Source organism: Paraburkholderia sp. GAS32, from assembly GCF_050434225.1.
GTDB lineage: Bacteria > Pseudomonadota > Gammaproteobacteria > Burkholderiales > Burkholderiaceae > Paraburkholderia > Paraburkholderia madseniana.
In genome coordinates, this window is the sequence record NZ_JBNPVS010000019.1 from 1 (window position 1) to 114,138 (window position 114,138).

A 114,138-nucleotide genomic window follows, 5' to 3' on the forward strand; every position below is an offset into this window, starting at 1 on the left:
CGCCAGTCCATTCCACTGCTCGCGAAACGTATCGATCAGCACGGCAGGCAGGCGCTCCGCGATCCGTTCGAGCACGATCGGTATCTCCTTGTTCAGCTTGTTCCGGCCCTTGCTCATGATCTCTCCATATTCCATCAGCAGTCCACGCAGGTTGTTGATCTGCATCGTGCGAAATTTGATCAGCTGCTGTCGCATACGGTGTAGCGCCAGCATCGCCTGTTGTATCTCGGTCTTCACCGCGACGGGCTTACCGGGTTGCTGCACGGCCATCCAGATTGCCCGGGCGTCCGCCGCATCGTTCTTGTTGCGGATGTTGAACGCCTTCACAAACTTCGCCGGCATCAGCTTTACCTCGTGACCCATGTTCGTCAGTTGCCGGGCCCAGTGGTGCGATCCGCCGCACGCCTCCATGCCGATCAGGCACGGAGCCCGGTTCGCGAAGTACTCGAGAAACTTTGCTCGCTTGATCGGCTTGTTCACGATTTCTCCGGTTTCCGGATCGACGTAGTGGACCTGAAAAACCGACTTTGCAATGTCAATCCCAACTGGCGTAAGCTTCACGACGGATCCTCCGGTTTGCCTGGAAACTTCGTATTTTCCACGTGGGCACATCGATGCCGTTGGCCTGTGAGGATCCACCATCGCTGACATTCACCGGGGGGGACGCGTTCATTTCATTTCCTGTGTGTCGGCATCATCACCGCCGGCTCGTCGTGGATCTTCGCGCAACTGTCGCCGGACATCCGTACACCCTCGAAAAAGACCGATCCTTCGGAGCGGACCTGAGTTTTGCGCCAGGTTGCGGTGGCGTTGCCCCTACCCGCCGCGCCCCGTCGCCGACCCGCAACGGGGCGCGGATCGCACCACCGAAGTGCGAATCATCGCCTGCGCGCACGCGCTTGCGCACAATCGCCGTACTGACAGCGGTAAGCGGGCGCGCACAGAGTGTTTCCGCACGCGCATAGTTCTTGCTCGCGTATCCTGTAAACTCACATTTTGCGCGTGCCCACTCGTGTCGAGCATGAGAAGCGCGCCGCCACTTCCACACGACTGACATGATGAGCATGATCGAACTCGATCCTCCCGGCTTCCAGCCGCCGCGCCCGATGGCCGGCGACGAAGGCTCCCGGCGCACCGTTCTGTACGGCGGCTACACGGTTTTCAGCGTGTTCCAGCCGGTTTTTTCGGTGTCGCACCGGCGTGCGATCGGCTATCACGCTTCGCTGCGCGCACACGACGAACATGCGCTGCAGGTGCCGTCGCACGAGGTTTTCACACAGGCGGCGCGGCGCGGCGACCTGCTGGAACTCGGGCGGCTCGCCGAATCACTGCATCTGGGCAACTTCAACGCATTCGACAGCCACGACGAATGGCTTTTCCTCAGCCTGCACCCGGCGGCGCTGATGGACACCAGTTACGGCGACGCACTGCTCGCCGGCCTCAAGGCGCTGGGCCTGCCGCCGCAACGGGTGGTGCTGGAAGTATCCGAACAGGCCGGCGGTGAAACCACGCGCTTCGCCGACATCATCGACGCGTTGCGCAAGTCCGGCTTCCTGATCGCGCTGGACGGCTTTGGCGCCAAGCATTCGAACATCGACCGCGTGTGGAATCTGCGTCCGGACATCGTCACGCTCGACCGCTGCATTCTCGCGCAAGCGAGCGAACACTCGCATATTGAACGCGTGCTGCCGGGCCTCGTTTCGCTGCTGCACGAATCCGGCCAACTGGTGCTGATGGGCGGCCTGAGCACCGAGCGCGATGCGCTGATCGCACTCGAATGCAACGTCGACTTCGTGCAGGGCGCGTACTTCGCGGGCCCGAGCGTCGAGCCGGTGAAACCGCAAGCGGCGGCCGGCCTGATGGACTCGCTCTCCGCGGCGCTACGCGAACGGGTTGCCGCGCGCGAATGCGCACAGTCCGCACGGCTCGCACCCTATGTCACGGCGCTGGAAACGGCGGCTGCCCAACTCGTGGCCGGGGAATCGGTGACCCAGGCGACCGCGACGCTGCTCACGCTCGGCGAGACGGCACGCTGTTTCGTGCTCGACGGCTCGGGCCGGCAGATCGGCGACAACGTGCTACCGCCGGGGCGCGCTTCGCAACGCGCCAAGCGCTTCCGGCCGTTGCTGCATTCGCAAGGCGCGAGCTGGGAACGCCGGCCGTACTTCATTCAGGCCATGCGCGTGCCCGGGCAGGTGCACCTCACACCGCCCTACCTGTCGATCAACGAAGCGCACCTGTGCGTGACGGCCTCGATCGCCGCGCATACGCCGCACGGCACTCAGGTGCTATGCGTCGACATTAATTGGGAAGTCGCCGCGCATCGTAATTGAGGCAAGGGCGTTCCGCTGGATCCGCGCGAGCAGCTTCATGACGGCCGCGCGGCCCAGCAAGCGGTTGGCTGCCTGCAAACGCGCCGCGCTGGTGACGGCGCGCAACGCGACGATCTTCGTCGACCCGTCTGCCAGACTTTGCGTGGACACGTCGATTACCCCGACAACCTCGCCTTCGAACAGCAACGCAATACACATTGCGCCTTCGACCGACACCACCTCGGCATGGCTCGCCTGATGCGCGAGCGCTGTCACCGTCTCCATCCAGGCCACTGGCGCCAGTTCCTGCGTGCACACCGGCGCGTCGCTGACGACTTCCGGCGCATCGCTAAAGAGCCGTAACAAGCCCGCCCGATCCTGCGCCTCCAGCGCCGTGCGCAAGCGTTCCACGATCCGCGCATGCGCGGCGGGATCCGGCCGCTCCAGCGGCGCGCCCGCACGCTGCAAACGCCCCTTGGCCCGATGGACGATCTGCCGGCAACTGGCCGGCGTTCGGTCGAGAATCTTCGCAATCTCCGCGTAGTCGCAATCGAAAGCTTCGTGCAGCACGAAGGCCGCCCGCTCCTCCGGCTTCAGACGCTCGAGCAGAAGCATCACGCCATACGACATCTCCGCCGCGCGCAAGGCCAGTTCCTCCGCCGATGGTGCCACCTCGTCGAGCCGGGGCTCCGGCAGCCAGCCGGCGGCCTGTGATGCGCGTTCGCGCTGCACGTGACGCAGCCGGTCGATAGCCGCGCGCGTGGTGATCGTGGTGAGCCAGGCGGCCGGTGTCTGCACCTCTTGCGTATCGGCGAGATGCCACTTGAGCCAGACGTCCTGCACCACGTCTTCCGCTTCGGCGCGGCTGCCGAGCATGCGGTACGCCAGCGCGAGCAGGCGGGCACGCACGGCCTCGAAGCTGGATGCCTTGTCGATTCCTTGTTCCGTCATGCGTTGACCTCCAGATCTGCATCCTTTTTACCTTGACGCTCGGGCTCCCGCCGATGTGACAGCCCAACGAAAAAATATTTCTGTCACGTCGCTGCCCTTCTTCTCGTCATAAGGACAACAACCCGCGCAAAGGGTGCGCGGTTGTTCGAATCGGCCACCGCTCCCGGCTACCGGCAACGCGCCACCTGAAACGAGGCAAACATGCATTCCAGCTATCCGTCCGTCACCGGCCTCGGCCTCGTGCCCACCGTGATCGAACAGTCCGGCCGCGGCGAGCGCGCCTACGACATCTATTCGCGCCTGCTGCGCGAGCGCATCGTTTTTCTGGTCGGTCCGGTGAACGAACAGTCGGCCAGTCTGATCGTCGCTCAATTGCTGTTTCTGGAATCAGAGAATCCCGACAAGGATATTTCTTTTTACATCAATTCGCCGGGCGGCTCGGTGTATGACGGCCTCGCCATCTACGACACGATGCAGTTCATCAAGCCGGAGGTGTCGACCTTGTGCACCGGCTTTGCCGCCAGCATGGGCACGTTTTTGCTGACCGCCGGCCAGCGCGGCAAACGGTACGCGCTGCCGAACGCGCGCATCATGATTCACCAGCCGTCGGGCGGCAGCCAGGGCACCGCTGCCGACGTCGAAATCCAGGCGAAAGAGGTGCTCTACCAACGCGAACGTCTCAACGCGATGATGGCCGAGCGCACCGGGCGCAGTATCGAAGAGATCGTCCGCGATACCGACCGCGACAACTTCATGTCTGCCCAAGGCGCGAAGGCGTACGGTCTCGTCGACGAGGTGCTCGAAACACGAGCGGCGCTAAGCAATCCAGGAGATCCGGCTCGTCACCGTGACATGTAGCGCGGCAAGGCCGCACCGCCAGAAACGTCCTCGCCCCCGGGCGGCTTTTTGCCGGCCCTATCGGTGCGCCGGAAGCACAAAAGCTGATCACCTCCGCTGGAATCGCTATCATGGTCGCGATTCGTCGAATTCGACGATCGCTTCAATGGAGATATTCATGGCGTCATCCAACGAAACCGTCAGCATGGCGCTATTCTGCGACTTCGAAAACGTTGCGCTCGGCGTGCGCGACGCGAAGTACGACAAGTTCGACATCAAGCTGGTGCTCGAACGTCTGCTGCTCAAGGGCAGCATTGTCGTGAAGAAAGCGTATTGCGACTGGGACCGCTACAAGAGTTTCAAAGGCGCGATGCACGAGGCCAATTTCGAGTTGATCGAGATTCCGCACGTGCGCCAATCGGGCAAGAATTCCGCCGACATCCGGCTCGTGGTCGACGCGCTCGACCTCTGCTACACGAAATCGCACGTCAATACCTTCGTCATCATCAGTGGCGACTCGGACTTTTCACCGCTGGTGTCGAAGCTGCGCGAGAACAACAAGCAGGTGATCGGAGTCGGCGTGCAGCAATCCACCTCCGATCTGCTGATCGCGAACTGCGACGAGTTCTTCTTTTACGACGACCTCGTGCGCGAGAGTCAGCGCACGGTTGCCAAGCGCGAGTCGTCTCGCCCGCAACAGACCGCGCAGCAGACCGCCAAACGTACGCCCGACGAAGAAAAATCACGCAGCAAGGAAGACCTCGAAAAACGCCGCACCAAAGCGGTCGAGATCGCCGTGCAGACGTTCGACGCGCTCGCGTCCGAACGTGGCGACAGCGGGAAGATCTGGGCATCGGTACTGAAGAACGCGATCAAGCGCCGCAAGCCGGATTTCAACGAGACGTACTACGGCTTTCGCGCATTCGGCAATCTGCTGGAAGAAGCGCATGCGCGCGGGCTGCTCGAATTCGGCCGCGATGAGAAGTCGGGCGCGTACGTTTATCGGGGCGCGGCTGGAAATGCGGGTGCCGAAAACGTGAACGAGCCGGCCGAAGCGGGTGAGTCGGCAGAACAGATTGTTGAAGCACAGGTTGCCGAAACCGTGGTCGCCGAGTCGGGCGGCAAGCACGAGTCGCGGCGCCGAGGCCGCGGCAATCGCAAACCCGGTCGCGGCCAGCAGGAAGCAGTGCAGGAAGAGCGTGCGGCGGTTGAGCACAGCCGCCATGCACAGGCTCAAACTGACACGGCGCACACGCACGCGCCATTGGCCAGTGAAGCCGTTTTCGAACAGCCGGAAGCCACCTGGATAGAACCGGAGGCCTTTGCGGCTGAACCGGTCGCGGTAGCCGAAGAAGAGGCACAGGAAACGAGCGGCACCCAACCTGAGCGCCGCAAGGAACGCGCACCGCGCAAGACAGCCGCGAAGAAAACGAAGAAGGCAACACCGCGAAGGATCGACGAGGTACCGGAAATCGCGGCGCCTGCTGAAGCACCGGTGGCGTCGGTCGCCGAAGAAAAAGCGCCCGTGGCCGCCAAGAAGGCAGCGCGCAAAACCGCCCCACGCAGTCGCCGTCCGCGTAAGACAGCGGCAACGAGTGAGGTGGAATAAGCGTCTCACTTTGCGTGACGTGCACGGATTTCTTCCGGTACGCCCATAGCAATGTGAGTGCCGCCGCGCAAACTCCGCTCCAAACAAAAAGCCCCTGCTCGCAATGAACAGGGGCTTTTCCATTTCCCGTTCGTAACACCTACAGCAAACCAAACACCGCCACCCCATTCGTCGCGCCCACAAACACTTTGCCGCGCGCGATCATCGGCGTGATGAACTTGTTGCCCGCGCCCCATTGATCGCGCGCGCCCGCCTGATTGCTGTTGTACAACTCATGCGCAAGGTTGCCTGCGTCGTACGCATGCAAGGCACCCGTCGTGCCGTTTTCCGCCACCCAGACGATGCCGTTGCCCGAGCCATTGGCCGACACGGCCGGTGTCGCGCCGGGATAGGCAAACGTGGTTGGACTCTTTGACGATGCGGTGGTCGCGAGAAACGCACCGGAGATCGGCAGCGCCTTCAGGTTATCGTTCCAGCCGCCGTAATAGACCACACCGTTGTAATAAGCTGGCGACCCCCAGATGCCGCCCGCGAGTGTGCCGGTCAGCACCTGCCAGTTATTGTTCGCCGTGGGACTGAACTTACCCATCGAGTCGCGATCGACCACATAGATCAGATTGTCCTTGCCCGCCGCCACCGCCAGGTGTTTGACGACGCCGCCCGCGGTCGTCTGATCCGGCAACAGCATCACGCCGCCCGAACCGAAATCGTTGTCGGCATTTGCCTCGGCCACGACGTTATCCATGGCGAAGTAATCGGTGACCTGCAGGTTTCCTAAGGACAGCTTCATCAGCGAGTTGCCGAAGTCGCCGTCGACGGGAAAGCCCTGCGCATTCAGCGTGGTGCCGAACGTGCCGTTGCCGTCGACGACGTAAATCGAGGTGCCGTCCGACGCCATGCCTGAGCCGGCCATCCAGATCGATCCCTGGCTGCCGTTCGGTGCGACGTCGAACACGCTGGTCCGCTGCAACGTGTCGGCGCTATAGGCCATCAACCAGCCGGTGTAAGCACCCGACATGCAGTGCGCGGTCCAGCCCATATAGACGTTGCCGCCGACCAGCGTGAGCGCCGCGCGCACCGCGTGCAGCGACGGATTGAAGGTGATGGTGCCGTTGACGCTCCCCGCGCCGCTGCCGGGGAAGCTCGCCGCAATCTCCGTCGGCCCGCCAAGCACCTCTGCCCCAGTGGTCAGATCAAGCGCATGCAGCCGATGATGGTACGCACCGCTGCCGTCTTTGGTCATCGCCACGGCATACAGCACGCCATTCGCGCCGCGATTGCGGTCGATCACCGGCGTCGACGTAATGCCGATTTCCGGCGTGATGTCCTGGCAACCGCGGTCGTCGCTGGATGTCTCGCCGCTGCCGACCAACGAGACCTTCCACAATTGCGCGAAGGTGGTGGCGTCATACGCGTACACGCTATCGTGTTCGGTGGCGACGTAGACCACGTCGTGAGCGGTGCCGCCAATCGACAGACTCGTGACGAACAGCGGCTGCGCATCGACCTTGCCGTCCGCGGCGAAAAACGCGACTTTGCCGAAGCTCGCTGAATTCACGTTCGCGAGCGTCAGCGTCGTCTCGGCGAGCATCTGGCCCGTGCGGGCGAGATCGTTGTGATGCATCAGCACGTCGGTGGCGAAGGCCGCCGTTCCCATCGACGTGCCACCCGAACCGGTTGAGCCGGTGCCACCACTGCCGGTCGTCGAGCCGCCACCGGTGGTGCCGCTGCCGGCTGCCGAGCCCGTACCCGAAGAGCCACCCGAGCCGCCGCCGCAAGAAAGGAAGCAGCCGGCAACGAATGCAATCGCCAGCCACTCACACACGCGGGACCACACACTCGGATTGAACGTGCCGGTTTGCGGTCGCTGCATGGTCGCCTCGTTGGCACGATGTCCGGCTCACTCCGTACGTCGGGCTGCGTCGAACGGCGGAGTCAGAAACGGCGGATGCCGGCAGGGATGGAGTGGAGTTTGCGGGCTGTGCGGAACCGCCAGACAGGTGGCGTCTCTAGCCCTCCATCCAAACCTACGCCCTTTGCCGGGCGGCTTGCCGCCATCGTTTCGTGTCTTTCCGCCAGACATGACAAAAGCTTTACAGCAACAAGCTTGCCTGCTCACTGGTGCAAACGATTTGTTTCTGCGCAGCGAGGTTTCCGATCGACCTCAGTAATACGGGTAAGGCGCGTACATCACCGGAGGCGGCGCGACATACCTCGGCGGCGGCGCATAGTAGTACGGCTGAGGTGCGTAATAGACCGGCTGCGGCGCATAGTAGGCCGGTTGCGGCGGCTGCGAGATGGTGTTGCCTTTCGAGGTCATGCACTGCGCGTAGGCGGCGTCGTAGCGCGCTTGCAGGCCCGCCGCGGAATACTGCGCGCCATTCGCGCCGTTCGCGCCGCCGATCAGCAACCCGCTGCCCGCGCCGATCGCCGCGCCGGCGCCCGCATTGCCCGCCGCCGCACCGATCAGTGCGCCGACCGCCGCGCCGCCAAGCGTGCCCAGCGCGGCGCTGTTCACGCTGTTCGTGGTCGCCGCCTGGGCAGCCGCGTTCGGGTCCGTCGAGCGGTTCGCGTAGTCGCGGCATGCGTAGTCGTCCTGCTGGAACTGCCCGAGCGGCTCGCCGCTGCGCGGCAGCGCGACCACGCTTGGGCCGCTCGGCGGCAAGACCGCGCAACCGCCGAGCGCGAGCGCAACGACGGCGGCCGGTAGAGCGAGGCTTATCGACTTGGTGCTGGAGATCATGTTCGTGCGCTTCAAAGACATTGGAATTCAAACGTTATGCCAATCTGTATCGTCCTTGGTTACGAGATCGTTACAGATTTTTTTTCGCTTACATTCTCGCCCGCGTCCGCGCGGCACGGTCTCGCCCACCGGCGGAGGGCGCGGTCATCGGCATCGGCATCGGCATCGGCATCGGCAGATGTCCACGGATTCCGATACGACTGGGGCCGCATCGACACAGCCTTGATCGAACGCGCGCAAGGTCTGATGCGCAACGCTGACGAAGCTTGCCGGCAGCAAGGAATATGCAGTAACCGTTAAGTAACAATGGATATGAATGACGAAATATTTGACGCGCAAATGCGACGGCGTAGAAACGTGCAAACTTCATCTGTCGACCGCCGTGCACGAGCCGGCCTTCTGTTGAGGGCGCACGGCGTCGCCAAAATTTGCGACTAAAAAGCAGAAAGCCCTCACGAAGGAGGGCTTTCTGTTTTACTACCGTCTCCAGACTTCATTGCAGCGATCCGCTCAGATCTCCAGTTTCGTTGGATATCCGAACTATCTTGTCACGCTGCAACCGGCAAACTCACGCGAAGTTCTTCGACGCGAATGCCCAGTTGACGATGTTCCAGTACGCTTCAACGAACTTCGGACGCGCATTGCGGTAGTCGATGTAGTACGCGTGTTCCCACACGTCGATCGTCAGCAGTGCCTTCGCGTCCGTGGTCAGCGGCGTAGCCGCGTTGCTCGTCGACACCAGGTCGAGCGAACCGTCAGCCTTCTTCACCAGCCATGCCCAGCCCGAGCCGAACGTGCCGACTGCGGTCTTGGCGAATTCTTCCTTGAACTTCTCGAACGAACCCCACTTGGTGTTGATCGCGTCGGCCAATGCACCGGTCGGTGCACCGCCACCTTGCGGCGACAGGCTGTTCCAGAAGAACGTGTGGTTCCACACCTGAGCAGCGTTGTTAAAGATGCCGCCCGATGCCTTCTTGACGATCTCTTCGAGCGACAGGTTCTCGAACTCCGTGCCCTTGATCAGATTGTTCAGGTTGGTCACATAGGTCTGGTGGTGCTTGCCGTAGTGATACTCAAGCGTCTCTTCCGACATGTTCGGAACGAGTGCGTTTTTTGCAAACGGCAGCGGCGGGAGCGTATGTTCCATGGTGCTTTCCTTGTGTCTGTATCTGTTGTGGGGGAGTCTGCGGATAACGCTTTAGAGCACTCGATTGTAGGCGAGTTGGAATAACCCCGCAAACCAACGGACTTTATGCCCGGCATCGACGAACATGCCGCACACATAGCGTAATTAGTGCATTCGCACGGGGCGTGCCCGACCTTGGCGACGGTCAAAAATGCGCTTTTGCGTGCCGTCGGCGAAGTGTCAGAAACCGTCGGTCAAGCGCGGTTGCACGTCGGCGAGGGCAATGTCCGCCGCGCCTTCGGCGAGATGCACCGTGAGGCGCCGCCCCGGCTTCAGCGACGACGGCGAGCGCACCGCGCGGCCGCTCTGTGCGTCGAGCACGGCAGCATAGCCGCGCTCCAGCGTGCGCTGCGGGCTCAGTACTTCGAGCCGGGCAGCGAGCGTGTCGATACGCGCGGACTGACGTTCATGCTGGCGTAACAATGCTGCGTCCAGACGCTGTGAGAGCATGCCGAGCTTTGCCTGATGCGCGGCGAGATCCGGCCGCCAGCGCTGCCAGCGCATCTGCAGCAGAGAAAACCGCGCTCGGGCGTCACGCACGGGACGCGCGCCCGCCGATGCCAGCCGCACGCTCAATTGCTGCAAATGCGTGCGCTGCCGCGCGAGCCGCTCGGCGGGCGACACGAGCCGGCGTGCGAGCCAGTCGAGTTGTTGGGCGCGCCGCTCCATCATGCGGCCGAAGCCACGAGCGAGCGTCGCATGCCGATGATCGAGCTCGCGCAGCAACAGCACGCGCTGCGGGCTGACGAGTTCGGCGGCACCGGTGGGCGTCGGTGCGCGCACGTCGGCGGCGAAGTCGGCGATCGTGAAATCGGTTTCGTGACCCACGCCGCTCACCACCGGTATCGCGCTTTCGGCGATCGCGCGCGCCAGCACTTCCTCGTTGAACGCCCACAAGTCTTCAATCGAGCCGCCGCCGCGGCACACGATCAGCACGTCGACTTCGCGCCGCGCGCTGGCAGCATCGACCATGGCCGCTACTTTGGCGCTGGCGCCCACGCCCTGCACCGGTGCCGGGTAGACGATCACCGGAATATGTGGGGCGCGGCGCGACAAGGTGGTCAGGACGTCACGCAATGCAGCGGCCTGCAACGACGTCACGATACCGATCGCCCGCGGATGGGCCGGCAAAGCGCGTTTGCGTTCGGCGGCAAAGAGACCCTCGGCTTCGAGCTGCGCCTTCAGCCTGAGAAAGGCTTCGTAAAGACGCCCCTGCCCCGTGCGGCGCACCGCTTCCACATTCAGTTGCAGCTCGCCGCGCGGCTCGTACATCGTCACCAGCGCGCGCACTTCGATGCGATCGCCTTCGCGCGGCGTGAACTCGGCGTATTGCGCGCGACCGCGGAACATCACGCAGCGCATCTGTGCCTGCGCGTCCTTGATCGAGAAATACCAATGGCCGCTCGCGGCACGCGTGAAGTTCGACACTTCCCCGGACACCCAGACGAGCGGAAACGAGCGTTCGAGCATCGTGCCAATGGCACGGTTGAGCGCGGAAACGGGGACGACAACTTCACCGCCGGGCGTAGCCGACGAGGAAAAAGGGCTTTCGGGATTCATGCGAGGAATATCGGTGACTGGCCGGACAGACGATAGACCGAGTGGCCATCGGCGTCCAGCACAGCAGACGAATTGTTAAAAGTGTCCACATGTCGGGAGCCGTTAGACGAATGCCGCCAGATCGCCCGCCAGGTCGCGTGAATTGGAAGCATGTCTTTGATTTATATGGATTTTGCATCTCGTTAAAGAGAACGATTGCCGATACGGAGCGCTCGGCGCGGCCCTCTCAGACCGTTGATGGGCAGGTTCTCCACAAAGTTATCCACAGGCTGTGAGCATCGTTCGGAGCCGTGACTTGCCGTGCGGCGCAAGGCGCGCGACTTGCCGGGCGGGACTTGCGCGCGCTAGAGTGGCGGGTTCGACGGTATGTTGAACGTCCACCACGCTCGCCATGACGGCCCATTGACTGCACACTGCGCGAGCGCAGCGGATGCAGCCGCTGCCTGACCTTTTCGCTTCACTTTTCGACTGTCCGGAGAACCGCGTTGATGCTTGCACCGCGTATTGCGCCTGGCGCTTCCATGCCGCCGTCCCGGCCCCTTTCGCCCGTCCCTGTGGCTTGCCGATGAGCGGACTGAGCGACCGTCTCGAAGCACGCATCGCGCGCGAGTGGCAGCAGCGTGGACCGCTTGCCTGGGCGCTGACGCCCTTCGCGTGCGTGTTTGGCGCGTTTGCCGCCGCGCGCCGCGCCGCTTTCTCGTTCGGCTGGCTAAAATCCGTGCGCATTGGCGTGCCGGTGGTGGTGGTCGGCAACGTGACAGTTGGCGGCACCGGCAAGACGCCGACCGTCATCGCCCTGGTCGAAGCCTTGCGCGCCGCCGGCTTTAAGCCCGGCGTGGTGTCGCGTGGCTATGGCGTGCGCGTCAAAGGACCGACGCCGGTTCTCGCGACGTCGGCGGCAAGCGTTGGCGGCGACGAACCGCTGCTGATTGCGCGCCGCACCGGCGCGCCAGTGTGGGTCTGCCCGGATCGCGTCGCGGCCGCGCAGGCGCTGTGCACCGCGCATCGCGAAGTCGACGTGATCGTCAGCGACGACGGCTTGCAGCACTACCGTCTCGAGCGCGACGCCGAACTGGTGGTCTTCGATCACCGGCTCGGCGGCAATGGTTTTCTGCTGCCGGCCGGTCCGTTGCGCGAGCCGCTGTCGCGCCGCCGCGATGCGACGCTGATCAACGACCCGTACGCCCGCACGCTGCCCGCATGGCCGAATACGTTCGCGCTGCAACTCGCGCCCGCCGACGCCTGGCATCTCGACAACCCCGGTCTGCGCCGCCCACTCGCGCAATTCAGCGGCGAGCGCGTGCTGGCCGCGGCCGGCATCGGAGCGCCGGAGCGTTTTTTCGCGACGCTGCGCGCGGCTGGCCTCTCGCCCGCCACCCGCGCCTTGCCGGATCACTACGCGTTCGAACGCAATCCTTTTGCGGACGTCGACGCGGACGCCATCCTGATAACTGAAAAGGATGCGGTAAAATTAGGGTCCTGGCACGACGCGCGCATCTGGGTTGTCCCTGTCGAAGCCGCGCTCGATCATCGCCTCATTGCATTAGTTGTGGAGAAAGTCCGTGGACGCTCGCCTGCTTGAAATTCTCGTCTGCCCGATCTGCAAGGGCCCGCTCAGCTACGACCGTTCTGCGCAGGAACTGATCTGCAACGCGGACAAACTTGCCTATCCGATCCGCGACGGCATTCCCGTGATGCTGGTCGACGAAGCACGGCAGACCGTGGAAGGCACGCCGGTCGATCTGAATCCGGGTTCTGTGGCCTGAGTCAGCTTTTGCCCGACGCGGGGCGGGTGCGGCGCGAGACCATCCAGCGCGCCGTGCGTGTCTGATCAGCAATTGCCGCATTTGCCGTCTTGTTTGCCGTCTTTCCCATCAGCGCCCGCACTGCACTTGCGAGCGCATTCTTCCGGTTTCATCGCCGCTCGTCCTTCCGATGACCAACGCTAACGCCACCACTCCCCCGTTCATCGCCGTCGTGCCGGCCCGGCTCGCCTCGACGCGTCTGCCCAACAAGCCGCTCGCCGACATCGGCGGCAAGCCGATGGTGGTGCGGGTCGCCGAACGCGCGCGCGAATCCGGCGCGCAGCAGGTGCTGATCGCCTCCGACGCGCAAGCGGTGCTGGATGTGGCCCGCGAGCACGGTTTCGAAGCCGTGCTGACGCGCGCCGATCATCCGTCGGGTACCGACCGTCTCGCGGAAGTAGCGGCGCAGTTCGGTTGGAGCGACGAGACGATCGTGGTAAACGTTCAGGGCGACGAGCCGCTAATCGACCCGGCGCTCGTGTGCGGCGTGGCGTCGCACCTGGCTTCGAGCCATGGTTGCGCGATCGCCACCGCTGCACATCCGATCACCGACCCAGCGGAAATTTTCAATCCGAACGTCGTCAAGGTCGTGCTCGACGCGCGCGACGTCGCGCTGTATTTCTCGCGCGCGCCGATTCCGTGGGCACGCGACGCATATCAGCCGCATTGGCCCGACGTGGCGTCGATGCCCACACCGCCGGCGCCCGCAGTCGTCCACCGGCATATCGGCCTATACGCGTATCGCGCCGGATTCCTGCGCTCGTATCCGGGGCTCGCGATCTCGCCGATCGAGCAGGTCGAAGCGCTCGAACAACTGCGCGCGATGTGGCATGGTGAGCGAATCGCGGTGCTCGTCACGCAGAATGCGCCGCTGCCCGGCGTCGACACGCCCGCCGATCTCGCGCGCGTACAGGCTTTATTCGGGGCTTGAGCGGAAAAACCCATGGCATAATCGGACGGTTGTGCGCGCCTCCCGTTAAACGCGAGAGTCAGGGTTTGCCCCGGTCGCACCGTTGTGGTCTTGCAGCGCCGTCGTGTTCGACGTGCTGCGCGAGACGCGAAACGGCAGCCGATGCGGGTCCCTCGACGAATCGCGGGATGGCTGCCGCGTCACCAAAGAATTCACATAGATCTGGAGATATCACATGCGTTTGATCCTTTTGGGTGCGCCCGGCGCGGGCAAGGGCACTCAGGCAAACTTCATCAAGGAAAAATTCGGCATTCCGCAAATTTCCACCGGTGACATGCTGCGCGCCGCCGTCAAGGCAGGCACGCCGCTCGGCCTTGAAGCCAAGCGTTTCATGGATGCCGGCGAACTGGTCACGGACGAGTTGATCATCAATCTGGTGAAGGAACGCCTGCAGCAGCCGGATTGCGCGAACGGTTATCTGTTCGACGGTTTTCCGCGCACCATTCCGCAAGCTGAAGCCATGAAGCAGGCAGGCGTCGCGATCGACTACGTGCTGGAAATCGACGTGCCGTTCGAAGAGATCATCGTGCGTATGAGCGGCCGCCGCTCGCACGCCGCGTCGGGCCGTACGTACCACGTCAAGTTCAACCCGCCGAAGGTTGAAGGGGTGGACGACGTGACGGGCGAACCGCTGATCCAGCGCGACGACGACAAGGAAGAAACGGTCAAGAAGCGCCTCGACGTGTACGTTGCGCAAACCAAGCCGCTGATCGAGTACTACAACAACTGGGCGCAAAACGGCGACCCGGCGACCTCGCTGACGGCACCGCAATATCGCCGCATTTCGGGCCTCGGCTCGGTCGACGAAATTCGCAACCGCGCGTTCGATGCGTTGAAGTAATCGCACAACTGCGGTTGTCGGTCGAAAAACCCGCCCATTCCGGCGGGTTTTTTTATTGCACGCGGTGTGGCGCGGTGTTCACGCCTCTTAGGTCTCCGTCGTCCGCCATGCCTCGCATTGATTAGCCATCCGTAGCAGTTCAGCGGCACTATCGGTCTTCGACAGAGCCCCTACCCGGCCGGCACCCCCGCCGCTCTGCTTTCCGCATTGCAGCATAGCCGTTACAATCGATCATCGAAAAGATATTCGATCGAGACATTACTGAACTGAAGCAAAGGAGAAGACATGGAGATTCGTGACAACGTATTCCTGATCACCGGTGGTGCATCGGGCCTCGGCGCGGCCACGGCGCGCCTTTTCGTCGAGAACGGCGGCAAGGTGGTGCTGGCCGATCTGAATCAGGATGCCGGTGAGGCGCTCGCGAAGGAACTTGGCGGCGTGTTCGTCAAGTGCGACGTGAGCCGCGAAGACGACGCCACGCAAGCGGTCGAAGCCGCCACGAAGCTCGGCACGCTGCGCGGCCTCGTCAATTGCGCGGGCGTTGCGCCCGCCATCAAGACGGTCGGCAAAGACGGCCCGCATCCTCTCGAGTCGTTCGCTCGCACCATCTCCATCAATCTGATCGGCACCTTTAACATGATCCGGCTCGCCGCCGCGGCCATGTCGAAGAACGAACCGAATGCGAATGGCGAACGTGGCGTGATCATCAACACGGCATCGGTGGCCGCGTTTGACGGCCAGATCGGCCAGGCCGCGTATGCTGCGTCCAAAAGCGGCGTGGTTGGCATGACGCTGCCGATCGCACGCGACCTGTCGCGCAACGCGATCCGCGTGATGACGATTGCCCCGGGCATCTTCGAAACGCCGATGCTGCTCGGCATGCCGCAGGAAGTGCAGGATGCGCTCGGCGCGATGGTGCCGTTCCCGCCGCGTCTCGGCAAACCGGCCGAGTATGCGATGCTGGCCAAGCAGATCTTCGACAATCCGATGCTCAACGGCGAAGTGATTCGTCTGGACGGCGCGATCCGGATGCAGCCGAAGTAATGATGTACCCAGCGCGCCGCTTTATGCGGCCGCGCCTATGAAAAACGCCTGCACCGCATGAGTCACATGCGTCACGTGCAGGCGTTTTATTTTGTTTTGACCGGTCGGCCGGAAAGCGGCTCTTAGTCGCGGTCGTCGTACTGGGTGCGTTGACGCAGTTCGTGCAACTGCGACTCCACCACCGTCGCGTCCTCCGCATCCGGCCGGTCGCCGAGATATCGTTCGAGGTCTTCGAGCGCTGGGCGCAGATAATCGAGCCGCGCGTAGGCGAAACCGCGATCGCGCACCTCCTCGATACTGTCCGGCAGCAGGATCACCAGACGCTGCTGCACCGCCAGCAGACGCTGCCAGCGCTCCGTCTGAAGATAAGTGGACTTCAGATTGCGCAGCATGCGAGCGATAATCTCGCGGCGCGTGGCCGGTTGCAGCAAGATGCGCAGCGCTCTGCTCACCGACTCACCCGCCGACGCCACATACGGCTCCAGCATGTCCACCATCTGCGATTCGGACAGCGAATGTCCGCTGGTCGGATCGAGCATCACGTCGCCGTCCGGCGTCGTGACGCGCAACAGGAAGTGACCCGGAAACGACACGCCGCGCGCCGGAATGCCGATCTGCTCGGCCATCTCCAGATACAGCACCGCCAGCGAAATCGGAATGCCGCGGCGCCGCTTGAGCACCACATTCAGATGGCTGTTGTCGGGATCGTAATAATCGTTGAGGTTGCTGGCGAAACCCAGCTCGCGGAAGAAAAAACGGTTGAGAATGCCGACCTTCTGCCTGATGTCGGCGTCGTCCGGCATGCGGCGCTGCAAACGCAAAACCAGCTCGTCGATCTCAGCCAGCGTGCCTTGCAAATCGAGATCGGGATAAGCGTCCTGCGCGAGCGAGAGCGCCGCCTCGGTCAGCGGCAGGCTGTCATCTTCGGCAACCAGCGTACTGAAATAGTCGAGAACTCGCGTCATCGTGATCACTTCACTCGCCTTTTGAAATACGCGTACTTGAAGCCCATCAGCCAAAGCATACCGAAATATAGCGCGGCGAACAGAACCAGGCACGCCCCCAGCAACACGATGCGGTCGACCGGCCGGTTATGCATGCCGATCCAGTCGAAGCTGATCGCGAGCCAATGCATCGTGCCCGCCAGCACCAGACAGGCGCCGAACAACTGCACGAAGAACTTCAACCAGCCGTTCGACGGCATGTAGATGCCGCGCTTGCGCAAGCCGAGGAACAGGAACAGCGCATTGACGCACGCGCCGAGCCCGACGCTCAGCGTGAGACCCGCATGCGCGAAGATCGGCACGAACAGATAGTTGCTCATCTGCGTGACGATCAGCACGCCGATGCCGATCTTCACCGGCGTTTTGATGTCCTGTTTCGCGTAAAAACCGGGCGCAAGGATCTTGATGAGAATCAGGCCGATCAGGCCGATGCCGTAGGCCGACAGCGCACGGCCAACCATGACCACCGAGTTGCCGTCGAACTTACCGTAGTGAAACAGCGTCGCGGTGAGCGGCTGAGCGAAGAAGAACAGCGCGACGGCGCTTGGCGCGGCCAGCAGGAAGGTAACGCGCAGCCCCCAGTCGAGCAGCGACGAATACTCATGCGGATCGGCGTCCACGTGCGCCTTCGAGAGGCTCGGCAGCAGGATCGTGCCGAGCGCGACACCGAGCAGCGCGGTCGGAAACTCCATCAGCCGGTCGGCGTAATTGATCCAGGAGACGGCGCCCGGGCCGATGCGCGACGCAATATTGGTGTTGATGATCAGGCTGATCTGCGCGACCGACACGGCGAACATCGCCGGCACCATCTTGGATAGCACCCGCTTCACACCGCGGTGCGCGAGCGCCTTCAGCGGATTCAGGCCAATGCGCGGCAGCATGTCGATCTTCTTCAGACCCGGCAGTTGCACGATGAATTGCAGCACGCCGCCGGCGATCACCGCCCACGCGAGCGCGTAAACCGGCGTTTGCAGGCGCGGCGCGACAAACACCGCCGCGACGATGAAGGCGACGTTCAGCAGGACCGGCGCGAACGCGGGCAGCGAAAAGTTCTTGTACGTATTCAGCACGCCCGACGCCAGCGACGTCAGCGAGATGAAAATGATGTACGGGAACATGATGCGCGTCATCGTGACCGCGAGCGCATACGCCTGGCCTTCATGCGCGAGCCCTGACGCGACGATGAACACCACGCCCGACGCCCCCACCACGCCGATCAGCGAGAGAATCGCGAGCGCCCAGGCAAGTACCGTCGAGGTTGCGTCGACGAGCGCCTTGGTGGCGTCGTGTCCTTGCTGGTTCTTGAATTCGGCCAGAATCGGCACGAAGGCTTGCGAGAACGCACCCTCGGCGGAAATGCGGCGCAGCAGGTTCGGAATACGGAAGGCGACGTAAAACGCGTCAGTATATTGACTGGCGCCGAACGCGCGGGCGATCAGCGTTTCGCGGGCCAGTCCGGTCACGCGCGACAGCAGCGTGAAGCCGCTGACCGTCAGCAGGGCTCGGAATAGATTCATGGGGCGCTTATTATACGGGTGCCGCAGGTGCGGACGACGAGCCGGAACGCGAATCGGACCGATTTGCGCCGCAGACGTTCGGTCGAATGAGCGGATCGGGTTGTTTTTTTGTTGCTTGCCGCGGGCTCCTCGAGCCACACCCTCGCCGCCCGCTTGCCCATTGCGACGGCGTCGAGACGTTCGTGAACCGCCGAAACTCGCCAAAACTAACAGAATCCCCGGCGATACGCGCCGACCCAGGATCTCGGAATTGGCGATTCCTCGTTGCCACGTGCCTGATTTTGTTGCTATAATCGCCGGTTTCGAAGCTCGCTCAATTTTCGGACGGGTTTTCGATGAGGTTCGGGCACGCAGTAGGCAGCGTCGCTCCAGCAGCGCGCAAGCCGTATTGAGGCGCCGACCAGCCTCGAAATACACCGGAACACGGGCCCGCCTTCGCGTAGTCCGATCGATTTTTCGAATTATTTCGACACTTTTGCGCTCTTGGGCAATCGCTTCCAAGAGTTCGATCTAAAAGCAGCACCTCACCATTTGAAGGTCAGGTACTGGAAACAGGAACAGGATAAGGAACCGTCATGGCTAACTCCGCACAAGCACGCAAGCGCGCCCGCCAGGCCGCCAAGGCAAACTCGCACAACTCGGCACTGCGCTCGAAGTTCCGCACGGCTATCAAGGCTGTCCGCAAGGCAATCGAAGCAGGCGACAAGGCTAAGGCCGTCGAGATCTTCCAGGCATCGTCGAAGACCATCGACATCATCGCCGACAAGAAAATCGTTCACAAGAACAAGGCAGCTCGCAACAAGAGCCGTCTGGCTGCAGCCCTCAAGGGTCTGCAAGCACCCGCAGCGCAGTAAATTCGGTCAGCCCGCTTCGGTGGGCTACCTCCTGTTTCCGCTGCTACAGAAAGGCTCGCTTCGGCGGGCTTTTTTGCTTGGCGCCGACGGAACCGGATACTGACTCACGCTTGCTCGCGAATCAGTTGGCTGCACATCGAAGCCACCGCATTGGAGCCGCCCGCCTTGAAGCCATTGCTCCAGGCGCAAAAAAACCCGCTACTGGCGGGTTTTTCTTCTGGCGATCCGGCCCGGCAAGTTCGCGCTAGATCACATGCCTCTTCTCTTGCGGCGTAGCGTGCTCAAGTTCCAACTCGCACGCCTCGGTCACGAGAAGGTCATTGTCTTTCGCGAAGTTCAGGACGAAATCGAAGGCCATCGGCTCGATGTCGCGCAAGCGCGAATCGAGAATCACGCATTTGAGGTCGCCGATCATGGTGGGCCGGACGTACAGCGAGTATTGCAGGTAAGCATTCGGCCCCTTGCCGCGCGGGCTGGGACCAAAGCACGCCATGACACCTGCGAGCCGCTCCGACCAGTCACTCGGCCGAAACTTTTTTCCGGTCGACGTGATGCCCTGAATGAAATATTCGGTTGGAGCTGCTTCGGCCATGTAGGAATACCTGTGTGACTGCCCAGCGGGATGACGGCAAAGCTGACTGCAAAGCGGCTTTGAGATGCCTGAACACGTTGGCCACGCCTGAATGGCGAGCTGCGCCGCCAGAAACCACGAAGGGCCAGATAAGCCGCCTCGGCGCTCATCTTGACGGCGCACCGCGAGGAAACTTTCCGGAGTGCGCGAGCCGTGTCCCGCAAGCTTAATACCGGCCTGCTGGGCTTAGGGATAACCGGTAGATTATAGCGCAGCGGACCTTTTTCCGCACCGCACACAAGCCTCGTTTGACGGTTGCGAAAGGCTTTCAGACAGCTTGCCTGGCCTTTTGGCCGACTCGTCAAACGGGGCGAAATCCTTTATGCTGCATTGAGTTACCACAAACGACGGCGGCGCCGTCCGGCAATCCTGCCGGGTGAGACCGCCGTATTTGTTTCATGACCGCCAAGAAAATTCGCCACTACCTGCAGTTCAAGGATTTCTCGCTGGAAGACTACGAGTACGTGCTGGAACGCGCGCGCATTCTGAAACGCAAATTCAAGAACTACGAGACCTACCACCCCCTGCACGACCGCACGCTGGCGATGATCTTCGAGAAAAACTCGACGCGCACGCGCCTGTCGTTCGAAGCCGGCATCTTCCAGTTGGGCGGTCACGCCGTCTTCATGAGCACGCGCGACACTCAGCTCGGGCGCGGCGAACCGATCGAAGACGCCGCGCAAGTGATCTCGCGCATGGTCGACATCATCATGATCCGCACGTTCGGCCAGGACATTCTCACGCGCTTTGCCGAGAATTCGCGCGTGCCGGTGATCAATGGGCTGACCAACGAATATCACCCGTGCCAGGTGCTGGCGGACATCTTCACGTATTTCGAACATCGCGGTCCGATTCGCGACAAGACGGTCGCGTGGGTCGGCGATGCGAACAACATGCTGTACACGTGGATCGAAGCCGCCCAGATTCTCGGTTTCAAGCTGCGCCTGTCCACGCCGCCGGGCTACAAGCTCGACCACGCCATGGTCGCGGCTGAAAGCGCCCCGTTCTATCAGGAATTCGACGACCCGAACGAGGCCTGCACGGGCGCCGATCTGGTCACCACAGACGTATGGACCAGCATGGGCTTCGAGGCAGAAAACGAAGCCCGCAAGAAAGCCTTTGCGGACTGGTGCGTAGACGCCGACATGATGGCGCGTGCCAATTCTGACGCACTGTTCATGCACTGCCTGCCCGCCCACCGCGGCGAGGAAGTCAGCGCGGAAGTGATCGACGGCCCGCAAAGCGTCGTGTGGGACGAAGCGGAAAATCGTCTGCACGTGCAAAAGGCGTTGATGGAATATCTGCTGCTCGGCAAGCTGAATCACTAAACGAGCCTTTTTCACCCTCTGCAGCATCTGCGTGAAGCGTGACGGGGCCTTGAATACGAGGCAAGGCATCCACGTTTAGCGCCACGCATCGAGCCGGCGTCCACGGTTGCAGGCGGAACCGGCTCACCCACCGCACCGCTCCAAAAACGCGGGCACGCGGCGGTTTAGTGTCAAAATAGTGGTTTTCCGCGCTCCGGAACCGCCGGCGCGCCTTGTTTTCCAGCTTTCTCCAGCTACGAGTTCACCATGAGCGATATCAAGAAAGTCGTGCTCGCCTATTCGGGCGGCCTCGACACCTCCGTCATCCTGAAGTGGTTGCAGGACAATTACGACGCCGAAGTCGTCACGTTTACGGCCGACATCGGCCAAGGCGAAGAGCTGGAACCGGCGCGCAAGAAGGCCCTGCAACTCGGCATCAAGCAGGACAACATCTTCATCGAAGACCTGCGCGAAGAATTCGTGCGCGACTACGTGTTCCCGATGTTCCGCGCCAACACGATCTATGAAGGCGAATACCTGCTGGGCACGTCGATCGCACGTCCGCTGATCGCCAAGCGTCAGATCGAAATCGCCCGCGCCACCGGCGCGCAAGCGGTCTCGCACGGCGCAACCGGCAAGGGCAACGACCAGGTTCGCTTCGAACTCGGTTACTACGCGCTGGAACCGGGCATCAAGGTGATCGCACCGTGGCGCGAATGGGACCTGCTGTCGCGCGAAAAGCTGCTTGCCTACGCTGAAAAGGCCGGCATTCCGATCGAAATGAAGCACAAGCAAGGTGGCGCGCCGTATTCGATGGACGCGAACCTGCTGCACATCTCGTTCGAAGGCCGTCACCTGGAAGATCCGAAGGCCGAGGCCGAAGCCGATATGTGGCGTTGGACGGTGTCGCCGGAACAGGCGCCCGACCAGGCTGAATACCTCGACATCGAGTACGAGCACGGCGACCCGGTCGCGATCAACGGCAAGCGTCTGTCGCCGGCTGAAATGCTGACCGAGCTGAACCGCCTGGGCGGCAAGCACGGCATCGGCCGTCTGGATCTGGTCGAAAACCGTTACGTCGGCATGAAGTCGCGCGGCTGCTATGAAACGCCGGGCGGCACGATCATGCTGAAGGCGCACCGTGGTATCGAGTCGATCACGCTCGACCGCGAAGTGGCCCACCTGAAAGACGATCTGATGGCCCGTTACGCATCGCTGATTTACAACGGCTACTGGTGGAGCCCGGAGCGTCGCGCAATCCAAGTGCTGATCGACCATACGCAAGAGAAGGTCAACGGCTGGGTGCGTGTGAAGCTGTACAAGGGCAGCGTCTCGGTTGTCGCGCGCGATTCGAAGGAAACGCTGTTCGACAAGACGATCGCTACGTTCGACGACGACGGCGGTGCGTACAACCAGGCCGACGCTGGCGGGTTCATCAAGCTGAACGCGCTGCGTATGCGGATTGCGGAAAACGCGCGTCGTCAGCGCGACTAAGCGTTAGCATTGGTGAGGGCTAACTTCGCGTTTGCGAAGTTAAGCGCCGAGAAGCGCAGCCGAAGCCGAAGCTCAGATGCAAAAAAGGCGCCGGGAGGAAACTCCCGGCGCCTTTTTCATTGCTGCATGCCACTCACGCAATCACAAGCAAACCGGCTCCGCTTCCAGTTCAACTCCAAATCGCGCCAGCACATCGCGCTGAACCGCCTTTGCGAGCGCCAACACCTCGGCGCCGCTCGCCCCGCCGCGATTGACCAGCACCAGCGCCTGCCGTTCATGCACGGCCGCCGCACCCATCGCGCGGCCTTTCCAGCCACATCGATCGATCAACCAGCCCGCCGCGAGCTTCACCCGGCCGTCCGGCTGCGGGTAAGACACAAGCTCGGGCTCCTTGACCTTCAGCGCTTCGAACTGCGTGGCTTCGACGACCGGATTCTTGAAGAAACTCCCGGCGTTACCCAACTGAAGCGGATCGGGCAGCTTGGCGCGCCGCACCGCGACTACCGCGTCGAAAATCGCCTGCGCGCTCGGCGCGGCGGCATCGGCACGGCCACCGGCAGCCAGTTCACGCGCGATATCCGCATAGCCGGCGCGCGGCTGCCAAACCTTCGGCAAACGGAAAGTGACCGACGTGATGACAAACCGGTCGCGCCCTTCCCGCTTAAAAAAACTGTCGCGGTAACCGAATCGGCACGCCTTTGCATCGAGTTCGACGACGGCGCCCGTTTCCAGTTCAACCGCCCGCAGCGACGCAAAGCGCTCGCACATCTCCAGCCCATATGCGCCGATGTTCTGAATCGGCGCTGCGCCCACCGTGCCCGGAATCAGCGCAAGGTTCTCCAGCCCAGGCAGCCCTTGCGTCAAAGTCCACGCGACAAAGTCATGCCATGGCTCGCCGGCTGCCGCCTCGACGTACCATGCATCATCATCCTCGCGCACGACGCGGCAGCCTTGCAGCGCCACCAGCAGCACCAGTCCGGCGAAGTCGCCCGTCAGCACGACATTGCTGCCGCCGCCCAGCACCAGCCGCGGCAAGCCGGCAGCACGCGGATCGCGCACCGCGGCCATCAGTTGCGCTTCGTGCTCGATCCGGCACGCAAACTGCGCGCGAACATCGAAACCGAAGGTGTTATGCGCCTTCAGAGGATAGCCAGCAATGAACGCGGCGGAGTCGGATCGGGACATCGGAATGAGAAGAATGGAACGGCCAGCTAAACGACATCGGGCCCCGGCCGCACGACAATGCGCGGCGGCCTTAGGCAAAAGGGAGTGGCGTCGGTAAAATGACGTCCGGTCCGTGATTATAGCGAGTGCCCCGTGAGCAGCCGACCGGCCGCGCCACGCACCGCAGCACTATTGGGAGAAAACAATGCCATCGTTTGACGTCGTCTGCGAAGCAGACATGATCGAAGTCAAGAACGCGATCGAGCAGTCCAACAAGGAAATTTCAACCCGCTTCGACTTCAAAGGGTCGGACGCGCGCGTCGAGCACAAGGAAAGCGAAATCACCGCCTACGCCGACGACGACTTCAAGCTCGGCCAGGTGAAAGACGTCCTGCTGTCGAAAATGGCCAAGCGCAATGTGGACGTGCGCTTCCTCGACTACGGCAAGATCGAGAAGATCGGCGGCGACAAGGTCAAGCAGATCATCAAGATCAAGAAAGGGGTATCCGGCGATCTGTCGAAGAAAATCGTGCGTCTCGTGAAGGACAGCAAGATCAAGGTCCAGGCGAGCATTCAGGGCGACGCGGTGCGTATCACCGGCGGCAAGCGCGATGATCTGCAAAGCGTGATCGCGATGCTGCGCAAGGACGTGACTGACACTCCGCTCGACTTCAATAACTTCCGCGACTGAACGCGCGTCGCGCTCAAGGCCGAGCACGTATCGCCCCTCGGCAATGGGCGTGCGTTGAGGCTCGGCAATGGGCCGCGTGGAAACTTAGCGCCCGACTCAGCACCCGTACGGGTTGTATGCGCTCAGCACATAGCCCTTGCGCCTTCAGTGCGTATTTCGTGAAGGCACTCCGGCATGCCGGCTAACACCCGGCCGCCGTACCCCGCCCAAGTTCGAGGTTCGTTACCACCCGCCGCGCTAGGCCGTTGCGTCGGGTTTCTTCTTGGCGCCGATGCGGCTTTCCTGGCCGCGCATCAATTTGGCGATGTTGCCGCGGTGGCGCCAGACCAGCAGCGAACTCATCACGACAATCGCCAGCGCGATGATATGCGGCCCGAACAGAAAGCCGTCGAAGATCGGTGCGAACACCGCCGCGGCCAGTGCCGCCAGCGAAGAATAGCGCGTGAAGAACGCCACGATCAGCCACGTCAGCAAGGTGGCCACGCCAAGGATCGGGTTGATCGCGAGCAGCACGCCCGCCGCGGTCGCCACGCCCTTGCCGCCCTTGAAGCGGAAGAAGATCGGATACAGGTGGCCGAGAAACACTGCAATGGACGCAATCGCGACCGACGTATCGTCGAGGCCGTAACGCGCGCCGAAGTGCACCACGAACCACACCGGCAGCCATCCTTTAAAGGCGTCGCCGATCAAGGTGAGAATCGCGGCCTTCTTACTACCGCTGCGCAGCACGTTGGTGGCGCCCGGGTTGCCCGAGCCGTATGAACGCGGGTCGTCCAGCCCCATGGCGGCGCTCACGATCACGGCAAACGACACCGAGCCGATCAGGTAGGCAACGACAGCAACGATCAGGTTTTGCATCTGGGACTCTTATAAGGATCGGCGGTCTGAAACTCGACACCCCAACCGCAACAGGGAACAAGGCGGCGCACATTCTACCGAACCCACCTGCCCGGAAAACATTGAGACAAACGTCAATCGACGCTCGCGCACTGAACCGGCTTCGCTGCCAGCAAGCCGGTCAAAACCGTGGGCTCGATGCTGACCAGAAAACCGCGCCGCCCGCCGTTCAGCCAGATCTTGTCCATCTCGAGGATGCTCGACTCGACGTACACCGGCATCTGCTTCTTCGTACCGAACGGCGATGTGCCGCCGATCAGATAGCCGGAATGCCGGCTCGCCACCTCGGGTTTGCATGGCTCGATGCGTTTCGCGCCGATCTGCCGCGCCAGATTCTTGGTGCTGACGGTGCGGTCGCCGTGCATCAGTACGATCAGCGGCTTGGCGTGCTCGTCTTCCATCACCAAAGTCTTCACGACATGATGTTCGTCCACGCCGAGCTGGCGCGCCGATTCCTCGGTGCCGCCGTGCTCGACGTAATCGTAAGGATGTTCGCCGAAAGTGACGCCATGACGGCGCAGAAACTGCGTCGCGGGCGTTTCGGAGACGTGTCTGGATTTGCTCATCGGCGCATTGTAATGGCGAGTTTGCACGACGGCTATTTGCCGAATGGCCAATTGTGTGGGTCCGGCGTTTGTGGCACGATCGTTCGCAAATCTTCCGGCACACTGTATGCCGGGCACTTAATACGTTTAGCGACCATGTTGCATGGGACCAGAGTTCGCGTTTCAGCGCGTTACTCTGGTCGACCGCTTTGCATGGGACCAGAGTAAGACGCTAAAGCGTCAACTCTGGTCGACAAAGGAGACAGCATTGAGCCTCGATTCATCCACCCGCTCCACGATCGACATTCCCGCGCTGCTAGCCGCCCTGCCCGCGCGTATTGCCGACATTCCGGCGCTCGCGGCCGCACGCGATCCGCAACACGTCGCCTTGATCGAAGATGCGCGCCGCCTCACCAACGCGCAACTTCTGGAAGCCGTCAATGCCACCGCCGCGCGGCTACGCGAATGGGGCGTGCGTGGCGGCGATCGCGTGATGATCGTGGCCGAGAACAGCGTCGTGCAGATCGTGCTGCTGTTCGCGACCGCGAAACTCGACGCGTGGGCGCTGGTGTCGAATGCACGCCTGTCCGCCGCCGAACTCGACGCGATCCGTGCGCACGCGCAGCCTCGCGTGGTCGCGTATGCGGTCGAAAGCTCCGTGGATGCCCAACAGCATGCGCAGCGGCTTCAAGCCACCTCGGCGCCTGCCATCACGCCGGATATCGGCGCCTGGTCGTACACGATCGACACCGACGCAAAGGCAGAACCGGTCGAAGCCGCGAATGACCGTCAATGCGCCGCGCTGATCTACACCACCGGAACCACGGGCGCGCCGAAAGGCGTGATGCTGTCCCACCGCAATCTGCTCTTCATCGCAGCCGTCTCGAGCCGTTTGCGCAATGTCGGTCCGGACGATGTCGTGTACGCCGTTCTGCCGATCTCGCACGTGTACGGCTTTGCCTCGGTCTGTCTCGGCAGCCTGCACGCCGGCGCGACCTTGCGTCTCGCACCGCGTTTCGCGCCGGAAGCGGTGCGGCGTGCGCTCGCCGAAGAGCGGGTGTCGATCTTCCAGGGCGTCCCGGCCATGCACGCCAAACTGCTCGAACATTTGCAGACGCACGGCCACGCGTGGTCCGCGCCGCGTCTGCGCTTTGCCTACTCAGGCGGCTCGCCGCTCGACGCCGCGCTTAAGGCGCACGTCGAAAGCGTCTACGGCCTGCCGCTGCACAACGGCTATGGCATGACCGAGAGCAGTCCGACCGTCTCCCACACCATGCTCGATGCGCCGCGCAGCGATTGCTCGGTCGGCGAAGTCATTCCTGGTGTCGACGTGCGATTCGTCGGACTCGACGGCGTCGATGCAGCGCCGGGCGAAATCGGCGAACTGTGGGTACGTGGCCCGAATGTGATGCTGGGTTACTACCGCAGCCCGGAGCAGACCCGCGCCGTCGTTACCGAAGACGGCTGGCTCAAGACCGGCGATCTCGCGCGGCAGGACGCGGACGGTGCGTTGCATATCGTCGGGCGCAGCAAGGAGTTGATCATCCGCTCCGGCTTCAACGTGTATCCGGCAGAAGTCGAGCATGTGTTGAACGCGCACCCACAGGTGGTGCAATCGGCGGTAATCGGGCGCGCCGTGGAGGGTAACGAGGAAGTGGTCGCTTTCGTTGAATTGATCGCGGGCGCAAAGGTGACGCCGGCCGAGCTGATCGCGTGGTGCGGCGAGCGTCTCGCGCCATACAAGCGCCCTGTTGAAGTGAAGGTGCTCGCCGCGCTGCCGGCCGCGTCGACGGGCAAGATTCTCAAGCACCGGCTTCGCGAATTCGTCTAACGCGCCTCACCCCCGCGGATGATGCTGCGCATGCAGCGACTTCAACCGTTCGCGGGCCACGTGCGTATAGATTTGCGTGGTCGAGATATCCGTATGACCGAGCAGCAATTGCACGACGCGCAGATCGGCGCCATGGTTCAGCAGGTGCGTCGCGAACGCGTGCCGCAGCGTATGCGGTGAGAGCGGCGCATGCACATCGGCCGCTGCCGCGTGGCGCTTGATGATGTTCCAGAATTGCTGGCGGGTCATGCCCTCCGCGCGGCTCGTGACGAACAGCGCATCCGTCGCGCGCGCCCCCAGCAAAGCAGGACGCGCTTCGCGCAGATAGCGTTCGATCCAGCCGTGCGCCTCTTCGCCGAACGGAATCAGGCGCTCTTTCGAGCCCTTGCCCATCACGCGCACTACGCCTTCGTTCAGGCCCACTTCCACGGTCTTCAGCGTGACGAGTTCGGTGACACGCAAACCGCTCGCGTACATCAATTCCAGCATGGTGCGGTCGCGCAGACCCAAGGGCGTATCGATATCCGGCGCAGCGAGCAGCGCTTCGACTTGCGCTTCGGTGAGCGTCGACGGAAAACGCGGCGGTTGCTTGGCCGAACGGATACGCACCGTCGGATCGGCCTTTGCGCGATGCTCGCGCACGGCCCAGCCGTAATAGCGGCGAAACACCGAAAGCCGCCGGTTCGCCGAGGTGGATTTGTCTTTCTGACGGGCCGCGCTGTAGGCGTTGAGATCGGCCTCGCTGGCCGTGTCGAGCGACGTGTTGCGGGTTTGCGCGAGCCATTCGCAGAACAGGCGCAGATCGCGCCGGTACGCATCGAGTGTGTTGCGCGACAAGCCGTGCTCAAGCCACAACGCGTCGCAGAAGGCGTCGATCGAGGCCGAGCTCGATACAAACAGAGGTGACGCGCTCGGCGCGTCTTCAGTCACGGTGTCGCTCATGAATAGGGAATGCCTTCATGCGCCAGAAGCCAGCGCTTGACGTTGCGAAAGAAGCCATCTCCGGCGTGATGCGCGAATCCGCCGATGCCGCTCGCACTGACCACCCGATGACACGGAATCACGATCGGAAAGTAATTGGAACCGCACGCCTGCCCGACCGCGCGCGGAACACTGCCTAGCTGCCTTGCCAGTTGCCCATAGGTCAGCACGACGCCCGGCGGGATGTCGCTGATTGCTTGCCACACGCGCCGCTGAAACGGGGTGCCGACCGCTGCCAGCGGCAATTCGAACTTCGCTGACGCCCGCTCGAAATAACGCTCGATCTGCTCGACTGCCTGCTTTGCAAGAAGCGTGTCCGGCGCCACACTCTGCACCGACTCCGGCAGATAGACGATCTCGCGCACAGCATCGCCTTCGAGGCGGATGCCGACCTTGCCGAACGGTGCATTGATCACTGCGTTGAACATGGTTGCCTGCTCCGAGATTGCTGCTACTTTACGCCGCTTCCAACGCCCATTCCACATGCTCGCGAACGACGGCGGAAGGGTCTTCAACGCGCAACTTCAGCGCGTGAACAATCGCCTCGCGCGCATCCACACTCAAACTCTCCGGTGACGCACGCAGCGCATTACCCATCCCCACCGCCAGATTGCGCAGCCAGCTCTCATAGCCGATGCGACGAATCGCACTGCCCTGCATGCGCGTATCGAACTCGTCGGCGGACCATGCAAACAGTTCGACCAGCGTCGCGCGATCGAGTCCATGCCGCACATCGAAATCGGCGACCGGCGCGGCCTGCGCAAATTTGTTCCACGGACAGACGAGCTGGCAATCGTCGCAGCCATACACACGATTACCGATCAGCGGCCGCATTTCCAGGGGAATATTGCCCTTCAATTCGATCGTCAGATACGAAATACAGAGGCGTGCATCGACCTTATAGGGCGCCACGATCGCACCGGTCGGACATGCGTCGATGCAGCGCTTGCAACTGCCGCAATGCGAGCCCGGCGTTTCGGGCGCATCGTCGGGCGAGGTCTCGGCATCGGTCGGCAAGGGCACGTCGACGTAGATTTCGCCCAGGAAAAACAGCGAACCGGCATCGCGTTGCAGCAGCAGCGTGTGCTTGCCGCGCCAGCCGATTCCGGCCTTCTGGGCAAGCTCCACTTCGAGCACCGGCGCCGAATCGGTAAATACGCGGTAGCCGAACGCGCCGATCTCCGCCTCGATTTTCTCGGCCAGATGTTGCAGACGGTTACGCATTACCTTGTGATAATCGCGGCCCCGCGCATAGATCGACACCACCGCAGCCGACGGGTCCGCGAGCCGCGCATGCTCGGCTGCGCGCCAGTCTTGCGGTGCACGCGGCGTGTCCTGCAAAGCGCTTTCGGGCGCCTTTCCGCTCAATGTTTCTGCGGGCAAATAGGCGATGCGCGCGGTAATCACACGTCGCGTGCCGGCCACAAGCTCGGCGGGGCGCGCGCGTTTCATGCCGTGTTTCGCCATATAATCCATCTCGCCGTAGCACCCCGCTTCCAGCCATGCTGCAAGCGGCGCTTCGGCAGCGGAGAGATCGGTGTCGCTGATGCCGATCGCCCCGAAACCCAGTTCACGGCCCCACGTTTTGATGTTGAGCGCGAGCGCATTCAGCGCCGCTTCATCGAAATGACGCTCGGCACGCACATCGTCGTTAGACGCAGGCGTGCAGGAAACAGGGGACTCCGGACTTCGGTTCATCACGTCATTTTACGAGAATGCCCGTCAATCCCGATCTCGCGATCCAAACGCCCGCCGATATCCTGCTCGAACGCTCCTTCGCGCTCGCGGATGAGGCCGCCACCAACGCATTCGGCGAGCGCTTCGCGCAGGCGATCGAAAGCGTGCGCGAAGCACGGCAAGCAGCGCGACAACACACGCCAGGCGCTGCGGGTCATCAGGTATTCCACGGACTGCAAGTCCAACTCGTCGGTGACCTCGGCGCCGGCAAAACCACACTCGTGCGCGCGACCTTGCGCGGCCTCGGCCACACCGGCCGCGTACGCAGTCCCACCTATACACTCGTCGAACCCTACGTGCTCGAGCGGCCCGCTGGGGAACTCGCGCTCTATCACTTCGATCTGTACAGATTCACCGACCCGGCCGAATGGGCCGACGCGGGCTTTCGCGAGTACTTCGACAGCGGCGCGATCTGCCTCGTCGAATGGCCGCAGCGTGCCGGGCGTCTCCTTGGCGTGCCGGATCTCGTCTTCGCGCTCGACCTGGACCACGAGGGCGACGGCCGGGTACTCGTCGCACGGGCATACAGCGAATCAGGAAAGGCATGTCTCGAAAGATGTTGATCAAACCGTTCCGCTCGATCGAATCGGCGGCTACCGCAACGCATAACTGGCGGCGCCGGCAGATTCTGCGCGCGGGCGCGTCCACGCTGGTACTCGGCCTTGTCGCCCCGCGTCTTGCGTGGGCGAGCTCGGTGCTGGGCGTGCGGGTCTGGCCGGCGCGCGATTACACGCGAGTGACGATCGAATCGGATCAGCCCTTGCAGAACGCGCAGCAGTTGCTGCAGGGTCCTGACCGGCTGGTGGTCGATCTGAGCGGCCTCGATCTGGATCAGGCGCTGAAGGATCTGGTATCGAAGATCACGCCGAACGATCCGCAGATCCAGTCGGTGCGTGTCGGGCAATATCAGCCGCACGTCGTGCGTATGGTGTTCGATCTGAAGGGCTCGGTGAAGCCGCAGGTGTTCACGCTGCCGCCGGTCGGCGCGTACAAATACCGGCTGGTGTTCGACCTGTACCCCGCTGTCGCGCCCGATCCGCTGATGGATCTGCTCGCGCAGACCGAGCGTAAGCAGCAAACGCTGGACGAAAACAACGCGCCGCCCGCCACGCTGAGCGGCCCTGGCACCACGCCGCCCACCGCCGACAACAGCGAAGCCTTTTTCGAGCGTTATGCGCAGAACGGCAGCGGCGGGACGGCGCCGAACGTGCCACGTCCGCCGGTGCACGTTGTGCCGACACCGGCTCCGCCCATCCTCGGCAAGCCTTCTACCCCGACGGCGCCCATCGCGCCGCCCACAGCGATCGCCCGCAACAAGGGAGGCACTAGTGGCAGCAACCTCGGTGGCGACGACAACGACGGCGACGATAACTACGCCTTCACCAATCCGAAAACCGGCAAGAGCAACACGGTGCGTCTGCTCACCGTCGCGGTCGATCCGGGTCACGGCGGCGAAGACCCGGGCGCGATCGGCGGCTCGGGCACGTATGAGAAACACGTCGCACTCGACATCGCGAAGAAGTTGCGCGCGAAGATCGATGCGCAGCCGAACATGCGCGCCATGATGACGCGCGACGCCGACTTCTTCGTGCCGCTGAACGTGCGCGTGCAGAAGGCGCGGCGCGTCGGCGCGGACCTGTTCGTGTCGATCCACGCGGACGCGTTCACCACGCCCGACGCGAAGGGCTCGTCGGTGTTCGCCTTGTCGGAGCACGGCGCGTCGAGCGCCGCGGCGCGCTGGATGGCGAACAAGGAGAACTCGTCGGATCAGATCGGCGGGATCAACATCAAGTCCGCCGACGCGACCGTTAATCGCGCGCTGTTCGATATGTCGACCACCGCGCAGATTCGCGATTCGATGCGCTACGGCAACTTCGTGCTGAAGGAGATCGGCGGTATCAACAAGCTGCACAAAGGCTCGGTCGAACAGGCCGGGTTTGCGGTGCTGAAGGCGCCGGATATTCCGTCGATTCTCGTGGAGACCGCCTTCATCAGTAACCCGGATGAAGAGCGCCGCCTGAACGACGACGCGTATCGGGAGAAAATGGCCGATGCGATCATGACCGGCATCAAGCGCTATTTCGCGGCGAATCCGCCGTTGGCGAAGAACCGCATGACCTGACGCTAGCCGGCGTGACGCCGCGTCATACCGTGTCATGCAAGCGATAAAAAAACGGCCGCTCGATGCGGCCGTTTTTTCTGCTTCACGCTTAAGAGGCCGTCAACGTGCCGGTGAAAGCCGCTGCACGACCCAACCGCCGAACACATTCACCGCCAACCCCGCCATCACCAGCAAGGCGCCTACGACCTGCGCCTCGGACAACTGCTCGTCGAGAAACAGGGACGCCGACGCCAGCCCGACAATCGGCACCAGCAGCGAGAACGGCGCCACCTGGCTCGCCGGATAGCGCGACAGAAGCCGACTCCACAACCCGTAGCCGATCAGCGTCGCGATAAACGCGAGATACACGATGGCGAAAATCGACATCGCACTGATCCCGGACAGCGCCGCAGCGATCCGTTGCGGCCCTTCGAACGTGTACGACAGCGCGAAAAACGGCAACGGCGGAATCAGGCTGCCCCACACCACCAGCCCGACCAGATCGACCTTGCCGACCTTCTTCGTGACGATGTTGCCGAGCGCCCACGAACACGCGGCGCACAGCGTGAGGATGAAACCCGCGAACGTCATCGCATGGCCGCCTTGCATGCCGATGACCGCGAGGCCGCCCGCCGCGATCAGCAAACCGACGATGTTTGGCACGCGAAAGCGCTCATGCAGAAACAGCGCCGCGAAGATCAGCGTGAAGAATGCCTGCGCCTGCAAAACGAGCGACGCGAGCCCCGCGGGCATGCCGACGTACATCGCCGAGAACAGGAAAGCGAATTGCCCGAACGAAATCGTCGCGCCGTAAGCGAGCAGCCAGCGCCACGGCATCTGCGGTCGCTTGACGAAAAACACCGCCGGCACAGCGGCGAGCGCGAAACGCAACGCGCCGAGCAGCATCGGCGGCACGCCATGCAGGCCCACCTTGATCACGACGAAATTGACGCCCCACGCAATCACGACGACCAGCGCGAGCAGTAAATCCCTGGGCGACATCCCGGTCTCCATTTCGTTGTTGGATCCGGCAGTTTAGCGGACGCCGCCTCACTCGGCAGTGCGTTAAAACGTAGTTAGCCGTTCAGCCAGTTTTCCACGCGCAACCCTGGATACGCGGCGAAGTCACGTTCGTTGTTGGTCACCAGCACAACGTCGAGCGCCACGGCATGTGCCGCGATCAGCTTGTCGAGTTGATCCTTCTTGCGCTCGCGCGTCGCTTCGCGAATCGGACCGTACGCGCTTGCTGCAGCGCTGTCGAACGGCATGACCAGAATGTCTTCGGCAAGCGCCGCCAGATTGCGGCGATCGCGCGCGCGGTTCGCCGATACCGCCACGCCGTATTCGAGTTCCGCAAAGGTGATGGCCGACATCACCACGTCGCCAACGAGACATTGCGCAAAGCGCTTCGCAACCTGTTCCGGTTGGTTTTTCATCAGGTAGATGCAGATATTGGTGTCGAGCATGTAGCGCGGCATTACAAATCCTCGCGCTCGGCCTGCTCGTGGTCACCACGTCCTTCCGCCATGAAGTCGGGCCCGAACTTAGCGAATTTCTTGAGCACGCCGGTCAGCGGACGCCGGGTTGGGCGGATCCGCAATTCTTCGCCGACTCGTTCGATTTCAACCTCGACGTCGGCCCGGTCGAAGGCCAATTCGGCTGGAATGCGCACCGCTTGCGAATTGCCGTTGCGAAAGACTTTTGTAAGCACGCTGAACTCCTGCTACGGATGTACGCTGTATGTACGAACCAATACTATAGTTCTCCACGGCGACGATGTAAATACATGTGTGTACATCGACCGCGGAATGCGGCCGCAGCCTCAACCGCAGTAGAATCATCCATTAAGCAAAATCCGACTCACCCTTCCAGCCGAGCCTGCCATGTCTTCCTCGATCAAAGCAGTTCTCAAACCGCATCTGCGCGACGTCGGCAGCCTCACCGTGCGGCGTGTGCTGCCGGCCATGGCGGCACGCCTGATCGGCCCGTTTATCTTTTTCGACCACATGGGCCCCGCCACGCTCGAACCCGGTGTCGGGCTCGACGTGCGTCCGCACCCGCATATCGGCCTCGCCACCGTCACGTATCTGTTCGAAGGCTCGATCATGCATCGCGACAGCCTCGGCTCCGAGCAGAAGATCGTCCCGGGCGACGTCAACTGGATGACGGCGGGACGTGGCATCGTCCATTCCGAGCGCTCGCCGGCCGAAGACCGCGCGAGCGGCCAGACCATGCACGGCATCCAGACCTGGGTCGCGCTGCCGCTCGACGACGAAGACATCGAACCGTCCTTCGCGCATCATGCGGCCAATACACTGCCGGTGGTCGAGCGCAACGGCGTCACCCTGCGCGTGATCGCGGGTACGGCGTTCGGCGAGACCTCGCCGGTCGCGACCTTTTCCGGCACGCTGTATGTGGCCGCCGAGTTCGCCCCGGGCGGCGCCTTCGCGCTCGAGCCGGAACACGAGGAACGCGGGGTCTATCTGGTGGACGGCGATCTGGAGATCGACGGCACGCCGCTCGAAGCGGGCCAGATGGCCGTACTCGCACTCGACGAAACCGTCACGCTGGCCAGCACCCACGGCGCGCGCGTGATGCTGCTCGGCGGCGAGAAGCTGGATGGCGAGCGTTTTATCGAATGGAACTTCGTCGCCAGTTCGCGCGAGAAGATCGAAGCCGCCAAGCTCGCGTGGACCAATCAGGAGATGGGCAAGGTGCCGGGCGAAACCGAATGGATTCCACTACCGACAAGAAAATGAGTGGGCTAGGCGGCGCCCATGCGGTCGCCACTGGCAAGCCCGCCGTCCGTGCGAGCATGTGCGGCCGCGATGGCCTGCATCCGCCGCATTGAACCATTGAATTCGCGGCATACGGCCCCATCTAGCCGACAAACCGTTTTTATCGACGAGGACGCAATGGACACCACTCTGGCCACTTTCGAACAGGACGTCATTACGGCGTCGACACTGGCCCCTGTGCTGGTCGATTTTTGGGCGCCGTGGTGCGGCCCCTGCAAGACGCTCGGCCCGATGCTCGAGAAGCTCGAAGCCGAAGCCGCCGGCAAATGGAAGCTGGTGAAGGTGAACGTCGACGAGAACCAGGAACTGGCCGCGCACTTCCAGGTGCGCAGCATTCCGCACGTCATGGCGTTTGCCGACGGCCAGCCGGTCGATCAATTCGTCGGCGTGCTGCCGGAAGGCCAGTTACGCGAATTTATCGAGCGCCTCGTGCCGCAAGGCGCGGACGCGGCACGTGTTGAAGCGCAGGCCGCGTTGGCCGAAGGCCGTCGTGAGGATGCGTATGACGCGCTGCAAGCTGCCCTCGCCTACGACCCAGGCTTCGACGAAGCGCGCATGGATCGAATCGAAATGCTGCTCGAAGATAATCGCATCGACGAAGCGCGCAATGAAGTCGACCTGCTGTCGCCGAAAACCACGCAAGGGATCGACGCCCGCTTCAACACGATCAAGACACGGCTCGATGCGGTGGACGCGGCGGCTGACCTGCCGCCTACGGATGCACTCGAAGCCAAAGTCGCAGCGAACCCGGACGATCTCGAGGCACGCTTCGATCTGGCTAGCGCGCTCATCGCCCGCCGCAAATACGAAGGCGCGCTCGAGCACTTGTTGGCGATCGTGCAACGCGACCGCACGTTCCGCGATGACATTGGCCGTAAGACGATGCTGTCGGTGTTCGATCTCGCCGCGCATCAGCCGGAGCTGGTGTCGCAATGGCGGCGCAAGCTGAGCGCGTTGTTGTATTAATTGGGGGGGTGTTCAGGTGCGGCAAACGAGCCGCGCCTGCTCCGCCAACGCCCGCAACACATGCGCGGCCGCGGCAAAACCGAAGCTCGCCGTCACGCACACGCTCGATCCAAATCCCGCACAGTTCAAACCCACCGGTCCCGTATGACCCGGCGACGTCGTGACGTGCTCCGCTTCCTCGTCGATATCGCAGACAGCGGCTTCCGGATAGATCAGCGGCTCGTCGGAATACACCGCGCTCACCTTGAACTTCGCCTTCGGACCACGCGGAAAGCCATGCAGTTTGCGCAACTGTCCGCGCACTTTCGACAGCAACGGGTCCTGGATGGTCAACGCAAGATCGTCAATCCGAATCCGCGTCGGGTCCAGTTGCCCGCCCGCGCCGCCCACCGTAATCAACGGCTGCTTCTTCTCCACGCACCATGCGATCAACGCGGTCTTGGTGCGCACGCTGTCGATCGCATCAATCACGTAATCAAAACCACCGCCGAGCGTCGCCGCAAAATTGTCCGGCTCGACGAAGTCTTCAATCAGCCGCACGTCGCAGAACGGATTGATTGCCGCGATGCGTTCGGCCATCGCCTCAACCTTCGGTTTTCCGTAGTTACCGTCTAGCGCGTGGATCTGGCGGTTAGTGTTGCTCTCGGCGACGTTGTCGAGATCGATCAAGGTCAGCGTGCCGACCGCGCTGCGCGCTAACGCCTCTGCCACCCAGGAGCCGACCCCGCCGATGCCGATCACGGCGACGTGCGCCCCTTCGAACGCAGCGAGCGCCGGCGCGCCGTACAGGCGGGCAATGCCGCCGAAGCGCCGTGCGCGGTCGGCGGTTTCACTCCCGTCGAGGCTGGTAGTAAGATCGGAATGCGCGGTGGGGCTGGACATGGCGGAAGGCTCGTTCAAAGCAGGCAAAACACAAAGTGATAAAAACGCTCAGGTACACCCAAGCGTTCGCAGCCCGTATTTTGCCTGATCGCGACGATGCACATGGCCACACCCACTTAGGCACGAATGGCTGCAAAACGTAGTGGCCTGGATGTCCACACAGCGCGGCGGGCCTTGATCTGGTCGCGCGCAAAGAATTCACGCCTTGGCTATACTGGTTGTACTGTAGCGTTCGCATAAGAACATGACCTCACTCGCCGAACTTCGAAAAAACTATTCGCTGGGTTCTTTGGACGTTGCCGATATCGACCGCAACCCGTTTCGTCAATTCGACACGTGGTTTAAGCAAGCGGTAGACGCCCAACTGCCCGAACCGAATACGATGACGCTGGCCACTGTCGACTCGCGTGGCCGGCCGTCGGCGCGTATCGTGCTGATCAAAGGTGTCGACGAGCGCGGCTTTGTGTTCTTCACCAATTACGAAAGCCGCAAGGGCCGCGAACTGGCCGCCAATCCCTACGCGAGCTTGCTGTTCTACTGGATCGAACTCGAACGCCAGGTGCGCGTTGAAGGCCGCATCGTCAAAACCAGCCCGGCAGAAAGCGATACGTATTTCGCGTCGCGTCCGCTCAGTTCACGCATCGGCGCGTGGGCATCCAATCAAAGTCAGGTAATTGAAAGCCGTTCGCAGCTCGAAACACGTGAACGCGAAATCACCCTGCAATACGGCGACCAGCCACCGCGCCCACCGCACTGGGGCGGTTATCGTTTGGTACCCGAAGCAATCGAATTCTGGCAGGGCCGACCGTCGCGTCTACACGACCGTTTGCTCTACACGCGTTCAAGCGAAAGTAGCGACTGGCAAATCTCCCGCCTATCGCCTTGAATCGGAATACAACACGTATGCGCGTTGCCAACGCAGCAGCGCGCGACGGCCGGATTGCGCCTCGCGGTATGGGAGTTGCACCGCAGTGAGCTGCGATCCACACAGGCTTTGCTTTAGTTCAACGGACACGGAGAAATCACATGTTCTGGGAGAAAAAGCTGGCGCAGTGGGTGGAAGATGTAAAAACCAAGGCTAACGTGCCAGCACGCCTTGTGCTGTGGGACGGCCAGCAACATGACTTCGGGCAGTTCGCCGCGCCTCAGGTCACGCTACATGTCAAAAGCGCCACGGCGCTGCCCTATCTGCTCGAACCGAGCCTCGACAATCTCGGCGAGGCGTATGTGAAGGGCAAGATCGACATCGAAGGCAAGCTGTCGGACATCATCAACGTCAGCTACCAGCTCGCGCGCAACACCGTCACCAGCGCGAGCAAGCTGGCGCGCGTGCGGCGCTACTTCCAGCACTCGAAGTCGTCGGACAAGAAGGCCATTCAGTATCACTACGACGTCTCGAACGAGTTCTACAAGCTGTGGCTCGACGAGAACATGGTGTACTCGTGTGCGTACTTCGAGAATGGCGATGAAGATCTCGCCACCGCGCAGATCAAGAAGATCGACCACATCCTCACCAAGATCCAGTTGCAACCGGGGCAGCGCCTGCTCGATATCGGCTGCGGCTGGGGTGCGCTCGTACTGCGCGCGGCGCAGAAATTCGGTGCGAAGTGCGTGGGTGTGACGCTGTCGCAAAACCAGTTCGATCTCGCTACCGCCCGCGTGAAAGCCGCGGGCCTGGAAAACCAGATCGAGATTCGTCTGCAGGATTACCGCGACGTCGAAGGGCAGTTCGATCGCATCACCAGCGTCGGCATGTTCGAGCACGTGGGCCGCAAGAATCTGCCGGGCTACTTCCAGAAGATCCACGATCTGCTCGTCGACGACGGCGTCGCCATGAATCACGGCATCACGTCGAGCGATTCGGACAGCGGCGAAACCGCGCTCGGCGGCGGCGAATTCATCGACCGCTATGTGTTCCCGGACGGCGAGCTACCGCATATCGGCCTCGCGCTCGAAGCAATGCAGCGCGGTGGGCTCGAAGCGGTTGACGTCGAAAGCCTGCGCCGTCACTATGCGCACACGCTGGACATCTGGGCGGAAAACTTCGAGGCGCATGCGGACGAAGCCCGCACGCTGGTCGATGACGAAAAATTCCGCATCTGGCGCGTGTACCTCGCCGGTTGCGCGTACGCTTTCGAAACCGACGACGTCTCGATCTACCAGGTGGTGTGCCGCAAAGCCGGCCGCAGTGCGACAACCTTGCCGTGGTCGCGTCACTATATGTACGACAAATCACTGTGATACGGTTGCGCCACGGCGATGTGCCGTGGCTGCGTGCCGGGTCTACGTGCATTGCGTGGCGGCCCGACACGGCGCAAACCTTAAACAGCAGGTCGAACATCGATGGACCAGAGCGGGACAAGCGAAGTTGAACAACCGGTGAGCGGCGAGCAGGACGCACAGGCCGACGCACCGCAGTTCGATCTGTTCGGGATGCCGGTCGAGCAGGCACCGGCATCGGCGGCGCCTGCCGCTGCCACCCCGGCAACAGCCGACGAAACGGCACAGCTTGAGCGGCGGCGTCAGCCGCGCGCGAAGAAGAGTGCCACCACCCTCTGGCAGGAAGATGACGCGCCGCCGGCGCCCATCGCCGACGCCGACTCCAGTTCAACACCGTCTTCCCTGGATGGGCCGAAGAAACGCCGTACCCGCGACGTGCTCGCCGCTCCACCCTCTGCTGAACTCCTGGCGCTCGCCGCCGAACTGCCGTCGCAGATCCATCTCGGTACGTCGACGTGGTCGTTTCCGGGCTGGAACGGCATCGTCTACGGCGACGAGTACAGCAATAGCAAACTCTCGCGCGAGGGTTTGACTGCCTACGGCGCGCATCCGCTGTTAAGGACTGTCAGCATCGACCGGTCGTTTTACCAGGCGCTCACCGTCACCGAATACTTGCGCTACGCGCAGCAGGTGCCGGCGCACTTCCGCTTCATCGTCAAAGCGCCGATGACGATCACCGACGCGACCGTCCGCGCCGAACGCGGCGAGCCGGTTTCGTTGAACCCGTGCTTCCTGAACGCGCAAATGGCAATCGACGAATTCGTCACGCCATGTCTCGAAGGCCTCGGTGCGAAAGCCGGTGCGCTCGTGTTCCAGCTCTCTCCGCTGCCCGACCAGATGCTCGCGCAACCGGCGGTGTTCATCGAGCGACTCGCCGAGTTCCTGACGGCGTTGCCGAAGCTGCCCGAAGGCACGTGCTATGCGATCGAAATCCGCGATGGGAGTTTGCTCACGCCGCGCTTTATCCGCACGCTAAAGGCGGCGGGCGTGCGGTACTGCGTGGGGATTCATGCGCGGATGCCGGATCCGCTGCGCCAGGCGGCGGCGCTCGCGCTGCTGGACGGCGAGCCGGCCGGCCCGCTGATCGTGCGCTGGAGTTTGCACGGCGGCTTCAAATACGAACAGGCGAAAGCCAAGTACGAACCGTTCGACCAGTTGGTCGATCAGGACCCGTCGACACGCGCCGCGCTCGCCGAACTGGCCGCGCGCTATGCGCTGGCCGGCCAGCCGGTGGTGATCGCGATCAACAACAAGGCGGAGGGGTCGGCGCCGTTGAGTTGCGTGGAACTGGCGCGGGAGATTATTGAAGCGTATGCGCGGCTTGCTCATGAGCACGAACACGAGCATGACCATGCGCAAACGCGCCCGGAGTCGGAGCCGAATCCGAACGAGAATGGGCAGCAAGAAGGGGACGAGCAAGGCTGAGCGGCGCAGCGCCCGCGCATGGCGAAGCGCCTGAGGTCTCCTGGCTTGCCGAGCCGCGATGTAAGCGGCGGCCCAGCTTGAAACCTGAACCGCCGCCTATCTCGCCGTCTCGCCAATCAGTCCGCCATCAAATCTCCACTGCCGCGCCGACTCAGCTCGCCTTGATCCGATGGGCGAACTTCTGACGGAACTTCGCAACTTTCGGCGCCACCACGAACGAGCAGTACCCCTGATTCGGATGCTGCGCGAAGTAGTTCTGGTGATACGCCTCGGCCGGCCAGTAGTTGCCGTCGAGCGGTAACACCTGGGTGACGATCTGGCCGTCGTAGATACCCTGTTCGCCGATCTCGCGAATCGCCTGCAGCGCCGTTTCTCGCTGCGCGTCGGAGTGGGTAAAAATCACCGAGCGGTACTGCGTGCCGACATCGTTACCCTGCCGGTTCAACTGGGTCGGATCGTGGATCGCGAAGAAAATATCGAGAATCTCGCGATAGCTGATCTTCGCCGGATCGAAGTCGACGTTCACGACTTCCGCGTGGCCCGTCACGCCGTCGCACACCTGTTCGTAGGTCGGCCGCTGGGTCTGGCCGCCCGCATAGCCCGACTCCACCGAGTTCACGCCTTCGACGCCCAGATATACCGCTTCGAGGCACCAGAAACACCCGCCACCGAGGGTGGCGACTTCGCCTGTCTGACTCATGCTGCTTGCTCCTTGATACTCATAGTCGGCCGATGCCGGTCCCAGTTAACCGCAACGCTCATGCCACCACCAAGACTTTCCAGCTTAGCGGTTTTTCCATTACCCGGCAGGTGTCGCGGCCAGTCCACCGCGATTGCAGTTAAAATTGGGGCAAATCGACGATTTTCACTATGACTTTTGAATCATTTGTTTCCGGCCGCACGCGCGATGGGTTCAGTCCGGGGTTCGCCCGGTTTGCGCCGAAGGCTTCCGCCCGATGAAGCGCGCCAGCCCGCCCAACTTCGACCAGCCCGCCTTTAAACAGGCGCTCAGCCAATTCGCCACCGGCGTCACCGTCATCACCACGCGTGCAGCATCCGGCCAGTTGATCGGCATCACGGCCAGCTCGTTCAATTCGGTTTCGCTCAATCCGCCGCTGGTGCTGTGGAGCCTCGCCACGCGCTCGGCGTCGATGTCGGTGTTCCGGGCGAACAGTCACTACGTGGTCAACGTACTCGCCGCGTCGCAGCTCGATCTGTGCAAGCGCTTTGCCACGGTGAAGGGCGATCGTTTCGAAGGTGTTTCGCACGCCGAAGGCGACACCGGCATGCCGGTGCTCGACGGCGCGCTCGCCTGGTTCGAATGCCACAACCGCAGCCGCTACGAAGAAGGCGACCACGTGATTTTCGTCGGCGAAGTGGAGCGCTGCGGCGTCCACGAGAGTGCCGCGGAGATTGCGCCGCTGGTCTTCCACAGCGGTCAATTCCACGGACTCAAATCGCTCTGAACGCGGCGCCGCTGTGTTTTAACAGCGGCCCGCACGCGGGCAAAAGCGGGTACACGCCGACGCAAGCTGAGCAGCTCCTCGCACTCAGCTATGCGGCGCGCTATGTCCGGTCGTTTTCGGCACCAGCGACACTGGCACGCCCGAATCTTCTTTCAACGTCTGCAACACGATATTCGAACGAATATCCATCACGCCCGGCGCCTTATAGAGGCGTTGCAGCACGAAATCCGAATAGTGTTTGAGGTTGTGGGCGAGCACTCGCAGCAGATAATGGGTTTCGCCGGTCACGACAAACGCGCCGACCACTTCCGGCCAGTCCCGCACCGCCTCAGCAAAACGCTCGTGCCAGTTCTCCTGGTCGTTGCGCATTGACACCTGCACGAACGCTTCCAGTTCGAAACCCAGCACTTCGCGGTTCAGACACGCGCGGTAATGTTCGATGACGCCCTGCTCTTCCAGCAGGCGCAGGCGTCGTAGACAGGCCGATGGCGAAAGCGAAATGCGCTCCGCCAAATCGAGATTGCTGATCCGTCCTTCTTGCTGAAGCACCGTCAAGATACGGCAATCGGTGGCGTCGAGCGAGATCGCGTTCATATTCGGTCTCCCTTTCCCATTTGACTCAAATTATGTTCCAAGACACGGCTCAGAAGGAGATTTTTTCGCAATCACATTTCGCGCCAAGCCACCTATCATTCCTGGATAGACACAATCCGCCGATGGAGACATGGAAACACTCTGGGACATCACCCCCGCCGTCGATACCGCGACGCCCGTCTGGCCCGGCGATACGCCGGTCGGCATCGAACGCGTATGGCGCATGGAGGCGGGCTCGCCCGTCAACGTCGCGCGGCTGACCTTGTCGCCGCATACCGGCGCCCACACCGACGCCCCGCTTCACTACGACGCCGAAGGCGCGGCGATCGGCCAGGTTGCGCTCGATGCGTACCTTGGACGCTGCCGCGTAATTCATTGCATCGGCGCTTCGCCTGTTGTGACGCCACAACACCTGACTGGCTCGCTCGACGACGTGCCGCCGCGAGTCTTACTACGTACTTACAAAAACGCGCCGACTGAGGTCTGGGATAGCGGGTTCTGCGCGGTTGCGCCGGAGACGATCGATCTCCTCGCTGCTCGCGGCGTAAAGCTGATCGGCATCGATACGCCTTCGCTCGATCCGCAGGACTCGAAGACGATGGACGCGCACCACCGGATTCGCGCGCACCGCATGGCGATTCTCGAAGGCATCGTGCTGGATGTCGTCGCGCCCGGCGACTACGAACTGATCGCGCTGCCGCTGAAGCTGACCACGCTCGATGCGAGTCCCGTGCGCGCCGTGTTGCGCGCGCTGCCCGAATTTCGCTGATCGTCGACGCTCTCTAAAACTGAATCACCGCACTCATCGCATCCACCGAATTCCCTGATCTGATTGACTGGACCATCATGAATACTCGTGAAGAAGCATTGGCGCTGGATAGCGCCGACCCGCTCGCAACGCTGCGCGACCAGTTCGCGCTGTCGTCGACGACCATCTATCTCGACGGCAACTCGCTCGGCGTGCCGCCGGCCGCTGCCGCGCAGCGCGCGCAGACCGTGATCGGCGCCGAATGGGGCGAAGGTCTCATCCGCAGTTGGAACACCGCCGGCTGGTTTGAATTGCCGCGCCGTCTTGGCAACAAGCTCGCACCGCTGATCGGTGCGGCTGAAAACGAGGTGGTCGTCACGGATACGATTTCGATCAATCTGTTCAAGCTTTTGTCGGCAGCCCTGCGCTTGGCGAACGCACGCGATCCGAAGCGTCGTGTGATCGTTTCTGAGCGCTCGAATTTCCCGACCGATCTGTATATCGCGCAAGGGCTGATCGAACAGCTCGACCGCGGTTATGAGTTGCGCCTCGTTGACGATCCGTCCGAGTTGCCCGCCGCGATCGGCGACGACACCGCGATCGCGATGATCACTCATGTGAATTACCGCACCGGCTATATGCACGACATGGCCGCGTTGACGAAGCTCATCCACGACAAAGGCGCGCTTGCGCTGTGGGACCTCGCGCATTCAGCGGGCGCGGTGCCGGTCGACCTGAATGGCGTTGGCGCCGACTACGCGGTGGGCTGCACGTATAAGTATCTGAATGGCGGTCCGGGTTCGCCAGCGTTCGTGTGGGTGCCGAAGCGGCATCAAAACGATTTCTCGCAGCCGCTGTCCGGTTGGTGGGGTCATCGTGCGCCGTTCAAGATGGACCCGGAGTACCAACCTGACGATGGCATCGGCCGCTTCCTGTGCGGCACGCAACCGATGGTGTCGATGTCGCTGGTCGAATGTGGTCTCGATGTGTTCCTGCAAACTGATATGCAGACGATCCGCGCGAAGTCGCTCGCGTTGACCGATTTGTTTATCGAACTGGTCGAAGCGCGTTGCGGAGAATTTCCTTTGAAGCTCGTGACACCCCGTGAGCATGCGCAGCGCGGTTCGCATGCAAGCTTCGAGCATCCGCATGGTTATGAAGTGATGCAGGCGTTGATCGCGCGTGGCGTGATCGGCGACTATCGCGAGCCGCATGTATTGCGGTTTGGCTTTACGCCGCTGTATACGCGCTTTGTCGATGTGTGGGACGCGGTGGAGACGCTGCGCGATGTGCTTACGCAAGAGACCTGGCGGGCACCTGAATTTGCCGCTCGCGGCGCTGTGACCTAAGGAGCGCGCGATGACAGATCACATGCAAACGCCGGGATTGCCGGAAGAAAAGCCGGCGCAAGGGTGTCCGTTTGGGCATGGCAGTGGGGTTGCCCCTTCGGCCGCTGCTACGGCCTCTGCCGCTGCCGATTCCGGCGATGGCTGGCATGATGCGCAGCTCGATTTTTCGGAGTCGATGAGTTACGGCGACTATCTTTCGCTGGGGACGGTGCTGGATGCGCAGCATCCGTTGTCGCCGGATCACAACGAGATGCTGTTCATCATCCAGCATCAGACGAGTGAGTTGTGGATGAAGCTCGCGCTGTATGAATTGCGCGCGGCGCTGAAGGCGGTGCATCGCGATGAGTTGCCGCCGGCGTTCAAGATGCTCGCTCGTGTGTCGCGGATCATGGAGCAACTCGTGCAGGCATGGAGCGTTCTCGCGACGATGACGCCATCCGAGTACACGGCAATGCGGCCTTATCTGGGTAGCTCCTCCGGCTTTCAGTCTTATCAGTATCGGCAGATCGAGTTTTTGCTCGGCAATAAGAATGAGCAGATGCTGAAGCCGCACGCGCATCGCGCGGATGTTCTTGCTGAGGTGACGGCTTCGTTGGAAGCGCCTTCGTTTTACGATGAAGTTGTTCGACTGTTGGCGCGTCGTGGATTTGCGATTTCACCTTCCAGATTGGATCGGGATTGGACGCAGCCTACTACGCATGATGCTTCTGTTGAGGCGGCGTGGTTGGAGGTTTATCGGAATCCTTCGCAGCATTGGGAGTTGTATGAGATGGCGGAGGAACTTGTCGACCTCGAGGATGCGTTTCGGCAGTGGCGGTTCAGGCATGTGACTACGGTTGAGCGGATTATTGGGTTCAAGCAAGGCACGGGTGGTACGAGTGGTGCGCCTTATCTGCGGAAGATGCTCGATGTGGTTTTGTTTCCTGAGCTTTGGCATGTGAGGACGATGCTTTAAGCGTCTTCGTTTCGTTGCCAATGTGTGATCCCATTCTCACAACGTATGGTGACCCATGGACGCACCGGCCCAAATGTAAAGATTGGTCACAGTTCGTGTGTTTAGCCTGCGTGGTTGATCGTCTTAAAAAACGGTTGGGTTAGATTTCTGTGTGCCGTTGGACAAAACGGCAGGGTGTGAGAGCCCGAAGCAACGAAACGCACTACTCGCGAAAGTAGGTAGTGCTCAATCACGCACACCTTTTCTATGGGCGGGTCGTGGTGAGTGGGTCGCAAGACCCGCCGGTTTCGTTTTGTTGCCCGGTCTCTCAAACTCGCTACGTGCCCGCTCACCTGTTAGAGAGTGTCGGGCGTTTCAGGAACACATCGGAAATCGCACCATGACCAAAACCACTAAGAAGACTCAAACGGCATCACGACCGCCCGTTGATGCGCTCCAGTACGAAAAGCTCGCACTGTCGGCTTTTGGAGCGTGCGACCGACAAATCCGACAGCTTCGAACACTGATTGATCTCGCGGCGAGCATCACCCGATGCCCAGCTACGACGGTTGAGGAAAGACGCCGTGAGCGCAACCTGCTGGAACACCTGCTCTATACCGTCGAGCAATACCAGCAGGAAGTTGAATGCGACCGTGACCTGTATCAGGTGATTGCGCTTGATGCGAAGGGGGTTGCTCACAGTCGCATCACGGCCAAACTTGCGACGGAACTTCTCTCGGATGCTGCGGAGGCGGGGCGAGAAGCAGGGGAAGCTGCAGCCGAAGCCGAAGGTGTGCCGGACAAAGCGGTGACGCGTAAGCGGGAGCGCGTAAAGACTGCCGCGTGCGCGCGGGCTGATGCACAGCAGACGGCAGTGAAGCACTAGGGTGAAGTGGCGGCCACGATGCCGTCGCAAAGAAAAAGGCGCGAACAATTCGCGCCTTTTTCTTTGCAAACGCACTAGCCACCAGCGCCGCGTAGATAGACCAATCACCTCGCCGTATACCCCCCATCAATCGGCAAACAAACCCCACTAATCATCGAAGCCGCGTCGCTCAACAAAAACATAATCGGCGCAGCCACCTCTGCGGACTCCGCGAAGCGGTGCAGAGGAATCGCCTTCAACGCGGGATCACGCTTCGCGGGATCACTCCACGACTGCACCGCCATCGGTGTTAGCGTCACCGTAGGATTAACGCTATTTACTCGAATGCCGTATGGCCCCAACTCGATACACAAAGCCCGCGTAACAGCATCGAGCGCCGCCTTGGAAGCCGAATAGCTCAAATGATCATCCAGCGCCACGAGCGCAGCCTGACTGGAAACATTCACGATACTGCCAGCGCGCTTCGCATCGATCATCCCGCGAGCCACGTGCTTGGCAACCAACACCGCCCCTCGCGCATTCACCCCCATCACGCGATCGAAACTCGCGCCGGTCGTATCCACCGCACGCTCAAGCAACGCGATCCCTGCGCAGTTCACAAGCCCATCAAACGCCTCGACCGAACCCAATGCATCATCAATAGCGGACTCATCGCTCACATCGAGCATCATCGGCTCGCACCCAGTTTCCTCCGCCAACCGCGCAAGCTCATTCACATTCCGCGCCGCCGCGACCACATTCGCGCCGGAACCGCACAACGCTTCCACCGTCGCACGCCCAATCCCACTCGACGCGCCCGTCACGAGAATCGAGCGACCGGAAAAATCAAAAGTAGCATTCATGACGTCTGCAACCGATGCATGAGCGGCTTCAACGCCGGATACAAATCCGTATAAACGCCGAACCGCTGCTCATACAGCGCCATCCGTTGCGCATTCGGTTCTGCACGTTCAATCAGCGTGACCCATCCGTTCTGCGCTTCTTCACGCGATACCAGACCAACGCCGACACCAGCCAGCAACGCCGCCCCCATCGCTGCCTCTACGTCCTGCTCGATCGTATAGACCGGATAGCCGGTAATGTCCGCAATGATCTGCATCCACAAATCCGAATGCGCGGCGCCGCCCACGACGATCAACTTGTCATCCAGCGATTGTGCGCCCCTACGTCCCGCTTCGATGTTGTGCTTCAACGCGAACGACACGCCCTCCAACACCGCGCGATACAAATGTGCCCGCGTGTGAAACAGGCTCAGACCAACAAACGCTCCACTCGCCTTCGCATCCCACACGGGGCTTCGTTCCCCCATCAAATACGGCAAGAACATCACCCCGTCAGAGCCTGCGGGAATCTGAGAAGCACTCTCTTCAAGCAAGCGATGCGGATCCCCATTCGGCATCGCACGCGCTGCCTCGGTCTCCTCATGACAGAACTGCTCCCGATACCACGTCACCGAAGCGCCCGCCGTAATCGCGCCACCAAAAACATAAATATCGCGTTGACCGTTGAACACATGCGGCATGCTGATCAGCCCATGCCGCGCATCGACGGTCTGATTGATATACCCCCAGCACATACTCGTACCGATCATTGCAACGTGCTGCCCCGCGCGCGTGACGCCCGCGGCAAACGTCGCCACCGCGGCATCCACGCCGCCCGCAACGATCGCTGTGCCCGCTTCCAATCCGAGTTGCTCGGTCCACTGCGACAACAACCCGCCCACCACGTCCGACGATTCCAACAACCGCTCCGGCATCATCGTCGCAGGGATGCCGAGCATGTCGAGCGCTTCATCCGACCAGTCGCGTTTCGCCATATCGTAGATGCCGCCGATATTGCCCGCCGAACTATGATCGACGGCGACCTCACCGGACAGCATATAAATCACGTAAGCATTCGGCGGCAGGAAGTAACGCGTATGCGCCCAGATTTCCGGTTCGTGATCGCGCAACCACAGCATCTTGGTGTAACCGTAGTAGCTGTCCACGCCGTTACCCGTGATCGCATACAAGCGCTCGAGGTCAATGTTTTTACGCACCCACTCGACCTGATCGGTCGCACGCCGGTCCATCCAGATCAGACACGGATAAAGCGGCCGCATATCGCTATCGACGGGAATCCCCGAGCCACCATACAGACTGCTCACGCACACCGCTTTGATCGACTTCGCCGCAACGCCCGCCTCCTTCGCCTTGCGCACGCAAGCCGCAATACACTCCACAACCGCCTTCAACCACACCGCCGGCCATTGCTCGGCCCATAGCGGCTTGGGCGTATCCGGCTGATAGCTCGACGCATGCTGTGCGACGATGGCGCCGTGCTGATCGACCAGCAAAGCCTTGGTGCTCTGCGTGCCGATATCGACGCCGATGACGTAGTCCATACAGTCTCCGTTTATATGCCGCTCGTCCTTGCCTCACGCCGCGCCAAGCACTCAGGCACGCGGCTTCATCAATACCTTGATCGAATCGAGCGAGTTAGCGACCTTGATCGCTTCGTCCCATTCTTCCAGCGAAAAACCGTGCGTGACAATACCCTTCGACGTCACGAGCCCGCGAGCCAGCAAATCGATCGCAATCGGATAACAGTATGGACCCAGATGCGCACCGCGCACATCGAGTTCCTTGCGGTCGCCGATCACCGACCAGTCCAGCGTCGTATCCGCACCGAACACGGAAAACTCGACGAAGCGACCAAGCTTGCGAATCATCTCCATGCCCTGATTGACGCCGATCGGCGCGCCGGTCGTTTCGATGTAGACGTCGCAACCATAGCCATCTGTCAGCGAATGAATGATCGCCAGCGCGTCTTCCTGTTTCGGATTGATCGTCACGTCCGCGCCGTATTCACGCGCAAGTGCCAGACGCTCCTCAACCAGATCGATCACGACCAGCTTCTTCGGCGTTTTCAGATGCGCGACTTGCGTCATCATCAAGCCAAGCGGACCTGCTCCGGCAATCACCACCACGTCGTCGAGTTGCAGATCACCGCGGTTCACTGTGTGGATCGCGCAAGCCAGCGGTTCGATGATCGCCGCGTCTTCGAGCGAGATGCCGTCGGGAATCTTGTGGACGATTGCGGTCGGCGGAATGCGCATATATTCGGCCATGCCGCCGTCCGCGACTTCGCGCTGGAAACCGAAGATGTTGTGCACCTCACACATCCAGTACTGGCCGGATTTGCAATAGCGGCACTTGCCACACGGTACGATCTGTTCGGCGATCACGCGGTCGCCGATCTTCACGCCGAAATGATCCGCCGCGCCCTCGCCGATTTCTTCGACGAAACCGAAGAACTCGTGCCCCGGAATCACCGGCGCTTTGACCCACGGGCTCGGGCCGCCCCAAAACATCTTCGCACCCGAATGACATTTACAGTCGCTCGCACAAATGCCGCACGCGGCGATGCGGATCACCAACTCATGCGCGCGAGCCTTAGGCTTGGACACCTGTTCGACGCGATAGTCTTTCGGAGCGTGGCAGACGATCGCCGTCATGTTTTGCTTATCGGATTGCGTGGATTGAGTCATTGCATGGTCCTGCTAAAAGGAGGTCGTTTAAGAGTTACTTTCTACGGTCGCGGCTGATGTAGATCGCCAGCAAAATAATTCCGCCCTTGATCACGTTCTGTACATAAGGATTCACGCCGACCATGTTGAGGCCGTTGTTCAACACGCCCAGTAGCAACGCACCGATCAGAGTGCCGATGATCGAGCCGCGTCCGCCGGAGATCGAGGTACCGCCCATCACCACGGCAGCGATGGCATCGAGTTCGAAGCCGACGCCTGCGTTCGGCTGGCCACTCATCAAACGAGCAGTCAATACGATGGCGGCAAAGGAGGACGTCAAACCAGCAATCGAGTAGACGATCAGCTTCACGCGAGCCACGCGCACGCCGGACAGACGTGTCGCCTGTTCGTTGCCACCGATCGCATAGACATAGCGGCCAAACGGCATGCGTTCGAGCAACACCCAGGCAATCGCATAGATCACCACCATGATCACAACCGGCGCCTGAATGCCGAGAATCTTGCCGCTGCCGAAGAAACTGACCCACTCAGGCAGACCGTCGATTGGATAACCACCCGTGTAGATCAGCGCGAGGCCACGAGCGATCCCCATCGTCGCAAGCGTGACAATGATCGGCGGCATACCGGCAAACGCGACGAAGAACCCGTTCGCAGCACCGAAGCCCAAACCGACCGCGATGCCGACTGCCAAGGCAGCCACCGCATTCATCCCGGCCACCATCAAGCCCGCGGCGAGCGTGCCCGCCAAAGCCATCACGGAGCCCACCGACAGATCGATACCACCGGTCAGAATCACGCACGTCATCCCCACAGCAATGATCGCGTTGATCGACACCTGGCGCAGGACGTTCTCCAAATTCGCAGCGGAGAGAAAACTGTCGCTCGCGAATACCATCACGATGCACACCACCAGCAAGCCGATGAACGGATAGAAGAGCGTCGAGCGTTTCAACGCGGCCCAAGTAAAACGCACCGGTGCGCCCGGCGTGTCACTAGTGACAGTCGACGTTTTCGGCGATGAAGAAGGATTAGGCGTGTTCATGAACTGCTCCACGGGTGCCGGCTGTTGCATAGGTCATCACGGCGTTCGAGTCGATCTCGCCGCCTTCGAGCATCGCTTCGATGCGGCCCTGACGGAACACGGCGACGCGGTCGCACATGCCAACGATCTCTGGCAATTCGGACGAGATCATGATGATCGAGTAGCCGCGCGCGGTGAGCTCGCGCATCAGCAGATAGATTTCGGCTTTGGCGCCGACGTCGATGCCGCGCGTCGGTTCGTCGAAGATGAGAATGTTGGTATGGTGATTCAGCCAACGCGCGATCACCACCTTTTGCTGATTGCCGCCTGAAAGGGTCGCGACTTCGGTGTGCATCGTCGGGGCTTTGACGCCGACGCGCTTCATGATGTCGGCGGTGGCGCGCGCTTCGCTGCGCTGATCGATGAAGAAACGCAGCGAGCGGTATTTGCCGAGGTTGTTGATCGAGATGTTCTGCTTGATCGAGAAATCGGTGATCAGACCTTCGGTCTTGCGGCTCTCCGGCAAAATGCCGACGCCGGCGCGCAAGGCATCGGCGGGATCGGATAGTTTTTCGGTTGTTCCATTGATGCGGATTTCTTTCACGTACGCCCGGTCAGCGCCGATCACAGCCAGCGCGGTTTCTGTGCGGCCCGAGCCGACCAGTCCCGCGAAACCGAGAATCTCGCCTTCGCGCAAATTGAAACTCAGCACCGGGCTGTCTTTCAGCAACTGCAGCTTTTCGACGTCGAGCACGATCTTCGCATCGGCACGCAGTGGCGGCTTCGGCGGAAAGCTGTTTTCGATGCGGCGTCCCACCATCATTTCCACGAGGCGGCTCACATCAGATTGCGCGACCTCCGTCATGCCAACGTACTGACCGTCGCGTAACACCGTAATGCGATCACACACCTCAAAGATTTCCTCCAGGTGATGCGAGATGAAGATCATCGCGACGCCCTGCGTCTTCAGGTCACGCATGATCGCGAACAGGTGTTCCGCTTCAGCGGGTGTGAGCGTCGCGGTCGGTTCATCCAGAATCAGAATGCGCGCTTCCAAAGACAACGCCTTGCCGATTTCAACAAACTGCTGCTGCGCGACCGACAGCTCACGAATCGGCACCGACAAGTCAATCGCCACGCCCAGGCGCTGAAAAATCGCGGCCGCCGCGCGCCGCATCTTGCCGCGTTCGAGCAGACCCAAACCGTTCTTCAACTCACGGCCGAGAAACATGTTCTCCACCGCATTCAGATACGGAATCAGGCTGAATTCCTGAAACACGATACCCACGCCCGCGGCGACCGCATCGTGGTAGTTCGTGAAGTGCCGCACTTCGCCCGCGATCGTGATCGTGCCTTCATCCGGCTGATAGATGCCGCACAGAATTTTCATCAGCGTGGATTTGCCCGCGCCGTTTTCGCCGAGCAACGCGTGAATCTCACCCCGAGCGATTTCCAGGTGAATGCCTTGCAGCGCCTTCACGCCTGGAAAGCTTTTGGTGATGTTGTCGAGCTTGAGTATCGTGTCCATCGGGTCCTCCTCTGCTGCTCGTCGCCATGCTCATCGAAGAAGCACATGCACATGGCAACGAGCATTCGGCTTACCAACTGAAGCCCTTGGCATTGCTCTTGTCGATCATCTTCACGTCGACCGGAATGGCTTTCGGTACATTGGCGCCCCACTTCTTCGCGAGTGCAGTGCCGAGCGCGATACGCACCTGGTCGGCCGGGAACTGCGCGGACGTTTCGATGAACTTCGAATTCGGTTTCTGGATCGCGGCAATCGCTTCCGGCGCACCGTCGACGCTGGTCAGCTTGATATCCTTGCCCGATGATTCGATCGCCGAGAGCGCGCCCATCGAGCCACCGTCGTTCACGCTGAACACACCCTTCAGATTCGGATGCGCCTGAATCATGTTCTCGGTAACGGACAACGCAGTCGCGCGTTCCTGCTTACCGTTCTGCATATCCGCGAGTTTGATGCCCGGCACTTTCGCAAGCGCCGCCTTGCAACCGCGCACACGTTCGAGAATCGGCACCACCGGAATGCCGTCGAGAATCGCCACTTCGCCGCTGCCGCCAATCGACTTCGCCAGATACTCACAGGCCATCTCGCCCGCGTCGAAATTCTTGGAGCCAACGAATGAATCGACCGGACCGTTCGCGTTCGCATCGACCGCAACCACCACCACGCCCGCCTTCTTCGCCGACGTGACCGCCGATTGAATGCCGGTCGAATCGGTCGGATTCACGAGCAGGATGTCGATCTTCTTTTGCAGCATGTCTTCGACGTCACTGACCTGCTTGCTGACGTCATGATGCGCGTCGGTGACGACCACCGTCGCGCCAATCGACGCAGCCGCATCGTTCAGCGCCTTTTGCATCGTCACAAAGTACGGGTTGTTCAACTCCTGAAACGTCATGCCGATCTTCAGCGGCGCGGCAAGTGCTGCCGGCGCGGCGATAAACGAAAGACCGAATGCAAGCGTCGCCAACGCAGCCGTGCTGCGCGCGAAGGTCTTCAACGATGTTTGCTTCGAAGTGGATTGCGTCATGGTTGTCTCCGTTATTAAAACTGTTCGATGAGATGAGCACGTCCCTCACGCTGTCTTTGGACAGCGTGATAGGTGTTGAAACGCGGATGAGTTAGAACGCTTCGGCTTTTAGCGTGGCGTAGGAGGACTACGTCGGTGGATAGGCAGCGGCAGCACTGCGTGGCAAACCTGGCGCGAGCACGATCGCGGGTGCATTGTCGATGCCGGCGCCGCGCGCGGCAGCTTCTTCGGAAGCGTCGCGGCTCGCATCGTTCAGTTGCTGATAGCGGCGGAATTTTGAAGGCGCCATGCCTTTGACCGCGAGGAACTGCCGGTTGAAATTCGACAGGTTGTTAAAGCCCGCCTTGAAGCAGATATCGGTGACGCTCAGTTCTTCGTCCGTGAGCAGTTGACACGCGAGGTTGATACGCATGCGGTTCACGTACTGCACAAACGGCAGCCCGGTATGACGGCGGAAGTACCGCGAGAACGCACTCACGCTTTGCCCGGCGAGTTGCGCGAGATCCGATTCGCGCAGATCGTTGGACAGATTCTTGCCGATATACGAGAGCGCGTGATTGATGCGCGTCGACGCAAAACCGGTCGGGTCGGCCTGATAGGCGGGACTCGCGAGCATCTCGCGGTCCTCGGCGTTCATCAGGATCTCGAGCATCGACATGAACAGCACGAGACGGCGCAGTCCGCGCGCCGCCAGCAATTCGAGGAACAACGGCTGGATCGCCGCACTCGTTTCTGCACCGAACGACACGCCGCGGCGCGAATCGGCGAGCAACGCTTCGACCTGGCGCCACTCCGGAAAACTGCCCATGCAACTCGACACGAACTCCTGCCCGAACTGAACAACCAGATTGCGCTGCGCAATCGTCTCGCCTTCCGGCACGTCGCTGACCCAGTTGTGCGGCAGGTTCGGCCCCATCAGCACGAGGTTGCCAGGCGTAAAGCTGCTGATGTGATCGCCGACGAACATCTTGCCGGTCGTCGCCACGATCAGATGGATTTCGTATTCCGGATGAAAGTGCCAGCGCACCGTGCGGTACGGATAGCCGTGCGACCACACTTTGAAGGATTCGTCGCGCCGTACGGCGACGACTTCCAGATCGGGTTGCATTCGCGTCTTCCTCCATGAAGCGGCGTGTTGCGGGTGCCGCTGAACTTCGTCTTGTATAGCGAAAAGTAGCCCTCTAGAGCCTGATCCACCACTAAAAATCAAACCGCAGACCGATACTTTTTTGCATTCGGGTTAGTCCTGGCGCGGTGAAAGTCAAATTTGATGCAATGCAATACGCACCGCGAGACACGTCCCATAACGCGCGGGCGTCACGCGAGTCGCGCCGGAAGTCCCGCCACGCCGCGCTGCGCCACGAAAAGCCCTCTACGTCGCCTTGACATTCGTTCCGCCGGGTACGATCATTCGCTCACAGACAGAGCAAATGCTCCACCCCAAGAAAAACGCACGCGCCGAGCCGTGCGATCAAGGACATTCAGGAGACGCACATGAACAGCGGGCAAGGCAGCGGCGCGGCCGCACACGTGATCCTGCACATCGGCGCGGGATCGTTTCATCGCGCGCATCAGGCGTGGTATCTCCATCGGTTGAACGAGGCGAAGGTGGCGGGCGAGCCGCACTGGTCGCTGACAGTCGGCAATATCCGCAGCGACATGAACGCGGTGCTCGACGCACTCGCCGCGCAAAACGGCGTCTATACGCTCGAGACCGTCACGCCGCAGGGCGAGCGCGCGTACGAGACGATTCGTTCGATCGAGCGCGTGGTGCCGTGGACCGAGAGTCTCGATGCGCTGATCGAAGCGGGCGCCGATCCGGCCTGCAAGATCATTGCGTTCACGGTCACCGAAGGCGGCTATTACCTCGACGAACACGACGAACTCGACACGGCCAATGCCGATCTTGCCGCTGACCTGAAAGGCGGCCACACCACGATTTACGGCGCGCTAGCGGCGATTCTCGACGCACGCATGAAGCGCGGCGCCGGCCCGGTCACGCTGCAGACCTGCGATAACCTGCGCAGCAACGGCGAGCGTTTTCATGCGGGCATGAGCGAGTTTCTCGAACGGCGCGGCGCGGAGGACCTGGCGCAATGGTTCGACGACAACACCGCGTGCCCGAGCTCGATGGTCGATCGCATCACGCCGCGTCCGACACCCGACGTGCGCGAGCGCGTGAAAGCCGCTACCGGCGTAGACGATACCTGCCCGGTGATGGGCGAGTCCTTTATCCAATGGGTGATCGAAGACCGCTTCATCGCCGGACGCCCCGCGTGGGAAAAGGTCGGCGCGGAACTGGTCGACTCGGTGCTGCCGTACGAGGAAGCGAAGATCCGCATTCTCAACGCGACGCATAGCTGCATTGCGTGGGCGGGCACGCTGGTCGGACTGACCTACATCCACGAAGGGACGCTCGATCCGGACATCAACAAATTCGCCTTCGACTACGTGACCGAAGACGTGATTCCGTGCCTCACGCCAAGCCCGCTCGATCTCGAACGCTATCGCGACGTGGTGCTCGAACGCTTCGGCAATCCCTACATCCAGGACACCAACCAGCGCGTCGCGGCCGATGGCTTTTCAAAGCTGCCCGGCTTTATTGCGCCGACGCTCGCCGAATGCTTCGAACGTGGCGTCACGCCTTCGGCGACGGCGATGTTGCCGGCGCTGTTCTTCCGCTTCCTTGAGCGCTGGAACGCCGGCACGCTGCCGTATGTGTATCAGGATGGCGTGATGGACGAACGCATCGCCCGCGGCTTCTTTAGCGCGCCCGATCCGTTGCAGGCGTTCGCCGCTGACCGCCTGCTCTGGGGCAGCATGGCGCAGACGCCGGAATTGGAATCGGCGTTGGCGGGCGCGTTGGCGCGAGTCGACGTATGGCTGGCCAAACGCGGCGCGGCCTGACCCGCGCTATAGCGAACCACGCGAAACACGCCGGTGCCAGGCTTAATGCGCATGGCACCGCGCGCCATGTGCGGCTAAAGTAGCGCATTCCTAACGACGAAGGTTTCGCGCCCATGTATCTCGGCATCGACCTCGGCACGTCCGAAGTGAAAGTCCTGCTGCTCGCCTCCGATGGACGCGTGATCGGCACCGCAGGCTCACCCTTTACGGTTTCGCGTCCGCATCAGCGCTGGGCCGAACAGAATCCTGAAGACTGGTGGGCCGGCACGCGCGCGGCGCTGGCCGCGTTGCGCGCCAAACATCCGGACGAGTTCGCGCAGATTCGCGGCATCGGCCTCTCGGGGCAGATGCACGGGGCCGTGCTGCTGGATGCGCAAGACCGCGTATTGCGGCCCGCGATCCTGTGGAACGACATGCGCAGCGACAAGGAGTGCGCGGAGCTCACCGAGCGCGCGCCGGAGTTGCACACCGTGGCCGGCAATCTCGCGATGCCCGGATTCACCGCGCCGAAGCTGCTATGGGTGGCGCACCACGAACCGGAAATCTTCGCGCAGACCGCCTGCGTGCTGCTGCCAAAGGACTACCTGCGCCTGCAACTGACCGGCGGCAAGGTGTCCGATCCATCGGATGCAGCAGGCACGCTGTGGCTCGACGTCGCCAAACGCGACTGGTCCGATTCATTGCTCGCCGCCTGCAACATGACGCGCGCGCAGATGCCGGCCTTGTGCGAAGGCAGTGAACCGTCCGGCACCCTGCTTCCCGCGGTGGCGCGCGAGTTCGGTTTGAGCGACGGCGTGATCGTCGCGGCCGGCGGTGGTGACAATGCCACGAGCGCGATCGGCATCGGCGCGACGCAACCGGGCGACGGCTTCGTCTCGCTCGGCACCTCAGGTGTGTTGTGCGTGGTCGGCGACAGCTTCCGGCCGAATCCCGCTTCCGCGGTGCACGCGTTCTGCCATGCGATTCCGGATCGCTGGCATCAGATGAGCGTGGTGTTGTCGGCGGCAAGCTGTTTGCGCTGGGTCTGCAAGCTCACCTCCACCGACGAGCCGACCCTGCTCGCCGAAATCGAGGCGCTCCCAGCGGAAGCGTTGACCACTGCCCCGCTCTTTCTGCCCTATCTATCCGGTGAACGCACGCCGCACAACGACCCGTATGCGCAGGGCGTGTTCTTCGGCATGAATCACGCGACCGATCGCGCATTGCTCGGCTACGCGGTGCTCGAAGGCGTGACGCTCGCGCTCACCGACGGCCTCGACGCGTTGCGCGCGGCCGGCACCGAAGCAAAGGCACTGTCCCTGCTCGGCGGCGGTGCGCGCAGCGACTACTGGGCACAACTGCTCGCCGACGCGCTCGACACCGCCACCCGCAAGCACGGCGGCGGCGAAACCGGCGCGGCGCTCGGCGCGGCACGCCTCGGCTGGCTGGCGGCGGGCGGCGACCCGGCCAAGGTGCTGAGCAAGCCGCCGATCGAAAAGGAGTTCACGCCGAACCCGCGACGGCACGCCGAACTGCGCAACCGGCTCGAAGCGTATCGCGCGCTCTACCGCCACGTGCGGCCGCTGTTCGACCCCGCGCGACAACCGCTCGCCTGACCGGCAAAGCACAGCCGGTTGCCGTTGAGACGCGGGAACCGGCTGCTATCATCGGCGCACTTCAAGCGAACCGTCACCGTGCCCAAGTCCACAGAAAAATTAGACCTTGCTACCCGCGCCGCGTGGCTTTACTACGTCGCAGGCAATACCCAGAACGAGATCGCCGAGAAGCTGCAGGTGTCGCGCCCGGTCGCGCAGCGGCTGGTTGCCTTCGCGGTCGAAAAGAACCTGATTCGCGTACGCGTCGATCACAAACTGGCCGATTGCCTCGCGCTCGCCGATCAACTCTCGAAGCGCTACGGCCTGAGCATGTGCGAAGTCGTACCGATCGACAGCGATACCTCGGAAGAAGTCGACCGCAAGCTTGCCGTGGCCGGCGCACAAGTCATGGAACGCTATCTCGGCGAAGAAAAGCCGATGGTGGTCGCCGTGAGCAGCGGCCGTACGCTGAAGGCCGCGGTCGATCAGATCGCCCAACTGGAGCGTCCGCAGCATCGGTTGGTATCGATGGTTGGGGCGATCGCCTCGGACGGCTCGTCGAACCGCTACGACGTCGCGCTGCACATTTCGGAGAAGACCGGCGGCAAGCATTTTCTGCTGCCCGCGCCGTTGCTCGCCGATAGCGAAGCCGAACGCGCACAGTGGTGCAATCACCGGCTGTACCGGATCGTCGAATCGCTGTCGGCGCAAGCGGATGTCGCGTTCGTCGGCATCGGCAATATCGGGCCGAAATGCCCGTTGCACGAAGACGGCTTTATCACGTCCGCGGAAGTAAAAGAGTTGATGCAGAACGGTGCGGTGGCCGAAATGCTCGGCCTGCCGATCGATGCAGCCGGCGCGCACGTCGAATCGCCGACCGGCCGGCGCGTCACCAGCATCGCGCTCGACTCGCCACCGCGGCGTCCTACCATCGGCTTTGCCGGCGGCGAGCGCAAGCGCGAAGCGCTGATCGCGGTGCTTAAAGGCGGCTGGCTGTCGGGACTGGTGACCGACGAGTTGTGTGCGCGAGCGGCGCTCGAAGCGGCGGCTTAAAAGGCTTACAGGCGGCACACCGCCGCTCTACAACACCGGCAGCCCTTCCGTGATGATGATGCGGTACTCGCCGCCCTGCAGGCGCGTCTCGCTGACCGCCTGATACGCAGGGCTGCGATACCACGCGATCGCTTCGTCGTAACTGGGGAACTCGAGGATCAGGATTTCGTCGATCGGCGGCCCCTCCACCACTTCTTTCTGCCCATGGCTCGCGAGCACCATGACGGCATGCTTCTCGAAGACTGCGGGCGCGTCCTGTTTGTATTCTTCCAGTTTGGCGGGGTCGAGCGTTTTCTCGCGCGTGATGACGACGTAGGCGGGCATGAACGTTTCCTCAGCGTGAATAAACGTGACCGAACGGAAAGCGGCGCGCCCGCCGCTTTCCCAATCACATACTCACGCGGCCAGCACTTCTACGATCTTACGCTGGAAGGCTTTCCCTTCGCTGTCGAACAAATGGCAGTGCTCAGGCGTGGCGCCGACCCTTTGCGTGTCGCCCTTGCTGTGGCGTTCGAGCGGCGGAATCCGCGCGATCAAACCATCCGGCGCCACGCTCGATTCCGCATACAGATACGCTGCGTCGCCAAGCGATTCGACTGCCATCGTGCGCGCCGACACGCCGTCGTCGGCCATTCCGAAGTGCAGATGCTCCGGACGAATGCCGACGGTGACCTTGTCGCCCTGCTTCACCGCGCCCGGCTCCACCGCAACGCGCTGCGTCTCGCCGGTTTCGTAGCGTACCGTGACGCCGTCGTGCGTCACCGACTGCACGATCCCTTCCATAAAGTTCATCTTCGGCGAACCGATGAAGCCGGCGACGAAGCGATTGGCCGGCGCGTGATACAGCATGGTCGGGCTGCCGACCTGCTCCACATTGCCCGCCGACAACACGACGATCTTGTCGGCCAGCGTCATTGCTTCGACCTGATCGTGCGTCACGTAGATCATCGTGGTCTTCAGCTCGTCGTGCAGACGCGCGAATTCGAGGCGCATCTTCACACGCAGCGCGGCGTCGAGATTCGACAGCGGTTCGTCGAACAGGAACACCTTCGGCTTGCGCGTAATCGCGCGGCCGATTGCAACACGCTGGCGCTGGCCGCCTGAAAGCTGCTTCGGCTTGCGGTCGAGCAGATGGTCGATGTGCAGGATTTTCGCCGCATTGCGCACGGCGGAGTCGATTTCCGGCTTCTTGGTGCCGGCGAGTTTCAGGCCGAACGCCATGTTGTCGTACAGCGTCATGTGCGGATACAGCGCGTATGACTGGAACACCATCGCGATGCCGCGCTTGGCGGGCGGTACGTCGTTCACGCGCGTGCCGTCGATGGTCAGATCGCCGCCACTGATGTCTTCGAGGCCGGCGATCATCCGCATCAGCGTCGATTTACCGCAACCGCTCGGACCCACGAACACGACGAATTCGCCGTCCAGGATGTCGAGGTTGATGTCGCGCATCACTTCGTTGTCGTCGTAGGCTTTTCGGATGTTGCGCAGAGTTACGCTTGCCATGATGTGTCTCCGTGTATTGCTCTTGCTGCGTTAATTCATTTATCCAGGTGCTGCGCCAACGCGGCTGCCCTTACGGTATCGCTGCCGTCGCGCTCAGCGTCCATTGCGCGACCAGGTCCGGCAACTGCAGCATGTCGTCGAACACAGTACGCGCACCCGCCGCATGCAACGCGTCGATCTGCGCGTCACTCGCATGACCGCCGCCGATAAAGCCCAGCACCGTCATGCCCGCCGCGGTTGCCGCCGTCACGCCCGTCACGCTGTCTTCCACCACGAGGCAGGCGGACGGCGCGAGGCCGAGACCAAGCGCGGCAGCGAGATAGACATCGGGCGCGGGCTTCGGATTCGGCACCGCATCGGCGCAAAAGAGCCGGTCGCCGAAGAACTTCACGAGGCCCGTGCGCGCCAGCACGTTCTCCACATACGGCCGGAAACTGTTGCTCGCACATGCCTTGGTGAGCGGCACCTGCGCGAGCGCGGACTCGATGCCAACGACCGCCGACGCCTGCATCGCCGCCGCTTCCACCGCCTGGCGGATCGACTCGATATCCTCGACGCTCAGGCTCTTGCCAAGTTGCGCCGCCGTGCCCTGCAGCACCTTTTCGATGCGCAAGCCGAGCAGCGGCAACACCACCGGCTCAACATCGGCATCGGGCCAGCGCGCCTCGAGTTCGTGCACCAGCATGCTCGCCGCCACGGCTTCGCTGTCGATCAGCACGCCGTCGCAATCGCAGATCAGCGCGAAATGACCTACCGTCGTACCTGCGGTCATTTGACCGCCCCAAAAGTAAGACCGCGCACCAGTTGCTTCTGCGACAGCCAGCCGACAATCAGGATCGGCGCAACCGCAAGCAGTGAAGCAGCGGAGAGCTTGGCCCAGAACAAGCCTTCAGGACTCGAATACGACGCAATGAACACAGTCAGCGGCGCGGCGTTCGAACTCGACAGGTTGATGCTCCAGAACGCTTCGTTCCACGACAGGATTACCAGCAGCAGCGCGGTGGAGGCAAGCCCCGGCAGCGACATCGGCATCAGCAGATAGACGATTTCCTGCCACGTTGCCGCGCCGTCGATCCGGCCTGCTTCGAGAATGTCGCGCGGAATTTCGGCGAAGTACGTGAACGACATCCACACCGCAATCGGCAGATTGATCAGCGTGTAGACAATCACCAGACCGGACACCGAATCGAGCAGACCACTGTTCTTCCACAACAGATAGATCGGCACCAGCACGCCAACCGACGGCATCATCTTGGTCGACAACATCCACAGCAGGACTTTCTGCGTGCGGCGCGTCGGAAAGAACGCCATCGCGTACGCGGCCGGCACGGCGAGAATCAGGCACAGCAGCGTGACGCCCGCCGAGATCAGGATTGAATTCCACGCGAACGAAAAGTAGTTGCTGCGCGCGAACACCTCGCGGAAGCTATCGAGCGTCGGGATGAAAAACAGCGACGACGAATACGCCTGCTGCTCCGTCTTGAACGCGGTGATCGTCATCCAGAAGATCGGGAAAAACAGCAGCAACGCGACGAGCCAGGCGATCACGCCAGGAAGGCCGCGGCGAATTGCGGCGAACGGCGACTTGGCCGGCACGGTCATCGGCGCCGTGCCCGACGCAGAGGTAGAGGCAACGTGGCTCATTTTTCGTACTCCCCTTTCAGGTTCTTCGCGAGCATCCGCACAAGGAAGAACGACACGATGTTAGCCAGCACGACAGCCAGAATGCCGCCCGCCGAAGCGAGACCGACGTCGAACTGTTGCAGGCCCAGCGAATAGATCAGGTACGACAGATTGGTGGTCGCGGTGCCCGGACCGCCGCCCGTGGTCGTATAGATTTCGGCGAAGATCGACAGCAGGAAAATCGTCTCCATCATCACCACCACCGCGATCGCCCGTTTCAGGTGAGGCAGCGTGATGTAGAAGAACATCGAGAACGGACCCGCACCGTCGATACGCGCCGCTTCCTTCTGCTCCTGATCGAGCGACTGGATCGCGGTGAACAGAATCAGGAACGCGAACGGTAACCACTGCCACGCGACGATCATGATCACGGCCGTGAGCGGGTATTCGGCGAACCAGTCGATCGGCTGCAGACCGATCGCGCGCATGCCCTGTGCGATCAGGCCATACACCGGATGCAGGATCATGTTCTTCCAGATCAACGCGCTGACGGTCGGCATCACGAAGAACGGTGCGATCGCCAGTAGCCGCGCGATGCCCTGACCGTAGAACTTACGATCGAACAGGATCGCCATCAGCACGCCGCCGACCACCGTGATCACCAGCACCGAGATGATCAACTCGAGCGTGTGCCCGATCGACGGTCCGAACGACGGATCGCTGGCGAGATACTTGTAGTTGTCGAAACCGGCGAAGCCTTTCAGATCCGGATTCAGCAGGTTATAGCGCGAGAACGAAAACCAGATCGTCATCGCCAGCGGAATCGCCATCCACAGCACGAGCACTGCGACTGAGGGCGTCACGAGCCAGCGGGCCGAATTGGCTTTGCTGGTTTCGCGTTCTTTTTCTGTTTGGGGATGGGCATGCATAAGAGGCAGGCGTAAAGGACGCATGATTGACCACCTGTTCGGTAATGCGCGGGCCGGCGCCTTATCCGCCGTGATGGCTTAAACCGCCTGGCTACCGCGACGCAATGCGATGTCTCGGTGCCCACGCGGCGGGGACGGCCCGCTGTGCTGCGTGGGCCGGCTGACGGGCGTCAGCCGGCGCGTGCCACGTGACTCATGTGGCTGGCTTCCGCTTTACTTCTGATACCCGGCCTGTTGCACGGCGCGATTCGCCGTTGCCTGGCCGGCTGCCAGCGCCTGATCGACCGTCATCTGGCCGGCAATCGCGCCGGAGATGCTCTGACCGACTACGGTGCCGAACGACTGGAACTCAGGAATGCCGACGAACTGCACACCGGTATACGGCACTGGCTTCAACGTCGGATGATCCGGGTCAGCCGTTTCGATTGCCTTCAGCACGAAGTCGCCGAACGGTGCAGCCTCCTTGTATTCAGGACGTGCGTAGGTTGAGTGGCGTGTTCCCGGCGGCACCGAGGCCCAGCCCTCATCCTTCGCGACCATTTCGATGTACTGCTTCGACGTGGCCCACGCGATGAACTTCTTCGCCGAGTCAGCCTGCTTCGACGACTTCGGAATGGCCAACGCCCACGCCCACAGCCAATGCGAACCCTTCGGCGTGACGGCGATCGGCGCCGCCGCAAAGCCCACCTTGTCGGCGATCTGCGACTGCTGCTTGTTGTAGAGCATGCCGGCCGCCACCGTTGCGTCGATCCACATCGCGCACTTGCCCGAGGACATCAGCGTCAGGTTTTCGTTGAAGCCGTTCGAGCTGGCTCCCGGAGGACCATCTTTCTTCAGCAGATCGACGTAGAAGGTGATCGCCTTCTTCCATTCCGGCGACGTCAACTGCGCCTGCCACTTGTCGTCGAACCAGCGGCCGCCGAAGGTGTTCACCACCGTCGTGCCATAGGCCATGTTCTCGCCCCAGCCGGCTTTGCCGCGCAGGCAGATGCCGTACATGCCGTTGGCTTTGTCGGTGAGCTTGTCGGCGAACTGCGCGATCTGGTCGTAGGTCGGCTGATCGGGCATCTTCAAGCCCTTGGCCGCGAACAGATCCTTGCGGTAATACGTCATCGAGCTTTCGACGTAGAACGGCAGCGCGTACAACTGGCCGCCGCTCGAGAGGCCGTCGCGAGCCGTCTTCACGACGTCGTTCAGATCGTAATCAGCGGGCAGATTGGTGAGCGGCGTGAGCCAGCCGCGCTTGCCCCATTGCGGCGTTTCGTACGCACCGATCGTCATCACGTCGAACTGGCCGCTGCCGGTCGTGATGTCGGTGGTGGCGCGTTGACGCAGCACGTTTTCTTCGAGAATCACCCAGTTGAGCTTGATGTCCGGATTCGCCTGCTCGAAAGCGGGCGAGAGCTTCTTCAGCTCGATCATGTCCGGATTGTTCAACGTGGCGATGGTCACCGTGGCCGCCTGAGCGTGCAACGCAAAGCATGCGACAGCGCCGGCACTGACCGCCTTCAGCGCGGATTTTGTAGCTGGTTTCATGTGATGTCTCCTTTCTCGTACGTTATGTGATGCTGCGTTTGTTCTACGAAAATAACGAAGGGTGAAACAGGTTCGGCTCATCCACTCTGCGATTCGCTCAGCTCATCCAGTTCCCGCCGTCGACGTTCAGGGTTTGCGCGGTGATGTAGTCGGCATCCGCCGACGCGAGAAACAGGGCGGCGCCGGTCAAATCGTCCGGCACACCCATACGGCCGAGCGGCACCGCTTCACCGACGAGGCGCTTCTTCTCGCCGAGCGGCCGGTTTTCATAGCGGGCGAAGAGCGCGTCGACCTCTTTCCACATCGGCGTATCGACGACGCCCGGCGCAATGCCGTTCACATTGATCTGGTGCGGCGCGAGGGCGAGCGCTGCGGATTGCGTGTAGCTGAGTACGGCGGCTTTGGTTGCGCAGTAGTGCGACACCAGCGCCTCGCCGCGCCGCCCGGCTTGCGACGACATATTGATGATCTTGCCGCCGTGGCCCTGCTCGACCATTTTCCGGGCGACGGTTTGCATCAGGAAGAACATGCCCTTCACGTTGACCGCAAAGAGGCGGTCGAACACGTCCCAGGATTCATCGAGGATCGGGCGCATATCGAAGAGCGCTGCGTTGTTGAACAGGATATCGACCTGGCCGAAACGCTCCAGCGTACTCGCGAGGATGCGTTCGATATCCTCGCGGCGCGTGACATCGGCGCTGACGGTCAGCACGCGGTCGCCGTAAGCGGCGCGCAACGCGTCGCCAAAACTGTCCGCCGGCTTGACGTCGACCAGCACGCAACGCGCGCCTTCGTCCAGATAGCGCCGGGCCACGGCTTCACCGATTCCGCTTGCCGCGCCCGTCAGAATGGCCACCTTGTCTTGCAATCGTGCCGCCACTGCCTGTCTCCGGTTCGTTTCGCTTCTTGAGGCGCGGTGAGCGAACGCTCGTTGCGCGAACAATTGCTCTGTTAGTGATCGAATGATCGGATACGGACAGGGTCATGTCAAGGCGCTCGACCAGATTTCGATGGTGCAGCGCGGCAGGACCATCGCGCACCCTCTTCCAGCTTCGACCGACACAAATACGAGAAATCGAAGACCGCCAAGCTGCTTTCTGCGCAAGCCGCTGACAAAAATTCGAGATACGTTATATCATTGCGGCCTCGCTTCGCTCCGAAGCTTTGCAGGTTCGTCAGGGAGTCCGCTGATGGCTACATCGATTGCAGAACACCATGCTGTACGGCTCGCCCATGCCGAGGCGCACGCCGCCCTGCATGGGCTCGCGCTCACGCCGCTGCGGCGTCAGGTGTATGCGGCGATCGTCGCCAGCGACCGGCCGATCGGCGCTTATGAGTTGCTGGACGCGCTTGAACCGCAACGCGGGCGCGTGCCGCCCACCACGATCTACCGGGCGCTGGACTTTCTGCTCGCGCACGGCTTCGTCCATCGGATCGAATCGAAGAACGCGTTTTTTGCCTGCTGCGAGGTCGGCGTGCCGCATCGCAGCCAGTTTCTGATGTGCGACGGGTGCGGCGCGACTGTGGAGATTCCCGGCGGCGATCTTGCCCAACAACTGTCGCATAGCGTGCCGGCACACGGTTTCGAGGTGCACCGCCAGGTGGTCGAGCTAAGCGGGCTGTGCGCGCGCTGCGCCCGCGCGGCGCGGCCCTCCGGTGCGTCCCTATGAAAGCCGGCCTGATCACCAGTATGAACGCCGGTATGAACGCCAAAACGCGCCGCTCCCAAGGTTCGTAGTTCATTCAACTCTCACGCAGCAGGAAACAACGATGAAGAAATTCGGCTCGATGTTGAACGGGGCGCGCGATGCGCTAAAGCTGTCGAAGACCGTGGCCATGGGCGCAGCGGCCGCCGCTGCTTTCACGCTCAGCCACGGCGCATTTGCCGCGGATGCGAAAATCCCGGTGGTGGCAGCGGAAAACTTTTACGGTGACGTCGTGCAGCAACTGGGCGGCGATCGCGTCGACGTGACCAGCATCCTCAGCAATCCGGATCAGGACCCGCATCTGTTCGAAGCCAGCCCAAAGACGGCGCGGGCCTTGCAGCATGCGAGCCTTGTGGTCTACAACGGCGCCGACTACGATCCGTGGATGGCGAAACTGCTGGCCGCTTCCAAGGGCTCGAATCGCGCGACGATCGTTGCCGCCGAGCTGACAGGCAAGAAGAGCGGCGATAATCCTCACCTCTGGTACGACCCGGCCACCATGCCGAAAGTGGCGCGCGCGGTAAGCGCGGCGCTCGTCGCGGCTGACCCGGCGCACAAGTCGGCGTACGATGCGAACCTCGCGAAGTTTCTCGATTCGCTGAAACCCATCGACGCCAAAGTCGCCGATCTGCATGGCCGCTACGCCGGCGTGCCGGTGACGGCAACCGAGCCGGTATTCGGCTATATGTCGGACGCAGTCGGCCTCTCGATGCGCAATCTGCGCTTCCAGTTGGCGACGATGAACGACACTGAAGCAAGCGCGGCCGATATCGCCGCGTTCGAACGCGATCTGCGCGAAAAGCGCGTGCGCGTTCTGATCTATAACAGCCAGGCAACCGAGGCCCTGACCAAACGCATGTTGAAGCTCGCGCAGCAATCGAAGGTGCCGACCATGAGCGTCACCGAAACCGAACCGGCCGGTAAGACCTATCAGACGTGGATGCTGACGCAGCTCGACGGGTTGGGCACGGCGCTGGCTGCGGGCGACGCGGGCGGAGCGAATGCTGCGGCAACACCCGCCAAAGGAAAAACGCAATGACCGAAACTGGCCGCAGCACGCCAGCTAATGCATCGACGGGCGCTCGCAGCAACGCGCCCGTGCTTGAACTCGAGCGTGTGACGCTCGAACTCGGCGGCCGCACGATTCTGCGCGACGCCGGCTTCGTGGTGAATCAGGGCGAATTCATCGGCGTGCTCGGGCCGAATGGCGCGGGCAAGACCACGCTGATGCGCGCCGTGCTCGGTCTCGTGCCGGCGGCGAGCGGCGCGATCCGCGTGTTAGGGCAGCCGGTCGAGCGTGGTAACTCGTCGATCGGTTATATGCCGCAGACGCGCAGTGCGCTGGCCGGGCGCCGCGTGCGCGGCCGCGACTTCGTCGCCATGGCCGCCGATGGACACCGCTGGGGCCTGCCCCATGCGGACAGCAAAACCCGCGCGGATGTCGAGCGGGTGCTCGATCTCGTAGGCGGCCGCCAGCTAGCCGAGCGGCCGTTATCGGAACTGTCGGGCGGCGAACGTCAGCGTCTGCTGCTCGCGCAATGCCTGCTCGGCAACCCCAAGCTGCTGCTGCTCGACGAACCGTTGATCAGCCTCGATCCGCATCATCAGAAGAGCGTGGTCGAACTGGTGCGGCGCGTGCAGCAGGAGCTCGGCATTGCCGTGCTGTTCTCGGCGCATGAACTGAATCCGCTTCTGCACGCGCTCGACCGCGTGTTGTATCTCGGCAGCGGCGTCGCCGCGCTCGGCACCGTCGATGAAGTCATTACGCGGCCGGTGCTGTCGCGTCTCTATGGCTCGCCGATCGATGTGATGCGCGTGAATGGCCGCATCTTCGTGATGTCGGGCGACGTCGAAGTCGAAAAACACGATCACGAGCACGAACACGACGAGAACGGCGGCCATAGCCACTCGCACGGGCATTCACATTCGCACGACCATGGTGGCGCACACGGCCACTCACACCAGCACGACTCACGCGACGGACACAAGCACGATGTTTGAATACGATTTCATGGTGAACGCGTTCGCGGCGTCGGGGATCGTCGCGGTGCTGGCAGGCGTGGTGGGCTATTTTCTGGTGATGCGTGGACAGACTTTCGCCGGTCACGCGCTCTCGCACGTCGGCTTTACCGGCGCGACCGGCGCGGTGCTGATCGGCATCTCGCCGATCTGGGGGATGATCGGCTTCACGCTCGCGGCAGGCGTCGGTATGGGCGCGCTCGGCGAGAAGCTGGCCGGACGCGATGTGGCGATCGGTGTGATCCTGTCGCTGTCGCTCGGCTTCGGCTTGCTGTTCCTGCACTTCTTCACTGCGTACGCGACTCAAGTTACCGCGCTGCTGTTCGGCAACGTGCTCGGCGTGAATGCGTCGACACTCGGCGTGCTGGCGGCGCTAGGCGTCATCAGTTTGCTGGCGCTCGCCGCGATCATGCGGCCCTTGTTGTTTGCTTCGTTGCAGCCGGAATTGGCGGAAGCCAAGGGCGTGTCGTTGCGCAGGGTGTCGGTGCTGTTCCTGTCGATCGCCGCGCTCGCCGTGGCGGCGTGCACGCAGATTGTCGGCGTGCTGCTGGTGTTCACGCTGATGGTCGGGCCGGCCGCCGCCGCGCAAAACGTGACGACGCGACTCTCGACCGGTCTCGTGCTTGCCGCCGTGTTCGCCCTGGTGCAGGCGTGGCTCGGTCTGACGCTGGCGTTCTATACCGACTGGCCGACGAGCTTCTGGATCACCGTGCTGTCGGCGGTGGTGTATGGCGGGAGTTTGTTGAGGCGGCGTTGAAGCGGCGCCTGGCGGCGACACACTGCGTGCCGCCGCCATCGTCCCGGTGAATATCAGCCGAGCAGCACCTTCGCGTGATGCGCGAGATGGTCCTCGATGAAAGTCGAGATGAAGTAATACCCGTGGTCGTAGCCAGCATGACGACGCAAGGTCAGCGGCTGTCCTGCGGCCTTGCAAGCGGCTTCGAACACATCCGGGTTCAACTGCTCGGCGAGGAACTGATCCGCCAGCCCCTGATCGACCAGAATCCCTTCAGCGAACTTGCGTGGTGCGTGAGCGACCAGCTCGCTCGAGTCATACTGCCTCCACGCTTCACGGTCCTCGCCCAGATACCCGCTGAACGCCTTCACGCCCCACGGGCACTGTGATGGCGCGGCGATCGGCGCGAACGCCGACACCGACCGATAGATCTCCGGGTTGCGCAGCGCCAGCATCAGCGCGCCATGGCCACCCATCGAATGCCCGAAGATGCCCAGACGCCCGCCGTCCACCGGCAGATTCGCGAGCACTGTTTCGCGCAGTTCATCGCGCACATACGAGTACATCCGATAGTGCTTCGCCCACGGCTGCTGCGTCGCGTTGACGTAAAAGCCCGCGCCCACGCCGAAGTCCCACGCCGCGCTTTCGCCCGGCACGCCCGCACCGCGCGGACTGGTGTCCGGCGCGATCAGCGCGATGCCGTGCTGCGCCGCGAAGCGCTGCGCGCCCGCCTTGACCGGGAAGGTTTCTTCCGTGCAAGTCAGGCCGGCGAGATAGAACAGCGCGGGCACGTTCGCGTTGGCCTGCAAAGCCTGCGGCGGCAGATACACCGAGAAGCGCATCGGCAGACCGACGGCCTGCGAGTCGTGCCGGTAGATCCGCTGCTCGCCGCCATGGCAGGCATGCGACGACAATAGTTCAAGCATCGACATGCTCCTTTCTGTGCCGGGTCACTGACGTATTAGTGACGTATTAGTGACGTATCGGCGCCGCACTAGTACAGCACGACCGAGCGGATCGACTCGCCCTTCTTCATCAGGTCGAAGCCCTCGTTGATGCGCTCGAGCGGCAGACGATGCGTGATCAGGTCGTCGATGTTGATCTTGCCTTCCATGTACCAGTCGACGATCTTCGGCACATCCGTGCGGCCGCGTGCGCCACCGAATGCCGAGCCCTTCCACTCGCGGCCTGTCACCAGTTGGAACGGGCGTGTGCTGATCTCTTCACCCGCCGCCGCCACGCCGATAATGAATGACTGACCCCAGCCCTTGTGCGTGCACTCCAGCGCCTGACGCATCACCTTCGTGTTGCCGATGCATTCGAACGAATAGTCTGCCCCGCCGTCGGTGAGTTGCACGATGTGGTCAACCACGTTCTCGACTTCGTTCGGGTTGATGAAGTGGGTCATGCCGAATTTCTTCGCCAACTCGATGCGGCCCGGGTTGATATCGACGCCGATGATCTTGTCCGCGCCGACCATCTTCGCACCCTGGATCACATTCAGGCCGATGCCGCCGAGACCAAACACCACCACGTTCGCGCCCGCTTCGACCTTCGCCGAATACACCACAGCGCCGACGCCCGTCGTCACGCCGCAGCCGATGTAGCAGATCTTGTCGAACGGCGCGTCTTCACGCACCTTCGCGACCGCGATTTCCGGCACGACGATGTAGTTCGAAAACGTGGACGTGCCCATGTAGTGAAACAGCGGCTTGCCGTCCAGCGAGAAGCGCGACGTGGCATCGGGCATCAGGCCGCGGCCTTGCGTCGAACGGATCGCCTGACAAAGATTGGTCTTGCGCGACAGACAGAATTTGCACTGACGGCATTCCGGGGTGTAAAGCGGAATGACGTGGTCGCCCTTCTTCAACGTGCCGACACCCGGACCCACATCGACGATCACACCCGCACCTTCGTGACCGAGAATCGCCGGGAAGATGCCTTCAGGATCCGCGCCCGAGAGCGTGTAGTAGTCGGTGTGGCAGATACCCGTCGCTTTCACTTCAATCAGGACTTCACCGGCGCGCGGGCCTTCCAGATCCACTTCTTCGATCGTCAACGGGGCGCCGGCTTTCCATGCGATTGCTGCTTTGGTTTTCATCGTGAATGCTCCTGTGAGTCGGTGAATGCCTGGCCCGTCGCGGTGAGATATCGCGCGGCGTGCCGGTGTCGCGGTTCGCGGTTCGCGGTTCCGCAATTAATTCGTGTGCCGGACTGGGGACGGACAGTGTCGTTGCCGCCCGGCATCGTTCGCCGGCCTATACCTTAGCGTGCGAAAGCCGTCATGGTATTGCAAAGTACGTCGCGGCATTGTCTGTAGCTGACATCGCGTTGCTCAGCGAAGCGGGGTTTCGCCGAACCATGATTCGACGCGGCCATACAGATCGAGAAAGCGCGCATAACGTTCGGCGAGTGCCGCATCGCCTTGCGGCCCGGCAACACGCGTCGCGCCCGGCGCAAGCGCGGCGAGGTCGCTCGCGTGCCAATGCCCGCTCGCCAATCCACCGAGGATAGCCGCGCCACGCGGCGCCGCGTTGGGGCAGTCGACGGCATGGAGTTCGACGTTTAACGCGTCGGCGAGCAACTGCCGCCAGCGCGCATCGACGGAACCGCCGCCCGCGAGCTTCAAGGTCGTCACCGTCGCGCCGCTCGCGCGGATCGCGTCAAGGCCGGCACGCAGCGAGAACGCGACGCCTTCGAATGCGGCGCGCATCATCGTGCCGCGCGAGTGGTCGAGCGCGAGGCCAAGCCAGCCGCCACGCGCGGCAGGGTTGAGCCACGGGGTGCGCTCGCCGGTGAGGTACGGTAGAAAAGTCAGGCCTGCTGCGGCGCTGGAGATAGCGGCTGTTGTATCGCCGAACGCGTCACGATAAGCATCAACCCATTCATACGACAACCAACCCCGCACGCGTTCGAGCGCGACGCCGACGTTTTGCATCGCCGCCATCCGATACCAGTGATCGCTCGCGGCCCGATAGCGATGCAGGCCTTTTACCGCTTGCGGCGCGTGCTCGGCGAGTACGACGATTTGTCCTCCCGTGCCGGTGGTGAGCAATGCGTCGCCGTCGCTCGCGAGACCACTGCCAAGCGCAGCGCATGGCGTATCGGCGGCACCGATCGCCAGCACGATGCCGGCGCGCAGACCCAGTTCCTGCGCGGCCTCCCGCGACAAAATGCCGCCCGCCGCATAGGAAGGCGCAAGCGGTGCAAACCATTCATGCGGCAATTCGAGCCGCTCGAGCAGCGCCTGATCCCACACGCCAGCGGGATCGGCAAGCGCGGTCGCGCAGGCGTCGGAGGGATCGGTTGCGACCGCGCCGCCCAACGTGACGCGCAACCAATCCTTAGGTTGCAGCGCCCATCGCGTCTTGCGCGCGGACTGCGGTTCGTTCAGGACGATCCAGCGCAGCAAAGGACCGGCCATGCCTGGCGCAACCGGATTCGGCTGCGGCTCGGGCCACTGATTAAGCAAGCTCAACGCGCGCGTGTCGGGCCAGAGCATCGCCGGGCGCACTGCTTCGCCATCGGCGTCGATCAACACGACACCGTGCATCTGTCCGGAGAAACCGATCGCTTGCACGTCAAGGCGCAACCCGGCAGGCAAACGCCCTGCCGCTTCGCATAACGCGCGCCACCAGGTTTGCACCGAGATTTCGGCCCATCCGGAGTGCGGCGTTTCGAGTGCATACGCGACACTGGCCGCTGCCTGCTCGCGGCCGTTTTCGTCGACGATTGCGACTTTCAGGGAGCCGGTGCCGAGGTCGATGCCAAGAAAACTCATGGGCGATAGGACGTCAATTTGAGCTTAGGGACAAGCACGCGAAAGGTGCCTGGAACGGCGTATTTTCCGTCACCGCTGCGCGGCTTCGGAAGCGCGCCCGAATGCGCGCTGAAAACCCGGACTCGCGGGTTAACCCCGCCACGCCGCGAGCCGCATAAAAACAGCACTATGCGTCGAGCGAGATACACCTCATTGATTTTCACACATATCCCGTTAGCACGGGCGCGCGCGACGCGCGAGCGCCCATCGCCGCTGCATGGGGCTGACGGGCGATTTGTGCGGCGCACGCATTTCTTTTGCCTTTCAAACAGGCCTCATCCATATCGTCACCGGGAATGCCGGAATAGGCCCCAGTGGTCTTGTTGCAGCTTTTCGTTCCGCATACCTTGGAGCCATCCCAAAACGAGATGGTGGAGAGAGACAAAATGCAATCGAACACGGTTCACCCGTGCGACGAGCGACTGCCCGCGGGCCAGTTGCTGACGCTCGGCATTCAGCACGTTTTGGTGATGTACGCAGGCGCAGTTGCGGTGCCGCTGATCGTAGGCGCGGCACTGAAATTGCCGAAAGACCAGATCGCGTTCCTGATTAGCGCCGACCTGTTTTCCTGCGGCATCGCCACGCTGATTCAGACCCTCGGTCTGTGGATCTTCGGCATCCGTCTGCCGGTCATCATGGGCTGCACGTTCGCGGCTGTCGGCCCGATGGTCGCGATCGGCACCAACCCTTCGCTCGGCATCCTCGACATCTTCGGCTCGACGATCGCGGCCGGCGTCATCGGCATCCTTCTCGCGCCGGCGGTCGGCAAGCTGCTGCGCTTTTTCCCGCCGGTGGTGATCGGCGTGGTGATCTCGGTGATCGGCCTCTCGCTGATGGAAGTGGGCATCAACTGGGCAGCCGGTGGTATCGGCAACCCTGACTACGGCAATCCGGTCTATCTCGGCCTGTCGCTCCTCGTGTTGATGCTGATCCTGCTGATCAACAAATTCGCCAAGGGCTTCCTCGCCAATATCTCGGTGCTGCTCGGCATCGTTGCGGGTTTCCTCATCGCGCTGGTGCTCGGCCGCGTGAACATGGACGGCGTCACGCACGCACCGTGGGTCGGCATCGTGATGCCGTTCCACTTCGGCCTGCCGCATTTCGATCCGCTCGCGATTGCGACGATGGTCACCGTGATGTTCGTCACCTTCATCGAATCGACCGGCATGTTCCTCGCGGTCGGCGACATGGTCGATCGTCCGGTGGATCAGAAGACGCTGGTGCGCGGCCTGCGCGTCGACGGTCTGGGCACGCTGATCGGCGGCATCTTCAACTCGTTCCCGCATACCTCGTTCTCGCAGAACGTCGGCCTGATCGGCGTGACGGGTGTGAAGAGCCGCTTTGTCTGCGCGATGGGCGGCGTGATCCTGGTGCTGCTGGGCCTGTTCCCGAAGATGGCGCAAGTGGTGGCTTCCGTGCCGGCCTTCGTGCTTGGCGGTGCGGGGATCGTGATGTTCGGCATGGTCGCGGCGAACGGCATCAAGGTGCTGGCCAAGGTCGACTTCGTGAAGAACCATCACAACCTGTTCATCGTCGCGGTGAGCATCGGCATGGGCCTGGTGCCGGTGGTGTCGCCGCAATTTTTCTCGAAGCTGCCGCCGGCGCTGTCGCCGCTGTTGCATAGCGGGATCTTGCTGGCGTCGGTGTCGGCGGTCGTGCTGAACCTGATCTTCAACGGTGTGAAGAGCGAGAAGAAGGCGCAGTGCGAAATTCGCAAGGCCGGACATGATTTCGACGGACGCGGCGGTAATGAGCCGCCAGCCGACGAGATGCTGCGTGCGGTGGATTTGCACTGAGCGTCTGACTGCAACCGGCGCCGCGCGACAGGGATCGCGCTGAGCGCGAGCGCTGGGTTGAGTTGATATAAGCTGGGTTGATCTGGGTTAAGTTGATCTGGGCTGTGCTGAGTCGATGTGAGTTCATCTGGGTATCAACAAAAAAACGCCACGGCATGCCGTGGCGTTTTTTTATTACCAGTTGCGCAGGACGGCCTTCCTGACAAAGCCAAAAACCGCCCTACACGCCTGCGACTACAAGACTCAACTCGCAGTCGCCGCCGAAGCCGCCACCGGCGCACTTGCCGCACCGTAATCGACCGGTGCATCGGCCGGACGCGGCTGCTCGCCGGCCCGTCCGATCCAGCCGCCGCCGAGTGCCTGGTACAGCGTGACCAGGTTCTGCAGACGCTGCATGCGCGCGGTCACCAACAACTGCTGCGATATATACAGATCGTTCTGCGCGGTCAGCACCGACAGATAGCTGTCGACACCGTTCTTATAACGCAGGTCCGACAGATCCAGCCGGCGCTGCTCGGCAAAGGTATTGCGCTCCAGCGCCTGGATCTGCTGATCGTACGTGCCGCGTGCCGCCAGTCCGTCCGCCACTTCGCGGAACGCCGTCTGGATCGCCTTCTCATACGTTGCGATCTGGATGTTCTTCTGCACGGTGGCGAGATCGAGATTGGCCTTGTTCGCGCCGCCCTCGAAGATCGGCAACGTGATCGACGGCGCGAAGCTCCACGCCGCCGAACCCGGCTTGAACAGACCGCCGAGCGTCGGGCTCAGCGTGCCGAAACTGCCGGTCAGCGAGACCTTCGGGAAGAACGCTGCGCGCGCCGCGCCGATGTTCGCGTTGGCCGCGAGCAGATTCTCCTCGGCCTCCATGATGTCCGGACGACGTGTCAGCAGATCGGACGGCAACCCCGCCGGAACATCCGTCAGGAGGTTCTGATTGTCCAGCGTCATGCCCGGCGGCAGATCGTCCGGCAACGGCTCGCCGACCAGCAGCACGAGCGCGTTGTCCGCCTGAGCCCGCAGACGCGCCTGCGACTGCAGGTTTGCCTGCGCCTGGTCGACCACCGTTTCTGACTGCCGCAGGTCCAGTTCCGAACCCGTGCCGTTGTCGAACTGCAGCTTGGCGATCCGGTACGACTCCTGCGCGGTCTTCAGCGTGTTCTGCGTGACCTTCAGCAGATCGTCCACCTCGAGCACCGTCATGTACTGATTCGCCACCTGCGAGACCAGCGCGATTTCCGCAGCCTTGCGCGCCTGAGCGGTGGCCAGGTATTGAGCCAACGCTTGATCCTTCAGGCTTTGAATCCGCCCGAAGAAGTCGATTTCCCAGGAAGCGTTCAGACCCACCGAGTACGTGTTGCTGATCGTCAGACCAGTGGACGTCAGATCTTTCGGCGTGCGCTGTTTGCTTTGCGAAGCCGCAGCGTTCAGCGTCGGGAACAGCGCCGCGCGAGTGATCTGGTACTGCGCCTGCGATGCCTGGATATTCAGCACCGACACTCGCAGATCGCGGTTGTTCTTCAGCGCGATTTCGATCAGCCGCTGCAAACGCGCATCGGCGAAGAAATCACGCCAACCGATATCGGCGGCCGCCTGGCCGTTCGCGGTCCGTGAGGCACTCGCCGCGCCCGGCTGCGTGTCGTACACGCCGCCGGTCGGGAAGTTCGCCGTCACGGGCTCATCCGGGCGATGGTACTTCGGCGCCATCGTGCAACCCGCGGCGAACAGCGCAACCGCCACTGCAATCAAAGAGTGTTTTTGCATCTCAATGTCCGTCCTTGCCCGAGCCATTGCCAGCGGAACCGTCACCTTGCGGATCATGCGGATGGTGCTGGTTGTAGTGTGCGAGCGCCTCATCCGGGTCTTCCTTCTCGCCGCCGAACTTCGCGCGGATCACGACGAAGAACATCGGGATCATGAAAATCGCGAGGAAGGTCGCCGTCAACATCCCGCCGATCACGCCAGTACCGATTGCGTGCTGGCTGGCCGAGCCCGCGCCGTTACTGATCGCGAGCGGCATCACGCCGAGAATGAACGCGAGCGAGGTCATCAGAATCGGACGCAACCGCAGACGCGCTGCTTCCAGCGCGGCCTCGATCGGCCCCATTCCTTCACCCTGCTGCAACTCGCGGGCGAATTCCACAATCAGAATCGCGTTCTTCGCCGACAGCCCCACCGTGGTCAACAGACCCACCTGGAAGAACACGTCGTTCTCGAGCCCGCGCAGCGTAGCGGCCAGCAGTGCGCCGATCACGCCGAGCGGCACCACCATGATCACCGAGAACGGGATCGACCAGCTTTCATACAGCGCCGCGAGACAGAGGAACACAACCAGGATCGAGATGCCGTACAGAATCGGCGCCTGCGAACCGGACTGGCGTTCCTGCAACGACAAGCCCGTCCATTCGTAGCCGATACCTGCCGGCAGCTTCGCCACGAGTGCTTCCATGGCCGTCATGGCCTGACCGGTCGACTTGCCCGGTGCAGCCGCGCCCTGGATTTCCACCGCCGAGATACCGTTGTAGCGCTCGAGCTTCGGCGAACCGTAGGACCACGTACCGCTGGCGAACGATGAGAACGGCACCATGCTGCCGGCCGTATTGCGCACGTACCAGGCGTTCAGGTCTTCCGGTTTCATCCGGAACGGTGCGTCGCCTTGCAGATACACCTTCTTGATCCGGCCGTCGGTATCGAGGAAGTTGTTCACGTACTGCGACGCCCATGCGATCGAGAACGTCTGGTCGATCACCGACAGCGACACGCCGAGCGCAGCAGCCTTCTCGTGGTCGATGTTCACGGTGAACTGCGGCGTATCGTTCAGGCCGTTCGGACGCACCTGAGCCAGCGTCGGATCTTTCGCCGCCATGCCCAACAGCATGTTGCGAGCCTGCATCAGCTTCTCGTGGCCGATACCGGCGCGATCCTGCAACTCGAAGTCGAAGCCGGCAGCCGTGCCGAGTTCAGGAATCGACGGCGGATTCACCGGATACACCAGCGCGTTCTTGTAGCCCGAGAAGTGCATGAAGAGGCGGCCAACCAGCGCCTGCACCTTCTGATCCGAGTGCTGACGCACCGCGTAGTCCTTCATCCGCACGAACACGAGACCCGCGTTCTGACCGCGGCCGGCGAAGCTGAAGCCGTTCACCGTGAAGGTCGATTCGACGATGCTCTTCTCGGTGTTGAGCAGGTAGTCGGAAACGTCCTTCAGCGCATGCGCAGTGGTTTCCTGCGTCGAGCCGGACGGCGTTTGCACCAGCACGAACATCGTGCCCTGGTCTTCGTCAGGCAGGAACGACTTCGGCAACTTCACGAACAGCAGGCCAACCGCGAAGATCACCACCATGTAGATGATCAGCCAACGGCCCGAGCGCTTGATCACGTGGTGAACGCCCGAGTGATACTTGTCGCGGCTCTTGTTGAACGTGCGGTTGAACCAGCCGAAGAAACCGGTGGTTTTTTCCTGATGGCCCTTTTCGATCGGCTTCAAGATCGTCGCGCACAGCGCCGGCGTCAGAATCAACGCGACCAACACAGACAGCACCATCGCCGCCACGATCGTCAACGAGAACTGCCGGTAAATAGCCCCGACCGATCCGCCCGAGAACGCCACCGGCACGAACACCGCCGACAGCACGAGCGCCACGCCGACCAGCGCGCCGGTAATCTGGTCCATCGCCTTGCGGGTCGCATCTCGAGGCGATAACCCCTCCTCCTGCATCACCCGCTCGACGTTTTCCACCACCACGATCGCATCGTCCACCAGCAAGCCGATCGCCAGCACGAGCCCGAACATCGACAGCGTGTTGATCGAGAAGCCCACGATACCCATGATCGCGAACGTGCCCAGCAGCACCACCGGCACGGCGATCGTCGGGATCAGCGTGGCGCGCAGGTTCTGCAGGAACAGGTACATGACCAGGAACACCAGCACGATACCTTCGAGCAGCGTCTTGACCACTTCTTCGATCGACAGGCGCACGAACGGCGTGGTGTCGTACGGATACTGCACGACGAGGCCGTGCGGGAAGTACTTCGACAGTTCGGCGACCTTCGCGCGCACTGCCTTGGCCGTAGCCAGCGCGTTCGCGCCGGTGGCGAGCTGAATACCGAAGCCTGCCGTCGGCGCACCGTTGTACTTGGTGTCGAAGTTGTAGTTTTCGCCGCCGAGTTCGATGTGGCCCACGTCCTTGATACGGACTTGCGAGCCGTCCGTATTCACCTTCAGCAGCACGTTGCCGAACTGTTCAGGCGTATTGAGCAGCGTGGCTTCCGTGATGGTGGCCTGCAGCACCTGGCCCGGCACCGACGGCGTGCCGCCGAGCGAACCGCCCGCGACCTGCACGTTCTGCGCTTGCAATGCCGTCTGCACGTCTACCGGCGTAAGGCCGAAGTTGGTCAGCTTGTTCGCATCCAGCCAGATCCGCATCGCATACTGCGAGCCGAACAGCGTCACCGTGCCCACACCGTCGATCCGGCTGACCGGATCCTGGACGTTCGACGCGACGTAGTTCGCCAGGTCGTACTTGTTCATGCTGCCGTCTTCGGACACGAACGCCATCACCAGCAAGAAGCTGCTGCTCGACTTCGTGACCTTGGTACCCAACTGCTGCACGGCTTGCGGCAACAGCGGCGTGGCGAGCTGCAGCTTGTTCTGCACCTGCACCTGCGCGATGTCAGGATTGGTGCCGGCTGCGAACGTCAGCGTGATGGTTGCCGTACCCGAGTCGTCCGACGTGGACGACAGATACAGCAAGTGGTCGAGACCACTCATCTGCTGCTCGATCACCTGCGTGACGGTGTTTTCCACCGTCTTCGCCGATGCGCCCGGGTACGTTGCGCTGATCTGCACGGCCGGCGGCGCGATGGTCGGGTATTGCGCGATCGGCAACGTAAAGACCGACGCGATACCCGCGAGCATCAGAATAATGGCGATCACCCATGCAAAAATCGGGCGATCGATAAAGAACTTTGCCATGAGGCGGGCTCCCTGTTATTACGCGCCCGATGCAGCAGAAGCGGGTTTAGCCGTCTGCGTCGCACCGCTGGCGGCCGGCGCACCCTGAGCGGATGCGTCGGAAGCGGGTGTGGCGGGAAGTTGCGCGGCAACGGCCTTGACCTGTGCGCCCGGGCGGACCTTGTCGGTGCCCTGGACAATCACGCGGTCGCCGGCCTTCAGGCCGCTTTCCACCACCCAGTTCGAACCGTACGTGCCCGCAGTGACGAGCTGACGCAACGCGACCTTGTTGTCGTCGCCGACCACCAGCGCGGTCGGCTGCCCCTTCTGGTCATGCGTGATGCCGACTTGCGGCACGACGAGCGCGCTGTCGTTGATGCCTTCCTCGATCTTCGCGCGCACGAACATGCCCGGCAGCAGCACCTTGTCCGCGTTCTTGAAGATCGCGCGCACCGTCACCGAACCGGTGGTCTGGTCGACCGTCACGTCGGTGAACTGCAGCTTGCCCTTTTCCGAATAGGTGCGGCCGTCTTCGAGAATCAGCGAGACCTTGGCGGCGTCCGGACCGCTCGTCTTCAGGCGCCCTTCCTGCACTTCGCGGCGCAGCTTCAGGCCGTCGAGGCTGGATTGCGTCAGGTCCACATAGACCGGGTCGAGTTGCTGGACCGTTGCCAGCAGCGTGGCGGCGCTCGCCTGCACATACGCGCCCGGCGTGACTTGCGACACGCCGATCTGGCCGGTCACCGGCGAGGTCACGTCGGTGTAGCCGAGGTTGATCTGCGCCGTATCGACCGCTGCCTTGCCGGCGGCCACGTCAGCTGCGGCCTGGCCTGCAGAGGCCACCGCGTTGTCGTAGTCCTGCTTGCTGACCGCATTGGCGGCCACCAGCACCTTGAAGCGGTTGGCTTGCGCGGTGGTCGACACGAGATTGGCCTGGGCCTTCGCCAGCGTTGCCTTCGCGTTGTTCAACGTCGCGATATAGGGCGCCGGATCGATCTTGTACAGACGCTGACCAGCCTTGACCTCACCGCCTTCCGTGAATTCGCGGCGCAGCACGATGCCGTCGACCCGTGCACGCACTTGCGCGACGAGGAAGGCACTGGTACGGCCGGGCAATTCGGTGACGACGGGCACAGTCGTCGGCTGGACGGTGACGACACCCACTTCGGGCGTTTGTTGCGGCGGGGCAGATTGTTTTGGTCCGCACGCTGCCAGCAATACGGCAGCCGTCGCGGCACTGATTAAGCGGAATGGAACCCGTTCGACGCGCATGGAGCGACCTCTGTCAAAGACTGAGAATGAAAAAGTGCGCGCATCCCTACCCCGGGGACGACAGCGCACACATGCGTCTTGCGACGCGTGACCGGAAGCCCGTGGATGCAAACCGCACCTGCAGGGGCATCCTGAACAAAATGCGCCATACCGGGGAAATGCCGCACGGCGCCGCCCGTCGGGGCACGGCGCAAGAGCGTTTTGAAAGGCAACAGTGACGGATATTAACCGGTCGTCACGGCTTGGGCTATCCGATCGTGGGATGCTATTATATATACATCCACGAATGCATGTAAAAGTGCGTTTAGTTCTTTGCGGGCGGGGGGCCTGCAAGATCGCTTCGTAAATTGCTTAACGGCAGACAGATTGTCATCGAGCGTACTTAAAAGCGCCCGGGAAAACCCCACAATCAGGGCAGGTCACCACAATATGGTCAGAAGAACCAAAGAAGAGGCGCAAGAGACGCGCAACAGCATTCTCGACGCGGCCGAACGGGTTTTCTTCGAGAAGGGTGTATCGCGCACGTCGCTCGCCGACATCGCGCAGGCCGCCGGCGTCACGCGCGGCGCAATCTATTGGCATTTCGCGCACAAAGGCGATCTGTTTACCGAAATGTTCGACCGCGTGCTGCTGCCGCTGGACGAACTCAAGGCCGCCTCGCAAGACCCCAATGAACCCGACCCGCTCGGGCGCCTGACGGAAATCTGCACGGTCTGCCTGCGCGATACCGCCAACGACCCGCGCCGCCGGCGCGTGTTCGACATCCTCTTTCTGAAGTGCGAGTTCGTCGAAGAGATGGGTCCGGTGATGATCCGTTATCAGACCAACATGCGCGAAGGGCTGTTGAAGATCGAAGGCGGTCTGCGCAATGCGATCTCCAAAGGGCAATTGCCGGCCGATCTCGACACCAGAATCGCGGCGACGATGGTGCATGCGTTCATCAGCGGCTCGCTGCGCGACATGCTGTTTTTGCAGGCGGCGACCGATTTCAGCAAGCATGCGGAGCAAATGGTCGCCGGGATGTTCGATGCGCTACTGCTGAGTCCGGCGCTGCGCATCGGGAATCGGACGGCAGCCGCCGCCCGGTTACCCGGTCAGACTAGCTAAGACTAACTAGACACTTACGCGGCGACCCGGCGCGCCCGCGCCTTCTGATTCGACGTGTAGATATCGCCGCGTTCGAGCGGCGCCTCACCCTGCACCGTGGCGATCCACTGCGCCGTACTCGCCACCGCCGCGAAGTTCGACTGTAGGACCACGCTGAAGACCCGGTGAATCTCCTGCGCGCTCGCAAAGCCCGCGCTGTTCTCATAGGGCAGCGAGCCGGCTGCGTCGTGCAGAAATTCGACGGCAAACCCCGCATGGTATGCGTGGTTGATCGTCGACGCGTCGCAGTTGTGCGTCATGTAACCGACGACCGTCAGCGTGTCGATCTGCTGCGCGGCCAGCCAGTCGGCGAGATCAGTACCGGTAAAGGCGCTCGCCCGCGACTTCTCAATGTAGTGATCGTGTGCCCGCGCACCCACCACCGGATGCAGCTCGGCGCTTTCGCTGCCGCGCGCGAACACCGGCGAGCCGGCCGGCGCGAGATGTTGCACGACCACCACCGGCACACCGGCGGCACGAGCCGCATCCATCGCCCGGCCGATGTTGGCGAGCGAGGTTTGCACATCCGGGTATTCGATCGGCAGATCGCCGGTAACGTATTCGTTCTGCACATCGATGACGATCAGCGCGCGGCGGGGTGCGGTCATAGCAAGACTCCTGTCAGTTGAGCAGTTAGGGCTCGCGCTGCGCGACCCGGGATGGGCGTTCTGCAGGCAGCGGCGATGAAGCATTGTTCGTCAGCCGCCATGTCCCCGATAGCGACCCGAATGACAATCTTCGCTAGAATCGGGCCATCGTTAAATGTCACGGGGCGATTGCGAATGACGGCTACATCCACCTCCTCTACCGCCGGGCGCGACGTCGCGCCCCGCCATGTCGTCGCGGTCGTCGCGTTCGACGGCATCAGCCCGTTCCATCTTTCGGTACCGTGCGTGGTGTTCGGCGAGGACCGCAGCAACGGTGGCTTGCCCGATTTCGACTTTCGCGTCTGCGCTGCCGAGCGCTGCGCCCTGACCACCACCGCCGGCTTCTCGATCGCGGTCACACATGGGCTCGAAGCACTCGCCGACGCGGATACGATCATCGTGCCGAGCTGGCGCGATCCGGACGAGACGCCGCCCGACGCCCTGCTCGACGCACTGCGCGCCGCCCATGCACGCGGCGCCCAGTTGATCGGGCTGTGTCTTGGCGCGTTCGTGCTGGCCGCCGCAGGCATTCTCGACGACCGACCGGCATCGACCCACTGGGCGTGGGCGGACGACTTCGCGCGCCGCTATCCGCGCGTGCGGCTCGATCCCGACGTGCTCTATGTCGACGACGGCAACGTACTGACCTCGGCCGGCACCGCTGCCGGTCTCGACTGCTGCCTGCATGTCCTGCGCAAGATGAGCGGCGCGCAGGCGGCGAACTATGTCGCGCGACGACTGGTGGTGCCGCCGCATCGGCAGGGTGGCCAGGCGCAATACATTCAGCAACCGGTCGCGCCGAACGTGCGCGGCGACCGCCTGTCCTGTCTGCTCGATTGGGTCAGCGGGAATCTGGATGCGCCGCATACGCTCGACACGCTCGCCGAACGCGCGTTGATGAGCCGCCGCACGTTTACGCGACGCTTCCGGCTCGCCACCGGCACGACCGTCGGCGCATGGCTGCTGGCGCAGCGGCTCGGCCGCGCTCAACAGTTGCTCGAAAGCACGGATGAGTCCGTGGAAGCGATCGCGGGGATTGCGGGATTCGGCTCGACCGCCTCGCTACGGCAACATTTCGCGGAGGCGTTCCGCACCTCGCCATCCGCGTGGAGGCGGGAGTTCCGCGGCGTGTGAGCGCGGGTGAGACCGGCAAAAGCGGATAGCGCATTCAAGGACCGCAAATGCCGTGTGGTCGACGGTGTTTCGTAGTCGCCCACCAGGATTTCGTAGTCGCGCTGGCACGACAGCGGTGCGCCAAGCCACGTCGTCACTGCTCGCTAATCCAGCGCGCCACATACAACAGCAGCGCCACCAGAAAAATCATCACCGCCCACGCCCAGTTCGGCACGACGTGCGGATTGGGTTCGCGATGCGAGACTCCATGCGACACACCGTGGGCTGCCCCATGCGATGCGCTCGCCGCCCGCCCGGTCAGCGCATTGCCATGATCCACGCGCGTGCGCCGGGCAATCCCGCCAAGCGTGATCGGCCGCAGAAACACGTGCTGCCGACGCGCCGCCGAACCGCGTGCACGGTTCGGCCCTTGCCCATGCTTGGCGCGAACGACCGCGCCGAACTCGTCGAAAAAATCGTCGGCCAGTTGATGCAACGCGTTTTCGAGCTGGCGGGTGGGCAGTTCGGCGAGCGGCCCGGACGAGGTCGCCCAGATCGTGTAATCGATCCGCGTGCCCCGCTCCCTGCCGACGCCATGCGAACCATCGTCCGCGCGCAATCTCACTTCGATCTGGCCGCGCAACGAGCCGATGCCCTCGGCGCGCGCCTTGAAGTTGATGGTGCGGCGCTGCGCGTCCGCCGGTCCGGAGTCCTGGCCGGCCACGTGGGCGCGCGCTTCGTAACGCGCGCGCAACGGCCCGAGCGGCACGGTCATGGTGAGCGCATATTCGCCATCGCCGAGCCGCGTGAACGACTCGCAGTTGTCGAGGCTGGCACGCAACAAGGCGAGGTCCTGCAACGCGTCCCAAACGTCGGACGGCGCAAGCGGAATCCGTAACGCGTCGTTCAGTTCCATGGCAGCCTCCCCGATGAACGCGCGACAGCCGGTCAGGACGTCTGATCGATGCGGTCGACGCGCGATGCGTAAAACGCGAGATACCCTTTTATCTTTAGCGCCGGTTCAAGCGGCGTCTCATAGCTCCAGACGGCGTTTTCGATCAGACCGTCTTCGGTGCGCAGATGATAGTACGAGGCATCGCCCTTGAACGGGCAGTGCGAAGTATGGGTGGAACGTTCGAGGCGTGCCATGTTGACGTCGCCGCGCGGAAAATAGAACACGTCCGGCAAGCCGGTTTCGGTGAGTGTCAGGCCGGCCTGGGTATCGGCCATCGTCACGCCGCCGTGAATCACACGCACCCGATGGTTGTTGCCGCTGATGGCGATGGTGTGCCCGCCCGTGCTCGCGCCGGCGCCGGGGCTTCCGTGAGGTGTCAAGGCATCGCTCATGTCTCGGCTCCGTGATGGGATGTAACCCGGGATGCAACTCGGGGTGCAACTCGGTATGCGGTCGTGCAACAAAAAAGCCACGGGGTGCACCCGTGGCTTCATTATCGGCCAAAGTTAAGCCGATTGCGCGGCCTTCCTGAATGCCGCTGGGGCGTCTTGCCCGGCGCCGCTCAGAGAGGCGAGCCGCTTATTGCGTATTCCAGTAGAACGCCGCCTTGGCGGTGCCCTTGGCCGGAATCGTCACCGCCTTGGTCTGGTCGTTATCCTTGTACTGCGCATGCACGGTATAGCGGCCCGGGCGCAGCCTGACCAGCATATACGGCCCACGCGAGGTGGCGGTCAGCACATTGCCATCGTGCGCATCGACGATCCGCACGTGGATGTCGGCGAGAAAATCGGAGCCGGGGCCGGTGAAGCGCATCGACAGCGGCCACTGGCTTTGCGCCTGCTGCAGTGCTTTCGATTCGTCGAGACCGACGCCGCCCGACACGAACGCGACGTCGCCCTGGTGCTGGATTTGCGGCAGGCCGCCACCGTTGGCGTTGCCCGCGCTGCTTTCGTCGGTGGTCGTGCCGCCCGTTACGTCACTCGCCTGCGCGTAAGCGCCGCCCGCCAGGCCGAGCGTGAGCGCTGCGCAAACCGCGGCGGCTACGATCCTTCGCTGCTTGCGTTGGGTTTTCATCGGTTCGCTCCTTCTTTAGGTCCTTGTCGTCCGGAATCCCTCGGAGGGTCCAGATCAAGGAAGACGCAACCTGCGTGCCCGCCATCAGTTCGCGTCGTATGGAAACCGCTGCTGCGCCATGCCATGCGGCGCAGAGCGCCCTGCTTTACAGCTTTGATACAGCGTTGAATCACGGCTTTGAAACAGATAAAAAAATGCCGGTCCGTACGCAGTAAGTGCAAGGACCGGCAAGCATTACTTCAATGCGATCAATGTCCGCTTAGCCGAGATCGACCGGCACGAAGATCTGCGCGTTATCCCGCTGGATCAGCAACGCGATGCTGTTGCCCGCGCCGGCGATCATCTGCTTCAACTGATCGACGCTCGTGACCGGCCGGCCATTGACCGCCAGAATCACGTCGCCCGGCTGGATGCCGGCGCTTTCAGCCGCGCCGCCCGATTGCTGCACCAGCAGGCCGTGCGACACCGACGCGCCGCTCTTCTCCTCCGGCGTCAGCGGCCGCACCGCCACGCCGAGACGGCCTTGCAACTGGGTCGGCTGATCGGCCTTGTCCGAGGCCACCTTGGCATCCGACAGTGAACCGATCGTCACCTTCAGGTCTTTGGTGGCCTTGTCGCGCCACACCTGCACGGTGGCCGAACTGCCCGGCGCCAGACCCGCGACCTGCGACGGCAGATCGGACGAGTCGCCGACCGGCTCGCCATTCACCGACAGAATCACGTCGCCCGGTTGCAACCCACCCTTGGCGGCCGGGCCGCCCGGATCGACCGAGCTGACGAGCGCGCCTTGCGGCTTCTGCATGCCGAACGAATCCGCCAGCGTCTGGTTCATGCCCTGCACCGCGACGCCGAGACGTCCACGGCTCACATGGCCGGTCTTGACGATGTCGTCCTTGACCTTGATCGCCTCGTTGATCGGGATCGCGAACGAAAGGCCCTGGAAGCCGCCCGTCTGCGAATAGATCATCGAGTTGATGCCGATCACTTCGCCTTGCAGATTGAACAGCGGGCCGCCCGAATTACCCGGGTTCACCGGCACGTCGGTCTGGATGAACGGCGTGTAGTTTTCGTTCGGCAGCGAGCGCGATTTCGCGCTGATGATGCCCGAGGTCACGGTGTTGTCGAAACCGTAAGGCGAGCCGATCGCGACCACCCACTGGCCGACCTTGCTCTGACGCGGATCGCCGATCTTCACGGTCGGCAGACTGCTCGCATCGATCTTCAGCACGGCGACGTCGGACTGCTTGTCGGCGCCGACCACTTTTGCCCTGAATTCACGCTTGTCGGTGAGCTTAACGGTGACGACGTTCGCGCCGTCCACCACGTGGGCATTGGTCAGGATGTAGCCGTCATTGCTGACGATGAATCCCGAGCCGAGGCTCGCGCTCGGCTGATCGGGCGCATCGCCGCCGTCGCCGCCTTGCATGCCCGGCATGCCGCCGAAGAAGTGCTTGTAGAACTGATAGAAGGGATCGCTCGGATCGATCGGCAACTGGTTGCCGCCGTTGGCGCCATTACCACCGTTACCGCGCAGCGCCGTCTGCTTGACCACATGCTTCGCGCTGATGTTGACCACGGCCGGGCCGTAGGTTTCGACCAGACCTGAGAAATCGGGGATGCCGGTTTTCGCCGCGGCTTCAGCAGGCATCATCGCGGCTTGCGCCGGCGTGATCACCTGCGGCGCAGGCACGTCGCGATGCCCCGCCACATAGCCGGCGGAGAGCGCCACGGCGACAGCCACTGCAACAGCGCTGCGGGACAAGGTTTTCGCGTTCATCGTGTACTCCTGACTGGGAGAAAGAGGCTTTGGAATGAGATGAAGCGTACGTGGCATCGCTTAAAAGAGTCTTAAGCAGCGCCAGATCGCTTCAAGCCCATATTTAAGGCTTGTTTAAGCCTCGCTTAAGCCACATTCAAGCCACGTTCGAGCCACTTTACGAACAGAAAGCCTCACATTCAGAAGTGCACTTCGACCTGCAAACCACCCGCCGGCGATTCGTCGAGCTTCACCGCCGCATGGTGTTGCGTGGCGATGCGGCGCACGATCGCTAGGCCGAGGCCGCTGCCCGCCACATCAGTGCGCACGCGGTTCGCGCCGGCGCCGGCCCGGTAGAAGCGATCGAACACGCGCTCGCGTTCGGCCGGCTCGATGCCCGGCCCGCTGTCGGCAATCCGCACCACCGGATGACCTTCGTCGACATGCAGGCCGACGTCGACACGGCCGCCTCGCGGCGTGTATTTGGTTGCGTTATCAACGAGGTTGTTGAACATGACGCGCAGCGCGTCGGCGTCGCCGGTCACCGTGGCGGCTTCGCTCGCCTCGATACCGAGATCGACGCCGCGATTCTGCGCAAGCGGCGCGTACGCCGCCACGCAATCCTGCAGCAGCGCGCGCAGATCGATCGCGTTCGTAGCGGCGACGCCGTCCGGCTCCGAACGCGCGAGCGCCAGCAATTGCTCGGCAAGACGTGTAGCGCGCGTGACGCCCGCTTGCAAATCGGCCAACGCTTCGCTGCGCGCGGTGTCGTCTTTCGCGCGGGCTACCAGTTGCGACTGGATCTGCACGGCGGCAAGCGGCGTGCGCAATTCGTGCGCGGCATCGGCGACGAATGCTTTCTGAATATCAAGCGCAGTGGCGAGCCGTTCGAGCAGGCCGTTCAACGCGCGCACGAGCGGCTGCACTTCGAGCGGCAGACGCTGATCGGGCAAGGGATCGAGCGCCTCGGGGTGACGCGCGTCGAGCGCACTGGTCACGCGCCGCAACGGCCGCAACCCGCGCCCGACGATTACCCACACCGCGAGCCCCAGAAACGGCAGCAGAACGATCAACGGCCACAGGGTCCGCAACGCGACATTCGCCGCCAGCCGGTTGCGCACCGAAACCGGCTGCGCGAGCTGCACGACGTTATCGCCGACGATCGCGCCGTACACGCGCCAGTCGCCGCGCTCCGTATGCTCGGTCGAAAAGCCGATTTCGGCGCGCGGCGCGAGCGGCGCACGCGGGCGCGAGTAGTACATCAACACGCCGTTGCGATTCCAGATTTGCAGCACGATGCCTTCGTCGCCGGTGTCGCGCGAACCGAGCACCTGGGAGAACGGTTCCGACGGCAGCGCCGCGGCGATCTGCTCCAACTGGTAATCGAACAGTTCGTTGGCTTCGGCAAGCGCTTGCCGGTAAATCAGCCAACCCGCAATGCCGACGCCGAGCAACACCAGCGCCAGCAGCCAGACCAACAATTGACGGCGAATCGAACGCATCGGCTCAGGCGTCCTTCGCGATCATGTAACCAAGACCGCGCACGTTGCGGATCAGGTCCGCGCCGAGCTTCTTGCGTAGAGCGTGGATGTAGACCTCGACCGTATTGCTGCCGATTTCCTCGCCCCAGCCGTACATTTTTTCTTCGAGCTGGCTCTTTGAAAGCACCGCGCCGGGCCGTGCGATCAACGCTTCGAGCAGGGCGAATTCACGCGCCGACAACGCGACCGGCGCGCCGTCGAGCGTGACCTGATGCGAAGCCGGATCGAGCGTCAGGTTGCCGTGGCGAATCGTCGAATCGCTGCGGCCCGATTGGCGGCGGATCAGCGCGCGCATGCGGGCGCCGAGTTCGTCGAGATCGAAAGGTTTGACGAGGTAGTCGTCCGCGCCGGCGTCGAGGCCTTTGACGCGATCGGCAACCGCGTCGCGCGCGGTGACGATCAGCACCGGAATGGCCTGGCCTTTGGCGCGCAGCGTGCGCAGCACGTCGAGCCCGTCGCGTTTGGGCAGGCCGAGATCGAGCAGCACCAGATCGTAAGGTTGGCTGGCCGCAGCGCTGAGCGCCGCTTCGCCGTCTTCCACCCAGTCGACCGCGAAGCCTTCACCGCGTAGCGCCTTGCGTACACCTTCGGCGATCATCCGGTCGTCTTCGACTAGCAATATGCGCATGGTTGGTACGGTCCTGAAACTTTTGACGATGCCGCATTCTAGCGCCCAGCCCCGACGTGCGCGCCGCGCGACGCTTTTTCACCGCAGCGTGGCGGCATGTCTCTACAATGGGCGCTTTGCGTCGCGCCGCGGTTTTCCGCGCGCCACGCGACGCTTCGACACCCTCTGGATTGCCGCGCGCCACCGCGCCCCGAAATCTTGCTTCTTCGCCTGTCCATGACGCACGCTTTTTTGCCCGCTTTTTTGCACTCTCTCGCACGCCGTGTGGTGCTGCGTCCGCTGCCTTCTCCCGCTGCCGACTCTCTGCCTCGCCGGTTCGCACCGCGCTCGGCGGCGTTGCTGCTTACCTGCGCCGCGCTCGGCTGCGGCGGCGCGGCGTTGCCGCTCACTGCACAGGCGCGCGTCAAGGCCACGCATCCGAGCGTCAACGTCACCACGGTGTTGCCGCAGCCGGTGATGCTCGGCCTGCAGCGCGCGCACGTGCCTTTGTCGTCGATCAGCGTGGTGGTCGAGAAAGTGGGCGACCGCACGCCAATCCTCGCGCTGAACGCCGGCAAGCCGATGATGCCCGCCTCGACGATGAAACTCGTCACCACCTACTCCGGCCTGTCGATCCTCGGCCCGGACTATCGCTGGCGCACGAGCGCCTACGCGGACGGCACGCTCGACGCCAACGGCGTGCTGCACGGCAATCTGTACATCCAGGGCACCGGCGATCCGAAACTCGTGCCCGAAGAACTGATCGACCTCGTGCAGAAGATCCACAAGGCGGGGATCAACGGCATCGACGGCGCGCTGGTGCTCGACAAGCGCTATTTCGACGCCTCCACGCGCGATCTGCCGCCGTTCGACGACGACACCACCGCGCCGTACAACGTCGGCCCCGATCCGCTGCTGTACGCCTTCAAATCGCTGTCGTTCACACTGACGCCTTCGCCGGACGGCAGCGTCGCCATCGACGTGCTGCCCGCGCTCTCGCAGCTACAGATCGACAATCAGATGCACGCCGTCAACGGCCCGTGCCGCGGCGATGCCGCCTCCGTCTCGCCCACCGTCACGCCGCAGCCGAACGGCACCGTGGTGGCGTCGTTCGACGGCGATTACTCGGTGCGCTGCGGTCCGCGCACGATCAACGTCGCGGTGCTCGATCACTCCGCGTTCTTCGCGGGCGGATTCCTCGCCCTGTGGCAGCAAACCGGCGGCACGTTCAGCGGCGCGACCCGCGAAGGCCCGGTACCGGTCGGTGCGCGCCTCGTCGCCACGCACCAAGGGCCGATGCTGTCCGACATCGTGCGCGACATCAACAAGTTCAGTAACAACACGATGGCGCGCAACCTGTTCCTGACGATCGGCGCCACGGAAGAAAAAGCGCCCGCCACGCCCGCGAAATCGGCGCGCGCCATCGAGGAATTTCTGCGCCGCGACAGCGTCGACATGCAATACCTGACGCTCGACAACGGCTCGGGTCTGTCGCGCGACGAGCACGTCACCGCGCTCTCGCTCGCCGATCTGCTGCAGCGGGCCAATGCGAGCCCGGTCGCCCAGGTGTTCGTGGAGTCGCTGCCGATTGCGGGCGTCGACGGTACGATGCGCAACCGCTTGACCAACCAGGGCGCGGGCGGCAACGCGCACATCAAGACCGGCACCCTGCGCGACGTGCGTGCGATCGCCGGTTACGTGGCCTCGTCCGATGGCAACAGCTACGTGGTGGTGAGCCTGATCAACGACCCGCATTCGGAGGCCGCGCGCGCCGCGCACGACGCCTTGCTCGAATGGGTGTATCAGGGACCCTCCCAAGGATTCACGAAGGTCTCAGACTCCGTCGCCCAACCGCGCGGCAGCAAGCCCAGGAAAAACCCGCACAAGCGCGGCGCCCATTGAGGATTCCTTCTATAGAACCCACGCGCCGCAATGCGCCCAAGCGTGTACGCTGTCGGGCAGTGTTTGAGGCGCGCGTAAAACGTTATGCGTAGCGCACGAGCCACGCAGCCGTTACCAAAAGCGTGGCCCAATCAAACGATAACGACAACGTCCGCTGCGGCAAGCGCAGCGGCCAGGGACCACGGAGGAAGACACGATGCAATTCGATGCCGAATTGCTGCTGCTCGCCATGGCGCCAGTCTTTCTCGCATGCATTGGCTGGGAGGCGTGGCACCTGCGGCGCACGCGCCCCGGCGCGCAGCTCTATAGCTGGCGCGACACGTTCTGCAACGCCGCGCTCGCGCTGATGCAGCAAGCCGCCGACAAGCTCGCGTGGCTCGCGATCATCCCCGTCTATGCATTTTTCTACGATCAGTATCGCGTCTATACGTGGCAGGCGAGCTGGGTGTCGTTCGTCGTGCTGTTCGTCGCTCAGGATCTGCTCTATTACTGGTTTCACCGGTGCAGCCACCGCGTGCGCTGGCTGTGGGCCGCGCATGTCGTGCATCACTCGTCGGAGCGGATGAATTTTTCGACCGCATTCCGCCAGAGCCTGATGTATCCGATTGCCGGCATGTGGTTGTTCTGGATTCCGCTCGCCGTGTTCGGCTTTCCGCCGAAGCAGATCGTCGCGATCGTACTGATCAATCTCGGCTTCCAGTTCTTCGTGCACACGCAAGCGATCGGCAAACTCGGCTGGATCGAATACGTGTTCAACACGCCGTCGATTCACCGCGTGCATCACGCACGCAACGACCGCTATATCGACCGCAACTATGCCGGCGTGCTGGTGATCTGGGATCGCCTGTTCGGCAGCTATGTCGAGGAAGATCCGCACGATGCGCCGGTGTACGGCATCGTCGAGCCGCTCCACACGTATAACCCGCTGAAGGCGACGTTTCATGAATGGGCGTCGATGGCCGCCGATTTCGTGAGCGTGCGAGGCTGGCGCAACAAGTGGCGCGCTCTGTTCGCACCGCCCTCATGGGCCGCGGATTATCATGCACGCCGCGCCGCCGGTGCGGGCGCCAGTGTCGCGGCATCCGGCGGCAATACGAGCATTGAAAAAAACCATACGGCCGCGTTTCAAACACCGCGCAGGCCGTAGATGATTCTGTAAGCTGTCGTCACGCCGCCGACGCGGTGGGCGCCGCCTGCAATACATGGCACCAGGGCCACCCATACGAGGAGATGTAGTCAACATGAATCAAACAGCATCGAAGAAACGCAATTTCGTCCGCGTCACGCAGATCGCCATCGCCAGTGCTGCGTTTGCGCTACTCGCGGCTTGCGGCGGCGGCAGCGATAACAACAACAGCTCAAGCAGCACGCCGACGGGCGGCGTGAAATTGCAGGTCGTGTCGTTCGGCGACAGCTTGTCGGATGTGGGCACGTACGCGCCGGTGATTCAGGCGAGCTTCGGCGGTGGCCGCTTCACGACCAACCCGGGCGAAGTGTGGACCCAGAAGGTCGCGGAGTACTACGGCGGCACGTTGACCGCGGCGTATCTGGGCGGCTTCGGTCAACCGCTGGTTGCGGCGGGCGGGTTTGGCTACGCGCAAGGCGGCTCGGACGTCGTCAACGCCCAGGGCATAGGTTGGGCACCGAACAGCATGGCGGCTACGACGGTGCCGGTGGTGACCCAGGTGGCAAACTACCTGGGCGCGCATACAAGCTTCAACTCGAACCAGCTCGTGCTGGTGAACGGCGGCGCGAACGACATCCTCCAGTTCTCGACCGCCGCGAATCTGACGGCGCTCGGTACCGCGCTGCAGACGCAATACCCGCAGCTCGTGCAGGCCGGCAAACTGCCGAACTCGCAGGCAGGCCAGGTAGCGTTCATCGTCGGCTACCTGCAGCAACTGGCCAACCCCCAGGTCGCGCAGGCCGCCACCCAGCTCGCCGCGCAAGTCCAGACCATGGTCAACTCGGGTGCGACCCACGTGGTGGTGTCGACGGTGCCGGACATCGGCAATGCGCCGCTCGGCGTCGCAGCCAACGCGCAGACGCCTGGCACCGCTGCACTGCTATCGGGTATTGCCGCGGCGTATAACTACCTCCTGGTCCAGAACCTAACGGGCCTCGGCCTGCTGGGCACCGGCAAGGTCATCGTGGTCGACGCGTTCACGTGGCTGGATCAGCAGTTGCCGAACTACCAGGCGCTGGGCTTCACGGTGTCCAACACGGGCACGGCGTGTAACGTGAAAGCGATGGTGACCAACGCAACCGCGTACGCCACCGCCAATCCGAGCGCAACGAACGGGCTGACCCCGGCCCAGTACGGCTCCCAGTTCGGCTCGTCGCTGTTCTGCTCACCGCAGACCTACACGGTGGCTGGCGCTGACCAGACTTACATGTTCGCGGACATGCTCCACGCGAGCACGCACTTGAACGCCTTGTTCGCGCAGTTCGTCCAGCAGCAGGTCGCGGCCACCGGGTTGGGGAAATAAGTTGAGGGTGGCCGCGTAGCGGCAGCAGGATGCGAGTTCTGCGAACGCCCGGCTTGCTGGTCAAGCCGGGCATTTTTTTATCTTTGTCGCGCGCGGTACAGCGGTTGAGACGACAAGTTGCAACAACGGATTGTGGCGGCGGCGGTGAGCAAGCCGCACCAACCAGGCAGGTCCTACCCCTGCGCTTCGAATGCAGCCGCGGCCCGGCCGAGCCGATCGTTCACGGCGATCCACTCGATCGTGTCCGGCAACTTCTCGATGAGAATCCGGCTCACATCCGCCCGATCGAGTGCCCTTAGCAGGCCATACAACTCGCGCGCATAAACGTGCGGATCTTCAGGCGCGGCAATGAAATGCACGCCCTCGGCATGAGCCCACTCCCCTGCGCGGGAAGCACGCGCCACCAAGGCCACGCGTTCATCGCCCTGGCGCGCCGCGAGCAAAATCTGCAACGCATCAAAAGGCAGCAAGGCCAACGGCGTACGCGGCGCATAGTGCGCCTTCAACGTCCCCGAAGCGCGCGGTGCCGTTGCATCCGATCCGTCGGGCAGGCGTGGCGCCTCGCCGAGTACGTCGGCGATATCCTGCGGCGTTACGCGCCCCGGCCTCAACAGCGCCGGAAATCCGCGCGACAAATCCAGAATCGTCGATTCGATCCCGACGTCGGATGCGCCGCCGTCCAGCACGTGAATCGCGCTGCCGAACTCGTCGCGCACGTGCTGCGCTGTAGTCGGGCTCACGTGACCAAAACGATTCGCCGACGGCGCAGCCACGCCGCCATGTCCGCCGCGCAACGCACTGAACGCTTCGAGCAAAGCCTGGGCAACCGGATGAGACGGGCAGCGCAAACCCACTGAATCCTGGCCACCGCTCACGGCTGCATTGATCCGCTCAGCACGCTTCAGGATCAACGTGAGGGGCCCCGGCCAGAACGCATCGATCAAACGCTGCGCTTCCGCCGGCAAATGCTCGACCCAGTAGTTCGGATCGCCCTGCGGCGCCAGATGCACGATCACCGGATGATTCGCCGGCCTGCCCTTCGCCGCGTAAATACGCGCAACCGCTTCCGGATTTTCAGCGTCGCCGCCGAGTCCGTAGACCGTCTCCGTGGGGAACGCGACGAGGCCGCCCGCGTCGAGCAGCGCGGCAGCGTGTTCGATCTGCTCGGCGCTCACAGCCAAGACGCTTGCGGCGCCCCCTTCGGCAGGTTTGCTTTGATCCGGCATGATGCTCGCGTCAGCTCGTGATGATATGCAGGAGCCGCGCGCAATCGCGCGCCGACGTGCGGGCTTCTTCGAGTGTCGCGGCCGTGAAGTTCACGTGGCCCATCTTGCGGCCGCAACGTGCTTCTTCCTTGCCGTACAGATGCAAACGCGCCGCCGGCATCGCGGCGACTTCGTGCCACGGCGGTGTGACCGCTGCGCCCTTCGGGCCGCCTGGGAACCAGACGTCGCCGAGGATGTTCAGCATCACCGCCGGCGAATGCTGGCGCGTGTCGCCGAGCGGCATGCCGGTCATGGCGCGGACCTGCTGTTCGAACTGGCTGGTCGCGCAGGCGTCGACGGTGTAATGGCCGGAGTTATGCGGGCGCGGCGCCATTTCGTTGGCGACCAGCGACCCGTCTTCGAGAATGAAGAACTCGACGCACAGCACGCCGACATAGCCGAGCTTGTCCGCGATTTGCAGCGCGGCCTGCTGTGCTTGCTGGACCAGCGTCGGGCTTGCATCCGGCGCGGGCACGATGGTGTGTGAGAGCACGCCGTCGCGATGCGTGTTCTGCGCCAGCGGATACACCACCGACGCGCCGCTCGCCGCGCGCGCGATCAGCGCGGACACTTCGAACTTCAGCGGCAAGCGCTTTTCCAGCACGCACGGAACACCCGCGAGCGACGCATGCGCCTCGCGCACCTCCTCGGCGTTGCGCACGCGGATTTGACCTTTGCCGTCGTAGCCCATGCGTGCAGTCTTCAGAATGCCGGGCAGCACCGCTTCGAGCTTCGCGTCATCGAGCGCGGCCAGCGCGTCCGACGATTCGATCACCACGTGCGGCGCCACCGTCACGCCTGACGACGCGATAAAACGCTTCTCGGCGATCCGGTCCTGGGCCACGGCGACGCAACGGCCGGCCGGGCTCACGAAGGTGGTTTTCGCCATGAAATCGAGGCTCGCCGCCGGCACGTTCTCGAATTCGGTCGACACCGCCGCGCACAGCCGCGCGAGTTCGGTGAGCGACGCTTCGTCGTCGTAAGCCGCACGGATATGGCGGTCGGCGACCGCGCCCGCGGGACTGTTTTCGTCCGGGTCGAGCACGGCAACGCGATAGCCCATTGCCTGAGCGGCAAAACAGAACATGCGGCCGAGCTGGCCGCCACCGACCATGCCAAGCCATGCGCCGGGCAGAATCGGTGAAACCGGTGTGTTGTCTGGGTTCATCTTAGTGGTCGGTCGCGGCCGGGTGCTGCATTCATACAGCAGCATCCAGCCGGGGGTCAGACAGTGGGGACGTCTTAAAAGCAATCAGCCTTGGCGCTTACAGCGCCGGCAGCACCATTGCGTGGGCCGCTTCGTTCTGGCGCACGCGGAACGCCGCCAGCTTTTCCGCATACTCGGCGCTCGTGCCGCTCAGAATCGACACCGCGAACAACGCCGCATTCGCCGCGCCCGCTTCGCCGATTGCAAACGTGGCGACCGGCACGCCTTTGGGCATCTGCACGATCGAATGCAACGAATCGACGCCCTTCAGATACTTGCTCGCCACCGGCACGCCGAGCACCGGCACCGTGGTCTTGGCGGCCAGCATGCCCGGCAGATGCGCCGCGCCGCCCGCACCCGCGATGATCGCGCGAATGCCGCGCTCGCGCGCGCTCTCGGCATACGCAAACATCTCGTCGGGCATGCGGTGCGCGGACACGACTTTGGCCTCATACGGCACGCCGAATTCTTGCAGAATCGCGACGGCGTTCTTCATCACTTCCCAGTCGGAACTGGAACCCATCAGCACGCCGACAACCGGCGCGCCATGCGTATGGGCAGTTTGAGCTTCACTCATGGTACGGCTTCCTTGTTTCTTGAGAGCGCCCCCGACCTGTCGCTTCGCGCCAGGCCCCCCGAGGGGGGTGAGCAAACTTGGGGCGGCCCGGCGTTTTCTCACGCAGTGCAGATATAACCAGGTAAGCGTACTTAAGCGAGCTTGTGTCCGGTCAGGCGTTCGAGCGCTTCCTGGTACTTCTCGCCCGTTTTCGTGACCACGTCGTCCGGCAGCTTCGGTGCGGGCGGCTCTTTCTTCCACGGTTGGGTTTCGAGCCAGTCGCGCACGAACTGCTTGTCGAACGACGGCGGGTTGGTGCCGACCTGATACTGATCAGCCGGCCAGAAGCGCGACGAATCGGCAGTCAGCGCCTCGTCCATCAGATACAGTTGGCCGTGGTTATCCAGACCGAATTCGAACTTCGTATCCGCGATGATGATGCCGCGCGTTGCAGCATAGTCAGCGGCTTCCTTGTACAGCTTGATCGAGATGTCGCGGATCGTGGCCGACAGTTCGGTGCCGATGCGGCGTTCCATCTCGTTGTAAGTGATGTTCTCGTCGTGGTGGCCCATTTCGGCCTTGGCTGCCGGCGTGAAAATCGGCTCAGGCAGCTTTTGTGCGTTCTGCAGGCCCGGCGGCAGTTCCACGCCGCACACCGACCCGGTTGCCTGGTAGTCTTTCCAGCCGCTGCCGGCCAGATAGCCGCGCACCACCGCTTCGACGAGGATCGGCTCGAGGCGCTTCACCACTACCGCACGGCCCTTGACCTGCTCGACTTCGTCAGCCGCCACCACGGATTCGGGCGCCACGCCCGTGAGGTGATTCGGCACCACATGCTTCAGTTTCTCGAACCAGAAGTTCGCCATTTCGTTGAGCACGCGGCCCTTATTCGGAATCGGCTCGCCCATGATGACGTCGAACGCCGACAGACGGTCGGTCGTGACGATCAGCAACTGGTCGTTGCCCACCGCATAGTTGTCGCGGACTTTACCGCGGCCGAGCAGCGGCAGCGAGTGGAGCGTGGATTCGTAAAGGGTAGACATCGTCGTGGTTCGCTAAAAGTGGGGCAAAAAGTGTGACCGGAACAAAAGGGAAACGCCGTTCCCCGGATGATGCGGGAACGGCGATCGAACGACAACCTGGCCAATCAGCCAGATGTAGAGCCTGCTTATAGCTTAGCGGACGACTTGCGCGAGCTCGCCCGATTTGTACTTCTCCGCGATTTTATCAAGCGAAACCGGTTTGATCTTGCCGGCCTGGCCTTCGCAGCCGAATTGCGTAAAGCGCTCGAGACAGATCTTCATCGCGGCTTCGCGCGCCGGCTTCAGGTAGTCGCGCGGATCGAACTTGCCCGGATTGGTCGCCATGTAGCGGCGGATCGCACCAGTGATCGCCAGACGCAGGTCGGTGTCGATATTGACCTTGCGCACACCGTTCCTGATACCTTCCTGAATCTCTGAAACCGGCACGCCGTAGGTTTCCTTCATGTCGCCGCCGAATTCGCGGATTTCCGCGAGCAGTTCCTGCGGCACCGACGACGAACCGTGCATCACCAGGTGCGTATTCGGAATGCGCAGGTGAATTTCCTTGATGCGCTGGATCGACAGGATGTCGCCCGTGGGCTTCTTGCTGAACTTGTACGCGCCGTGCGACGTACCGATCGCGATCGCCAGCGCGTCGCATTGCGTCAGCTTGACGAAGTCGGCAGCCTGCTCCGGATCGGTCAGCAGTTGCTCGCGGGTCATCGTGCCTTCCGCGCCGTGGCCGTCTTCCTTGTCGCCCTTCATGGTTTCCAGCGAACCGAGCACGCCCAGTTCCGCTTCCACCGTGATGCCGATCGAATGCGCCGCTTCAACCACCTTGCGCGAGACTTCGACATTGTATTCGTACGAAGCGACCGTCTTGCCGTCGGCTTCGAGCGAACCGTCCATCATCACGCTGGTGAAACCGCTGCGGATCGCCGCCATACAGACCGCCGGCGACTGGCCGTGATCCTGGTGCATCACAACCGGAATATGCGGGTACGACTCGACCGCTGCTTCGATCAGGTGGCGCAGGAACGGCTCGCCCGCGTACTTACGCGCGCCGGCCGACGCCTGCATGATGACCGGGGCATTGACCTTGTCGGCCGCCGCCATGATCGCCTGCACCTGCTCCAGGTTGTTCACGTTGAATGCCGGAATGCCATAACCGTTTTCGGCGGCATGGTCCAGCAGTTGACGCATTGATACGAGAGGCATGCTTAACTCCTTAGATTGAAACGAATTCTGTGCCGTCGGCATCTTTTAGGGCGATTTTATCGCGAAGCAAGCTGCATACCCGTTCACACATTCCCTAAAGCGCGTCACCTGCGGACCTTTACCGCACGCGCGATTGGAGTCTGTGCGCCGCCTCTCGCGGGGCATGACAGCCTGCTTCACTCAATCAAGCCAGTGCCGATCGAGCAGTCTTCGGTCTACACCGAATCAATACGGCTCGCCAACGCGCACGATCTTCAGCGTATTCGTGCCGCCAGCCTGGCCCATCGGCTCGCCGACGGTCAGCACCACCATGTCGCCGTGCGACGCGTAGCCCTTGCTGACCACGGTTTCCAGCGCCTGCTGCAACGCGGTGTCGCGATCGGTGCTGGTATCCAGATGCAGCGACGTGACGTTGCGGTAGATCGCCATCGCCCGTTCGCTGCCGACCCGCGGCGTGAGCGCGAAAATCGGCACGTGCGTCCAGTGCCGTGACATCCACAGCGCGGTCGAACCCGATTCGGTCAACGCGACGATCGCCTTCGCGCCCAGGTGGTACGCCGTAAACAGCGCGCCCATCGCGATGGACTGGTCGATGCGCGTGAACGTGCGGTCGAGGAAATCCTTGTCCAACTCCGACTGCTCCGACTTCTCAGCTTCGAGGCAGATCGCGGCCATCGTCTCGATGGTCTGCACCGGGTACTTGCCCGCTGCGGATTCGGCCGACAGCATCACCGCGTCCGTGCCGTCCAGCACCGCGTTGGCGACGTCCGACACTTCGGCGCGGGTCGGCACCGGCGCGTAGATCATCGATTCCATCATCTGGGTCGCAGTGATCACGAACTTGTTCGATTCGCGGGCCATACGAATCATGCGCTTTTGCAGCGCGGGAACTGCGGCATTGCCCACTTCCACGGCCAGGTCGCCGCGCGCAACCATGATGCCGTCCGATGCGTCGAGAATGCCTTGCAGTGCCGGAATCGCTTCCGCCCGCTCGATCTTCGCGATCATCTTCGGCTTGATGCCGTAGGGCGCACCCGCAATATTCGCGAGCTGGCGGGCCATTTCCATGTCGGTGGCGTTCTTGGGGAACGATACCGCGACGTAATCCACGCCAAGCGACATGGCCGTGCGGATGTCTTCCATGTCTTTGGCCGTCAGAGCCGGCGCCGTCAGGCCACCGCCCTGACGATTGATGCCCTTGTTGTTCGACAGCTCGCCGCCGACCTTCACGGTGGTGTGGATCTCGCTGCCGAGCACGCGCACGACGTCCAGCACGATCAGGCCGTCGTTGAGCAACAGCACGTCGCCCGGTTTCAGGTCGCGCGGCAGGTCTTTGTAGTCGAGGCCGACGCGATCGTCGTTGCCGAGTTCACATTCGGCGTCGAGGACGAAGGGGTTGCCGGGGACCAGCGTGGTCTTGCCGTTTTCGAATTTGCCGACGCGAATCTTCGGACCTTGCAGGTCGGCCATGATGCCGACTTCGCGGCCGGCCTGGCGGGCCGCCTCGCGCACGAATTCGGCGCGCTGGCGGTGGTCGTCGGCGGTGCCGTGCGAGAAATTGAGCCGCACCACGTCGGCCCCTGCCCGAATCATTTGCAGCAGGATTTCCGGCGTACTGGAAGCCGGTCCGATGGTAGCGACAATCTTGGTGGCGCGATGCATGAGTCTCCTCGTCTGGGTGGGATCGCTGGAATGAGCGCTGCGAGTCGGATGCGGAGGCTGCGCACCGAAGGGTGCTGCTGGGGGCTGCGCGCCGGTTGAAACCAGCGTCGCTTTATGGGGTGAAGCGGTGTTCGATACCGGCACGGGGGGCGCCGGAGGGGGTGCGAGCGTAATCTCGTCGTCCGGGAGTTCTGCGGGCGAGGGGGCGGCTTGTCCGGTGGACAATTCCGCTGCCTCGCTGGCAGTGGTCAACTCCGCGAGCGCGAGGGACAACTCGGATTCCTGCTGCTGCGGGGCCGCGGCTTCAGCCACGGCCGTTGTGGCGGCGGAGCGCGCTTCGCGCTCCCCTGCCGTTGCTGCTGCGGTGTTGCGCGGCTTGCCGCCGCGCGCTTTTGCAGACTTCGCTGAGGGGGAGCGCGTCACCACGTTAAGCCCGCGATTCCAGAACTGCGACAGCGGGTAGTGTCTTGCCCTCGAGGAACTCGAGGAAGGCGCCGCCGCCCGTCGAAATGTAGCTGACCTTGTCGTGGATGCCGTACTTGGCAATCGCCGCGAGCGTATCGCCGCCGCCTGCAATCGAGAACGCCGACGATTTGGCGATCGCGTCAGCCAGCGTCTTCGTACCGTTGCCGAACTGATCGAATTCGAACACGCCGACCGGACCGTTCCACACGATCGTGCCGGCTTTTTCCAGTTGTGCGGCGAGCACCTTGGCGGTTTCCGGTCCGATGTCGAGGATCATGTCGTCGTCTTCTACATCGGCGACAGCCTTCACTTCAGCCTTGGCAGTCGGCGAGAATTCTTTCGCCGTCACCACGTCGGTCGGGATCGGCACCGAGGCGCCGCGGGCTTTCGCTGCGTCGATGATGGCCTTGGCTTCGGCGACCAGATCGGCTTCGGCGAGCGACTTGCCGATCTTCAGGCCGGCCGCCAGCATGAACGTATTGGCGATGCCGCCGCCGACGATCAGCTGATCGACCTTGTCGGCCAGCGACTTCAGAATGGTCAGCTTGGTGGACACCTTCGAGCCGGCGACGATCGCCACCAGCGGACGCTTCGGCGCGCCCAGCGCCTTGCCGAGCGCTTCGAGCTCTGCCGCCAGCAGCGGGCCGGCGCAAGCGATCGGCGCGTATTTGGCGATGCCGTGCGTGGTGGCTTCGGCGCGGTGCGCAGTGCCGAATGCGTCGTTCACGTAGACGTCGCAGAGCTTCGCCATTTTCTGCGCGAGCTCGTCGGAATCCTTCTTTTCGCCCTTGTTGACGCGGCAGTTTTCCAGCAGCACGAGCTGGCCCGGCGCGACGTTCACGCCGTTTTCGACCCAGTTGGCGACCAGCGGCACATCACGGCCAAGCAGCTCGGCCAGGCGCTTCGCGACCGGCGCAAGCGAATCTTCCGGCTTGAACTCGCCTTCGATCGGGCGGCCCAGGTGCGACGTGACCATCACGGCGGCACCTGCGTCCAGCGCGGCCTTGATCGCCGGCACGGAAGCGCGGATGCGGGTGTCTTCGGTGATGTTGCCTTGATCGTCCTGCGGCACGTTCAGATCGGCGCGGATGAACACGCGTTTGCCGGACAGCTTGCCTTCGGCGATCAGATCGGAGAGACGCAATACCTTGTTCATGGGCGTGTATGTGCGAGTTGATGGGAAGGCGGTGGCGGACGACGCGCTGGACCTCAAGCGCGGCAAACTCCAGCGCTTCGGCACGGCAGCGGCTCCACTGAGTCGGGCGCCGGCGGCAAAGCCGCGGCTGTCGCGCCATGCAGCGGCGCGCTTATCCCGGAAACAGCCATTTTAACTGATCCACACGGCCTTCTGACCCGCAACCAGGCGAATGTCCCGTATTTGAAGAATGCGTCGCGCATGTCGCGGTGCAGCATTTTCGATCCAATCAATTACATGAAGAGGCGCAAGAGCGTGAACACGGCCATTCCCACCACAATCGTGCCAAGCATGGTGCGCCGCCACATAAACCACGCCAGACCGGACAGCGTCGCGTAAAACTCGTGATTCGAGGGCGCGAACGAGAGCCCCTCCGGCGTCGCCAGCACATCGGGCAGCACGACGGCGGCAAGCGCCGCAGCCGGCGCATAGCGCAGCATCCGCTGCACGCGCTCCGGCAAAACCGTGCGCTCGCCGCCGATTAGAAACATCGCGCGTGTCACCGCGGTGACGAAGGTCATGCCGATAATGGCCAGCCAGATCTGCGTGGATGTCATTGGGAATCTCCGGCGCTGTTACGGATGCGGCGCAAGTCGGCGCGCTCGACCATCAGATCGGCCGCGCTGCCCGCGACAATCGCCGCAATCACCGCGAGCGGCAGCGCGAGCCGGTACGGCAGGTCGAAAGCAAGCAGAGACACCAGGCCGGCGATGCTGACCGCGACCAGCGTGGAGCGCGTGGCGATCGCCGACACCATGATGGGCAGCAGCGCCAGCGTGCCCGCCAGCGCGAGGCCCCAGTTATCCGGAATCAGGCTTGCCAGCAGAATGCCGACGATCGACGAGACCTGCCACGACAACCAACTGCACATCGCCATGCCCCAGAAGTACGCCTCCTTGCCCGGCACGTAACCGGTCTGGAAGCTCTTCTTCTGGAACAGCAGATAGATCACGTCGCCGTTGAAGTAGCCGAGCACGATGCGGCGCCACATCGGCAGATAGGAAAAATGCGGCGCGAGACCAGCGCTGAAGATCACGAAACGCGTATTGACCATCGCGGCGGTGAGCAGCACGGTCCAGATCGGCAGCTTGGCGGCCAGCAACGGCAGCACGGCCAGTTGCGACGACCCGGCGTAGCAAAGCAGCGACATGGTGAGCGCCTGCGGCAGCGTGAGCACGGACTTGCTCATTGCGATTCCGGTGACGAGACCCCAGGAGAAGATCGCCATCAGCGTGGGCGAATAGTCGCGCGCGCCCTCACGGAAGGAACGGCGATCGGTATCTGACAAGCGAGCGAGCATGAGGCGAAACGCGGGCGCCAAGCGGCGGCGCAACGAAGGGAGGTCGGCGCCAGGTCGTCAAGCACCCGCTGGCGCATCCGGATTTGAATTATGCGTGCGCCGAATTATAGCGCCCGGCATGCGGCCAAATGCCCGTTCCTTGTGCAAAAGACGCTAAAATAACGCTCTTTCACCGCACCGCTGGAGAATCGTATGTCAATGGCCGATCGCGACGGCAAGATCTGGATGGATGGCAAGCTCATCGACTGGCGCGACGCCAAGATCCACGTGCTTACCCACACGTTGCATTACGGCATGGGCGTTTTTGAAGGCGTACGCGCCTACAAGACGGCTGACGGCGGCACGGCGATTTTCCGCCTCCAGGAACATACCAAGCGTCTCCTGAATTCGGCCAAGATCTTCCAGATGGACGTGCCGTTCGACCACGAAACGCTGGCCGCGGCACAATGCGAAGTGGTCCGCGAAAACAAGCTGGAATCCTGCTATCTGCGCCCGATCATCTGGGTCGGCTCGGAAAAGCTCGGCGTGTCGGCCAAGGGCAACACGATCCACGTGGCGATCGCCGCCTGGCCGTGGGGCGCTTACCTCGGCGAAGACGGTATCGCCAAGGGCATCCGCGTGAAGACCTCGTCGTTCACGCGCCATCACGTGAACGTGTCGATGGTCCGCGCCAAGGCGTCGGGCTGGTACGTGAACTCGATCCTCGCCAACCAGGAAGCGATTGCCGACGGTTACGACGAAGCGCTGCTGCTGGACGTGGACGGCTATGTGTCGGAAGGCTCCGGCGAGAACTTCTTCCTCGTGAACAACGGCAAGCTGTACACACCGGACCTGGCGTCGTGCCTCGACGGCATCACGCGCGACACGGTCATCACGCTGGCGCGCGACGCGGGCATCCAGGTGATCGAAAAGCGCATCACGCGCGACGAGGTCTATACCTGCGACGAAGCGTTCTTCACCGGCACCGCCGCGGAAGTCACGCCGATCCGCGAGCTCGACAACCGCACGATCGGCTCCGGCGCACGCGGCCCGATCACCGAGAAGCTGCAATCCGGCTTCTTCGATATCGTGAACGGCAAGAGCGACAAGTACGCGCACTGGCTCACCAAGATCTAACGCGCGCTGCGCCGGCCCAAGGCCCTCGGCCTTTTGCCGGCGCAACGCACGCACCCTGCATACAACGAGAAAGTCCCCATGAGCGAAATCAAGGAAATGCCGCTGGTCGAATTGTCGGCGAAGGATCTGCCGGCGTACTGCCCGAACCCGGCCATGCCGCGCTGGAGCGCGCATCCGCGCGTCTTTATCGACGTCACGCACGGCGAAGCGAAATGCCCGTACTGCAGCACGCGTTACAAGCTGCGCGACGGCGAAGTGGTCAAGGGTCACTGATCTTGAGCACTGCGCACTGAGCGCTGATCGTTTGCGGCGCTCTTTGCTGGCGCACCTGCTGGCTGGTTCGTCATGTGACGGACCGGCTGAGCTTTTGCAGCAGGTGGCGGCAACGCAATCGCTTCGCAGCAACGCCGCAGCCGCGGCGGGACCAGTCATGCCGGATCCGCGCCGCAAGGCTCGCGGCTTTTCCCCTTTTACCCAATCGAAGGCCACGCGCATGGTTCGCGCGGCGCTTCGTTTCGACACCGGACACCCACTCTGATGCGTCGCGCGTTGGTTATCGCACCGAACTGGATCGGTGACGCATTGATGGCGCAGCCGCTGTTTGCGCGCCTCGTGAAATTGCATCCGCGCATCGTGATCGACGCGGTCGCACCCTCGTGGGTCGCGCCCGTACTCGAACGCATGCCCGAGATCCGCGACGTCTACGCAACCGACCTCGCGCACGGCAAGCTGCAGATGCTGCGCCGCTGGCAACTGGCGAGCGACTTGCGCGATGTCGGCTACGACGCGGCCTATGTCTTGCCGAATTCGCTCAAGTCGGCGCTGATTCCGTGGATGGCGGGCATTCCGCTGCGCATCGGCTACACCGGCGAGAGCCGCTACGGCTTGCTGAACGTGCGCCACGGGAATCCGCGCAAAGATGAACGCCCGCCGATGGTCGGCCACTACGCCGCCCTCGCCTACGCGCAAGGCGCCAAGGTCCCCGACGACCTGCCGATGCCGCGGCTCGACGCGGATCTGAACGAAGCGTCGCGGGTCTCGGCGCGCTTCAATCTGGATACCCGTGTGCCGCTGCTAGTGTTCTGCCCGGGTGCCGAGTACGGTCCGGCCAAGCGATGGCCGCCCGAGCATTTCGCATCGCTCGCGCAGATCGTCGGCCAGTCGTTCCCCTACACGCAGATCGTCGCGCTCGGCTCGCCGAAAGACGCGCCGCTTGCCCAGGCCATCGCCGAAAAAGCGCCGAACGTGCGTAACCTGTGCGGCCAGACCGCGCTGAGCGAGGCCTGCGCGCTGATCTCGCGGGCCAACGCCGTCGTCACCAACGATTCCGGCCTGATGCACGTGGCCGCCGCGTTGCGCCGGCCGCTGGTGGCCGTGTACGGTTCGACCGATCCGCGCCACACGCCGCCCTTGTCCGAGCTCGCGAAGGTACAATGGCTTCATCTCGAATGCAGCCCCTGTTTTCAGCGCGAGTGTCCGCTCGGGCATCTGAACTGCCTGAAGCAGTTGAGTGCCGAGCAGGTGTTCGGCGATTTGCGCGGCATGTTGCTTGCGCAACGTTGAACCAAACTGATTCGGCTGATACTTGCACGCAACACCGCACGCCCTGAGCGCGTCGCGTCATGTTCGCGCCTTGCGGCGCGGGCATCCTCGCGCTTGGGTGCGATTGTCCGGTGCTCCGGACTGTCCCGCTGACCGCTGCCCCGCAACCGCGCGCCGCGCACAAGAGACTGACGAGCCATGCCACGTTTTGCCCATATCTTCGAAGCCGCCGCCGATACGCTGAACGCCTATTACCAGGCCATCGCCGAGGTGAATATCGACAGCTTGATGGGCCTGTGGATCGATGAGGAATTCGTCAGTTGCATCTGCGCCGACGGCTCCCATCTGCACGGCCTCGACAGCATTCGGGCCGGCTTGCAAATCCAGCTCGAAACCTCGCCCGTTTCGATTGAACCGCTCGATATTCGCGTCTACGACAGCCTTGGCACCGTCGTCTACGCCATTGCCGAAGCGCACCGCCCGGCCGATCCGAAGGCGGCGCCCACGATGGTGTTCACCACTTACGTGATGGTCCACGAGCGCGGCGAATGGCGAATTGCGCATATTCACGCGAGTCCGATGCCGAACGAGGCCGCCAGTCAGTTCGCGACCAAGATGCGGCATGGCCAGGGGTCGCTGCACTGACGCCCGACGGGCGTTTCGCCTGTTCGGCCCGTTTCACCGGTTCTACCTTTTTGCTTTGACGCTGGTATGAGCACGCCCCGCAGGAAGTCACCCGTCCCGAACGAAGTCTCCCTGGGGGATTGGGAGACGACGCTCCATCACTCCGCCTCTACCGGCGCAGCACGCGCCACGGCCGCTGTCGAGGCCACCGTCGAGCTGCTCTACCGCGCACCGCTCTGGCTGCCGAACCGGCATGTGCAAACCATTGTCCCGGCGCTGTTTGCGCGCCGCCCGGTGATCGCGTTCCGGCGCGAACGCTGGGATACGCCGGATGGCGATTTCATCGATCTCGATTGGGTGGTGCATGACGGCACGCCTGCCTCAGCGCTCGCCCCTGCCACGCCCGCCAGGATTCCTGCAGACGACGCACCGCTGTTCGTGCTGTTTCACGGCCTCGAAGGCAGTTCCATGTCGCACTACGCCGCCACGTTGATGGCGGCCGCGCGCGAGTACGGCTGGCACGGCGTGGTGCCGCACTTTCGTAGCTGCAGCGGGCCATTGAACCGCTTGCCGCGTTTCTATCATCTCGCCGACAGCAACGAAGTCGACTGGATCCTGCGGCGCTTGCGCGCCACGCATCGCGGGCCAATCGTGGCGGCGGGCGTGTCGCTCGGCGGCAATGTGCTGTTGCGCTGGCTCGGCGAGCGGCGCGAAGATGCGTCGCCGGTGCTCGCGGCCGCCGCGGCGATTTCGACGCCGATCGACGTGCACGCCGGCGGCCGTGCGTTGTCGCAGGGCTTCGGCATGATCTACACGCGCAGTTTCCTGAAGACGCTGAAGCAGAAGGCCGAGCAGAAGCTGACGCAATTTCCGGGACTGTTCGACCGCGACACCATGCTGGCGAGCCGCACAATGTACGACTTCGACAACGTGGTGACAGCGCCGCTGCACGGCTTTCGCGATACTAACGACTACTGGAGCCGCGCGACCACACGACCGTTGCTGCCCGGGATCGCAGTGCCGACTCTGGTGCTGAATGCGCGCAACGACCCGTTCTTGCCGGCCGAAGCGTTACCGGCAAGGCACGAGGTGTCGGCGGCGGTAGAACTCGATCAACCCGAACACGGCGGTCACGCCGGCTTTATGACCGGGCCGTTTCCGGGCCGCATCGACTGGTTGTCGCGGCGCGTGCTCGGCTATCTGGAGCAGTACGTCGATCATGGATGACATCGTCAAGCAGGCCTTGGCCAAATGGCCGAACGTGCCGAGTTGCACCGGATGGTTGATGTTGGACCGGCGCGGTAACTGGCGCATGCGGGATGAGGCCGCCCAGGCCAGCGGTACGCCAGGTACGGCGATCCGGCACGAGGCGTTGCTCGGGTTTATCAACCGGAATTACGACGCCGACGAACGCGGGCAGTGGTTTTTCCAGAACGGCCCGCAGCGGGTGTATGTCGAGTTGGGCTATACGCCGTGGGTGGTGAGGTTGTCAGCCGATGCCGCTGGCGTGCTTTCCTTGACGGACCAGGCCGGCGGCGCTTTCGAGCCAACGGCCGTGTTTGTCGACGATGAAGGTGGGATTCTGTTCGTCGATGGCTCGACGCCGCCGAGAGTCGCGGTTTTGCACGATCATGACCTCGAGGTTTTTTCCGACCACGCAGCGTTGGGCGATGACTCGATGAGCGGGGCGTTTCGCTGGAACAATGGGGTTGTGTTGCCCTTGCAGGGCGTGCAGCGAAGTGAGGTTGCCGCGCGGTTTGGGTTTGTCGATAGTCCGGCGGCACACGTCTAGGTCGTTTGCCTGCTTATTTATCGCCTGGTTCTTTTGCATACCTCGCGTTCCGATCGGATAGCGCAAGCCCGCAACCCCTAACTCTTCTCGTCAAGCCGCTCCTCTTTATAGCGGCTCTCCATTTCATGTAACCGGGCGTCGACGGTCGCAAGATCGTAGTAGCCGATCGTCTTCAGATCCCGCGCTTCCTTCAGTTGCCGGATGGCCGACGGCCACGCCCCCTCGAGCGCGAATTTTTCGGCGAGCGCCCGATGTTGTGTCAACGCATCGCCGCTGCCGGCGCTTGCCTGCGCGAGATACATCCACCAGGCAGGCTGATCGGGCTGTGCATGCGTTTCCTTCCGGGCCAAAGCCTGCGCGTCGGCGAATCGCTTCAAGGTCAGCAAGGTCTGGATTTGCATGTCGATTGCGGCGTTCGACTGCGGCCAGCGCTTCTGCGCAAACTCGGCCAGACGTGCCGCCTCGTCATCACGCCCGGCGCGGCGCGCGATATCGGCCGCCAGCACGTCGAGGCTCGGCGAACTGCGCATGGGCTCGCCTTCACCGCGTTCGCCCACGGCAAATGCTGCACGCGACGAAACCAGCGACGCCGCCGCATCATCGTAACGCTCGAGCAGCATCTGCCCATACGCAATCCCGTACCAGTTCGCTGCGACGTTCACCGCGGTACGTTCCTCGATTTCGGAGCGCAGCCGCGAAACCTCGTCCGCGTATTCACTGCGCGAGCGGTCCTGCAGCAAGCGCGCCCGAGCCCGCACGAAGCCGTATTCGGAGGTCTGATGCGGTTGCCGGTAAGGCGCGCGGCGCGCACGGTCCTCCATGTCGGCGATCCGCTCGCCGGTCAGCGGGTGGGTACGCGCATAAGCCGACATGCCGGTGTCGCTCATCGCCGCGCGATCGAGGCGGCCGAAAAACGTCGTCATCGCGTAGGGGTCGTAGCCGGCGCCGGCCAGCAGCAGAAAGCCGACGCGGTCCGCTTCATGCTCGGCGGAGCGCGAGAAACGCAATTGGTTGTCGATCGCATAGGCCTGGCCGCCAATCGCAATCGCGCTGCCGAGGTCGCCGCTGTGCGCGAGCACACCCGCCAGAATGCCGAACAACAGGCCGGCGAGCGCGGCGTAGCCGCCGCGCTCGCCGGTGGTGATCATCCGCGAAATGTGCCGCTGCAAGACGTGCCCCATCTCGTGGCCGAGCACGGAGGCCAGTTCGGACTCGGTTTGCGTCGTCACGATCAAACCGGTGTTCACGCCGATAAAACCGCCTGGCAGCGAGAAGGCGTTGATTTGCGTGTCGCGGACCGCGAACAGCTCGAAGTCCGGACGATAGCCGCCAATGTAGAGCGCGCTCGCCGCCGCGGAGAGTTTCGCGGCGACCGAGTTCAGATAGTCGCGCACGAGCCAGTCCTCGAGATAGTCGGGGTCGCGACGCAACTCGCGCATCACGCGTTCGCCGAGCTTGCGCTCGGCTTGCGGCGTCAGCGAGCCGGAGCCGCCATTGCCGAGGTCGGGCAGTTGCTGCGTGACGATCGGGGTGCGCCAGTTGGTGGTCGCGCCTGGGTTGCCGGAGAAGCGGTTCTGCGCGCCGCCATAGACGCCGAATACGCCTTGGGCGATGTCGGGCGGCACGACGGGGTCGGCAAAAGTTTCAACCGGGCCGCTTTCCAACGGCGGTTCGGCGGGCTGTATGTTGAGCGCGAGGGTCGTGCCCGTGTTGGTGTTCGCATTCGATGCGCCACGCGATTGCGGGTACACGCCCGGCGGTGCCGCGAGCGCGACAGACAACAACGCAGCAAGAAACCGTTTCGAACGCATCGCGAGCTCGATATGACGAAGTCGAAAAGCGGCGCCCGCCGCTCGGACTAAGATAGCGGGCATACGGTGATTGTAATCATCTCGACTCGCCCAATCACGCTGCTATGATAGGCGCCCTCTGAAGGAGCCCAACCATGCCCGAACTGACTCATTTCGACGCCGCCGGCCAGGCGCATATGGTGGACGTCGGCAGCAAGCAGGAGACCAAGCGCATCGCGGTCGCGCGCGGCTCGATTCGCATGCTGCCGGAGACGTTCGCGCTGATCCGTGATGGCAACGCCAAAAAAGGCGACGTGATCGGAATCGCGCGCATCGCCGCGATTCAAGGCTCGAAGCGCACCGCCGATCTGATCCCGCTATGTCACCCGCTCGCGCTGACCCGCGTGAAAGTGGACTTCGAGCTCGATGAAACGTTGCCCGGCGTGCATTGCACGGTGCAAGTGGAAACGCTGGGACGCACGGGCGTGGAGATGGAAGCGCTAACCGCCGTGCAGGTCGGACTGCTGACCGTGTACGACATGTGCAAGGCGGTGGATCGCGGCATGACGATCACCGATGTGAAGGTGCTGGAGAAGCACGGCGGGAAATCGGGGGATTGGGTGGCGGAGAGTTAAGGCATTGTTTCGTAAGTCTTAATTCGACGCTTCCTTGATTCTGCAACGAAGCCGTGGCCTGACAGAATCACTACAAATCTGACTTCTGGCATACGAAAAATCGATCTTGTCCAAATTCTGTCCAAGTTGGAGACAGGAAATGGCATCGATCCGAAAAAGAAGTAACAAGTGGCAAGCACGCGTTTGCCGTGCGGGATACCCGGCTGAAACAAAGTCGTTCAACGTCCGCGCCGATGCGGAACGATGGGCGCGATCCGTTGAAACCGAGATGGATCGGGGGAGTTTCGTCAGTCGCAGTGAAGCCGAAGCGAACACGCTCGAAAACATCATCGAGCACTACATCACCGACGTTTGCCCCACAAGGCGCAGCGGTGCGGACGAAATATCGCGGCTTCGCGCTACCTGCCGTACCAAACTCGCGAAACTCAGCATGGCCGCGTTGACCCCAAAGGCAGTTGCGGCTTATCGGGATGAACGGCTGAAAAAGGTGAAGCCAGCCACGGTGATTCGGGAACTGGCGTATCTATCGGCGATCATCAATCACGCCCGTCGTGAGTGGGACATCAACATTGCGAACCCGATCACTCTGGTTCGTAAACCGCCTTCGCCGCAAGGTCGAAATCGTGTGCTCACCACCGACGAAGAAACGCGCCTTCTAGCGGCAATGGTCCCGACTGGACGGCGAAGCGTATGGCTGCTTCCGGCAACAATCCTGAGCTTGGAAACGGCCATGAGACGCGGCGAATTGATTGAATTGCGGTGGTCGAACGTCAATCTCGAAGCCCAGACCGCATACCTGCCGATCACGAAGAACGGTACAGCGCGAACCGTCCCGTTATCCAGGAAGGCAGTCAGCATCTTGGCCGACCTACCCCGCTCCATCGACGGCTGGGTAATTCCGGTCAAAGGCAACACGCTACACGCTGCCTTCAGGAAGGCGTGCAAACGTGCAGGCATCAAGGACTTCCACTGGCACGACCTGCGGCATACGGCCATCACACGACTGGCGCAGAAGTTGCCAAATGTGATTGAACTCGCGGCGGTGTCGGGACACCAGAACTTAGGGATGTTGAAGCGGTACTACCATCCATCCGCAGCCGACTTGGCACGAAAGCTAGGCTGATCCGTCAGTGCACCAGTTCGCCACTGGCTGGCCCTGATCCAGTGTCGGCAGCGGGGGACGTCACACTCGGCACGCCGAAATCGATCAAGCCGTCGTCGTTGTATGTCTGGACGATGAATTCCAGCAGTGACGCAAACCGATTGACGACGGCAACGAAGTTTCCGGCGATCAGGCCGTGGGCGTAAGGCAGGACGTAGGCCACGCTCAGGTCTTCGTCTTGGTCCACGGTGAAGACCGGCAGAAACACTTCTTCATTCAGCCGCTTCGAAAGCGCGTGCTTCTGGTCGATGGGCGCTTGCCGGTTCAGCGGAAGGTACGTGCTGAACCGGATGAACTTCCGGTCCGTGACGAGAGAGATGCGATAGCCGATGCCGTTCTCCGTGCGCAGCGAGATTCCATCAGGCTGGACCTTGTACGGCACCAAGCCGCTATCGCGGAGATGTGCGCCAAGGGTTTCGATGGTGATGTCGAATTCAGTGAAGGTCTTAGTCAAATAGGCTCTCCCGTTCGTGGGTTCATTGCACGGCGTTACGCCGGTCTTGGTTGAACGGGGACCGGCACCCGTCAAAGTGCCGTCCCGGACGGCCCTCATCAATCTCCACCAGTGAAACAGTTGCACTCGATGGTCGCGCCTTTGGCACCGGCCAGCGAGTGGTCGGCCAGCTACCGCTGAACACCACCGAGTGTCAGACAGCGAACCCGCGTCCCGGCAGCTTTATGTCGTTAAAGCGCTGATGTTTGCCAGATTCTTAAAAGGAGACGCCTCCTAAGCCATCAGTATCGGCACAAAAATAGCGTTCGGATCGGTCTCTTTCAAATCAAATTTCAGGGTTCCGCCGACTATTCCATTATCTTGGGTGCGGATAATCATCGTATGGCGTTTTAGACCAATGCCTTGACCCGTTAGCCAGCCTAATACCTTGTCC

At 62.6% G+C, this 114,138-nt stretch carries 106 protein-coding genes (1 of these 106 only partly in view); 46 read left to right on the forward strand and 60 right to left on the reverse strand.

The genetic code is table 11. The features are described from left to right. Positions 1–561 (reverse strand): IS110 family transposase (locus P3T25_RS22445; RefSeq protein ID WP_429358972.1); only part of this gene is annotated, 561 nt, incomplete at its 3' end. 497 nt (positions 562–1,058) lie between these two features. Here P3T25_RS22445 and P3T25_RS22450 point away from each other — a divergent pair. Beyond that, positions 1,059–2,333 carry an EAL domain-containing protein gene (locus tag P3T25_RS22450; protein WP_429359045.1) on the forward strand — a complete coding sequence of 425 codons (1,275 nt, stop codon included), beginning with the start codon at positions 1,059–1,061 and terminating at the stop codon, positions 2,331–2,333. Here the strand turns inward: P3T25_RS22450 and P3T25_RS22455 are convergent. Further along, the gene (locus P3T25_RS22455) at positions 2,289–3,263 is read right to left on the reverse strand and encodes a sigma-70 family RNA polymerase sigma factor (protein ID WP_429358973.1); all 975 of its coding nucleotides are present in this window, start codon (positions 3,261–3,263) and stop codon (positions 2,289–2,291) included. The genes P3T25_RS22450 and P3T25_RS22455 overlap by 45 nt on opposite strands. A 201-nt stretch (positions 3,264–3,464) precedes the next feature. Between P3T25_RS22455 and clpP the strand changes: the two genes are divergently transcribed. Both clpP and P3T25_RS22465 read left to right on the forward strand, forming a co-directional pair. Continuing rightward, a complete protein-coding gene (gene clpP, locus P3T25_RS22460; RefSeq protein ID WP_154558598.1) occupies positions 3,465–4,121 on the forward strand; it encodes an ATP-dependent Clp endopeptidase proteolytic subunit ClpP in 657 nt (218 codons plus the stop codon). A gap of 157 nt (positions 4,122–4,278) precedes the next feature. Beyond that, positions 4,279–5,709 (forward strand): NYN domain-containing protein, encoded by a 1,431-nt coding sequence (locus tag P3T25_RS22465; RefSeq protein ID WP_429358974.1) that lies wholly within the window; start codon positions 4,279–4,281, stop codon positions 5,707–5,709. A gap of 139 nt (positions 5,710–5,848) precedes the next feature. On the opposite strand, the gene P3T25_RS22470 is transcribed toward P3T25_RS22465, so the two are convergent. The 4 genes from P3T25_RS22470 to xseA form a co-directional block, all read right to left on the reverse strand. Then, positions 5,849–7,582, reverse strand: coding sequence for a PQQ-binding-like beta-propeller repeat protein (locus P3T25_RS22470; protein ID WP_429358975.1), 1,734 nt, complete (start codon positions 7,580–7,582; stop codon positions 5,849–5,851). A gap of 291 nt (positions 7,583–7,873) precedes the next feature. Next, entirely contained in the window at positions 7,874–8,452 is a 579-nt protein-coding gene (locus tag P3T25_RS22475) for a glycine zipper family protein (RefSeq protein ID WP_171926098.1), read from the reverse strand. A gap of 568 nt (positions 8,453–9,020) precedes the next feature. After that, entirely contained in the window at positions 9,021–9,599 is a 579-nt protein-coding gene (locus P3T25_RS22480; protein ID WP_429358976.1) for a superoxide dismutase, read from the reverse strand. A 219-nt stretch (positions 9,600–9,818) separates the two neighbouring features. Beyond that, on the reverse strand, positions 9,819–11,198 hold the full coding sequence (gene xseA, locus P3T25_RS22485; RefSeq protein ID WP_154558602.1) for an exodeoxyribonuclease VII large subunit: 1,380 nt from the start codon (positions 11,196–11,198) through the stop codon (positions 9,819–9,821). Positions 11,199–11,763: 565 nt separating this feature from the next. Between xseA and lpxK the strand changes: the two genes are divergently transcribed. The 5 genes from lpxK (at position 11,764) to P3T25_RS22510 (ending at position 15,858) form a co-directional block, all read left to right on the forward strand. After that, positions 11,764–12,780, forward strand: a complete 1,017-nt coding sequence (gene lpxK, locus P3T25_RS22490) for a tetraacyldisaccharide 4'-kinase (RefSeq protein WP_429358977.1) — start codon at positions 11,764–11,766, stop codon at positions 12,778–12,780. Beyond that, complete coding sequence (locus P3T25_RS22495; RefSeq protein ID WP_006050060.1) at positions 12,761–12,964, forward strand: Trm112 family protein; 204 nt, start codon at positions 12,761–12,763, stop codon at positions 12,962–12,964. Before lpxK ends, P3T25_RS22495 begins: the two co-directional genes overlap by 20 nt. Before the next feature lie 169 nt (positions 12,965–13,133). Continuing rightward, positions 13,134–13,934: a 3-deoxy-manno-octulosonate cytidylyltransferase gene (kdsB, locus tag P3T25_RS22500; RefSeq protein WP_266261729.1), complete on the forward strand. Its 801-nt coding sequence runs from the start codon at positions 13,134–13,136 to the stop codon at positions 13,932–13,934. 214 nt (positions 13,935–14,148) lie between these two features. Further along, positions 14,149–14,814 carry an adenylate kinase gene (gene adk, locus P3T25_RS22505; RefSeq protein WP_054034304.1) on the forward strand — a complete coding sequence of 222 codons (666 nt, stop codon included), beginning with the start codon at positions 14,149–14,151 and terminating at the stop codon, positions 14,812–14,814. Between the two features lie 285 nt (positions 14,815–15,099). Beyond that, positions 15,100–15,858 carry a 3-hydroxyacyl-CoA dehydrogenase gene (locus tag P3T25_RS22510; protein WP_115780869.1) on the forward strand — a complete coding sequence of 253 codons (759 nt, stop codon included), beginning with the start codon at positions 15,100–15,102 and terminating at the stop codon, positions 15,856–15,858. Positions 15,859–15,980: 122 nt separating this feature from the next. Here the strand turns inward: P3T25_RS22510 and P3T25_RS22515 are convergent, their stop codons facing one another. Together P3T25_RS22515 and murJ are read right to left on the reverse strand one after the other, a co-directional pair. Next, positions 15,981–16,823, reverse strand: a complete 843-nt coding sequence (locus P3T25_RS22515) for a SirB1 family protein (RefSeq protein WP_154558607.1) — start codon at positions 16,821–16,823, stop codon at positions 15,981–15,983. Positions 16,824–16,828: 5 nt separating this feature from the next. Continuing rightward, a complete protein-coding gene (gene murJ, locus P3T25_RS22520) occupies positions 16,829–18,379 on the reverse strand; it encodes a murein biosynthesis integral membrane protein MurJ (protein WP_154558608.1) in 1,551 nt (516 codons plus the stop codon). Between the two features lie 575 nt (positions 18,380–18,954). On the opposite strand from murJ, the gene rpsT reads away from it, so the two are divergent. Continuing rightward, a complete protein-coding gene (gene rpsT, locus P3T25_RS22525) occupies positions 18,955–19,233 on the forward strand; it encodes a 30S ribosomal protein S20 (protein WP_054034306.1) in 279 nt (92 codons plus the stop codon). Positions 19,234–19,477: 244 nt separating this feature from the next. Here the strand turns inward: rpsT and P3T25_RS22530 are convergent, their stop codons facing one another. Next, complete coding sequence (locus tag P3T25_RS22530) at positions 19,478–19,825, reverse strand: DUF3579 domain-containing protein (RefSeq protein WP_154558609.1); 348 nt, start codon at positions 19,823–19,825, stop codon at positions 19,478–19,480. 437 nt (positions 19,826–20,262) lie between these two features. Between P3T25_RS22530 and argF the strand changes: the two genes are divergently transcribed. Next, positions 20,263–21,192, forward strand: coding sequence for an ornithine carbamoyltransferase (gene argF, locus P3T25_RS22535; protein ID WP_097390264.1), 930 nt, complete (start codon positions 20,263–20,265; stop codon positions 21,190–21,192). Between the two features lie 246 nt (positions 21,193–21,438). Next, positions 21,439–22,665, forward strand: coding sequence for an argininosuccinate synthase (locus P3T25_RS22540; protein WP_054034311.1), 1,227 nt, complete (start codon positions 21,439–21,441; stop codon positions 22,663–22,665). 141 nt (positions 22,666–22,806) lie between these two features. Here the strand turns inward: P3T25_RS22540 and murB are convergent, their stop codons facing one another. Further along, complete coding sequence (gene murB, locus P3T25_RS22545; RefSeq protein WP_429358978.1) at positions 22,807–23,850, reverse strand: UDP-N-acetylmuramate dehydrogenase; 1,044 nt, start codon at positions 23,848–23,850, stop codon at positions 22,807–22,809. Between the two features lie 184 nt (positions 23,851–24,034). Between murB and P3T25_RS22550 the strand changes: the two genes are divergently transcribed. Then, complete coding sequence (locus P3T25_RS22550; RefSeq protein ID WP_054034313.1) at positions 24,035–24,520, forward strand: YajQ family cyclic di-GMP-binding protein; 486 nt, start codon at positions 24,035–24,037, stop codon at positions 24,518–24,520. 237 nt (positions 24,521–24,757) lie between these two features. Here the strand turns inward: P3T25_RS22550 and plsY are convergent, their stop codons facing one another. Both plsY and ybaK read right to left on the reverse strand, forming a co-directional pair. Then, on the reverse strand, positions 24,758–25,378 hold the full coding sequence (plsY, locus tag P3T25_RS22555; RefSeq protein WP_266237453.1) for a glycerol-3-phosphate 1-O-acyltransferase PlsY: 621 nt from the start codon (positions 25,376–25,378) through the stop codon (positions 24,758–24,760). Positions 25,379–25,491: 113 nt separating this feature from the next. Further along, the gene (gene ybaK / locus P3T25_RS22560; RefSeq protein ID WP_154558613.1) at positions 25,492–25,983 is read right to left on the reverse strand and encodes a Cys-tRNA(Pro) deacylase; all 492 of its coding nucleotides are present in this window, start codon (positions 25,981–25,983) and stop codon (positions 25,492–25,494) included. Between the two features lie 247 nt (positions 25,984–26,230). Between ybaK and P3T25_RS22565 the strand changes: the two genes are divergently transcribed. After that, complete coding sequence (locus P3T25_RS22565; protein ID WP_429358979.1) at positions 26,231–27,793, forward strand: class I adenylate-forming enzyme family protein; 1,563 nt, start codon at positions 26,231–26,233, stop codon at positions 27,791–27,793. 6 nt (positions 27,794–27,799) lie between these two features. On the opposite strand, the gene xerD is transcribed toward P3T25_RS22565, so the two are convergent. From xerD to queG, 3 genes are read right to left on the reverse strand one after another with little or no spacing between them, the layout of a single operon-like run. Then, a complete protein-coding gene (gene xerD / locus P3T25_RS22570; protein ID WP_429358980.1) occupies positions 27,800–28,735 on the reverse strand; it encodes a site-specific tyrosine recombinase XerD in 936 nt (311 codons plus the stop codon). Next, the gene (locus P3T25_RS22575; protein ID WP_429358981.1) at positions 28,732–29,202 is read right to left on the reverse strand and encodes a methylated-DNA--[protein]-cysteine S-methyltransferase; all 471 of its coding nucleotides are present in this window, start codon (positions 29,200–29,202) and stop codon (positions 28,732–28,734) included. Before P3T25_RS22575 ends, xerD begins: the two co-directional genes overlap by 4 nt. 28 nt (positions 29,203–29,230) lie before the next feature. Further along, positions 29,231–30,472 (reverse strand): tRNA epoxyqueuosine(34) reductase QueG, encoded by a 1,242-nt coding sequence (gene queG / locus P3T25_RS22580; protein ID WP_429358982.1) that lies wholly within the window; start codon positions 30,470–30,472, stop codon positions 29,231–29,233. Between the two features lie 17 nt (positions 30,473–30,489). On the opposite strand from queG, the gene tsaE reads away from it, so the two are divergent. Together tsaE and P3T25_RS22590 are read left to right on the forward strand one after the other, a co-directional pair. After that, positions 30,490–31,074: a tRNA (adenosine(37)-N6)-threonylcarbamoyltransferase complex ATPase subunit type 1 TsaE gene (gene tsaE / locus P3T25_RS22585; RefSeq protein ID WP_154558617.1), complete on the forward strand. Its 585-nt coding sequence runs from the start codon at positions 30,490–30,492 to the stop codon at positions 31,072–31,074. After that, entirely contained in the window at positions 31,056–32,633 is a 1,578-nt protein-coding gene (locus tag P3T25_RS22590; protein WP_154558618.1) for an N-acetylmuramoyl-L-alanine amidase, read from the forward strand. Before tsaE ends, P3T25_RS22590 begins: the two co-directional genes overlap by 19 nt. Before the next feature lie 99 nt (positions 32,634–32,732). On the opposite strand, the gene P3T25_RS22595 is transcribed toward P3T25_RS22590, so the two are convergent. From P3T25_RS22595 to vapB, 3 genes are all read right to left on the reverse strand, one after another. Beyond that, positions 32,733–33,614, reverse strand: coding sequence for an EamA family transporter (locus P3T25_RS22595; protein WP_154558619.1), 882 nt, complete (start codon positions 33,612–33,614; stop codon positions 32,733–32,735). Positions 33,615–33,688: 74 nt separating this feature from the next. Next, a complete protein-coding gene (locus P3T25_RS22600; protein ID WP_154558620.1) occupies positions 33,689–34,090 on the reverse strand; it encodes a type II toxin-antitoxin system VapC family toxin in 402 nt (133 codons plus the stop codon). Next, positions 34,090–34,323, reverse strand: coding sequence for a type II toxin-antitoxin system VapB family antitoxin (gene vapB, locus P3T25_RS22605; protein WP_054034329.1), 234 nt, complete (start codon positions 34,321–34,323; stop codon positions 34,090–34,092). Before vapB ends, P3T25_RS22600 begins: the two co-directional genes overlap by 1 nt. 172 nt (positions 34,324–34,495) lie before the next feature. Between vapB and P3T25_RS22610 the strand changes: the two genes are divergently transcribed. Together P3T25_RS22610 and trxA are read left to right on the forward strand one after the other, a co-directional pair. Further along, a complete protein-coding gene (locus tag P3T25_RS22610) occupies positions 34,496–35,371 on the forward strand; it encodes a pirin family protein (RefSeq protein ID WP_154558621.1) in 876 nt (291 codons plus the stop codon). A gap of 156 nt (positions 35,372–35,527) precedes the next feature. Continuing rightward, a complete protein-coding gene (gene trxA / locus P3T25_RS22615) occupies positions 35,528–36,376 on the forward strand; it encodes a thioredoxin (protein ID WP_171926086.1) in 849 nt (282 codons plus the stop codon). Between the two features lie 12 nt (positions 36,377–36,388). Here trxA and tcdA read toward each other — a convergent pair whose 3' ends face one another. Beyond that, on the reverse strand, positions 36,389–37,258 hold the full coding sequence (gene tcdA, locus P3T25_RS22620; RefSeq protein WP_171926085.1) for a tRNA cyclic N6-threonylcarbamoyladenosine(37) synthase TcdA: 870 nt from the start codon (positions 37,256–37,258) through the stop codon (positions 36,389–36,391). A 244-nt stretch (positions 37,259–37,502) separates the two neighbouring features. On the opposite strand from tcdA, the gene pdxH reads away from it, so the two are divergent. The 3 genes from pdxH (at position 37,503) to P3T25_RS22635 (ending at position 40,963) form a co-directional block, all read left to right on the forward strand. Continuing rightward, positions 37,503–38,144: a pyridoxamine 5'-phosphate oxidase gene (gene pdxH / locus P3T25_RS22625; protein ID WP_171926084.1), complete on the forward strand. Its 642-nt coding sequence runs from the start codon at positions 37,503–37,505 to the stop codon at positions 38,142–38,144. Positions 38,145–38,284: 140 nt separating this feature from the next. Then, on the forward strand, positions 38,285–39,499 hold the full coding sequence (locus P3T25_RS22630; RefSeq protein WP_154558625.1) for an SAM-dependent methyltransferase: 1,215 nt from the start codon (positions 38,285–38,287) through the stop codon (positions 39,497–39,499). Between the two features lie 102 nt (positions 39,500–39,601). Continuing rightward, the gene (locus P3T25_RS22635) at positions 39,602–40,963 is read left to right on the forward strand and encodes a DUF72 domain-containing protein (RefSeq protein ID WP_429358983.1); all 1,362 of its coding nucleotides are present in this window, start codon (positions 39,602–39,604) and stop codon (positions 40,961–40,963) included. 151 nt (positions 40,964–41,114) lie between these two features. On the opposite strand, the gene msrA is transcribed toward P3T25_RS22635, so the two are convergent. Further along, a complete protein-coding gene (gene msrA / locus P3T25_RS22640; RefSeq protein WP_153134590.1) occupies positions 41,115–41,663 on the reverse strand; it encodes a peptide-methionine (S)-S-oxide reductase MsrA in 549 nt (182 codons plus the stop codon). Positions 41,664–41,919: 256 nt separating this feature from the next. Here msrA and P3T25_RS22645 point away from each other — a divergent pair, with 256 nt between their 5' ends. Continuing rightward, entirely contained in the window at positions 41,920–42,429 is a 510-nt protein-coding gene (locus P3T25_RS22645; protein ID WP_154558628.1) for a flavin reductase family protein, read from the forward strand. 84 nt (positions 42,430–42,513) lie between these two features. On the opposite strand, the gene P3T25_RS22650 is transcribed toward P3T25_RS22645, so the two are convergent. Continuing rightward, positions 42,514–43,023 carry an Lrp/AsnC family transcriptional regulator gene (locus tag P3T25_RS22650; RefSeq protein WP_054034335.1) on the reverse strand — a complete coding sequence of 170 codons (510 nt, stop codon included), beginning with the start codon at positions 43,021–43,023 and terminating at the stop codon, positions 42,514–42,516. A gap of 130 nt (positions 43,024–43,153) precedes the next feature. On the opposite strand from P3T25_RS22650, the gene kynB reads away from it, so the two are divergent. The 4 genes from kynB to P3T25_RS22670 all read left to right on the forward strand — a co-directional run bounded on the left by kynB (position 43,154) and on the right by P3T25_RS22670 (position 46,940). Then, entirely contained in the window at positions 43,154–43,792 is a 639-nt protein-coding gene (gene kynB / locus P3T25_RS22655; RefSeq protein ID WP_429358984.1) for an arylformamidase, read from the forward strand. A 77-nt stretch (positions 43,793–43,869) separates the two neighbouring features. Further along, positions 43,870–45,120: a kynureninase gene (kynU, locus tag P3T25_RS22660; RefSeq protein ID WP_429358985.1), complete on the forward strand. Its 1,251-nt coding sequence runs from the start codon at positions 43,870–43,872 to the stop codon at positions 45,118–45,120. Between the two features lie 10 nt (positions 45,121–45,130). Then, a complete protein-coding gene (gene kynA / locus P3T25_RS22665) occupies positions 45,131–46,075 on the forward strand; it encodes a tryptophan 2,3-dioxygenase (protein ID WP_429358986.1) in 945 nt (314 codons plus the stop codon). Between the two features lie 379 nt (positions 46,076–46,454). After that, complete coding sequence (locus P3T25_RS22670) at positions 46,455–46,940, forward strand: hypothetical protein (protein ID WP_154558632.1); 486 nt, start codon at positions 46,455–46,457, stop codon at positions 46,938–46,940. A gap of 104 nt (positions 46,941–47,044) precedes the next feature. Here the strand turns inward: P3T25_RS22670 and P3T25_RS22675 are convergent, their stop codons facing one another. The 7 genes from P3T25_RS22675 to P3T25_RS22705 form a co-directional block, all read right to left on the reverse strand. Continuing rightward, positions 47,045–47,782 (reverse strand): SDR family oxidoreductase, encoded by a 738-nt coding sequence (locus P3T25_RS22675; protein WP_429358987.1) that lies wholly within the window; start codon positions 47,780–47,782, stop codon positions 47,045–47,047. Next, a complete protein-coding gene (locus P3T25_RS22680; protein ID WP_429358988.1) occupies positions 47,779–49,323 on the reverse strand; it encodes an FGGY-family carbohydrate kinase in 1,545 nt (514 codons plus the stop codon). Before P3T25_RS22680 ends, P3T25_RS22675 begins: the two co-directional genes overlap by 4 nt. A 51-nt stretch (positions 49,324–49,374) precedes the next feature. Then, positions 49,375–50,469 carry an alcohol dehydrogenase catalytic domain-containing protein gene (locus P3T25_RS22685; RefSeq protein WP_429358989.1) on the reverse strand — a complete coding sequence of 365 codons (1,095 nt, stop codon included), beginning with the start codon at positions 50,467–50,469 and terminating at the stop codon, positions 49,375–49,377. A 34-nt stretch (positions 50,470–50,503) separates the two neighbouring features. Further along, the gene (locus tag P3T25_RS22690) at positions 50,504–51,511 is read right to left on the reverse strand and encodes an ABC transporter permease (protein ID WP_175050843.1); all 1,008 of its coding nucleotides are present in this window, start codon (positions 51,509–51,511) and stop codon (positions 50,504–50,506) included. Continuing rightward, positions 51,498–53,018, reverse strand: coding sequence for a sugar ABC transporter ATP-binding protein (locus tag P3T25_RS22695; RefSeq protein WP_429358990.1), 1,521 nt, complete (start codon positions 53,016–53,018; stop codon positions 51,498–51,500). Before P3T25_RS22695 ends, P3T25_RS22690 begins: the two co-directional genes overlap by 14 nt. Positions 53,019–53,088: 70 nt before the next feature. Next, positions 53,089–54,042 carry a substrate-binding domain-containing protein gene (locus P3T25_RS22700; RefSeq protein ID WP_154558641.1) on the reverse strand — a complete coding sequence of 318 codons (954 nt, stop codon included), beginning with the start codon at positions 54,040–54,042 and terminating at the stop codon, positions 53,089–53,091. A gap of 127 nt (positions 54,043–54,169) precedes the next feature. After that, positions 54,170–55,150 (reverse strand): AraC family transcriptional regulator, encoded by a 981-nt coding sequence (locus P3T25_RS22705; RefSeq protein ID WP_429358991.1) that lies wholly within the window; start codon positions 55,148–55,150, stop codon positions 54,170–54,172. Between the two features lie 386 nt (positions 55,151–55,536). Here P3T25_RS22705 and dalD point away from each other — a divergent pair, with 386 nt between their 5' ends. The 3 genes from dalD to P3T25_RS22720 all read left to right on the forward strand — a co-directional run bounded on the left by dalD (position 55,537) and on the right by P3T25_RS22720 (position 59,576). Beyond that, positions 55,537–56,949 carry a D-arabinitol 4-dehydrogenase gene (gene dalD, locus P3T25_RS22710; protein ID WP_429358992.1) on the forward strand — a complete coding sequence of 471 codons (1,413 nt, stop codon included), beginning with the start codon at positions 55,537–55,539 and terminating at the stop codon, positions 56,947–56,949. Positions 56,950–57,062: 113 nt separating this feature from the next. After that, positions 57,063–58,544 (forward strand): xylulokinase, encoded by a 1,482-nt coding sequence (gene xylB, locus P3T25_RS22715; protein WP_266261132.1) that lies wholly within the window; start codon positions 57,063–57,065, stop codon positions 58,542–58,544. A 78-nt stretch (positions 58,545–58,622) separates the two neighbouring features. Then, the gene (locus P3T25_RS22720; RefSeq protein ID WP_168435568.1) at positions 58,623–59,576 is read left to right on the forward strand and encodes a sugar-binding transcriptional regulator; all 954 of its coding nucleotides are present in this window, start codon (positions 58,623–58,625) and stop codon (positions 59,574–59,576) included. Between the two features lie 27 nt (positions 59,577–59,603). Here the strand turns inward: P3T25_RS22720 and P3T25_RS22725 are convergent, their stop codons facing one another. From P3T25_RS22725 to P3T25_RS22755, 7 genes are all read right to left on the reverse strand, one after another. Beyond that, the gene (locus P3T25_RS22725) at positions 59,604–59,900 is read right to left on the reverse strand and encodes a DUF1330 domain-containing protein (protein WP_408268584.1); all 297 of its coding nucleotides are present in this window, start codon (positions 59,898–59,900) and stop codon (positions 59,604–59,606) included. Positions 59,901–59,972: 72 nt separating this feature from the next. Further along, entirely contained in the window at positions 59,973–61,082 is a 1,110-nt protein-coding gene (locus P3T25_RS22730; RefSeq protein WP_171929013.1) for an ABC transporter ATP-binding protein, read from the reverse strand. Positions 61,083–61,152: 70 nt separating this feature from the next. After that, positions 61,153–61,854 (reverse strand): HAD family hydrolase, encoded by a 702-nt coding sequence (locus P3T25_RS22735; RefSeq protein ID WP_171929012.1) that lies wholly within the window; start codon positions 61,852–61,854, stop codon positions 61,153–61,155. Continuing rightward, positions 61,851–62,684 carry a carbohydrate ABC transporter permease gene (locus P3T25_RS22740; protein WP_233464749.1) on the reverse strand — a complete coding sequence of 278 codons (834 nt, stop codon included), beginning with the start codon at positions 62,682–62,684 and terminating at the stop codon, positions 61,851–61,853. Before P3T25_RS22740 ends, P3T25_RS22735 begins: the two co-directional genes overlap by 4 nt. Before the next feature lie 38 nt (positions 62,685–62,722). Further along, complete coding sequence (locus P3T25_RS22745; protein ID WP_429358993.1) at positions 62,723–63,658, reverse strand: carbohydrate ABC transporter permease; 936 nt, start codon at positions 63,656–63,658, stop codon at positions 62,723–62,725. Positions 63,659–63,847: 189 nt separating this feature from the next. After that, entirely contained in the window at positions 63,848–65,170 is a 1,323-nt protein-coding gene (locus P3T25_RS22750) for an ABC transporter substrate-binding protein (protein ID WP_429358994.1), read from the reverse strand. A 97-nt stretch (positions 65,171–65,267) separates the two neighbouring features. Next, positions 65,268–66,050: an L-iditol 2-dehydrogenase gene (locus tag P3T25_RS22755; protein ID WP_097390302.1), complete on the reverse strand. Its 783-nt coding sequence runs from the start codon at positions 66,048–66,050 to the stop codon at positions 65,268–65,270. Positions 66,051–66,360: 310 nt separating this feature from the next. On the opposite strand from P3T25_RS22755, the gene P3T25_RS22760 reads away from it, so the two are divergent. The 4 genes from P3T25_RS22760 to P3T25_RS22775 all read left to right on the forward strand — a co-directional run bounded on the left by P3T25_RS22760 (position 66,361) and on the right by P3T25_RS22775 (position 69,652). Further along, entirely contained in the window at positions 66,361–66,840 is a 480-nt protein-coding gene (locus P3T25_RS22760; protein WP_154558650.1) for a Fur family transcriptional regulator, read from the forward strand. A 100-nt stretch (positions 66,841–66,940) separates the two neighbouring features. Next, positions 66,941–67,915: a metal ABC transporter solute-binding protein gene (locus tag P3T25_RS22765; protein ID WP_429358995.1), complete on the forward strand. Its 975-nt coding sequence runs from the start codon at positions 66,941–66,943 to the stop codon at positions 67,913–67,915. Continuing rightward, a complete protein-coding gene (locus P3T25_RS22770; protein ID WP_429358996.1) occupies positions 67,912–68,877 on the forward strand; it encodes an ABC transporter ATP-binding protein in 966 nt (321 codons plus the stop codon). Before P3T25_RS22765 ends, P3T25_RS22770 begins: the two co-directional genes overlap by 4 nt. Further along, positions 68,870–69,652, forward strand: a complete 783-nt coding sequence (locus tag P3T25_RS22775) for a metal ABC transporter permease (protein ID WP_154558653.1) — start codon at positions 68,870–68,872, stop codon at positions 69,650–69,652. Before P3T25_RS22770 ends, P3T25_RS22775 begins: the two co-directional genes overlap by 8 nt. A gap of 53 nt (positions 69,653–69,705) precedes the next feature. On the opposite strand, the gene fghA is transcribed toward P3T25_RS22775, so the two are convergent. The 3 genes from fghA to P3T25_RS22790 all read right to left on the reverse strand — a co-directional run bounded on the left by fghA (position 69,706) and on the right by P3T25_RS22790 (position 73,412). After that, a complete protein-coding gene (gene fghA, locus P3T25_RS22780; protein ID WP_171929005.1) occupies positions 69,706–70,557 on the reverse strand; it encodes an S-formylglutathione hydrolase in 852 nt (283 codons plus the stop codon). A 68-nt stretch (positions 70,558–70,625) separates the two neighbouring features. Further along, a complete protein-coding gene (locus tag P3T25_RS22785; RefSeq protein ID WP_063497220.1) occupies positions 70,626–71,732 on the reverse strand; it encodes an S-(hydroxymethyl)glutathione dehydrogenase/class III alcohol dehydrogenase in 1,107 nt (368 codons plus the stop codon). Between the two features lie 234 nt (positions 71,733–71,966). Beyond that, positions 71,967–73,412, reverse strand: coding sequence for a xylulokinase (locus P3T25_RS22790; protein ID WP_429358997.1), 1,446 nt, complete (start codon positions 73,410–73,412; stop codon positions 71,967–71,969). A gap of 425 nt (positions 73,413–73,837) precedes the next feature. Between P3T25_RS22790 and P3T25_RS22795 the strand changes: the two genes are divergently transcribed. Continuing rightward, positions 73,838–75,247, forward strand: a complete 1,410-nt coding sequence (locus P3T25_RS22795) for a nucleobase:cation symporter-2 family protein (RefSeq protein ID WP_429358998.1) — start codon at positions 73,838–73,840, stop codon at positions 75,245–75,247. Positions 75,248–75,490: 243 nt separating this feature from the next. Here P3T25_RS22795 and P3T25_RS22800 read toward each other — a convergent pair whose 3' ends face one another. From P3T25_RS22800 to P3T25_RS22810, 3 genes are read right to left on the reverse strand one after another with little or no spacing between them, the layout of a single operon-like run. Further along, the gene (locus P3T25_RS22800; RefSeq protein WP_429358999.1) at positions 75,491–77,008 is read right to left on the reverse strand and encodes an efflux transporter outer membrane subunit; all 1,518 of its coding nucleotides are present in this window, start codon (positions 77,006–77,008) and stop codon (positions 75,491–75,493) included. Between the two features lies 1 nt (position 77,009). After that, positions 77,010–80,219 (reverse strand): efflux RND transporter permease subunit, encoded by a 3,210-nt coding sequence (locus P3T25_RS22805; protein ID WP_429359000.1) that lies wholly within the window; start codon positions 80,217–80,219, stop codon positions 77,010–77,012. An 18-nt stretch (positions 80,220–80,237) separates the two neighbouring features. Beyond that, the gene (locus P3T25_RS22810; RefSeq protein ID WP_429359001.1) at positions 80,238–81,470 is read right to left on the reverse strand and encodes an efflux RND transporter periplasmic adaptor subunit; all 1,233 of its coding nucleotides are present in this window, start codon (positions 81,468–81,470) and stop codon (positions 80,238–80,240) included. Positions 81,471–81,899: 429 nt separating this feature from the next. Between P3T25_RS22810 and P3T25_RS22815 the strand changes: the two genes are divergently transcribed. Then, positions 81,900–82,577, forward strand: coding sequence for a TetR family transcriptional regulator (locus tag P3T25_RS22815; RefSeq protein WP_408517162.1), 678 nt, complete (start codon positions 81,900–81,902; stop codon positions 82,575–82,577). A 14-nt stretch (positions 82,578–82,591) separates the two neighbouring features. Here the strand turns inward: P3T25_RS22815 and P3T25_RS22820 are convergent, their stop codons facing one another. Further along, the gene (locus P3T25_RS22820) at positions 82,592–83,224 is read right to left on the reverse strand and encodes a cysteine hydrolase family protein (RefSeq protein ID WP_408517161.1); all 633 of its coding nucleotides are present in this window, start codon (positions 83,222–83,224) and stop codon (positions 82,592–82,594) included. Positions 83,225–83,398: 174 nt separating this feature from the next. Here P3T25_RS22820 and P3T25_RS22825 point away from each other — a divergent pair, with 174 nt between their 5' ends. Further along, complete coding sequence (locus P3T25_RS22825) at positions 83,399–84,397, forward strand: helix-turn-helix domain-containing protein (RefSeq protein ID WP_429359002.1); 999 nt, start codon at positions 83,399–83,401, stop codon at positions 84,395–84,397. A 133-nt stretch (positions 84,398–84,530) separates the two neighbouring features. On the opposite strand, the gene P3T25_RS22830 is transcribed toward P3T25_RS22825, so the two are convergent. The 6 genes from P3T25_RS22830 to P3T25_RS22855 all read right to left on the reverse strand — a co-directional run bounded on the left by P3T25_RS22830 (position 84,531) and on the right by P3T25_RS22855 (position 90,330). Beyond that, positions 84,531–85,292, reverse strand: a complete 762-nt coding sequence (locus P3T25_RS22830; protein ID WP_154558662.1) for a CoxG family protein — start codon at positions 85,290–85,292, stop codon at positions 84,531–84,533. 32 nt (positions 85,293–85,324) lie between these two features. Beyond that, positions 85,325–85,723: a DUF427 domain-containing protein gene (locus P3T25_RS22835; protein WP_429359003.1), complete on the reverse strand. Its 399-nt coding sequence runs from the start codon at positions 85,721–85,723 to the stop codon at positions 85,325–85,327. 187 nt (positions 85,724–85,910) lie between these two features. Beyond that, complete coding sequence (locus tag P3T25_RS22840; protein ID WP_429359004.1) at positions 85,911–86,405, reverse strand: carboxypeptidase regulatory-like domain-containing protein; 495 nt, start codon at positions 86,403–86,405, stop codon at positions 85,911–85,913. A gap of 259 nt (positions 86,406–86,664) precedes the next feature. Beyond that, positions 86,665–88,182, reverse strand: a complete 1,518-nt coding sequence (locus P3T25_RS22845) for a DegQ family serine endoprotease (RefSeq protein ID WP_429359005.1) — start codon at positions 88,180–88,182, stop codon at positions 86,665–86,667. 179 nt (positions 88,183–88,361) lie between these two features. Next, positions 88,362–89,663 carry an ATP-binding protein gene (locus P3T25_RS22850; RefSeq protein ID WP_429359006.1) on the reverse strand — a complete coding sequence of 434 codons (1,302 nt, stop codon included), beginning with the start codon at positions 89,661–89,663 and terminating at the stop codon, positions 88,362–88,364. A 4-nt stretch (positions 89,664–89,667) separates the two neighbouring features. After that, complete coding sequence (locus tag P3T25_RS22855) at positions 89,668–90,330, reverse strand: response regulator (protein ID WP_054034404.1); 663 nt, start codon at positions 90,328–90,330, stop codon at positions 89,668–89,670. Positions 90,331–90,546: 216 nt separating this feature from the next. On the opposite strand from P3T25_RS22855, the gene dacB reads away from it, so the two are divergent. The 3 genes from dacB (at position 90,547) to P3T25_RS22870 (ending at position 94,700) form a co-directional block, all read left to right on the forward strand. After that, the gene (gene dacB, locus P3T25_RS22860) at positions 90,547–92,211 is read left to right on the forward strand and encodes a D-alanyl-D-alanine carboxypeptidase/D-alanyl-D-alanine endopeptidase (protein WP_429359007.1); all 1,665 of its coding nucleotides are present in this window, start codon (positions 90,547–90,549) and stop codon (positions 92,209–92,211) included. A 196-nt stretch (positions 92,212–92,407) separates the two neighbouring features. Further along, entirely contained in the window at positions 92,408–93,358 is a 951-nt protein-coding gene (locus P3T25_RS22865) for a sterol desaturase family protein (protein WP_429359008.1), read from the forward strand. A gap of 94 nt (positions 93,359–93,452) precedes the next feature. Next, positions 93,453–94,700, forward strand: coding sequence for an SGNH/GDSL hydrolase family protein (locus P3T25_RS22870; protein ID WP_429359009.1), 1,248 nt, complete (start codon positions 93,453–93,455; stop codon positions 94,698–94,700). A 173-nt stretch (positions 94,701–94,873) separates the two neighbouring features. Here P3T25_RS22870 and P3T25_RS22875 read toward each other — a convergent pair whose 3' ends face one another. The 9 genes from P3T25_RS22875 to P3T25_RS22915 form a co-directional block, all read right to left on the reverse strand. Beyond that, a complete protein-coding gene (locus P3T25_RS22875) occupies positions 94,874–95,926 on the reverse strand; it encodes an L-threonylcarbamoyladenylate synthase (RefSeq protein WP_429359010.1) in 1,053 nt (350 codons plus the stop codon). A gap of 10 nt (positions 95,927–95,936) precedes the next feature. Then, on the reverse strand, positions 95,937–97,133 hold the full coding sequence (locus P3T25_RS22880) for a 5-(carboxyamino)imidazole ribonucleotide synthase (RefSeq protein ID WP_429359011.1): 1,197 nt from the start codon (positions 97,131–97,133) through the stop codon (positions 95,937–95,939). Positions 97,134–97,230: 97 nt separating this feature from the next. Further along, the gene (gene purE, locus P3T25_RS22885) at positions 97,231–97,749 is read right to left on the reverse strand and encodes a 5-(carboxyamino)imidazole ribonucleotide mutase (RefSeq protein ID WP_029968172.1); all 519 of its coding nucleotides are present in this window, start codon (positions 97,747–97,749) and stop codon (positions 97,231–97,233) included. A 131-nt stretch (positions 97,750–97,880) separates the two neighbouring features. Beyond that, positions 97,881–98,771, reverse strand: coding sequence for a phosphoribosylaminoimidazolesuccinocarboxamide synthase (locus P3T25_RS22890; RefSeq protein ID WP_028196245.1), 891 nt, complete (start codon positions 98,769–98,771; stop codon positions 97,881–97,883). 132 nt (positions 98,772–98,903) lie between these two features. After that, positions 98,904–99,968: a class II fructose-bisphosphate aldolase gene (fba, locus tag P3T25_RS22895; RefSeq protein ID WP_429359012.1), complete on the reverse strand. Its 1,065-nt coding sequence runs from the start codon at positions 99,966–99,968 to the stop codon at positions 98,904–98,906. Between the two features lie 225 nt (positions 99,969–100,193). After that, positions 100,194–101,630, reverse strand: coding sequence for a pyruvate kinase (gene pyk, locus P3T25_RS22900; protein ID WP_154558671.1), 1,437 nt, complete (start codon positions 101,628–101,630; stop codon positions 100,194–100,196). 427 nt (positions 101,631–102,057) lie between these two features. After that, complete coding sequence (locus P3T25_RS22905; protein WP_266261151.1) at positions 102,058–103,251, reverse strand: phosphoglycerate kinase; 1,194 nt, start codon at positions 103,249–103,251, stop codon at positions 102,058–102,060. Positions 103,252–103,523: 272 nt separating this feature from the next. Next, positions 103,524–103,847 (reverse strand): AzlD domain-containing protein, encoded by a 324-nt coding sequence (locus P3T25_RS22910; RefSeq protein ID WP_154558673.1) that lies wholly within the window; start codon positions 103,845–103,847, stop codon positions 103,524–103,526. Further along, positions 103,844–104,590 (reverse strand): AzlC family ABC transporter permease, encoded by a 747-nt coding sequence (locus P3T25_RS22915; RefSeq protein ID WP_266261152.1) that lies wholly within the window; start codon positions 104,588–104,590, stop codon positions 103,844–103,846. The genes P3T25_RS22910 and P3T25_RS22915 overlap by 4 nt, the downstream gene beginning before the upstream one ends. A gap of 192 nt (positions 104,591–104,782) precedes the next feature. Between P3T25_RS22915 and P3T25_RS22920 the strand changes: the two genes are divergently transcribed. From P3T25_RS22920 to P3T25_RS22945, 6 genes are all read left to right on the forward strand, one after another. Beyond that, positions 104,783–105,706, forward strand: a complete 924-nt coding sequence (locus P3T25_RS22920) for a branched-chain amino acid transaminase (RefSeq protein WP_097390330.1) — start codon at positions 104,783–104,785, stop codon at positions 105,704–105,706. A gap of 78 nt (positions 105,707–105,784) precedes the next feature. Continuing rightward, entirely contained in the window at positions 105,785–105,979 is a 195-nt protein-coding gene (locus tag P3T25_RS22925; protein WP_007180502.1) for a zinc-finger domain-containing protein, read from the forward strand. A gap of 264 nt (positions 105,980–106,243) precedes the next feature. Beyond that, positions 106,244–107,269 (forward strand): lipopolysaccharide heptosyltransferase II, encoded by a 1,026-nt coding sequence (gene waaF, locus P3T25_RS22930; RefSeq protein ID WP_154558675.1) that lies wholly within the window; start codon positions 106,244–106,246, stop codon positions 107,267–107,269. 177 nt (positions 107,270–107,446) lie between these two features. Continuing rightward, positions 107,447–107,893, forward strand: coding sequence for a nuclear transport factor 2 family protein (locus P3T25_RS22935; protein WP_154558676.1), 447 nt, complete (start codon positions 107,447–107,449; stop codon positions 107,891–107,893). 66 nt (positions 107,894–107,959) lie between these two features. Beyond that, positions 107,960–109,099 carry a hydrolase gene (locus P3T25_RS22940; RefSeq protein ID WP_429359013.1) on the forward strand — a complete coding sequence of 380 codons (1,140 nt, stop codon included), beginning with the start codon at positions 107,960–107,962 and terminating at the stop codon, positions 109,097–109,099. Beyond that, the gene (locus P3T25_RS22945; RefSeq protein WP_429359014.1) at positions 109,092–109,664 is read left to right on the forward strand and encodes a DUF2946 family protein; all 573 of its coding nucleotides are present in this window, start codon (positions 109,092–109,094) and stop codon (positions 109,662–109,664) included. The genes P3T25_RS22940 and P3T25_RS22945 overlap by 8 nt, the downstream gene beginning before the upstream one ends. A 77-nt stretch (positions 109,665–109,741) precedes the next feature. On the opposite strand, the gene P3T25_RS22950 is transcribed toward P3T25_RS22945, so the two are convergent. Further along, a complete protein-coding gene (locus P3T25_RS22950) occupies positions 109,742–111,475 on the reverse strand; it encodes a M48 family metalloprotease (protein WP_429359015.1) in 1,734 nt (577 codons plus the stop codon). A 134-nt stretch (positions 111,476–111,609) separates the two neighbouring features. Between P3T25_RS22950 and moaC the strand changes: the two genes are divergently transcribed. After that, the gene (gene moaC, locus P3T25_RS22955) at positions 111,610–112,089 is read left to right on the forward strand and encodes a cyclic pyranopterin monophosphate synthase MoaC (RefSeq protein WP_429359016.1); all 480 of its coding nucleotides are present in this window, start codon (positions 111,610–111,612) and stop codon (positions 112,087–112,089) included. Between the two features lie 139 nt (positions 112,090–112,228). Next, complete coding sequence (locus tag P3T25_RS22960; RefSeq protein WP_429359017.1) at positions 112,229–113,212, forward strand: tyrosine-type recombinase/integrase; 984 nt, start codon at positions 112,229–112,231, stop codon at positions 113,210–113,212. A gap of 4 nt (positions 113,213–113,216) precedes the next feature. Here the strand turns inward: P3T25_RS22960 and P3T25_RS22965 are convergent, their stop codons facing one another. Continuing rightward, positions 113,217–113,705, reverse strand: coding sequence for a YbjN domain-containing protein (locus tag P3T25_RS22965; RefSeq protein ID WP_429359018.1), 489 nt, complete (start codon positions 113,703–113,705; stop codon positions 113,217–113,219). Positions 113,706–113,978: 273 nt separating this feature from the next. Beyond that, on the reverse strand, positions 113,979–114,138 hold the final stretch of the coding sequence (locus tag P3T25_RS22970) for a hypothetical protein (protein ID WP_429359019.1). It continues 875 nt past the right edge of the window; the window shows 160 of its 1,035 coding nt (coding positions 876–1,035); the start codon falls outside the window, past its right edge — the gene reads right to left on this strand; it ends in the stop codon at positions 113,979–113,981.

Excerpts from the sequence above, each read along its gene's own strand:
- P3T25_RS22450 (WP_429359045.1), top strand. The coding sequence starts at position 1,059 with ATGAGCATGATCGAACTCGATCCTCCCGGCTTCCAGCCGCCGCGCCCG.
- P3T25_RS22455 (WP_429358973.1), bottom strand. The coding sequence starts at position 3,263 with ATGACGGAACAAGGAATCGACAAGGCATCCAGCTTCGAGGCCGTGCGT.
- clpP (WP_154558598.1), top strand. The coding sequence starts at position 3,465 with ATGCATTCCAGCTATCCGTCCGTCACCGGCCTCGGCCTCGTGCCCACC.
- P3T25_RS22465 (WP_429358974.1), top strand. The coding sequence starts at position 4,279 with ATGGCGTCATCCAACGAAACCGTCAGCATGGCGCTATTCTGCGACTTC.
- P3T25_RS22470 (WP_429358975.1), bottom strand. The coding sequence starts at position 7,582 with ATGCAGCGACCGCAAACCGGCACGTTCAATCCGAGTGTGTGGTCCCGC.
- P3T25_RS22475 (WP_171926098.1), bottom strand. The coding sequence starts at position 8,452 with ATGATCTCCAGCACCAAGTCGATAAGCCTCGCTCTACCGGCCGCCGTC.
- P3T25_RS22480 (WP_429358976.1), bottom strand. The coding sequence starts at position 9,599 with ATGGAACATACGCTCCCGCCGCTGCCGTTTGCAAAAAACGCACTCGTT.
- xseA (WP_154558602.1), bottom strand. The coding sequence starts at position 11,198 with ATGAATCCCGAAAGCCCTTTTTCCTCGTCGGCTACGCCCGGCGGTGAA.
- lpxK (WP_429358977.1), top strand. The coding sequence starts at position 11,764 with ATGAGCGGACTGAGCGACCGTCTCGAAGCACGCATCGCGCGCGAGTGG.
- kdsB (WP_266261729.1), top strand. The coding sequence starts at position 13,134 with ATGACCAACGCTAACGCCACCACTCCCCCGTTCATCGCCGTCGTGCCG.
- adk (WP_054034304.1), top strand. The coding sequence starts at position 14,149 with ATGCGTTTGATCCTTTTGGGTGCGCCCGGCGCGGGCAAGGGCACTCAG.
- P3T25_RS22510 (WP_115780869.1), top strand. The coding sequence starts at position 15,100 with ATGGAGATTCGTGACAACGTATTCCTGATCACCGGTGGTGCATCGGGC.
- P3T25_RS22515 (WP_154558607.1), bottom strand. The coding sequence starts at position 16,823 with ATGACGCGAGTTCTCGACTATTTCAGTACGCTGGTTGCCGAAGATGAC.
- murJ (WP_154558608.1), bottom strand. The coding sequence starts at position 18,379 with ATGAATCTATTCCGAGCCCTGCTGACGGTCAGCGGCTTCACGCTGCTG.
- rpsT (WP_054034306.1), top strand. The coding sequence starts at position 18,955 with ATGGCTAACTCCGCACAAGCACGCAAGCGCGCCCGCCAGGCCGCCAAG.
- P3T25_RS22530 (WP_154558609.1), bottom strand. The coding sequence starts at position 19,825 with ATGGCCGAAGCAGCTCCAACCGAATATTTCATTCAGGGCATCACGTCG.
- argF (WP_097390264.1), top strand. The coding sequence starts at position 20,263 with ATGACCGCCAAGAAAATTCGCCACTACCTGCAGTTCAAGGATTTCTCG.
- P3T25_RS22540 (WP_054034311.1), top strand. The coding sequence starts at position 21,439 with ATGAGCGATATCAAGAAAGTCGTGCTCGCCTATTCGGGCGGCCTCGAC.
- murB (WP_429358978.1), bottom strand. The coding sequence starts at position 23,850 with ATGTCCCGATCCGACTCCGCCGCGTTCATTGCTGGCTATCCTCTGAAG.
- P3T25_RS22550 (WP_054034313.1), top strand. The coding sequence starts at position 24,035 with ATGCCATCGTTTGACGTCGTCTGCGAAGCAGACATGATCGAAGTCAAG.
- plsY (WP_266237453.1), bottom strand. The coding sequence starts at position 25,378 with ATGCAAAACCTGATCGTTGCTGTCGTTGCCTACCTGATCGGCTCGGTG.
- ybaK (WP_154558613.1), bottom strand. The coding sequence starts at position 25,983 with ATGAGCAAATCCAGACACGTCTCCGAAACGCCCGCGACGCAGTTTCTG.
- xerD (WP_429358980.1), bottom strand. The coding sequence starts at position 28,735 with ATGAGCGACACCGTGACTGAAGACGCGCCGAGCGCGTCACCTCTGTTT.
- P3T25_RS22575 (WP_429358981.1), bottom strand. The coding sequence starts at position 29,202 with ATGTTCAACGCAGTGATCAATGCACCGTTCGGCAAGGTCGGCATCCGC.
- queG (WP_429358982.1), bottom strand. The coding sequence starts at position 30,472 with ATGAACCGAAGTCCGGAGTCCCCTGTTTCCTGCACGCCTGCGTCTAAC.
- tsaE (WP_154558617.1), top strand. The coding sequence starts at position 30,490 with ATGCCCGTCAATCCCGATCTCGCGATCCAAACGCCCGCCGATATCCTG.
- P3T25_RS22590 (WP_154558618.1), top strand. The coding sequence starts at position 31,056 with ATGTCTCGAAAGATGTTGATCAAACCGTTCCGCTCGATCGAATCGGCG.
- P3T25_RS22595 (WP_154558619.1), bottom strand. The coding sequence starts at position 33,614 with ATGTCGCCCAGGGATTTACTGCTCGCGCTGGTCGTCGTGATTGCGTGG.
- P3T25_RS22600 (WP_154558620.1), bottom strand. The coding sequence starts at position 34,090 with ATGCCGCGCTACATGCTCGACACCAATATCTGCATCTACCTGATGAAA.
- P3T25_RS22610 (WP_154558621.1), top strand. The coding sequence starts at position 34,496 with ATGTCTTCCTCGATCAAAGCAGTTCTCAAACCGCATCTGCGCGACGTC.
- trxA (WP_171926086.1), top strand. The coding sequence starts at position 35,528 with ATGGACACCACTCTGGCCACTTTCGAACAGGACGTCATTACGGCGTCG.
- tcdA (WP_171926085.1), bottom strand. The coding sequence starts at position 37,258 with ATGTCCAGCCCCACCGCGCATTCCGATCTTACTACCAGCCTCGACGGG.
- pdxH (WP_171926084.1), top strand. The coding sequence starts at position 37,503 with ATGACCTCACTCGCCGAACTTCGAAAAAACTATTCGCTGGGTTCTTTG.
- P3T25_RS22630 (WP_154558625.1), top strand. The coding sequence starts at position 38,285 with ATGTTCTGGGAGAAAAAGCTGGCGCAGTGGGTGGAAGATGTAAAAACC.
- P3T25_RS22635 (WP_429358983.1), top strand. The coding sequence starts at position 39,602 with ATGGACCAGAGCGGGACAAGCGAAGTTGAACAACCGGTGAGCGGCGAG.
- msrA (WP_153134590.1), bottom strand. The coding sequence starts at position 41,663 with ATGAGTCAGACAGGCGAAGTCGCCACCCTCGGTGGCGGGTGTTTCTGG.
- P3T25_RS22645 (WP_154558628.1), top strand. The coding sequence starts at position 41,920 with ATGAAGCGCGCCAGCCCGCCCAACTTCGACCAGCCCGCCTTTAAACAG.
- P3T25_RS22650 (WP_054034335.1), bottom strand. The coding sequence starts at position 43,023 with ATGAACGCGATCTCGCTCGACGCCACCGATTGCCGTATCTTGACGGTG.
- kynB (WP_429358984.1), top strand. The coding sequence starts at position 43,154 with ATGGAAACACTCTGGGACATCACCCCCGCCGTCGATACCGCGACGCCC.
- kynU (WP_429358985.1), top strand. The coding sequence starts at position 43,870 with ATGAATACTCGTGAAGAAGCATTGGCGCTGGATAGCGCCGACCCGCTC.
- kynA (WP_429358986.1), top strand. The coding sequence starts at position 45,131 with ATGACAGATCACATGCAAACGCCGGGATTGCCGGAAGAAAAGCCGGCG.
- P3T25_RS22670 (WP_154558632.1), top strand. The coding sequence starts at position 46,455 with ATGACCAAAACCACTAAGAAGACTCAAACGGCATCACGACCGCCCGTT.
- P3T25_RS22675 (WP_429358987.1), bottom strand. The coding sequence starts at position 47,782 with ATGAATGCTACTTTTGATTTTTCCGGTCGCTCGATTCTCGTGACGGGC.
- P3T25_RS22680 (WP_429358988.1), bottom strand. The coding sequence starts at position 49,323 with ATGGACTACGTCATCGGCGTCGATATCGGCACGCAGAGCACCAAGGCT.
- P3T25_RS22685 (WP_429358989.1), bottom strand. The coding sequence starts at position 50,469 with ATGACTCAATCCACGCAATCCGATAAGCAAAACATGACGGCGATCGTC.
- P3T25_RS22690 (WP_175050843.1), bottom strand. The coding sequence starts at position 51,511 with ATGAACACGCCTAATCCTTCTTCATCGCCGAAAACGTCGACTGTCACT.
- P3T25_RS22695 (WP_429358990.1), bottom strand. The coding sequence starts at position 53,018 with ATGGACACGATACTCAAGCTCGACAACATCACCAAAAGCTTTCCAGGC.
- P3T25_RS22700 (WP_154558641.1), bottom strand. The coding sequence starts at position 54,042 with ATGACGCAATCCACTTCGAAGCAAACATCGTTGAAGACCTTCGCGCGC.
- P3T25_RS22705 (WP_429358991.1), bottom strand. The coding sequence starts at position 55,150 with ATGCAACCCGATCTGGAAGTCGTCGCCGTACGGCGCGACGAATCCTTC.
- dalD (WP_429358992.1), top strand. The coding sequence starts at position 55,537 with ATGAACAGCGGGCAAGGCAGCGGCGCGGCCGCACACGTGATCCTGCAC.
- xylB (WP_266261132.1), top strand. The coding sequence starts at position 57,063 with ATGTATCTCGGCATCGACCTCGGCACGTCCGAAGTGAAAGTCCTGCTG.
- P3T25_RS22725 (WP_408268584.1), bottom strand. The coding sequence starts at position 59,900 with ATGCCCGCCTACGTCGTCATCACGCGCGAGAAAACGCTCGACCCCGCC.
- P3T25_RS22730 (WP_171929013.1), bottom strand. The coding sequence starts at position 61,082 with ATGGCAAGCGTAACTCTGCGCAACATCCGAAAAGCCTACGACGACAAC.
- P3T25_RS22735 (WP_171929012.1), bottom strand. The coding sequence starts at position 61,854 with ATGACCGCAGGTACGACGGTAGGTCATTTCGCGCTGATCTGCGATTGC.
- P3T25_RS22740 (WP_233464749.1), bottom strand. The coding sequence starts at position 62,684 with ATGACCGTGCCGGCCAAGTCGCCGTTCGCCGCAATTCGCCGCGGCCTT.
- P3T25_RS22745 (WP_429358993.1), bottom strand. The coding sequence starts at position 63,658 with ATGCGTCCTTTACGCCTGCCTCTTATGCATGCCCATCCCCAAACAGAA.
- P3T25_RS22750 (WP_429358994.1), bottom strand. The coding sequence starts at position 65,170 with ATGAAACCAGCTACAAAATCCGCGCTGAAGGCGGTCAGTGCCGGCGCT.
- P3T25_RS22760 (WP_154558650.1), top strand. The coding sequence starts at position 66,361 with ATGGCTACATCGATTGCAGAACACCATGCTGTACGGCTCGCCCATGCC.
- P3T25_RS22765 (WP_429358995.1), top strand. The coding sequence starts at position 66,941 with ATGAAGAAATTCGGCTCGATGTTGAACGGGGCGCGCGATGCGCTAAAG.
- P3T25_RS22770 (WP_429358996.1), top strand. The coding sequence starts at position 67,912 with ATGACCGAAACTGGCCGCAGCACGCCAGCTAATGCATCGACGGGCGCT.
- P3T25_RS22775 (WP_154558653.1), top strand. The coding sequence starts at position 68,870 with ATGTTTGAATACGATTTCATGGTGAACGCGTTCGCGGCGTCGGGGATC.
- fghA (WP_171929005.1), bottom strand. The coding sequence starts at position 70,557 with ATGCTTGAACTATTGTCGTCGCATGCCTGCCATGGCGGCGAGCAGCGG.
- P3T25_RS22785 (WP_063497220.1), bottom strand. The coding sequence starts at position 71,732 with ATGAAAACCAAAGCAGCAATCGCATGGAAAGCCGGCGCCCCGTTGACG.
- P3T25_RS22790 (WP_429358997.1), bottom strand. The coding sequence starts at position 73,412 with ATGAGTTTTCTTGGCATCGACCTCGGCACCGGCTCCCTGAAAGTCGCA.
- P3T25_RS22795 (WP_429358998.1), top strand. The coding sequence starts at position 73,838 with ATGCAATCGAACACGGTTCACCCGTGCGACGAGCGACTGCCCGCGGGC.
- P3T25_RS22800 (WP_429358999.1), bottom strand. The coding sequence starts at position 77,008 with ATGCAAAAACACTCTTTGATTGCAGTGGCGGTTGCGCTGTTCGCCGCG.
- P3T25_RS22805 (WP_429359000.1), bottom strand. The coding sequence starts at position 80,219 with ATGGCAAAGTTCTTTATCGATCGCCCGATTTTTGCATGGGTGATCGCC.
- P3T25_RS22810 (WP_429359001.1), bottom strand. The coding sequence starts at position 81,470 with ATGCGCGTCGAACGGGTTCCATTCCGCTTAATCAGTGCCGCGACGGCT.
- P3T25_RS22815 (WP_408517162.1), top strand. The coding sequence starts at position 81,900 with ATGGTCAGAAGAACCAAAGAAGAGGCGCAAGAGACGCGCAACAGCATT.
- P3T25_RS22820 (WP_408517161.1), bottom strand. The coding sequence starts at position 83,224 with ATGACCGCACCCCGCCGCGCGCTGATCGTCATCGATGTGCAGAACGAA.
- P3T25_RS22825 (WP_429359002.1), top strand. The coding sequence starts at position 83,399 with ATGACGGCTACATCCACCTCCTCTACCGCCGGGCGCGACGTCGCGCCC.
- P3T25_RS22830 (WP_154558662.1), bottom strand. The coding sequence starts at position 85,292 with ATGGAACTGAACGACGCGTTACGGATTCCGCTTGCGCCGTCCGACGTT.
- P3T25_RS22835 (WP_429359003.1), bottom strand. The coding sequence starts at position 85,723 with ATGAGCGATGCCTTGACACCTCACGGAAGCCCCGGCGCCGGCGCGAGC.
- P3T25_RS22840 (WP_429359004.1), bottom strand. The coding sequence starts at position 86,405 with ATGAAAACCCAACGCAAGCAGCGAAGGATCGTAGCCGCCGCGGTTTGC.
- P3T25_RS22845 (WP_429359005.1), bottom strand. The coding sequence starts at position 88,182 with ATGAACGCGAAAACCTTGTCCCGCAGCGCTGTTGCAGTGGCTGTCGCC.
- P3T25_RS22850 (WP_429359006.1), bottom strand. The coding sequence starts at position 89,663 with ATGCGTTCGATTCGCCGTCAATTGTTGGTCTGGCTGCTGGCGCTGGTG.
- P3T25_RS22855 (WP_054034404.1), bottom strand. The coding sequence starts at position 90,330 with ATGCGCATATTGCTAGTCGAAGACGACCGGATGATCGCCGAAGGTGTA.
- dacB (WP_429359007.1), top strand. The coding sequence starts at position 90,547 with ATGACGCACGCTTTTTTGCCCGCTTTTTTGCACTCTCTCGCACGCCGT.
- P3T25_RS22865 (WP_429359008.1), top strand. The coding sequence starts at position 92,408 with ATGCAATTCGATGCCGAATTGCTGCTGCTCGCCATGGCGCCAGTCTTT.
- P3T25_RS22870 (WP_429359009.1), top strand. The coding sequence starts at position 93,453 with ATGAATCAAACAGCATCGAAGAAACGCAATTTCGTCCGCGTCACGCAG.
- P3T25_RS22875 (WP_429359010.1), bottom strand. The coding sequence starts at position 95,926 with ATGCCGGATCAAAGCAAACCTGCCGAAGGGGGCGCCGCAAGCGTCTTG.
- P3T25_RS22880 (WP_429359011.1), bottom strand. The coding sequence starts at position 97,133 with ATGAACCCAGACAACACACCGGTTTCACCGATTCTGCCCGGCGCATGG.
- purE (WP_029968172.1), bottom strand. The coding sequence starts at position 97,749 with ATGAGTGAAGCTCAAACTGCCCATACGCATGGCGCGCCGGTTGTCGGC.
- P3T25_RS22890 (WP_028196245.1), bottom strand. The coding sequence starts at position 98,771 with ATGTCTACCCTTTACGAATCCACGCTCCACTCGCTGCCGCTGCTCGGC.
- fba (WP_429359012.1), bottom strand. The coding sequence starts at position 99,968 with ATGCCTCTCGTATCAATGCGTCAACTGCTGGACCATGCCGCCGAAAAC.
- pyk (WP_154558671.1), bottom strand. The coding sequence starts at position 101,630 with ATGCATCGCGCCACCAAGATTGTCGCTACCATCGGACCGGCTTCCAGT.
- P3T25_RS22905 (WP_266261151.1), bottom strand. The coding sequence starts at position 103,251 with ATGAACAAGGTATTGCGTCTCTCCGATCTGATCGCCGAAGGCAAGCTG.
- P3T25_RS22910 (WP_154558673.1), bottom strand. The coding sequence starts at position 103,847 with ATGACATCCACGCAGATCTGGCTGGCCATTATCGGCATGACCTTCGTC.
- P3T25_RS22915 (WP_266261152.1), bottom strand. The coding sequence starts at position 104,590 with ATGCTCGCTCGCTTGTCAGATACCGATCGCCGTTCCTTCCGTGAGGGC.
- P3T25_RS22920 (WP_097390330.1), top strand. The coding sequence starts at position 104,783 with ATGTCAATGGCCGATCGCGACGGCAAGATCTGGATGGATGGCAAGCTC.
- P3T25_RS22925 (WP_007180502.1), top strand. The coding sequence starts at position 105,785 with ATGAGCGAAATCAAGGAAATGCCGCTGGTCGAATTGTCGGCGAAGGAT.
- waaF (WP_154558675.1), top strand. The coding sequence starts at position 106,244 with ATGCGTCGCGCGTTGGTTATCGCACCGAACTGGATCGGTGACGCATTG.
- P3T25_RS22935 (WP_154558676.1), top strand. The coding sequence starts at position 107,447 with ATGCCACGTTTTGCCCATATCTTCGAAGCCGCCGCCGATACGCTGAAC.
- P3T25_RS22940 (WP_429359013.1), top strand. The coding sequence starts at position 107,960 with ATGAGCACGCCCCGCAGGAAGTCACCCGTCCCGAACGAAGTCTCCCTG.
- P3T25_RS22945 (WP_429359014.1), top strand. The coding sequence starts at position 109,092 with ATGGATGACATCGTCAAGCAGGCCTTGGCCAAATGGCCGAACGTGCCG.
- P3T25_RS22950 (WP_429359015.1), bottom strand. The coding sequence starts at position 111,475 with ATGCGTTCGAAACGGTTTCTTGCTGCGTTGTTGTCTGTCGCGCTCGCG.
- moaC (WP_429359016.1), top strand. The coding sequence starts at position 111,610 with ATGCCCGAACTGACTCATTTCGACGCCGCCGGCCAGGCGCATATGGTG.
- P3T25_RS22960 (WP_429359017.1), top strand. The coding sequence starts at position 112,229 with ATGGCATCGATCCGAAAAAGAAGTAACAAGTGGCAAGCACGCGTTTGC.